A 114,414-nucleotide genomic window follows, 5' to 3' on the forward strand; every position below is an offset into this window, starting at 1 on the left:
GCCTCGACCCGCCCCTTCCACTTCTCGTTGCCGAGCAACCAGTCGAAGGACTCGGTCTGGAGAGCGAGAAGATCAGGAACTTCGAGCGGCTCCTGGACGCGTGAGAAGGACACGCGATGGGGACCAGCGGGTACGGCGGAGGCGTTGCGCGAGGCTGCCACAGATGTCCTTCCGGAGGCACGGATGGAATCGAACTGCGCGCACGCCAAACGCCCCGGGAGAATCCGGGGAGCGTCAACAGACGGCGCGAGGGAGCATCATAACGCAAATGAGAAACAGATTTCCATGCATACTATAAGCGTCAACCTCGCTGCCGCTTTCAGCTTGTCACAGCCCGGGTGGCCTCGTCAACTTCTTACGGTCGAGGTACGCGTCGGCGTCATCCGCCGACCGCCTCGTGGGCGTCTTCCCGCTCGTGGAGCAGGACGGAGCCAGGTGGTCTCACCGGCTCCAGGGGCCGGGCCGGCACATCCGCCGTCGGTGGAAGACGCGACGCGAGCGACTCGGCGGCCGGCGGGAGACGGCCGGTCAGCCGAGGTCCGCCTCGTGCACCAGGATCGCCGCCTGCACCCTGTTGGCCAGGCCCAGCTTGGCGAGCAGCCGGCTGACGTGCGCCTTCACCGTTGCCTCCGTCAGCTTGAGCTCCCGCCCGATCTGCGCGTTCGACAGGCCGCGGGCCAGTGCCCTGACCACGTCCTCCTCCCTGGCGGTCAGTGACGCGAGCCGGTCGCGCGCGGACTCGGCCCGGGAGGGGGCCTTGTCGACGAACGAGCCGATCAGCCGCTTGATCACCGTGGGAGACAGCATGGCCTGGCCCGCCGCGACCGTGCGGACGGCGGCGGCCAGCTCCCGGGGCGGGGTGTCCTTGAGCAGGAACCCGACCGCGCCGAGCCGTAGCGCCTCGTGGACGTATTCGTCCAGGTCGAACGTGGTGAGCATGATCAGCTTGGGCGCGTCGGGCGCGGTCAGGACACGGGCCCCGGCGATCAGGCCGTCGGTGCCGGGCATGCGGACGTCCATCAGCACGACCTGGGGCCTGAGCCTGGCGGCGGCGGCGATCGCCTCGTCGCCGTCGCGGGCCTCGCCGACGACCACCATGTCGCCCGCCGCCTCCAGGATCATCCGCAGCCCGGACCTGACCAGCGCCTCGTCATCGACGATCAGCACGCGGATCATGCGGCCGGGATCCTGGCCAGGACCTGGAAGCCGTCCTCGTCCTCCGGGCCGGCCTCCATCCGGCCGCCGACCAGCTCGACGCGTTCGCGCAGGCCGACCAGCCCCCAGCCGGAGCCGGGCAGCGCGCCGCGCGTCCCGGCGGAAGATCTGTTGCGCACGGTGACCTCCAGCTCGACGGGCCGGTAGCGGACGGACACGTCGGTCTCGGCGTTGCCCGCGTGCTTGTGCACGTTGGTCAGCGCCTCCTGGACCACGCGGTAGGCGGTGCGTTCCACGATGGGACTGAGCGGACGCGCGGCGCCCTCGTCGTGGCGGTTGACCACGATGCCCAGCGCGCGGGACTGGTCGAGCAGCCGGTCGAGGTCGGCCAGCGTGGGCTGCGGGCCGCGCACGGAGCCGGGCGACCGCAGCACGCCGAGCACCTCGCGCAGGTTGCTCAATGCCTCCCTGCCGGCACCGCTGATCAGCGCCGCGGCTTCGGCCGTGCGCTCGTCGGGAGCGCCGACCTCCAGGGCGCCGGCGTGCAGGACCATCAGCGACACCCGGTGCGCGACCACGTCGTGCATCTCCCTCGCGATGCGCGCCCGCTCCTGGCCGCGTGCCTGCTCGGCGCGGAGCACCTGCTCGCGCTGCAGCTGTCGCGCCTGCTCGCGCACCGCGTCGAGCACCTGCCGCCTGGCGCGGACCCACAGCCCGGTGAGCAGGGGCAGGGCGAGCAGCGCGCCGCCCAGGAGGACCGCGTTGGCGAAGGTGCCCACGACCAGCGCCCGATATCCCCCGTCGCGGTAGGAGACGAGACCGCTGAGTGCGAAGATCGCGGTCGCGCCGCCGATGTAGAGCCACAGGTCGCGGCGGCGGCTCAGGTGCGTACCCGCGTAGTAGGAGGCCGCGACGGCGGCGGGCCACATCACCAGCCACGCGTAGGCGATGGCGCCCACCGCGGCCAGCGGCCACAGCGAGCGCCTGGCGCGGGCCGCGGCCACTCCCGACGCGGCGGCGACGGCCGCGAGCACGGGGGTGGGCAGCGCCGATCCCACGCCCATCGAACCGGACGCCGAAGCCATGGACAGGAGGAACACGGCCGCGCCGAGCGCCCACGGCGTGATCCGCTCGACGATCTCGAACCCGCCGTACGTCATGGCCAAGAGGCTATAGGGCGAGCTGGGCGGCGCCCCCCTACGAAAGTCGCGGGTGCCGGGTAACTTTCGCCGAGGACGGTACGGCCGGGCCGCACCGCATGGTGAGGGCATGAGGAAAACAGCCGTCGCGAGCCTGCTCGCGCTCTCCGCACTCACCGGTATCGGTACGGCGGACGCCGCGGCGTCCGCCCCCACGCCCGTCCCCGCGTCCGCCTCCACCCCCACGCCCGCCCTGCCCGCGCCGACGGGCGGCCACGCCGTCGGAAGATCGGTCATGCACCTGATCGACTCCGGCCGCCCCGACCCGTGGGTCGCCGGCCGCAAGGCGCGCGAGCTGATGGTCTCGGTCTGGTATCCGGCGCGGAAGGCCGTGGGCAGGCCCGCGCCGTACGTCACGCCGCGGGAATCGGAACTGATCATCAAAAGCGTGCCGCAGCTGAAGGACGTGCCGCCGGACACGCTCGCCAGGACGGTGACGTACGCCCGCGTCGACGCGCCCGCCCTGAAGCGGACGGGCGGCTGGCCGCTGGTGGTCCTGTCGCCCGGCATGACGTTGCCCCGCGCGACGATGACCTCGCTGGCCGAGGAGTTCGCGAGCCGGGGCTACCTGGTGGCGGGCATCGAGCACACCTACGAGTCGATCGCCACCACCTTCCCCGACGGCAGGACCGTCACGTTCGAGGCGGGCAGGGGCGGTCAGACCCCGGAGCTGGGCGCGAAGGTCGCCCGGGTCAGGGCCGCCGACACGGCGTTCGTGCTGGACCGGCTGGAGGGGAGCAGGCGCTGGGGCCGGCTGATCGACGAGAGCAGGATCGCGATGGTGGGGCATTCGGTCGGCGGCCAGAGCGCCGCGCACCTCCTGCCCGGGAGCCGGCGGATCAAGGCCGCGGTCAACCTGGACGGCTCCTACAATCCGAGGACGCCGGCGGAGCCGGTCGAGAAGCCGTTCATGATGATCGGCAACCCGAGGCAGGCGCCGGGCGCCGGCGGGGGCGACAGCTCCTGGGACCTGTTCTGGCCGCACGTGACGGGTGACTGGAAGCGGTGGCTCACCGTGACGGGCGCCGAGCACATGAGCTTCGTCGACTACGCGGTGCTCCAGCCGCAGCTCGGGCTGCCGGAGCACCCGCTCGACGGGGAGCGCGCCATAAAGATCACCCGCACGTACGTCACCGCCTTCCTCGACCTGCACCTGAAGGGCAGGCGTCAGCCGTTGCTGGACGGGCCGTCGGCTGACCACCCCGAGGTGAGATTCCACTGAACGGCCGTGCGGGTCCGGCCGGGGTGCTCCGTCGCGTCCGGGGGAGCGGGGGACTCCCCACGGGCGGCCGGGCGGGTGTGGCCTGACGTTTGCGGCTGCGGAGCGGGGGCAGCCGAGGCAGTGCCCAAGGCGGTGTTGAAGGAGGGTTTCCATGCTGCGGCAGAAGCAGGCAGTCGGCACGGTCGCGGTGATCGCCCATCAGAAGAAGTCGCTCGGGGGCGGGCTGGACGAGCTGCGCAGGCTCCTGGCCGACGAGGAGCCCGGCAAACTGCTCTGGTACGAGGTGCCCAAGAGCAAGAAGGCTCCCAAGCAGGCGCGCAGGGCGCTCAAGGAGGGCGCCGAGTTGGTCCTGGTCTGGGGCGGGGACGGCATGGTGCAGCGCTGCGTGGACGCGCTGGCCGGCTCCGGGGTGACCGTGGGCATCATCCCGGCCGGGACGGCCAACCTCCTCGCGCAGAACCTCGGCATCCCCGAGGACCTCCCCGAGGCCGTGCGGATCGCCTTCTGGGGCCAGAGCCGGGAGCTCGACCTGGGCAAGGTCAACGGTGAGCACTTCGCCGTCATGGCGGGACTCGGCTTCGACGCCGAGATGATCAAGGACGCCGACCGGGGGCTGAAGGACAAGCTGGGCCGGGCGGCGTATGTGTGGACCGGGCTGCGGCACGTCCGGGGTGAGCTGGTCCGGATGGAGGTCAAGCTCGACGGGGTGAAGTGGTTCGAGGGGGAGGCCAGCTGCCTGCTGCTGGGCAATGTCGGGACCATCACCGGGGGCATCGAGGCCTTCGACGACGCGCGCCCCGACGACGGATGGCTGGAGATCGGCGTGTCCACGGCGAAGGGGCCGATCCAGTGGGCCCGCGTGCTCGGCCGGATGAGCGCCGGGCGGTCGGACGAGTCACCCTTCGTCCGGATGACCCGGGCGCGCAAGATCAGCGTCAAGCTCGGCGCGCCGATGACCTACGAGCTGGACGGCGGGGCCAAGGACTCCGTCACCCGGCTCAAGGCGAAGGTCGTGCCCGGCGGCATCACCGTCCGGGTCCCCGCGCCGGACGGCCCCGACGACCGGGCCTGAGCGTCTCCGGCGGGCCACGGGTCCGTCCCGTGGCCATGCCCGGCGGGATCGGCCTTCCCGGCCTCCGGACTCGGCACCGGGTCCGATGACGCCGGGGGTCCCCTGAGGCGGGGGGCGACGGCGTCAGGGTTCTGCCGACGGCGTCAAAGTTCTGAGGCGGGGCCGGCAGCGGCGGGGCCGCGGGGGCCGGAGAAGAGCGGACGCCGGTCACGCGGGGCCGGCGTCCGCCCGTCCTATGCGGTGGCGACGGTCATCTGCAGTTCGGTGACCCAGCTGTCGCGGTCGTCGTGCGGACATTCGATGCTGACCTCCCGGGCCAGCCCGACGCTGCGGTAGCCGTGCTCCTCGACCCAGTGGGCCAGCGCCTGGAACGCCGGGCCGGCCTCGTCCATCGAGCCCCGATGGATGATCGTGGCGGCCGTCTCGATCGCCGGCAGGTCCACGATCGCGAAGTCGTGCTCCCCGGACGCCTCCGCCGTCACCTCCACCCCGGCGTGCACGACCACCCGGCCGTCCGCCTCCGGCTCGTAGCAGGCGACGCCGTACCCGGACGGCGTCACCCCGGCCCGGTCGAGCCGCCGGAACAGCTCGTCGTACAGGGGCTGGATGACGGGGCCGATGTCCCCGCCGTCGTAGCTCGCCGCGACGGCGGTGAGCTCGGCCAGCCGGACCGGGGCGACCCGCTTGAGGACAACCTCTTCGATGCCCATGTGTCCTTCCCTCTCCATAGACCGGAGCCTCGCCTCGACCCGGAGCAGCCGCGCCGTGTCGGCGGCGATCCGCTCCTCCAGCTCCGCGCGGCGCAGCCGTACCATCCCGTGCAGCTCGGCCGTGCTCACCTTCTCGTCGAGGATCGACCGCACCTGCTGCAGGGTGAATCCGAGATCCTTCAGCGCGATGACGCGGTTGAGCCGCGAGAGCTGGTGGGCCTGGTAGGAGCGGTAGCCGCTGGCCGGATCGACGCGGGCGGGCCGCAGCAGCCCGAGCGCGTCGTAGTGGCGCAGCATGCGCACCGACACGCGGCCGAGCTGGGCGAAGTCTCCGATGCTGAACATGATGCTTCCAGGTGTAGGGGCTCACACGGTGTCAGGGTCAATCCCGTCCTCCGGCGCGGCCCGGGAGGCCCGCCGTACCGCCGTTGACTGCTACTGACGGGTAAGCATAGGTTCCCAGATACCGACTGGTCGGTTTAAGGAGCTTCTATGCGGGTGCGGGACAAGGTCGTCGTGGTGACCGGGGCCGCGAGCGGGATCGGGCGGGCGATGGCCCTGCGCTTCGCCGCCGAAGGGGCGGCCGGGGTGCTGGTGGCCGACCTCGACGGGGCGGGCGCGAGCGAGGTGGCCCACCAGATCGGTGAGCGGGCGGTGGCCGTGCGGGCCGACGTCTCCGTCGAGGACGACGTCCGCGGCCTGGTCACCGCGGCGGAGGGCACCTTCGGACCGGTCGACCTGTTCTGCTCCAACGCCGGGATCATCACCGGCCACGGGCTGGAGGCCACCGACCCGGAGTGGACCCGGACCATCGCGGTCAACGTCCTGGCCCACGTCTACGCGGCGCGGGCGGTCGTGCCCGGCATGGTCGAGCGCGGTGGGGGCTACCTGCTCAACACCTGCTCGGCGGCCGGGCTGGTCAGCTGCCCCGGCGACGCCCCCTACGCGGTGACCAAGTCGGCCGCCATCTCCTTCGCCGAGTGGGTGGCCATCCACTACGCGACCAAGGGCGTCAAGGTCAGCGTGCTCTGCCCGCAGGGCGTGCGCACCGGCATGTTCGAGCAGGGGATCGCCGAAGAGCACCTCACGGCCAGGGCGGTGGGCGCCTCCGGCGCCATCCTCGACCCGGACACCGTGGCCGACGAGGTGATAGAGGGGCTCGGAGCCGAACGCTTCCACATCTTCCCCCACCCCGAGGTCGCCGAGTTCGTCCGGCGCAAGGCCGAGGATCCCGACCGCTGGCTGGCCGGGATGGCCCGTTTCGTCGATTCCCTGGAGGCATGATGACCGACATCCGGCTGGCCCGGCAGTCCTGGCGCCGTCTGGAACCCGTCCACGGGATGATCTATTTCGTGCCCGAGGCCACCGAGCGCTACGCCGCCCTCGGCCTGGAGCCCCACGCTGGTTACTTCGCCTCCCGCGGGGCGGCCTTCGGGGCGGCCTCACCCGAGCTGGTCATCGCGACCTTCTACAACTTCTGCCCTGCCCTGGTACGGCAGGCGCTCCCGGCCGCCTGGGACGTCACGACCCCCGAGAAGGTGATCGAGGCCCGCCTCGACGCCGCGGACGCCGCCCTGCGCCGGGCGGCCATCCACGAGATCCCGGTCCTGGCCGAGACGACGGCGCTGGCCAGGCGGGCGGCGGAGAAGGTCGGCGAGCACGTACAGGGCCGCCCGCTGGCGGCCGCGCACGCCACGCTGCCGTGGCCGGACGACCCGCTGCTGGAGCTCTGGCACGCCCAGACCCTGCTGCGCGAGTTCCGCGGCGACGGTCATGTCGCGGCCCTGCTGACCGAGGGGGTCGGCGGGCTGGAGGCGCTGATCCTGCACGGCGCGACCGGACAGATGCCCACGATCTTCCTGAAGGTCAGCCGGGGCTGGCCGGAGGAGCAGTGGGCGGCGGCCGAGGAGGGGCTGCGCGAGCGCGGCCTGCTGGAGGGTGACGGGCTCACCGAGGAGGGCCGGGCGCTGCGTCAGCGGATCGAGGACCGCACCGACGAGCTGGCCCTGCCCGCCTACGCCGCGCTCTCGGAGGAGGAGCTCGCCCGGCTCGCCGAGCTGGCCCGGATCTTCGGCCGGGCCGTGGTGGACGCGGGCCTGCTCACCTTCTCGGCCTGAGGCCGGCCCGCCTGAGGCCGGACCCGGTCCGGGGCCGGCGCTGGCCTGAGGCCGTCCTCGCCTGGAACCGGCCCCGTCCGAGAGCGGCCCTCGCCTGAGGCCGGCCCGGCCCGCCGGACGGCTCAGGTGAGGGCGGCGGAGACTCCCGCGCCGATCAGGGCGACGGCCCACACGGAGTCGAGGTTGAACCACGCCTTGCGGAGCACCGCGACCCCCAGCCGCTCGTAGACGACCAGAGCCAGCGCGGTGGTCGCCGCGAGCATGGAGAGCGTGTGGATCGCGGTCGTCAGCAGGCTCTGCGAGACCAGCGCGGCGGTGCCGTGCCCGGCGCGCAGGGTGATCGGGAGCACCATCAGGCCGGCGCCGTGGGCGGTGGCCATCAGAAACGACCACCCGGCCAGCTGCAGGCGGGAGACCTTCATCCCGACCCAGCGGGGATGGCGCCGGCGCACCAGCCGCCAGACCCCGAAGCCGCAGACCAGGGCCGCCACGCCGTACGAGACGAGCTTGGGCGGGGCGGCCAGGCGGGCCGCCGACACCAGCGCGAGCGTGATCAGCACCGACCCCGCGTGGCCGAGTACGATCGGCGGCAGCGCGCGCAGCACCGCCGCGCGCGAGCGTTCCTGCAGGCCCAGGGCGACCGCGAAGAGCCAGCCCATGGCCGGGTTCAGGCCGTGGAAGGCGCCGAGCCCGGCCAGGACCAGCACCGACGTCAGGTCCATCGGGTGCGTCCCGACAGGGCCGTGGCCGGAGCGGCGGTCACGGGAAGCAGTAGGAGTCGGATGAGGAGTCGCCTCCCTGCAGGCGGATCTGGTGGGCGCGGCGGCCGTCGGAGGCGAAGTCGACGAAGAAGGCGGGATCGAGGGTGAGCGAGCCGTCCTCGGCGACGTCCACCTTGGCCATCCAGCTGGAGACGCCGTCGGGGTAGAAGACGTCGTCCCAGGAGCGGTAGAGGGAGTTGGTGAAGTAAACCCGCCGCCCGTCCCTGCTGGCCTCGACCATCTGCGGCCCGCCGTTCAGCGCCCGCCCGGGAGCGGCCGGGTGGGGGTCGCGCCGGGCGATGCCGCCGATCCGCACCGAGCCGGTCTCCCGGGGGGCGAACGGGTCGGAGACGTCGTAGGCCTTGAGCTCACCCGTGCCCCAGCAGGAGACCAGCAGGATCCGGTCGTCAAGGGTCAGGGAGATGTCGGTGACCAGCGGCGGCACCGCGCCGAACTGCTTGAGCGGCTCCGGCAGCAGGTCGGCCGGGGCCGGCTCGGCGGGGATGGTGATGATCTTTCGGGCCTTCCAGACCCCGCCGTCCAGATGCCAGGTGAAGATGTTCGCCGACAGGTCCTCGACGCTGATCACGGTGTTGACGAAGCCGTAGGTCTTGGTCGGGTCGTGGGCGGGACGCAGCTCCAGGGCCATCTGGTGCTGGTCGCCCAGGTCGATCTCCTGCAGGTGCCTGCGCCTGGTCAGGTCCCAGACGTGCAGCCGGTGGCCGTACTCCCGGCCGACGAGCAGCTCCAGCGAGGGGCCGGGCTCGATCTGGTTCGGCGTGCCCCACTCGCTGGTGATCATCGTGTCGTGGCCGAGGTGCCACCAGAAGTCGTAGTGCAGCGCCTGCGGCCCCCGGTCCGCCTCCCAGTGGCCCTTGGGCTCGAAGGTGTCGTGGTCGAGCGTGAACACCCCGCCCGGCGCGTCGCCGTCCACGTTGCCGAGTGCGCTGACGTAGATCGCGTCGGTGCCGCAGTGGACGGTGTGCGGACGGCTGTAGCCGGTCTTCTCGAAGATCGTCTCCGGCTCGATCGTCTTGACGAGCTTGGGGTGCCAGGGATCGTCCTTGACGTCGAAGACGTAGATCCGGCTGGAGCGCAGGCCCGGCAGGACCAGATAGCGCCGCTCGACGTGCGGGTGCGGGGCGTACGGGCACAGGGCCGAGCTGCACACGTTCCACCCGAAGTGGTGGAGCTCGTCGCCCGGCACGGACATGTCGTGCACATTGGCGACCGACCCGTCGGACAGGTCGATCGTGGCGAGCCCGTCGGGACGCCCCTCCCCGGTGGCATCGAGCAGGGCGACGTAGGCGAGCTCCTCCCGCGGGGCGGCCATGGCCTCGCGGGCGGACGGGTAGAAGGTGGGATCGGGCTGGATGAGCGCCATGAGGACTCCTCGGCCGAGATCAATATCCCACTAATGTTGTAGGAAAACTCTCCGTTGTCTAGGGGTCATTTTACGTAATCGTCCTGGAGGGCTTGAGTCGCCCCTCCGGTCCGCTCCCGGCGGTCCCGGCCGGCCCGCCGGCCGGTGACGGCGGTGCGGAAGCTCGCGCCGTGCCTGCGCGGGACCTGGCCGACGGGCGGAGATTCGGCCTGAGCTTAATCAGTGGACGGCCGCTTCTCTGCCCAGCAGCATCCTGGGAGCAGGCGCCCGTGATGCTGGTGCCGAGAAGCAGAACGACGCGAAGGCGGTCATGCACATGTCTGTTGACAGCTCCCCCTCCACCGATACCGCGACCGATACCGCAGCCGGGAGGAAGGCCAGGCTGTTCCGCGCCCTGAGCGCCGAGTCCGTGCTGGTGCTGCCCAACGCCTGGGACGCCGCCAGCGCGACTGTGATCGCCGCGGCCGGTGCCACGGCGATCGCCACGACCAGCGGCGGCGTGTCGTGGTCGCTGGGCCACGGGGACGGGCAGCGGCTCAGCCGGGGCGAGATGGTGGAGGCCGCGCGGCGCATCGTGGACTCCGTCGACCTGCCGGTGACGGTCGATGTGGAGGGAGGATACGGACCGGCCCCGGCCGATGTCGCCGCGACGGCGCGGGCGGTGGTCGAGGCCGGGGCGGTGGGCGTCAATCTGGAGGACTCCACGGCCGTCGGCGGCCCGCTGTTCGACGTCGCCGAGCAGGGCGCCAGGCTGCGCGCCGCCAGGGACGCCGCCGCCGCGGCGGGCCTGCCGGAACTGTTCGTCAACGCGCGCACCGACGTCTTCCTGTTCGCGATCGGCGCGTCCGACGGCCGGCTGGGCGAGGTGCTGGCGCGCACGGAGGCGTACGCCAAGGCGGGAGCCGACGGCATCTTCGTTCCCGGCCTGCTCGATCTGGACGTGCTGAGGACTCTCTGTGCCGAGTCGCCGCTGCCGGTCAACGCGATGGCCGTCGGCGGCGGACCGAGTGTCGCCGAGCTCGCGCAGGCCGGGGTGCGCAGGATCAGCGTGGGCACCGGGCTGGCCCAGGCCGCCTACACCGCGGCCCGCAGGGCCGCCGCGGAACTGCTCGGCACGGGAGGTCTCACGGCACTGGACGGCTCACTGGACTTCAGCGAGCTCGACGTCCTGTTCCGTCGTTGATCGGGGCCGGCGGGACGGCCCGCGCGGGTGACCGGGGAGTCGGAACCCCGGCCGGCGGTTCTCCCGCCGCGGTGCGGCCGTGCGCGCCGGCCGGCGGGCGTGATACGACGGTGCGATGAACGACGAACTCCACGCCAGGGCCGTTGACGCCTTCATCGAGGCCGCCAACGCCTCCGATCCCGAGCGGCGTGCCGCCCTGCTGGGCCGTGCCCTCACCGACGACGTCGTCTTCTGGGGGCCTTTGGGGCGCGGCGTGGGGCGCGAGGCCGTCGAGGACTTCATCAGCGAGGTGGTCCAGCGCCATCCGTCCGGGGCCTGCCATATGGTCCGGACCACCCGGGTGGACGCGCCGGACGAGTGGGCCCGCTACGGCTGGCGCTACGAGAGCGCCACCGGCGAGGCTCTGCTCTCCGGCATGGACACCGTCCATGTCACGCCGGAGGGCTGGATCGACGAGATCGTCGTCTTCGCGGGCACGCTCACATGAGGGACGGGGAGAAGCCGGTAAGGGGGTACCGGTAAGGGGGTGAGGGGCCGGGAGAAACCGGCCCTCACGTGAGATCGCCGCCGGGGCGGGCGCGCCGGCCGTGGAGACCGCCCAGAGGTGCGGCGGGCCGGCCGCGGCCGGACGCCGGCGGGCGGGCCCACGTCGTGATCAACGATGTCGTCGGCGGGCGCACCGCCTGAGCGGATGAACGACTTGCTCGACGGTGACCGCCGGCCCAGGGTCCTGATCTTGATCTGGGATGGCCGGCGGAGCTCCGATCCTCGGCTCGGGCGCCCCGGCCCTTCTCGCGACGGCCCACGCCCTCCGGCGCCTGTGGGGGGCGGACCGCTCCGCCGCGACGCGGCGCGCGCTCCCGGACGTCAAGCGGCATCCCAGAAGTGAGTTCCGGCATCGGGTGCGGCCGGTGAGCGCGGGCGCGCAGGGCGCCCTTGCCCGTCCGGGGCGTGACCCTCGCGGAGACCCTTCAGGTTCATCCGGCCTTGCCCATCGGCCACGCTTTGGATAGTGTGACTATCTAACTTCTAGATAGTCACACTATCCAAAGGTGGGATAGCCATGATCATCATCGTTCTCGTTGTCGCCCTGCTGGGCTTCCGCCTGCTGGGGGCGCTCGGTGTCGGCCGGTTCGGCACCTGGCAGGTCGGCGCGGCACACGCGATGGCGGCCATGCTCGTCATCACCGCCAGCGCGCATTTCGTCCCCGCGAGCGTCACGGTCATGCCCAACCACGCCGACCTGGTGGGCATGGTGCCGCCGTTCGTGCCGTATCCCGATGTCATGGTCTACGTGACCGGCGTGCTGGAGCTGCTCGGCGCCGCGGGGCTCGTCCTGACCGCGACCCGGCGGGCTGCCGGGATCTGCCTCGCGCTCCTGTTCGTGCTGCTGCTCCCGGCCAACATCCACGCCGCGGTGTCCGACGTGCCGTTCGGCGGCGACGAGGCGACGCCCCTGTGGGTGCGGATCCCGGAGCAGCTGCTGTACATCGCCGTCGCGCTCTGGGCGGCCAGGCCGGCTCCCGGCGGATCCGCCCGCGTCCTGCGCCACAAGCTCGTCGGCTGAGACAGGAGCGGGGATGGCGCGGCCGGGCCGGCGGGCCCGCTCGCATGAGAGCCCGGCCGGGCACGGCTCTCATGCGAGCGGGGAGGGTCCGGTCACATCTGGCCGGGTCCTCCGGGCCGGCCGTGGAACCCGCCGGCCCCGGCCGGGGCCGCGGCCCGCACCGCCGAGGTGCCCAGCCCCGTGGGCAGGAAGGACAGGACCGCCGGCGCGCCGGAGGCCCGGCTGCGCCGGAGCTCGGCCTCGGTGTAGCGCGCGCACCTGCGGTGCCACTCCAGGATCCCCGACATCCACTCCTTGAGGTCGTCGGCGTGGCGGGTCAGGAGCGCGCGGACCGGCCCGTCGAGGTTGAAATCCTCGAACAGCGCGGGCAGGCCGTTGGCGACGATGTGCTCGAACTGCCGCATCCGCGCCGCCATCAGGTCGGCCACGATGTCGCGGGCCTTCCAGCGGTCCACGTTCAGGAAGTTCTCCACCACCAGGACGAGGTTGTGGGCCTCGCCCTCGAACTCGATCTCCTTCTGGTAGGAGAACAGGTCGTTGGTGAAGGTGGCGTAGTCCTGGGCCGCGGTGTCCAGCTCGCGCATGGTCCGGGTCTCGTAGAGGCCGGCCGGGACCACGTCCGAGTGCGCGAGCCGGGCCAGGCTCATCGTCATGTCCGAGCCGAACGTCCTGCGGCGCATCTCGATGTAGTCGACCGGGTCGGGGACGCGGTTCTGGGCCTGGTTGGCCAGCTCCCACAGCCAGCTGGAGGTCATGGCCTCGACCGCCCCGCGGAACTGCCGCCGGGCGGCCGGCGTCATCGGCCCCGCGGTGCGCCGCCACAGGTCCGCCAGGCCCCGCTCGATCGGGTCGGCCGGCTCCGGGACGGGCTCGCCGTCCAGCGGCATGAACGCCGACAGCCGGTCGTTGCAGAGCTTCGCGGCCACGAGGTCGCGGCGCGTCCCGAACACCGCGGGGAAGTAGTCGTCGCCGTAGGTCCCCCAGGCCAGCCAGTCCGACGACAGGTTGAGCTGTTCGGGGCTCGCGTCGGCGTGGATCATCGCGGCGCAGTGCGCGAAGTCGAAGCCGGCGAAGCGCCGCTCGTCCCACAGCCCGCCGTGCCCGGTCCCCGGGGCCGGGTCGAACATGCCCATCCGTCGCGCCCAGCCGACCGCGTAGCGCCGCGCGGCGTCCAGATGGGGGCTGGTGCGGACCGGGTAGGGCATGTAGAGGTCGGGCAGCGGCAGATGCCCCACCGGCTGGAACGGGACGTAGGAGTGCTGCTGGACCCTCCGCCGCAGGCCCAGCGCCGCGGGGGAGGGCAGCGGCCGGACGGCGGAGGTGCCCAGGCCGGTCGGGCCCCCCAGCACGCCGGGGGAGGCCGAGACGGCGCCGTCGTTCATGTAGCGGCTGGATCGGGCGTGCCACTCGTGCCCGCCGGACTGCCAGTCCTGCAGGCCCTTGACGTAGGCGGCCACCCCGCCCTGCTCGTGCGGGGGCACGGCGTGCTCGGCCAGCAGGGCCGGGACCTCGATCAGCGCCGTGTTCTCGAACTGCTGCAGCCGGGAGGTCAGCAGGTCGTTGACCAGCTCGGCGGCCTCCTGCGTCGAGCAGCCGAAGAACCGCTCGAAGACCAGCACCGCGTTGGAGTTCTCGCCCTCCTCCTGGACCTCGCGCTGGTAGGAGAACAGGTCGTTGCGCAGGTGCACCGCGTCGGAGAAGGCGTCCGACAGGACCCGCATCGGCCTCGTCCCGGCGAGAGCGTCGGGGATCTCCGCGCCGACGGCGTATTCGACGAGGTTCGCCGACCAGGGGGCCCCGCCGACCCTCCGCCGCATCTGCACGTATTCGATCGGGTTGGCGATCCGGCCGCGGTCGATGTTGTCCAGCTCCCACATCGACTCCACCATCAGGTTGTGCGTGCTGGTGATGAAGCGCCGCCGCCACCCGTGTGACATCGCCGGGACCGTGCGCTCCCACAGGTCCCGCAGCCCCGCCTCGGCCGGGTTCTCCGGCTCCGGCGGCGTCTGGCCCTCTGTGGTCATGAACAGCTCGAGGCGGTCGAGATAGGCCTGCGCCCCCGGGAGGTCGCGGGAGTGCTTGAACTCCTCCAGGAAGTGGTCGTCGAAGAAGAACACCCAGACGTACCAGTCGGTGATCAGGTCCAGGGCGGGGCCGTCGCAGTCGGGGTGGGTGTAGGCGCACATGAGCGCGTAGTCCATCCTGGCCAGCGCCTCCTCGTCCCAGACGACGCCGCCGCCGGGTCTGGGGGCGTCGAGCATGCCCATCCGCCGGGCCCAGGCCATGCTGTGCTCGCGGGCGCGCTCCAGGTGGGGGTTGAGCCTGGCCGGGTAAGGCATGTAGAAGTCGGGCAGCGTGAAAGCCTGCATGAACGTGCCTACTCTCTCTCGGGCCGACTGGCGCGCTTCACCAAAGGTGATGGCATCGACACTTAAAGTAGTGTGTCGCGGTGCCCGGCCGGAAGGTGTCTCCCGAACCTCCTCCTCCGCCGCGGGCTCAGCCCGGCGGCCCGGCCGTCCGCCCGGCGGGCGCGGTGCCGTCGGCGGGGCGCGCCGAGGGGCGGGCGGGTACGGCGGAGCGGGCGTAGGCGGTGGGGGACATGCCGACGACCGAGGTGAAGTCACGGGTGAGATGAGCCTGGTCGCTGTAGCCGAGCTCGGCCGCCAGGCGGGACCAGTCGGTGGCGGCGCTCGCGCGCTCGGCGGCCTCATGGATGCGGTAGCGGCGGATCACCCACTTCGGGGAGACGCCGACGTAGTCGTTGAACAATCGCTGCAGGGTCCGCACGGTCAGGCCGTGCCGGGCGGCCAGGTCGTCGACGCGGGTGATCCCGGGGCTGTCCACGATCCCGGCGACCATGGCGCCCACCCGTTCGGCGACGGGATCGCGGGGCGGCAGCCGGGCCAGGAGGAAGGCGTCCAGCAGCGCCACGGCCCCGGCGTCGGAGGCGGCGAGCACGGCCGGCGCGGTCGCCTCCGCCCCGGGGCCGAAGACCTCCGAGACGGGTGGGAAGCGGTCGGTGAGCGTGGAGACCGGGGCGCCGAGGAAGGGGCGGAAGCCGCCGGGGCGGAAGCGGGTGGCGACCACGACGCCGGTCCCGGTCAGGGTCTCCAGATAGTCACCCGTGATCACTCCGGCGACCCGGGAGCCGCGCTCCTGGAAGACGAGGTTGACCGACGGATGCGACACGACCCGCTGCTCGTACGGCTCCGCCAGGTCCCAGCGGATGATCCAGTGGTGCTCGACGAAGGGGGCGAGCGAGGGGTGGCAGGCGTGGCGCCCGTAGCCGAAGCGGGCCGCGCCCGCGTTGAGGATGCCCCGGGTGTCGTCGGCAGGGGTCACGACGGGACCGGGAGAGGTTCGGCGGGGGGCGCGACGGGACCGGGAGGGGCGGTGCCGGCCGCGCCTCTGGCGGCGCGCGGTGCCGTGCCCGGGATCCCGGCTCCCGGGCGTCCGGGAGCCGGTCCACGATGCACGCGCATGCTCAGGGATCATATGTCGTGTTTTTTCAAGACGGCCGGGGGCCGGCGGGAGACCATGGCCGTCATGAACGAACTGCTTTCACGCGCCGTCACCCGCACCGCGGCCGTCGTCGGCGGGATCCGGGAGGACCAGCTGGACCTGCCCACCCCGTGCACCGAATTCGACGTGCGTGCCCTGGTCGGGCACATGTCGTGGGTGGCGGTGATGTTCGAGGCGCTGGCGCGCAAGGAGCAGGCGCCGCCCGAGGACGCCGACCACACCTCCTTCGGCAGCCGCGCCGCGGGGATGGTCGCCGCCTGGTCGCGGCCGGAGTCCTTCGAGGGGACCAGCCCCACGATGGGGATGCCCATGACCACCGTCTACCAGATGGGCCTGGGCGACATGGTGATCCACGGCTGGGACCTGGCCAGGGCCACCGGGCAGGACTACGAGGTGGACGCGGAGACCGCGGAGGCCGTGGCCGCCTTCGTCGAGCGGATGGCCCCGCAGGCCCGGCAGGCGGGGATCTTCCGCGAGCCGCCGGCCGTGCCGCGGGACGCCCCGCCGTTGGAGCGGGCACTGGCGCTCAGCGGCCGCGACCCGCACTGGAAGCCCTGATCACGGGCCGGGCACGGTTTGCGCTCGCTTGGGTGAAGTGCCCGGCTCCCTGGCGGGGCGGGTCGTCGTAGGGGATGACACGCATCCTACGGAGGCGACATGAACCCGCGCACGTTCGCCATTGCCCTCGCCGTGATCGCCCTGCTGCTCGCCGCCGCCTGCGGCGGATCGGAGAGCAGCGGCAAGCCCGCGACCATACCGAACAGCGGCCCCGGACCGGCCGTGCCGTCCCTGGCGCAGGACCGGGACGCCGCATCGGCCGAGGAACGGGACACCACCGCCGACCAGATCTCCACCTTCGCCCTCGACGTGGACACCGCCTCCTACGGCTATGCCAGGCGGATCCTCCAGGAGGGCCGGCTGCCCGAACCGGGCCGGATCCGCCCGGAGGAGTTCGTCAACTCCTTCCGGCAGGACTACCGGGAGCCCGGCGGCGACGGCTTCACCGTGCACATGGACGGCGCCCGGATGCCGGAGAACGGCACCGCGCTGGTCCGGGTCGGCCTGCAGACCCGCGGGGCGGACCCGGAGACGCGGCGCCCGGCCAACCTGACCTTCGTGGTGGACGTGTCCGGCTCGATGGGCGAGCCCGGCCGGCTCGACCTGGTCCGCGAGGCCCTGCACAAGCTCGTCGACCAGCTCGGGCCGGGGGACCAGGTCTCCATCGTGACCTTCAGCGGCCAGGCGCAGCTCGTCGTCCCCATGACGCCCGCGACCGAGACGGGGCAGCTGCACGCGGCGGTGGAGCGCCTCGCCGTACAGGATTCGACGAACCTGGAGGCGGGGCTGACCAGCGGCTACGCCGAAGCCGCCCGCACCTTCCGGCCGGTGGCCACCAACCGGGTCATCCTGCTGTCCGACGGGCTGGCCAACACCGGTGACACGAGCTGGCAGGGCATCCTCGACCGGGTGGAGGAGTCCGCCGGCCGGCAGATCACCCTGCTCTGCGTCGGGGTCGGCCGTGACTACGGCGACCAGCTGATGGAGCAGCTCGCCGACAACGGCGACGGCGCGGCGGTCTACGTCAGCTCGGTCGACGGCGCGCGCAAGGTGTTCGTCGAGCAGCTCGCCACCAACCTCGACCTCCGGGCCCGCGACGCCAAGGCACAGGTCGTGTTCAACCCCTCGACCGTGGAGTCCTACCACCTGATCGGCTACGAGAACCGCCGGATCGCCGCTGAGGACTTCCGCGACGACACCAAGGACGGCGGCGAGATCGGCCCGGGCCATTCGGTGACCGCCCTGTACGAGGTACGGCTGCGCAGCGGCGCCTCCGGCCAGCTGGCCATGGCCACGGTGCGCTGGCAGGACCCCGACACCCGGGGCCCCGGCGAGACCAGCCGCTCCCTGGACTCGGCCGAGCTGTCCCCCTCGGTCTGGCGTGGGACCTCGCCGAGGTTCCAGGTGGACGTGGTGGCGGCGGCCTTCGCCGAATACCTCCGGACCCGCGAGTGGACCGCCGGGGTGGGGGCCGGGGAACTCGCCGAGCACGCCGCGCGGCTGGCCTCCTCCACCGAGGACGCCGCGGTGTCCGAGCTCGCCGGACTGATCGGCCGGGCCACGTCGCTGGGCTGACGCCCGCCGCCCCGGGCGGGCGGGGACCGGGCCGGGCCGCCGCCCGGCGTCCCGGCCCGCTCCCCGGGCCGCCGCCTTCCCGGGGGTCGGTCCCCGGGCCGCCGCCTTCCCCGAAAGACCGGGCGGTTGCGCCGCGTCCGCCGCGCGCGGACGGTTTCTGAGTGGTCCCCGATGTCCTATACACTGGCGTGGTGCCGCTGGGGCGAGAGACCGGCGACACGAAACCTGAGGGGCTATGGCGCAGCTGGTAGCGCGCCTCCATGGCATGGAGGAGGTCTGGGGTTCGAATCCCCATAGCTCCACAACGGGCCGTGCTCGAGATGGCCTGAAGCACGTTGACGAGATCCCGTCTGATCACTCCGATCGGACGGGATTTCGCCATTTCCCCGGATGGCGTAGCCGTCGGTAGGCTCCTCCGAGCGTGTGCGGCGGCCGCTGAGAAGCGGCGCCAGCGGTGTGCGGCCACTGCGAGCGCATCACAAACCGGCCGAGAGGCATGCGTGACCTCGCGGTCGGTGGTCTGCCGCCACGGAGCAAGGATGTGCGGGTTGGCGATGCAGACCATGAGCACGACCAGGATGGTCTGTGCGACGCGGCCGTGGGCGAGCCGGTTTTCAGGGTCGGCCAGGCCGAGGTGAGGTAGTGCGGGTCCTGCCGGAACTCGGCCAGATGTTCCAGGTCGCCGGAGTGGACGGTGATGCTGGCCTGCCGGCGGAGGCGGGGCAGCTGCTCAGACGCCGGCGGACGGCGGGCCTCGTCGGCGAGCAGGAGCACGGTGGGCCGGGCGGCGGGATGCGCGGCGCGCTTGCGGGGATCGGTCAACTCCACTGCGGCTAGGCCGGTGATGGGGGTGGGGTGCAGCCGGTTGAAGCGCGGGCAGGTCACGGCTGCGGACGCGCCGACGGCCAGGCACTGCAGCCGGATCGCCACGCGCTGGTCGGGACCTTGCTTGAGCTTGAGGTAGTAGGGCTCGCGAGCGGCGATCAGCGCGGTCAACTGGTCGGTGGGGGAGCGGATCGCGCGGTCGTCCGGCCCGGTGGTGGCCTGGGCCAGCGGCGCGGGCATCAGCGGGCAGGCCAGATTGCCGTCGATGAGCAGGGCGCCGTGCAGGCTGCCCTGGACGCCGCGCTGGTCGGTTCTGTAGTCCAGCGCGAGCCGGTAGCCCAGCGCGCGGGCGGGGTGGGCGGAGTACTCGGCGGTCTGGTCGGTGTAGGCGCGGTCGACGGAGGCCAGCCCGGCCGGCAGACCCAATGGGCTGATGCCGTGCAAGGCGGTGATGACGTTGGGGCCGAGGCGTTTGCCCGGGGTGTCGATCACTGACACCGAGTGGCCGAAGTAGTTGGCGACATACAGCCGGCTGCCGTCCGCGCTGACGGCCAGATCTGCCACGCGCGGGCGGGGCCATCGACGTTTCAGCCGAATACACAGACCTCAAAGGGATGCCGGGGGCCTCGCAGGCGAGGCGTTCCGGCGCGAGCGCGCCTGGGGTGTCGTGATCTTTGGCGCCGCTTCGTGGCTCGGGCGCTGCCCAGGCATTGGCATCCGGCTGATCGGCCATGGCGCTGGCCGGTGCCCGCTCGCGCCATGCGATATCCGATCTTCCACTGAAATGTAGGACTTGAGTGAAACACGGCGACTGCGGAGCGGGAATCCTCATGTCCGTTTCGGGACACGGGCCCCGGCAGCAATCGCGGAAAACCCAACGGATACACCTCCGACCTGCCCTGATGTAAGGGCGTCGCAGGACTGGTGTACCGGTCAGCGGGTGCGGCGGGCTGGACCGAGGGTGCCGTTGACCTTGCCCGGATGCCTCACGTCAACGCTGGTCGGTGAGATCCGTTGGATTCTCGGCGATTACTACCGGGACCCGAGCACGGGCGGAGGCGGGGGACGAGGCGAGGGGATAGGCCGTGTCGAGGAGGCGGCGCAGGTGCAGGGTGTCCGGGCCGAGGGCGGTGACCAGGATGGCGGGGCCGGCGAGCGGGGTCAGCACGGCGTGCCCATGCGCCGAGTCGTGGCCGAGCAGCCGCACAGGGGGCGGGTCTTCGTCGAAGGCCGGGTCGACGATGAGGAGTTGGCCGATGGCACGGTGGCCGGCCAAGACGGCCGGGCCGTCCCAGCCGGGTGCGCCCGCCCCGTAGACGGTCTCCTGGTCCAGCAGGAGGTGCCCATCGCGGCGGACGGTGAGGCGGGTGACCAGCCGGCCCGGCACTTCGTCTGTGCGGCCGAGGACCTGTTCTTCGCGCAGGACGAGGCGCGCGGTGGGGGCCAACTCGACGGTGCAGGACTGGCGGAGGTTGCTGCCGGCGGCGGAGATCAGCGGCTGGGGCAGCCAGTGCAGGCTCGCCTGGTCCGCCACACTCAGGTGCACGTCGTAGGTGGCGTGTTCGGGGGTGGGGCCGCGCAGGGCGATGGTGGCGGCGGCGGTGGTGATGTGCAGGTGGGCGCCGGGTTCGGCGGTGGCCTCGATGCGCAGCCGGTCGCCGCCGAGGGGGGCGTTCATCGCGCCGATGATGCACACCCGCGCCTGGTTGCCGTGCGGGCGGGTGCGGCGCAGGTCAAAGGGGCCAGATCCGTGCAGGACGGGAAGCGCGGTGGCCTGTCCCGCACAGGTCGCTTTGATGCGGGCGGTGGCGTGCACGCCCGGGGTGGCGAGCTCGGCCGATGTGGCCTGGGGGGCGAGGGTCATGCGGGCGCTGAGGTCCAGGCGGCCAGGCGCTCGCGGAGCCAGTCCGACACGGGCGTGACGCCGCCTTCGGTTTTCAGGGCGGTGAAGGCGACGGGCAGGTCGCCGCGCTGGGCCTTGGCATCGCGGGCCATGGCTTCCAGGTCGGCTCCGACGTGCGGGGCGAGGTCGGTCTTGTTGATGACGAGCAGGTCGGAGGTGGTGACGCCGGGGCCGCCCTTGCGGGGGATATCGTCGCCGCCGGCGACGTCGATGACGAAGATCTGGGCGTCGACCAGGCCTTTGGAGAAGGTCGCCGTGAGGTTGTCGCCGCCTGACTCGATGAGGATCACATCCAGCGGGCCGAGCTGGTCCTCCAGGTCTTCGACGGCTTCGAGGTTGGCGGAGATGTCGTCGCGGATGGCGGTGTGCGGGCAGGCGCCGGTCTCGACCGCCCTGATGCGCTCGGCGGGCAGCACGGCCTGACGGAGCAGGAACTCGGCGTCCTCGCGGGTGTAGATGTCGTTGGTGACCACGGCGATGGACAGCTCATCGCGCAGCGCGCGGCACAGGGCGGCGACGGTGGCGGTCTTGCCGGTGCCGACCGGCCCGCCCAATCCGATGCGTAGGGCGCGGCGGCGGCCGTCAGGGCGCGGGGAGCGGGAAGCACCGGGGCCGTGAGAGTGGCCCTCGGGCACGTCGTGGCTGTGGTGGAGATGCATGGCGCTCCCGTGGATAAAGGACAGATGTTGGGTCAGGAGGCGAACAGGCGCATTGGGCGGGCGGCGTGCTGTTCGGCGGCGATGTCGAGCAGCGGCGCCGAGACGGCGGGCAACGCCGCGACGCCTTCGGTGCGGACGCGTTCCGCGGCGTCGGCGGCCTGCTCGGCGACGTGGTCGAGGTCGGTGGCTAGGCGGGCCAGGATGGCGGTGGCGTCGAAGGGGTCCAGGCTGAGCAGGCGGACGGTGGCGGTGGCCGGGCCGCTGACGCTCTCGTAGGCCGCCGCGTAGGCGGCGTCCAGCGGGGTCAGTCCTGCGGAGCGGGAGGCCAGGCCGAGGACGACGCTCTGGTGCGCGCCGTGAGGCCGGGTCGCGGCCAGGGCGTCGAGTTCGGCTGAGGGCCAGGTGGCGCGGGCGGTCCGCAGCAGCTGCCGACCGAGCCTGCGCGCGGCCTGCCGCAGGGCCGGGGCCGGGGTGCGGGCGTCGGCGGCCTCCTCCAGCAGGAGCGGGTCGTAGCCGGCGGCGGCCGCCGCGGCCAGACCCGCCGCGACCAGGCCGCTGGTGTGCAGTCGGCCACGGCAGAACTCCCGCAGGCTTGCCACGTCATGCACGCGCCCCGCCGTGACGGCCGCCTCGGCGCCGCCGGAGTGGGCGTGCCCGCCGGCGGGGAAACGGCCGTCGGCCAGGACAAGCAGCGCGGCACGGCTCATCGGGCTGGCCTTTCCTGTGGTGGGGTCGTCGGCGGTGTGGCCTTGTCGGTGCAGTGATCAGAACAGGAAGTACCGCTGCGCCATCGGCAGCTCGGTGGCGTGCTGGTGGTCGATGATCTCGTCGTCGACCACCACCTGGTAGGTGTTGGGATCGACCTCGATGCGGGGGGTGGCGTCGTTGTGACGCATGTCCTTCTTGAAGACCTTGCGGGTGTCGCGGATGGGCGTGAACTGCTTGCTCACCTTCACCTGCTCAGGCAGGCCGGCCTCGATCGCCTGCGCGGTGACGAAGTTGACCGAGTTGGCGGCAGGGGCGCGGCCGGTGGCCCCCCACATCGGGCGGGGCAGGATCGGCTGCGGGGTGGTGATGGAGGCGTTGGCGTCGCCGACTTGGGCGTAGGCGATCTGGCCACCCTTGATCACCCGGTGCGGTTTGACGCCGAAGAACTTCGGCTCCCACAGCACCAGGTCGGCCAGCCGGCCCACCTCGACCGAGCCGACCTCGTGGTCGATGCCGTGCGCGATGGCCGGGTTGATGGTGTATTTCGCGACGTAGCGGCGGGCCCGGTGGTTGTCGGCGCCGTCGGCGCCGTCCTGGTCGCCTTCCAGGGGGCCGCGCCGCTGTTTCATCACGTGCGCGGTCTGCCACGTCCGCGTGATCACCTCGCCGATGCGGCCCATCGCCTGGGCGTCGGACGACATGATGGAGATGGCGCCGAGGTCGTGAAGGACGTCCTCGGCGGCCATTGTGGCGGGCCGGACCCGCGAATCGGCGAAGGCCTGGTCCTCCGGCACCAGCGGGTTGAGGTGATGGCAGATCATCACCATGTCGATGTGCTCGGGGACCGTGTTGACGGTGTAGGGCCGGGTGGGGTTGGTGGAGGCGGGTAACACGTTCGGCAGGCCCGCCATTTTGATCATGTCCGGGGCGTGGCCGCCGCCCGCCCCCTCGACGTGGAAGACGTGGATCGGGTGGTCGCCGATGGCCGCGATGGTGTCCTCGACGGTGCCGGCCTCATTCAGGGAGTCGGCGTGCAGGGCGAGCTGGACACCGGTCGCCTGGCACACCTGCAGGCACCGGCGCAGGACGGCGGGGGTGGCGCCCCAGTCCTCGTGAATCTTGAAGCCGACGATGCCTGCCTCCACCTGGTTGAACAGCGACTCGACCGACATCGTGTTGCCCTTGCCGAGCAGCCCGATGTTGACCGGGAAGGCGTCCAGCGCCTCAAACAGCCGGGCGATGTGCCATGAGCCGGGCGTGACGGTGGTGGCGGTACTGCCCTCGGCCGGACCGGTGCCGCCGCCGATGAGCGTGGTGACGCCGGAGGCGAGCGCCTCGTGAATCTGCTCGGGGCAGATGAAGTGCACGTGGGTGTCCACGCCGCCCGCGGTGAGGATCTTGCCGTTGCCCGAAACGACCTCCGTCTCCGGGCCGATCACGAAGTCGGTGGCCGTGGCGTGCCCGTCGTGCAGCCGGTCCATGGTCTCGTCGTTGTAGGCCTTGCCGAGCGCGACGACCCGGCCGTCGCGGATGGCGACGTCGGCCTTGACCACACCCCAGTGGTCCAGGATGACCGCGCCGGTGATGACCGTGTCGGGCGGCTCGGGTGCGCCGAACCTGATGGAGTCGCGCGGTGCGCAGGACTGGCCCATCGACTCCCGGATCACCTTGCCGCCGCCGAAGATGACCTCGTTTCCGCTGCGGCCTGGGCCGCCGCACCAGTCCTCGGTGATCTCGATTCGCAGGTCGGTGTCGGCCAGGCGGATGCGATCCCCGGCCGTCGGGCCGAACCGGTCAGCGTACTGCTCGCGGGTGAGCGGCTGATGCCGTTCATGAGCCGGAGGCTGGGGCGCCGACGGCGCAGGCTCAGGCGCCGGGGACTTAAGCATGCAGTTCGCCTCCGACCTTGCCGTTCAGGCCTTCGACGATGCGCTTGCCCTCGATGGGCACCAGCTCGACCTCCAGCGGGCAGTTGGGTTCGAAACGCACCGAGCTGCCGGCGGGGATGTTCAGCCGTCTGCCGTAGGCGGCGTCGCGGCCGGGCTCGATGCCGAGCAGGGCGTTGGCCTCGTAGAAGTGATAGTGGGAGCCGACCTGGACGGGACGGTCGTCGGTGTTGGTGACCGTCACAGTCGTGACCTCGCGGCCCACGTTGAAGGCCACCGGGTCGGCGTCGCGAGGGTGGTCGATCTTCCCGGGATGGAGCCGCGTGCCCTGCTTGGTCGCCTGCGGGATGGGGTGGCGCAGGGTGACCATCTTGGTGCCATCGGGGAAGGTGGCCTCGATCTGGAGGTCGCTGATCATTTCTGCGACGCCCTCCATCAGATCTTCACGGGTAAGCACGGGCGGGTCCGGCGGCTGCGGCATCGCCATGAGCTTCTCCACCGATGCGCCGTCCCGGGCCCCTTCGAGGACGTAGGCGGTCAGGATCGCGACCGCCTCCGGGTAGTTGAGCGCAACCCCCCGTTCCTTCCGCTTGCGGGCCACGTCCGCGGCCACATGAATCATCAGACGTTCCTGTTCATGCGGGGTCAGATGCACCCGCCACCTCACCTTCGCTCCGCCCCGGCCTTTGCCAGGGCCATCCGCGCGCTTCAGGCGGAAGCCGGTGCCCGCGCCTTTGGATCAATCGTTGCATACTGAAAGTAGTGTGACGGATACTCACTGCAAGGTAGCGTGGTGGTGAGTGACTCGTCACCGACGACAAGGAATTCGCATTGTGTGAGATCGAAGCCGCCGCCCGGACCGCCCCCGGCCGACCCGGGCCGACAACGGCCTGCGGCCGAGAATCGATCGGCCGACGAACCGCAAGGGCGACACTGGGAAGATGCGCCGCCGCACCCCGCGCCGGGTCGAACGCCGGTGCGCCAACTGCCGTTTACCGCTGCCGGAGAGGTCGCGGTCGACGCGGCGGTACTGCTCGGCCGCAGAGTGATCCAGCCGGGCGTGGTGACATGCTGAGGGGATGAGACGCCGCAGCGCCCAATCGCCTGCTCCATCAAGGAACTACGTGGGCGCGATCTACGGCGCGCTCCTCGCCGCCTCAGTCATCGCCACAGCAGGAACGCTGGGCCCATTTCCACGCCTGCAGCTCGTGATCATGTTGCTCGTCACCGGACTGGTTTTCTGGGCCACTCACGTCTACGCCCTCCTCGTCGGCGAACGGCTGGCCCATCATGAGTTGTCCTGGAAGCAGATCCGCCATGCGGCCGGCCACGAGTGGCCGATCGCTGAGGCCGCACTCCCACCGGCCGCTGCCGTGGCAGTGAGTCCTTTCCTGGGGCTCGGATCCGGCGGCACCGCGTGGCTGGGGCTCGCCGTCGCCCTCGTCGAACAGGTCGGCTGGGCCACCGCAGCCATCGTCAGAGCCGGCGCCCCTCGCCGGGTGGTCGCAACCACCGGTGTCGTCAACCTCCTCCTCGGGCTGATCATCGTGGCAGCGAAGGCCGTGATCCAGCACTGAGCCGAGCGATCAACCGCCCCACGACGATGAGGACCTCGACAGCCTCATCTGGGACGTCGCGGCCAGCATCCCCAGGGATCTCAGTAGTAATCGTCGTGGGGCGGCCCACATAAGCCCAAAACCCACATTCGATCTCGCTGAGCTGCTGATGCACCGGATGACGCACCCGGGTCGCGGCGGCCGTTCCGGTGAACCCGCAGGTCGCCGACGCCTGGCGACGGCCATGTACCGGATGACCGTCCCTTGTTCGGTGCATGTGCCCTGGAGCGCTCTCGACATCCCCGACTGCCCCTCGCTGGAGGCAACACCCGTTCATGATCCACTGAATGTGGGTTTCGACCTTATGTGGGCCGGCCCCCTCCATGGTGCTGCCTTCCGGGCTGGTCGCAGCCGGTGGACGACTCACGGTCTGATCCACTCGCTGGAGAGGATGCCGTCCAGGATGGACAGCGGAACGGCGGCGGGGCACAACCGCACTCAGGGTTCCTGGTCAGGGCATCAGGTCCTGGCCGACCTCGGTGTCCCCAGGATCATCATCAAGTTGAAAGGGCTGCATAATGGTGGATTCAAAAATCGGCCATTAGAAAATGCGTGTTAAGTGCATCCCAATAATTTGCCAGCAGTTCAACTCGACCGCGTGGCCCGGACATATGGACACGGCTCCACTGAGGCGACCGCACTGCGTGAGGTGAGCGTGACCTTCCGCCAAGACACCTTCACCGCCGTCATGGGGCCATCGGGTTCAGGAAAGAGCACGCTGCTGCAGTGCGCGGCGGGGCTGGACCGCACGGAGGGGCCTTCGTCGCGCTCACTCTAGGCGTCGCCCTGATCGGCGCCGTCGGGGCGCTCGTGATCAACGTGCCGGTCAACACCGACCCGCAGGGGCCGTCCCTGGCTAAGATTCTGCAGTTCATGGCAGGCGTGGGAGGATTCGTCGCCATTTTTGTGGTGGCCGGAACCTTCGCCTTCGCGCTCGCCCAGCGTCGCCGCGAAATGGCGCTGCTGCGCGCCATCGGAGCCACTCTCCGGCAGGTCCGGTTCCTCATCCTCGCCGAGTCACTGGTCATCGGACTGCTCGCCGCGGTCGCGGGTTGCCTCCTGGGCCTGATCATGGCCTCCGCCATGGCCACGTGGCTGATGGCCCAGGGCCTGGCGCCCGCGGGCTTCGCTCCCTCCACCTCCCCGGCGCCGCTGCTCCTCGCCGCTCTGCTGGGGGTGGCGGTCGCCGTGGTCGGATCCTTCGCCGCCTCTCGCCGTGCGAGCGGGGTACGGCCCGCCGAAGCGCTCGGCGACGCCGTGGTGGACCGCAAGGTCATGACCGGCGGCCGGTGGCTGTGGTTCGTGCTCTTCCTGGTCGTCGCGGTCGGCGCCGTCTTCTTGCGCCTGTCGATGCCCGACTACATGCTGCTCGATCCGGGGATGCGCGGGCCGGAGGCCATGGCGACGCTCTCGCTGGAATTGGACCTGTTGGCCATCGTCGGGATCACCCTGCTCCCCCCCCGCTGCTGATACCCCTGCTGGTGCGGCTGTTCACTTTCCCGCTGCGGGCCGTTCCCGGTGCCGCCATCTTGCTGGCCAGGCAGAACGCGTTGACCGCTGTCCGCCGTACGGTGTCCACCGCCACCCCGGTGTTCTTGGTCATCGGGCTGAGCGGATCCGTTGTGGGCGGCGTACTCGCCCTGGCCGCAGCCAGGGACGCGCAGAGCCGTACGACATCCACCGCCCGGTACGTCGTCGAACCCACCGGCGCCCCTGCCCTTTCCGCCTCGGCCATGCGGGCGCTGCGCGATCTGCCCGATACGCAGACGACGGCAGTCGTGTCCGCGAGCATCGAAGGCCTGGGCTCCGCGTCGACCCCCCTCGCCGCGCTCGCCATCGACGGCGACCCCGAAATGGTCTGGGATCTCGACACCGTGACAGGATCGCTGGCGGATCTGCGCGGCCGTACAGTCGCGGTGTCCAGTGACCTGGCCCGCGCGTTCGGCTGGGAGGTCGGGCAGCAACTGAGCACCCGGCTGCCCGACGGCACCTCGGTCACGCTCCGGCTGTCGGCCACCTTCAAGCCGACGTTCACCGTGCCCGAGGTCCTGTTGTCCTACGCCGCGGTGTCCAGCCACACCCGGCCCGCTCGCGCCTACCTATCGGCCTCTCCCGCGCACGCCCCGGCGGACACCGCCGTCACCCCGATCGAGAACTGGACCGATCCCCGCGCGGCCGCCGGCGACCGCCAGCAGACTCTCATCCTGGTCGCCGTCCTCGGTCCGGCGCTGCTCTACGCACTGATCGCGATCGCGAACACCATGATCATGTCGACGAGAGATCGGTTGCGTGACTTCGCCACCCTGCGGTTGACCGGCGGCACCCGGCGTCAGGTGCTCCGGATGGTGGGCGCGGAGGCGGTCGTGGTGGTGGCAACCGCCACGGCGCTCGGCCTGATCGTCACCGCCGCCACCCAGACGGGAACTCTCTGGTTGATCAATGATCGCATTCTCCATGGGCAGGCGCCGATTCTGTTCTCCTGCCATGGAGCACCGTGAGCGTGGCGGTCTGCCTTTTCCTCGCCCTGATCTCCATCCTGGTCCCTGCTCGCCTCGCCCTTCGCCACCGCGAACGCGAGGGCGGCCTGGACCCTATCCGGGGCGATCCCCTCGGCGAGCGCGTCGCCCTCGGCCTGCAAAACCTGGGCCTCGGACAAGTCGGCGGCGGCGCGCAACCAGCCCTCCTGCGTCACGTCCTCGGCCTCGGCCACACCGCCGAGGATCCGGTGGGCCGCCCGGCTCGGCGGAGACGGCCCCTACCGGACGCGGCTGACCTGCCGGTTCGGCGCTCGGCGCTAATGCCCGCGAGTAGAGTCACGTGCCCCGGAGTCGGCAGGATGGGTCAATGAGGGCCGCGCCGCAGGTGGGTTGCCTTCCGGCTGCTCCCGGCCGCCTCCGGGCGGTACGAAGTCCTTGCTGCGGATGAGCGCGAAAGCCAGGATGCCGCCGACGACGGCCACCATGCCGCCGGCGAGCAGCAGGTCGTTGAGAGACGACGCGAAGCCCGCCCCTGCCGCTTCCCAGAGCCGGCCGCGGTCTTGCGGTGCCGCGGAGCCGATCACCTGGCCGGGATCGCCGCGATGTACAGCGTCCGCGAGCCGGTCGGCGTAGCCGCGCAGCTCCGGAGTGGAGCCGAGCCGCTCCTTCAGGTCGGAATACAGCGACGACGAGAACATCGAGCCGTACAGGGCGATGCCGACGGCGATGCCGACCTGCCGGAAGGTCTGGTTCACACCGGAGGCCATGCCGGAGCGGTGGGCCGGTACGACGCCCACCGCGGTCGAGGCCAGCGGCGGGTTGACCATGCCGCTGCCGATGCCTGCGACGACGAATCCGGGGACGAGGTGCGTCCACTCCGATCCGGCGTCCAGTCCCGTCATCAGCAACAGGCCGGCGCCCACCAGGATGAGGCCCGGACCGATGAGCCACTTGACCGGGACGTGGCTCGACAGCCGGCCCGCCACCGTCGCGGCGACGGTCGAGCAGGCCGAGACGACGAGCAGCCGGGCGCCGGCGCCCAGGGGGCTGTAGCCGAGGGCGTTCTGGAGGTACAGCACGAGGTACAGGAACATCGCGAACAGCGAGGCGTTCATGGCGAACGCGGCGATCGAACCGCCGAGGAACGTCGGGGTCCGCAGCAGCGACAGGTCGAACATCGGCTCGGACGCCTTCGCCTCGACCACGAGGAACGCTGTCAGGAACACCGCCGCCAGGACGGAGCAGATCACGACCCCGCGGTCGCTCCACGCCGTCTCGCCCGCCCTGATCAGCGCGTACACGAGGCTGAAGAGCCCGGCGGTCAGCGTGCTGACCCCCGGCCAGTCGACCCGGGAAACGTACGGCGAGCGCGACTCCTCCACCCGGCGCACGGCGACGGCGATCGCGGCGACGCCTATCGGCAGATTGACCAGGAAGATGCCGCGCCAGCTGATCCAGGTCGTGATCGCGCCCCCGAGGATCGGGCCGAGGGCGGTGGCCACGCCGGCCACGGCGCCCCACACGCCGAAGGCGATGCCGCGTTCGCGGCCCTGGAACGTGGTGGCGATCAGCGCCAGCGACGTGGCGAACATGACCGCGCCGCCGATCCCCTGGACCGCCCGGGAGGCGATCAGTGTCAGCGGGTCCTGCGCGACGCCGCACAGCAGCGAGCCGGCCGTGAAGACCGTCAGGCCGATGAGGAACAGCAGCCGCCTGCCGAACCGGTCGGCGAGGGACCCCGAGGTGAGCAGGAGCGCCGCGAGGGTCAGCGCGTAGGCGTCGGTCACCCACTGCAGGTCGCCGAAGCTCGCGTCCAACGCGTGCTGCATGTCCGGGAGCGCGACGACGACGATCGTGATGTCGAGCAGCAGCATGAACGTCGCGGCGCACGCCACCACCAGCGTCCACCACTTGCGTGCCATGGTCCAGATCCTCCTTGCTGCGCGGCTCGTCGCGCTGGGAACGGAGACGAGGGGCCTCGTCCCTAGGATCCTTTGTTCCTAGGATGCTAGCATTATGGCCATGGCCGCCGAGGAGGTAAAGCAGTTCAACGTCTACCTGCCGCTGACTCTCATCAGGCAGGTGAAGCACCACGCCATCGAGGCCGAGATGTCGCTCTCGGCCCTCGTGGCCGAGGCGTTGCGCACCTATCTGTCGGCCCATGAGGACGGGCCGCCCCCAGGAGAAAAGGAGACATGACATGGCTACCGAGGGCATCGAAGGCGTCTATCTGGAGACCCACAACTGGGGGAAGAGCGCCAAGTTCCTGCAGGCACTGGGCTTCGACGTGGAGTTCGCGACCGACCACGGTTCGGGCCTGTTCCGGCGCGGTGACGGCCCCTACCTGCTCCTCGCCGAAGTCCCCGAGGGACAGCGGCCCGACACCCAGGTCGTGCTGCGGGTCGCGGACGCCGAGGCGTTCCCGGCCGACCCGTCCCTCGACGTGGTCACGCCGTTCGAGGAAACCCACTACGGGACCGAGCGGCTGACGCTGCGCGACCCCGACGGGCGCCTGTGGAGCGTCGAGGCGCCGGCGAAGGAATGATCTCCGGTCGGGCGTGTCCCGTTCTCGCCTGAACAGGGCGGGCCACCCTCGCCTGAGTGTCTCCTCACGCCGGGCGTATGAGCCGGTTCTCGTAGGCGAAGACCACGGCCTGCACCCGGTCGCGCAGCTCCAGCTTCAGCAGGATCCGGCCCAGATGCGTCTTCACCGTGGCCTCCGCGAGGTGCAGTCCGGCGGCGATCTCGGTGTTGGACAGGCCGCGGGCCACCTCGACGAGCACCTCCCGCTCGCGGGGGGTGAGCCGTCGCAGCCGCTCGTCGCTCGCCGGGGCGCCGCCGGTGGGGAGCTGGTGGGCGAAGTTCTCCAGCAGGCGGCGGGTGATCCGCGGGGAGACCACGGCGTCGCCCGCGGCGACGCTCCGGATCGCCGCGAGCAGCTCCTCGGGCAGGGCGTTTTTGAGGAGGAAACCGGACGCGCCGGCCTTGAGCCCGGCGAAGGCGTATTCGTCGAGGTCGAAGGTGGTGAGGATGAGGACCCGGGTCTGCCGGCCGTTCCGGGTGATCCGGCGGGTCGCCTCGATCCCGTCGACACCGGGCATGCGCACGTCCATCAGGACGACATCGGGCCGCAGGCGCTGCGCGAGGCGTACGGCTTCGGCGCCGTCCCCGGCCTCACCGACCGGCTCCATGTCCGGCTGGGCCCGCAGGACCATGGTGAACGCCATGCGGAGCAGCGGCTCGTCGTCGACGAGCAGGACGCGGATCGTCACGCGGCGCCCTCCCCGGCCGTGCCGGCGCCGGGCATGTCGAGGTCGAGGCGTGCCGAGACCCGCCAGCCGCCGCCCGGGAGCGGGCCGGCCTCCAGGGTCCCGCCGTAGGCGGCCGCGCGCTCGCGCATGCCGGGGATGCCCTGCCCGGACGGTGGACCGACGGCTCGCGTAGTGCGGCCGTCGTCGGTGACCTCGACGGTGACGGTCCGGGGCGCGCAGCGCACCCGGACCCCGGCGCGGGTGCCGGACGGCGTGTGCTTGAGGGAGTTGGTCAAGGATTCCTGGACCAGGCGGTAGACGGTGAGCTGGGCGGCGGCGGGGACGGAGGCGGGATCGCCTTCCACGTCGAGGCGGACCGGCAGCCCGGCCGCGCGCGTCTGCTCGGCGAGGGATTCCAGTTGCGCGATGCCGGGCATCGGATGGCGCAGCGCGTCCGGTTCGTCGGCCCGCAGGACGCCCAGGGAGCGCCGCATGTCGGTGAGAGCCTGCCGCCCGGTGCCGGAGATCTGGCGCATGGCGGCGGTCGCCTGGTCGGGTGAACCGTGCTGCGCGAAGACCGCGCCGTCGGCCAGCGCCACCATGACCGACAGGTTGTGGGTGACGACGTCGTGCATCTCACGGGCGATGCGGGCCCGTTCGTCCGCCACCGCGAGCCTGGCCCGCTGGTCGCGTTCGCGCTCCAGGCGGACCGCGCGGTCCTCCAGGGACGCGAGGTAGGCACGCCGGATCCGTGTGTTCACACCCGTGACGGCGGCGGCGACGGCCACGGCGGTCAGGAAGACGGCCGAGTTGAGGAACGCGCCGTCGGGTGCCGCCCAGCGCGCGGAGGCCAGCAGGATGCCGGTTCCGAGGACGGCTCCGGCCATGAGCGTGTGGCGCCAGGCGGAGCGCGCGGCCACCGTGTACAGGGCGACCAGCAGCGCCACGTCGGTCAGCAGCTGGGTGCCGATGAGCCACTGGACAGACGCCACGGCGGCCACCGCGCAGAACACCGTCAGGGGCGCGCGCCGCCGCCACACCAGGGGCAGCGACAGGGCCGCCTGGAGGATCAGGGTCCCCGGGGGCTCCTGGTAGACCTTGCTGTTGAGGCCGGCGGTCACGGAGAAGAGCCCGAGCGCCAGCACCGCGTCGAACGCCACGGGCGGGAGCCGGGCGCCTGCCCGCAGCAGGGACCGTACCGGCCGCGCCGCCTCCGTCACGGCCACCGCCCCACCGGTCATCACACGTCCTGTCGTTTCCGTATCCTCGCGGCCCGGGCCGCCGCCGCGTACGGGCAGGGGACGGCGGGCCTGGTCCATGGCGCCACCATAGTGGGCTCCCGCCGGAGGACGACAAGCGCGCGCCCGGCGTTCCGGGTGGGGTGGAAGGCCCCGGAGCGGCCGGCCCGCACCGCCCGGCGGAGCATGGGTCCCCTCCCGCGCGGGAGGTCCGCGGACCTCGCACCGGAGGTCCCCGGACCGGTCGGATCGGCCGGCCCGCGTCAGCCTGGAGTCGTACACGGATCTCCCGGACGAGGCGCCCGGCGCGGCCCCGCTCCGGAGGAATCGCTGGTCAGAGGCGGGATCGTCGGCAGCCCCACGGGGCGGCGCGGAGGTCGCGCGCAGGCTCGGGAAACCCGACCGGGGGCTGACGCGCCGGGCCGGCCGCGCGGCTTAACTTCGTACCCCGTGATGGCACGACCCGTGATCCCCCCGGGCCGTTCAGGGCGCGGGGAGCCGCCCGCGCGCGCCGTGGCCGGTCGTGCCCGAGACAGTGCGCAGACAGTGTGCAGGAGGAGAATCCGATGCGTGGACGAAGGACGGCCGTGGCCGGGGCCGCGGTGGCGGCGCTGACGGGCACCGTGATCGGTGTGCCGCCGGCCGCCGGAGCGGCCCGGGCAGACGCCGGCGGCCGTGCCCCGGATGCCGGGCTGGCCCGCTTCCAGCAGCAGGAGATCGCCTGGCACCGCTGCCGGAGCGGCCCGGACGACACCGTCGGCAAGGAGCTGGACGACGCGAAGGCGCAGTGCGCCGAGGTCACCGTGCCGCTGGACTACAGCGACCCGGGCGGGCGGACCATCAAGGTCGCGATGTCCCGGCTGAGAGCCACCGACCCCGGGCGCCGGCGGGGATCCCTGTTCTACAACCCCGGCGGCCCCGGCGTCCCCGCGATGTATCTCACCCTCCAGGTCAAGCAGGCCGGGCCCGCGGTCGCGGCCCGCTACGACCTGATCGGGATGGATCCCCGCTTCGTCGGGCGCAGCACCCCCCTGAACTGCGGATGGCCCACCGTCAGCATCGGCTCCGCCGGACCGGACCGGCGCACCTTCGACCGGAGCGCGGCCCTGGCCAAGGACCTGGCGTCCCGCTGCGCCGTTCACCGGGATGTGCTGCCCCACGCCTCCACCCGCAACACCGCCCGGGACATGGACGTGATCCGGGCCGCCCTCGGCGAGTCGAAACTGTCCTATCTCGGCTCGTCGTACGGCACCTACCTGGGCGAGGTCTACCTGCAGCTGTTCCCCCGCCGCGCCGACCGGGTGGTGCTCGACAGCGCCCTGAACCCCGATCTGTTCGGTCCCGACCTGACAAGCACGACGGGGCCGGCCGTGACCGCGGTCCTGGAGAACTGGGCGGCCTGGGCGGCCCGCCACCACGGCCGCTACCGCCTGGGCGCCACCACCGCCCAGGTCCTGGCCACCGTGGACCGGATCGGTCAGGCTGTCACCCGCGGCCCGCTGCGGGTCGGCGACCACCGGGTCGACAGTCGTGTGCTGCCCCAGCTCCTGTGGAACGTCACCGCCGGGGACAGCGACGAGGCGTACGGGAGCTTCGCCGCTGACGTCCGTGTCCTGAGCGAGGCCGCCCGCGGCATCAAGGTCACCCCCACCCCGGTCCTGGAACAGGTCCTGACCGGCCTGTCCTCCCCGGACGCGGACGGTTCCGCCGGCGTCCAGACCGCGATCTCCTGCGCGGACCGGGCGGCGTCCCGCGACCCTGACACCTACTACCGCGACATCCAGGTCCACCGTGCCGACGAGCCGCTGTTCGGCCCGTTGACCCGCAACCTCACCCCTTGCTCGTTCTGGCCGGTCGCCCCCGCCGAACCTCCCACCCGGGTCCGTAACGACGTTCCGGTGCTGATGGTGGGCGCCGACGGCGACCCGGCGGCCACCTACCCCGGCCAGCAGGCCGCGCACCGGGCCCTGACGGGCTCCCGCCTGGTCACCCTGCGCGGCGCCTTCCGCCACACCGTGTACGGGGGACTCTTCGCCCCCCGGAACGCCTGCGTCGACAGCGTCGTCAACCGCTACCTGGTCGACGGCGCCCTGCCCGCCGAGGACACCACCTGCTCCGCCACCCCGGCCGCCGGCCGGCGCTGACACGCCTCGGAGCCCTCGGACGTGGCCGCCCAGGGCTCAGCCGAGCCCGTAGTCGAGGTGGAAGGAGTGGGCGCCGTCGTCGTTGACGATCTGGCCCCCACCGCTGATGCCGAGGAGCTCGCCGGTGCCCGAATCGGGGAGAACCGTCCAGCTCAGGGATGACTCCCCGGCGTGGCTGGTGGCGGTGTGGTGGAGCACGAAGGTGCCCTTGCGGCCGTGCACGGTGCCGGTGAAACGCTCGAAACCGACATAGGCCGCCGAGTCCTCGACCTGGGCCATCGCGGTGATGATGTCGGTGGTGCTGGTGCCCACCAGATCGCCGCCGAAGGTCTTGGTCACGTGGACGTGGGAGAGCGCGGCGCCCTCGGCCTCGTCGTAGGGGCGCGCGTCCCAGCTGTCGATGGTGAAGGTGCCGGTGGCACGGGGCATGGGGGCGCTCCTCGGTGTCGGGGTGATGCTCCCATCGTCGCGCCCGTACCTGTCACCTGGCGTCAGGTACGGGCCGGCAGGTCGAGTACGGGCCGCGGACGCCGCGGGCCGTACGGGAGGGGATCCCGCACGGCCCGCTCCGTCCGGTCAGCGCGCGGTGACCTCGGCGAAGTGGCAGGCCACGGGGTGGCCGTTGCCGCGGTCGACGAGCGGAGGCTCCTCGGTGGCGCAGATGTCCTGGGCCTTCCAGCAGCGGGTGCGGAAGCGGCAGCCGCTCGGCGGGTCCAGGGGGCTCGGCACGTCTCCGGTGAGGATGACGCGCTCCCTGGCGCGCTCCTCCTTCGGGTTGGCCATGGGGGCGGCCGACAGGAGCGCCTGGGTGTAGGGGTGGGCGGGGCGGTCGTAGAGGTCGTCCCGGGGGCCGGTCTCGATGACCTTGCCCAGATACATCACCGCGACCCGGTCGGAGATGTGGCGGACCACCGACAGGTCGTGCGCGATGAAGATGTAGGCCAGTCCCAGTGACTCCTGCAGGTCCTCCAGCAGGTTCACCACGCCCGCCTGGACCGACACGTCCAGCGCGGAGACCGGCTCGTCGAGCACCAGCAGCTTCGGCTCCAGGGCCAGCGCCCTGGCGATGCCGACCCGCTGGCGCTGGCCGCCGGAGAACTCGTGCGGGTAGCGGTTGCCGTGCTCGGGGCTGAGGCCGACCAACTGCAGCAGCTCGGCCACCCGCTCCGGCCCGCCGTCCTTCCAGCGCTCGTGGACCTTCAGAGGCTCGGCGATGATGTCGTTGACCGGCATCTTCGGGTTGAGCGAGGCGTAGGGGTCCTGGAAGACGATCTGCATGTCGCGCCGTACGGGCTGCAGCTGCTTGGACGACAGCGTCGTGAGCTCCTGGCCCTGGAAGCGCACCGAGCCCGAGGTGGGCTTGTGCAGCTGCAGGATCGCCCGGCCGGTCGTCGACTTGCCGCAGCCCGACTCACCCACCACGCCGAGGGTCTCGCCCTCGTCCACGTGCATGGAGACCCCGCTGACGGCCTGGACCTGGGCCACCACCCGGCGCAGGAAACCGCCGCCCCGGACGGGGAAGTTCATCACCAGGTCGTTGACCTCGAGCAGGTGGGCGCCGCCGGCGGGCTCGCGCTCCGGGGCGGGCGTCTCCTCGGTCTTCACACTCATGCCAGAGTCTCGCTCTCGGTGCGGAAGAACACGGTCGGGTCCTCGACCGCGGCCAGCCGGTCCCAGTGGTGGCAGGCCGCGAAGTGCCCGCCGCTGTCGGTCTCGGCCAGCTCCGGCTCGACCGTCCTGCACTTGTCGTCGGCCAGCGGGCAGCGCGGCGAGAAGGGACAGCCGGTCGGCAGGTTGATCAGTGACGGGGGAGTGCCCTTGATCGGGCGGAGCCGGCTGCCGGAGTTCTCCAGGGACGGGATCGAGCCGAGCAGACCGGCCGTGTACGGCATGCGGGGCTCTTCGAACACCGGGTCGGTGTCGCCGACCTCGACCGGGCGCCCGGCGTACATGACCAGCACCCGGTGGGCCATGCCCGCGATGACGCCCAGGTCGTGCGTGATGAGCACGATCGCGGCGTTGACCGCGTCCTTGACCTCCAGGAGCTTCTCCAGGATCTGCGCCTGGACGGTCACGTCGAGGGCCGTGGTCGGCTCGTCGGCGATGATGATGTCGGGATTGTTGATGACTGCCATGGCGATCATCGCGCGCTGGCGCATGCCGCCGGAGAACTCGTGCGGGTAGCTGCGCAGCCGGGCCTCGGCCTGCGGGATGCCGACGAGGTCGAGCATCTCCTTGGCGCGGGCCAGCGCCGTCTTGCGCGGCATCAGCTCATGCGCGAGCACCGCCTCGGCGAGCTGGTCGCCGACCGTGTGCACCGGGTTCAGCGCGGTCATCGGGTCCTGGAAGACCATCGCGATCTTCCGGCCGCGCAGGCTCCGCTGCTTGCGGGCCGACATCTTCAGCATGTCCTCGCCGCGGAAGAGGATCTGCCCCTTGACCCGGGCGCTCTTGGGCAGCAGGCCCATGACCGCCAGCGAGGAGACCGACTTGCCGGAGCCCGACTCGCCGACGATGCCCAGCACCTCGCGCTCGCGCAGGCTGTAGGAGACTCCCCGGACCGCGCGGACGAGGCCGTCCTCGGTGGGGAACTCCACCGTCAGGTCGTCGACCCGGAGGATCTCCTCCTCCGACGGAGGCCGTACGGCGTCGAGGTTGAGACCGACGTGCACCTCGCCGGCGGCGTCGAGCACGTTGGGGGCGATGTCATAGGTGTGCACGTCGCCCTTGCGAGGCTCGATCGGCACGTTAGGAGTCGTCATTAGGCACGCACCCGGGTCTGTCGGGGGTCGAAGGCGTCACGCAGGCCGTCGCCGATGAAGTTGATCGACAGCGCGATCGTGATGATGAACACGCCGGGCCACCAGAACAGCCACGGGCGGACCACCATCGCGCTGCGGTAGCGGCTGATCAGCTGGCCCAGCGAGGTGTCCGGCGCCTGGATGCCGAGGCCCAGGAAGGACAGCGCCGACTCCAGCAGCACCGCGCTGGCGATGCCCAGGGTGGCACTGACGATGATCACACCGATGGTGTTGGGCAGGATGTGGCGGAAGATGATCCGGCTCGGCCGCGTGCCGATCGCGCGGGCGGCCTCCACGAACTCCTTCTCCCGCAGGGAGAGGAACTCGCCGCGGACCAGCCGGCCCAGCGTCGGCCAGGTCACCAGGCCCAGGAAGAGGCCGAGGACGACGGCCCCGCTGTCGCCCATCATCCGGCCGACCACGGCGGCGATGATGAGGACCGGAATGGTGATCATCACGTCGGTGAGGCGCATCAGCACCGCCTCGATCCGGCCCCGGAAGTAGCCGGCCAGCGCGCCGACGATGGTGCCGCTGAGGGTCGCGACGATGCCGACGATGAACGCGATGATGATCGACTGCTGGGCGCCGCGCATGGTGAGCGCGAAGTAGTCGATGCCGATGTCGTCCTGGCCGAACGGGTGCTCGCCGAGGTGGATGCCGGTGCCGCCGAGGAACTCGGGGAGCAGGCTGAGGGTCGGCCTGCCCTGGTTGGTCAGCGCGCCGGTGTCGAGGTAGTTCTTGTCCCACCAGCCGGGGATGCCGGCGAAGCCGATGGAGCTGAACGCCAGGATGATGACGAGACCGAACATGATCATCCCGACCAGCGCGGCGCGGTGCCGGAAGAAGCGGCGGCGGACCATCTGGCCCTGCGTCCGGGCGACGATCGCCATGCCCTGTGAATCGGATGCGGTGTCAGGTCCCGTGGCCTGCGCATTGAGCGTCATGGGTGGTTCTCCGATTTCAGGACAGCCGGATGCGCGGGTCGAGGTACGCGTAGAGGATGTCGGCGATCATGTTGAAGACGACGATCGCGGTCCCGGTGACGATGAAGAACGCCATGACCGGGGCGGGGTCCACCTCCCGCAGGCCGTCGATGAACAGGTTGCCCATGCCCTGCCAGCCGAAGACGTTCTCGGTGACCACCGCGCCGCCGATGACGCCGGCGAAGTCGAAGGCCATCAGGGTGGTGACCGGGATGAGCCCGTTACGGAAGGCGTGCTTGACCACGACGGTCCGCTCCGGCAGGCCCTTGGCGCGGGCCGTGCGGACGTAGTCCTGGTTCATGACCTCCAGCATGCTCGCCCGGCTGTAGCGCGTGTAGGTGGCCAGGGAGATCAGGATGAGCGCCAGGCTCGGCAGCAGCAGGTGGCCGGCCGAGTCCAGGTTCAGCTGCCAGAAGTCGCCCTTGAAGTTGGGGGTCCGTGCGCCGATCGTCGAGATCGGGCGGCCGCGCACCACCTTGGTGTAGGAGTCGAACGCCTGGAGCATGTGGTCCACGAAGATCACGGCGCCGGTGAACAGGCCGGTCAACACGGCGGCGGTGGTCGCCTGCCGGCGCTGGATCCCGCCGAGGCCGTAGCCGAGGCCGACGCAGACCGCGACCGTCAGCAGGGCGAGACCGATGATCTCCAGCCAGGTCGGGTCGACCAGCAGCGGGTCGAGCACCTGTGAGGCCAGCGCGCCGATCAGGGCGGCGGCGAGGGCGGCGTACAACGGTCCGCGCTGGCGCAGCCCGGCGGACAGGACGGTGAAGCCCACCGCGGCGGCGGCCGACATGGCCAGGATGAGCGGGAGGCCGAAGCCGGGGTCGGCGAACCAGCGGGTCACCGAGAGCAGGGTGAACAGCGCGCCGCTGATCACGGCGCCGATGAGGAATGCGAGGAGCCGCCGCTTGCGGTCGCCCACGGTGAGCGCGCCGAATATCAGGCCGCCGACCAGTGCCAGGACGCCGATGACGGTCGGCGGGATGCCGGGGTCCTTCAGCCAGTTGTTGAACTCGATGGCCATGTACTGCTTGAGCATCACCGCGACCCAGAAGAGCGGCAGGGAGAAGCAGACGAAGGCGGCGAAGGTGACGGTGTAGTCGAAGCCGCTGTACTGGCGGAGGGCGGAGACGATGCCGACGACGATGCCGACGACGATCGCCAGCACGGTGGCGGCGAGCACGAGCTGGAGGGTGGCCGACAGGGCGTGGCCGAGAAGGGGGGCGACGTCCTGGCCGTCGCGGTTGACGCCGAGCTCGCCCCGGACGATGCGGCCGAGCCAGCCCAGGTAGCGGAGCGGGATCGGAGTGTTGAGCTCCATCCGCTCGGTGCGGTCGGCGATCTTGTTTGCCTTGTTGGGGCTGTTGTCCTGGCGGAGGTCTTCCAACGGGTCGCCCGAGAGCGCCGTCAGCACGAAGATGATGAAGGTGGCCGCCAGGAGGACGAAGAACGAGATGACCAGTCTCCGCGCGATGAAGACGATCATTACGTCACCTCCTGCTCATTCGAAGGGACTATATGTGCGGGTCAGGGCCGGAACCAGAGGTTTGTGATTCTCTGGTCCCGGCCCTGGGTGGTTGGTGTTCCATCAACCGCACGCGACGGTCAGGGAACGGGCCCTAGAACGAGGGGGTTACGACAGGCTCCACTTGTCCATGTTCCAGGTGATGGTCGACTGCGCGGGGTTCGGGACGACGTTCTGAACCGCCTCGTCCCACGCGCTGAGGCCCGGGTGCTGGAACAGCGGGATCGTGGCCAGGTCGGCCCAGAGGTTCTTCTCGATCTCAGCGATGATCGGGTCCTGCGCGGCCAGGTCGACGGTCGCGTTCAGCTTCGTGATGAGCTCGTCGACCTTCTTGTTGGAGTAGCAGCCGTTGTTGTTGCCCTTGTTCTCGCCGTCGCACTTCTTCGGCGTGGTGAAGGTGGAGGCCCAGCCGCTGACCAGGGAGGAGCCCGCCCAGGCGTACAGTGCCACGTCGTAGCCGTTGGCCGGCATCACGGTGCCGAAGAAGTCCTCGGAGCCCTTGTCGACGACCTTGAAGCCGGCCTTGTTGCAGGAGTCGATGATGAGCTGCACGGCCGCGGTGCGGCGCGGGTTCGGGGTCTGGTAGCCGACCTTGACCTCGAGGCCGGTCTTGCCCGCCTTCTCCAGGAGCGCCTTGGCGCCCTCGATGTCCTGCTGGGCGTAGACGCCGGCGCCGCCGCTGGCCGAGACGACCGCGGCGCTGTTGGCCTGGAACGGGGCCACGTTGCGGACTTCCAGAGGCTTGGCCTCCGGCGCGACGGGCTTGATCAGGTTGTCGACGATGAGCTGCCGGGGCACGCACTTGGCGAAGGCCTCACGCAGCGCCTTGTCCTTGAACGGGCTGGAGTCGAAGTTGAAGTCAAGGTGCTCGTAGGTGTATTCGTCGCTGAGGTTGACCTTGACGCCTTCGATGGCCTTGAGCTGGTTGAGCACGTCGGGGCCGGGCTGCGGCTCGACGATCTGGACCTCACGGTTCTGCAGCGCCTGGGCCTGCTCGTCCAGGGCGATGAAACGCTCCACGACGGTCGGGGTGGCCGCCGGGGTGCCCCACCACTTGTCGTTGGCGACGAAGGTCAGCGACTGGCCGGCGTCCATCTTGGAGAGCTTGTACGGGCCGGAGGAGGGGATCAGGTCGGCCGCGGGCAGCGTGCCCTCGGAGACCCAGCCGTCGTTGAAGAACTTGATGGACTTCTCGAGCTTCTTGGCGTCGGTGTCCTTGACCGCCGCGATGAACTCGTCCTCGGACAGGCCGCCCTGCTTGGCGACCACGTGGGCCGGCAGGATCTCGGTCGCGCCGGGGCCGTTGGCCACCCAGTCGGCGAAGGGCTTGTCGTAGATGAGGGAGAACTTCTTGCCGCCCTTGTCGCACTCGGGCAGCTTGGTGTCCTGGACGCCCTCGTTGCCGGAGGAGGAGAAGCCCTTGATCTTGCCGGACTTGAAGCCCCACCAGAGCATGACGTCGTCACAGTCGATCGGCACGCCGTCCGACCAGACGGCCTTGTCGCTGATGGTGTATTCGACCGTCAGCGGGTCGTCGGAGGTCTTCTCGTAGGTGCCGAAGTCCTTGTCGGGCGTGATGGCGCCCTTGTCACCGTAGATCCAGAAGCCCGTCAGCACGCGCTGGAGGGGGCCCGCGTTGCGGGTGGCGTTCTCCGCGACGGTGTTGTTGTTGTAGGAGTGGAACTCCTGCTCGTAGGCATAGGTGATGGTCTGGGCCGCCGGAGCCGAGGCTGACGCCGAGCCCGGCGAGGTCGGCGCGCTCGTCCCGGCGTCGTTACCCGCGCAGGCGGTCAGCAGGAGCGCACCTCCCGCCACAGCAGCTAGAAACTTGCCAGATGTCCGCGATTGGAACACGCCAGCACTCCTTTAATTGTCCGGTCTGAGGTCAGCCGCCAGCATTGGTCGAACAAAGCTGAGCACCGTGACTCTCTCCTGGACAAGTAGGACGACTTGGGTGTTGCAGACCTGAGACCGGCACCGCCCCAAGCTGTAACAAAGTCGGGCGTGAAGCGCCAAACTTCCCAATTAGGGCGGATAGGGAAAAACGTAACGTTTGACCGAATAGTCCCAGTATGTGAGATAACAGAGAGTAGCCGGGGCGGGTTCCGCGCCAAGGATCTCCGATGTTCGAAAGGCGGGGCAAGCAGTTCGGAAACTTCCGCCCGGATCGCGCCCCCGGTCACTCCGGGTAGTCGGGCGGTGGAGTTTTCGGCGTTCCGGAACCAGTGACTTGACGTGGCCGCGACGATGATGCGGACCGTGTCGCGGGAGCCGCCGGAGGGCGGGCTGCGCGGGAATTCCTTTTCCCCTGCGGGTTTTCGGCCCAGCAATAGGATGAAAAATCATCCTATGTATGGAATTTTTACGCCGTCCGCGGTGTGCGTCTCTTTCCGAAGCCGGCCAGGCCGTACGCCCGCCGCCGGGCTCGGAGGGGAGCGTCCGCCGCGGGGCGGCCGGCTCCGGCCGGGCCTGACGGGACGGCCTGCGTGATGGCCCGATCCTTGCGGACATTGGCACCCGGGCCACTCGTGGGGCCATGTCCGCGACCCCCATGATTGGGCCCATGTCAACGACTCTTCAGACGCGTGAGCGCGGACTGCATCGCGCCTGGATCGTGGCGGGAGTCGCGTTCGTGGCCATTCTCGGCGCGGCCGGATTCCGGGCCACGCCCGGGGTGCTGATCACCCCGCTCCAGCAGGAGTTCGGCTGGTCCCGGGGCACGATCTCGCTGGCCGTCTCGGTCAACCTCATGCTCTACGGCCTGACGGCCCCGTTCGCCGCCGCCCTCATGAACCGCTTCGGCATGCGCCGGGTGGTGGCGTGCGCGCTGCTGCTCGTCGCGGCCGGCAGCGGGTTCACCATCCTGATGAACGCCCCCTGGCAGCTCGTCCTGTGCTGGGGAGTCCTGGTCGGCCTCGGCACCGGGTCGATGGCCCTGGTCTTCGCCGCCACCCTCACCGAGCGCTGGTTCGTCCGCCACCGCGGCCTCGTCACGGGCATCCTCACCGCGGGCGGCGCCACCGGGCAGCTCATCTTCCTGCCGATCCTCGCCCACCTCGCCGCCGCCCAGGGCTGGCGCTCGGCCGCCGTCACGGTCACCGTAGCCGCCCTCGCCGTGGTCCCCCTGGTCTGGTTCCTGCTGCGCGACCGCCCCGAGGAGGTCGGCACCACCGCCCTGGGGGCCGATCCCGGCGCGGCCGCCCCCGCTCCGCCCGCCAGGACCGGCGGGGCCGCCGCGCACGCGCTCACCGTGCTGTGGACGGCCGCGCGGACCCGGCCCTTCTGGCTGCTCGCCGGCGGGTTCGCGATCTGCGGGATGAGCACCAACGGCCTGGTCGGCACCCACTTCATCCCCGCCGCCCACGATCACGGCATGGCCGAGCCGACCGCCGCGGGGCTCCTCGCCCTGGTCGGGATCTTCGACGTCGTCGGGACCGTCGCGTCCGGCTGGCTGAGCGACAAGGTCGACTCGCGGGTCCTGCTCGGGGCCTACTACGGGCTGCGCGGGCTGTCGCTGATGGTCCTCCCCAGCCTGTTCGGGGCCACCGCCGAGCCCAGCATGCTCGTCTTCATCATCTTCTACGGCCTCGACTGGGTGGCCACCGTACCGCCCACCGTGGCCCTGTGCCGGCAGATCTACGGCTCCGAGGGTGCGGTGGTGTTCGGCTGGGTCTTCGCCTCCCACCAGGTCGGCGCGGCCGTCGCCGCGGTGGGCGCGGGACTCGCCCGCGACCACTTCGGCGCCTACGACCTCGCCTGGTACGCCGCCGGATTCCTCTGCCTGATCGCGGCCCTGATGTCGGTCGCCATCGCGAAGAAGGCATCCTTGAGAGCGTGAACGAGCGCAACAGGCCAGTCGGCGGGCAGGACAGCGGATCGGTGGCACGGCGGGCGGGGGCCTCGTGACCGGCCAGAAGGTGCTCCCGCTCGTGGTCAGGATCGAGCGGGCGGCCCCTCCGGAGCGCACCGACGCCCTGGAGGCGGCCGCGCTGGCCGTGCTGACCCTGCTCGACGACCCCCGGGCCCGCGGCGAGGGCGGATGGGCCCAGGCGGTCCGCTCCTGGGAGGAGATCGGGATCAGGAAGGTCGTCCGGCGGGCACGCGGGGCCGAGTGGCGCCGGGTGCTCGACCTGCCCGGCATCACGGTGACCTCCGGCACCGCCGAGGTGCGGGTCCACCCGCCGGTGCCCCTCGACGATTGGCCCAAGGACCTGTCCAGGCTCCAGGTCTCCGGCACCGAACTGACCGACCCGGCCCCGCCGGGACCGGCGGGGCCGGTGACACTCTGGATCAACCCGGAGCTGGAGATGTCGGCGGGCAAGGCCATGGCCCAGGCCGGGCACGCGGCGCAGCTCGCCTGGTGGGGGAGCGACGGGCCGGCCCGGCAGGCGTGGCGGGAGCGGGGACTGGCGGCCTCCGTGCGGACCGCCGGCCCCGCCGGATGGGCCGCGCTGACCGCCTCGGGGCTGCCGGTGGTCCGGGACGCGGGGTTCACCGAGATCGAGCCCGGGTCCTGCACCGTCGTCGCGGACGCCCCGTGGCTGCGCCAGGGCGGCTTCCGGCCCGCGGCCTCAGGCCCGCTCAGGTCATCCTGACGATGTCGGCGAGCACCCCTCCCGCAGGGGTCAGCCGGGCCTCCGACGGGCTGTCGTAGACCACTAGGAGGCGCTCGTCGTCGAGCACGGCCAGCCCCTCCGGGTGGTCGCAGCCGTCTCCGTGGGGCAGGTCCATGACGTGCTCCGGGTCGTGTTCCACGGCCGGTCCGTCCGGCGGCCGCCAGCGCAGCACCCGGACCGGGCCGTCGAGATCCATGGTCGGCCCTGCCAGGATCAGCAGTCCGTCCCGGTGCGGGCACAGGTCGCGGACGCCGAGCCCGCCGAGGTCCAGCAGGTGCGTCCGGTACGGCCCGCCGTCGATCGGGGCGAGCCTGAGGCGGCCGGGGCGGCCGGGGGCGGCCTGGGGCCGGATCTCCAGCAGCATGGCCCAGCCGCGCAGCACCGGACCGCGCAGGCCGACGAACACGCGGCCGTCGAGTATCGCGATGCCCTCGATGTCCAGGCCGTTGTCCTTGCCGGGGATCGCCAGGAAGGGGGTCAGGTGCGGATCGCCCACCATCGCGTCGGCCAGGCTCAGGCCGGGGCCGGACAGGATCGCGGCCGTGCGGTCGCCGTCCCGGCGGACCGGGGTCGCGCCGGCGAGCGGCAGCCGTACGAGGATGTAGCGGTTCTCCTCGCGCACGACGGTGCCGAGCCGGCGGCGGGCCTTCTCGGGTGAGTGGCCCCTTCTGAGCCGCTTGCGCTTGAGACTGTGCGAGCCGATCGCCCACAGCCAGCCGTCGGCCTGGGCCAGGCCCTCGATGTCGGCCTCCTCCGTCGGGCCGGCCGGCAGGTCCACGAAGTCGGCCAGGGCGAAGGTGCGCTGGCCGTCGTAGCGGCCGCCGCGGAACGTCAGATGCTCGACGGTGGCGGTCCCGTCCCCCGCCACCCAGAGCCCGGGGCCGTCGACGCCGACGGCGGACAGGTTGGTGTGGGTCCTCGCCTCACGCGAGGTGGCGTGGAAGCGGAGCTCCACCTGACGTTCTACGGACATCCGCGAATCATCGCAGGTAGGTGTCCCATCGCAGCTGGGAGGTACTCGTTCCCGAAGTGTGATGGGGATCGCGCACGAGAAAACCGGATTTGTCGTACGCTCCCGATCGTGCTCGATGGGTTGGGTGGGACTCCGGGGACCCGGGGGACGGGTTCCGTGCCGACGTATGTGACCGCGGAGGCGGACACGTCGGAGCTGCCGAAGGTCGCCGTCGACGACCGCTCGAGGCCGCCGGCCACCCCGTCGAGGTCGCCGATCAAGAAGTCCCGCATCGGTGACCTGCCGATGCGCGTGATCTACCGGATTCTCGCCGTGGTCACCGCGGTGGTCGTGGCCGCCGTCGCGGCCGTGGTCGGTCTCACCTACTCCGGCTCCCCAGATCAGCCGGGCGAGGGAGCGTCGGGGCAGATCGCCGCGCCATCTGCCGCGACGCCCTCGCCCGGTGTCAGCTCGCCGGCCGCGCCCTCTCCCAGCGCGTCCCCGGCCCAGGCGTCCCTGTCGCCCTCGCCGACCGCGAGCGGGGCCCGCTCGCAGGGGCCGAGCGCGGCGGTGGTGGTGGCTCTGGCCGACCCCCGCGTCCCCGACCTCCCGCGTGACAGGCGCCTGGGCCGGCTGCCCGGCAAGGAGCACAAGACCAAGCGCCGCCTGCAGGACGCCAAGTCGGGAGTCTCGCTGGCCCGGCTCGGCAAGCCGTGGAAGGTCTTCGGCGCCTCGCCGTTCGCCACCCGGCAGGTGCTGCCGAGGGCGAAGGGCGTGCCCACCCGGGCGATGCTCGTGAGCTGCCCCGTGCCGATCAAGGTGCAGGAGAGTCCGAAGGACACCGCCCTGCTGGCCGCCCGCTGGACGCTCAACCACCACCCCAAGGGCTCCAGGATCGGATGGACCGCCTCCCAGCCGATCAAGGGTGGCTGGCTGCTCGGCTACCGGGTGACGTACAAGGTCAAGGGCAAGACCCGGCTGTCCATGGCCGCCGTCGCCGTGACCCAGGTGCCCGGCGCCAAGCCCGCCATGGTCTTCGTGACGATCCCCGACGCCCAGCGGAAGAACTGGCGCGACATCAACACCGCGATCTCCTCGATCAGATTGAAGTAGGCACCGGCTGGGCAGGAATCGCCTTGTTCATCCGGCCTGATGGAAATCGGGGGATTTCATGGCCGATCTCTCCGCCGTCCGGCATGACTCCGCAGCCTGCCGCGACCTCGCCGCAGCCGGACAGGTCACGGGCCGCTCCTCCGGATCCCCGGCCGGGCCGCCGGCCCGCCGCGCGGGCGCCGTGGGCCGGGCCCGCGGCTGAGGACGCCGGGCCCAGGGCGATCTCCGCGGGGGTCGGGCCGGGGCCCTGGAGGGAGGAGTCGTGGAACGACCGGCGTCTCCGGAGCGCAGAGGACCCGACGCCGAAGGGCGCGACAGGGAAGAGCAGCCCAAGCCGTGGCGGTCCGAAGGGCTGCCCGGCGAGCCACCGGCCCCGCAGCGCCCGAAGATCAACTGGAAACGCTTCCTGCTCACGCTCCTGGTGGTCTACGCGGGCTTCTTCCTCATCTCGTCGATCTTCGACAGCGGCGGGGTCGAGACGGTCTCCTACACCCAGTTCCTCCGGCAGGTGCAGGCCGGAAACGTCAAGGACATCTACGCCAAGGGCTTCTCCGTCCAGGGCGATCTGAAGAAGGCCGCCCAGGACCCCGACAGCGACAACCGCGGCTACACCAAGTTCTCCACCGAGATCCCGGTCTTCGCCGACGAGGGCCGGCTCTACCAGCAGCTCGTCGCGGGGGGCGTGGAGATCAAGGCCGAGCCGGTCACCGGTGACCGCGGCTTCGTGGTCAACCTGCTGCTGTCACTGCTGCCCGTGCTGCTGCTGGCCGGCCTGTGGATCTGGTTCATGCGCCGCTCGGCGGCAGGCATGATGGGCGGCGGAGGGCTGGGCGGCATGGGCAGGTCCAAGGCGGCCACGCCGGTGGAGGCGGGCAAGGTCCGGGTCGACTTCGACGACGTCGCGGGCATCGACGAGGTGGAGAACGAGCTCGCCGAGATCGTCGACTATCTCAAGGAGCCCGACAGATACCTCAGGCTGGGCGCCAAGCTCCCCAAGGGCGTGCTGCTCGCCGGCCCGCCCGGCACCGGCAAGACCCTGCTCGCCCGGGCCGTCGCGGGCGAGGCCGACGTGCCCTTCTTCTCGGCGGTCGCCTCGGAGTTCATCGAGATGATCGTGGGCGTCGGCGCGTCACGGGTGCGCGAGCTGTTCGAGGAGGCCCGCAAGGTCGCCCCGTCGATCATCTTCATCGACGAGATCGACGCGATCGGCCGGGTGCGCGGCGGCAGCACGATCGGCGGCCACGACGAACGCGAGCAGACCCTCAACCAGATTCTCACCGAGATGGACGGCTTCACCGGCTCCGAGGGCGTCATCGTGATCGCGGCCACCAACCGGCCGGAGATCCTCGACCCGGCGCTGCTGCGGCCCGGCCGCTTCGACCGGACCGTCACGGTCTCCGCGCCGGACGCCGGTGGGCGGCTGGAGATCCTCAAGGTGCACACCCGCGGCGTGCCGCTCGCCGCCGACGTGGACCTGGAGCGGCTCGCCAGGGCCACCCCCGGCATGACCGGCGCCGATCTGGCCAACCTCGTCAACGAGGCCGCGCTGCTCGCCGCCAAGCGGGACAACGCCGAGGTGCGGGCCCGCGACCTCGCCGACGCCCTGGAGAAGATCCTGCTCGGTACGGCCCGCGCGCTCGTGATCCCGCAGGAGGAGCGCAGGCGCACCGCTTACCACGAGGCGGGCCACGCGCTGCTCGGCATGCTCCAGCCCGGGGCGGACCCGGTCAGGAAGATCTCGATCATCCCGCGCGGCAGGGCGCTCGGCGTCACGCTCTCCACGCCCGACACCGACCGTTACGCCTACGACGAGAAGTATCTGCGCGGCCGGATCATCGGGGCCCTCGGCGGCATGGCCGCCGAGCAGGTCGTCTACAACCTCGTCACCACCGGCGCGGAGAACGACCTGGAGCAGGTCACCATGATCGCCCGGGGCATGGTGGGCCGCTGGGGCATGTCCTCCAGGATCGGCCCGCTGACCATCCTGCCGAGTTCCGCCGACGGCCAGCTCACGGCCGCTCCGGACACCCTGGCCGCCGTGGACGAGGAGACCCGGCGCATCGTGGACGAGTGCTACGGGGTGGCCCTGCGCGTCCTGAGGGAGAACCGCGACCGCCTGGACGCCATCGTCATCGCCCTGCTGGAGCAGGAGACCCTGGGCGAGGCCGAGGCCTACGCCGCCGCGGGACTGCCGCGCGGCGGACAGACGGAGTGAGGTGGGGGAGGGACACGGCGGGAGGGCGAGAAGGAGCGGTGAAGAAGTGAAGAGGAGCGGGGGCTGCGGTGAAGGTGAAGAGGAGCGGAGGCTGCGGGGGAAGCGGCGAGAGGGCGAGACTGTGGTGGGTGAAGGCGGAGAAGCGGTGAGAGGCGAGGGCGGCGGTGGGAAAGCGAGGAGAGGACGAGGGGAGGTGGTCGACCCGCGCTAGGCTCGATTGACGTGACCCAGATCGTTCTCGCCTCCGCTTCGCCCGCCCGCCTCGCCCTGCTCCGCAGCGCCGGACTCGACCCCAAGGTGATCGTCAGTGGGGTCGACGAAGAGGCCGTCACCGCAGACACCCCGAGCGAGCTCTGCCTCACGCTGGCCCGCGCGAAAGCCGCTGTCGTGGCTCGCGACCTGACCGAGGGCCTGGTCATCGGCTGTGACTCGGTGCTGGAGCTCGACGGCCGGGCCTATGGCAAGCCGTCCTCGGCCGAGGAGGCCGTCTCCCGATGGCAGGGCATGCGCGGCCGTGAGGGCCGGCTGCTCACCGGCCACTGCGTGATCGACGCCGCCGACGGGCGGGAGGTGGCCGAGGCGGCCGCCACGGTCGTGCGTTTCGGCACCCCCACCGACGCCGAGATCGCCGCCTACGTCGCCACCGGCGAGCCCCTCGCCGTCGCGGGCGCCTTCACCCTGGACGGCGCCGGCGGCTGGTTCGTCGACGGCATCGACGGCGACCACGGCAACGTCCTGGGCATCTCCCTGCCCCTCCTGCGCCGCCTGCTGACCACCCTCGGCGTCTCCGTGCCCGCCCTCTGGCAGCGCGCCTGACCGCCCCGCCCGTCATCCACCCGTCCCGCGCCGTCGTCTTCTCGGGCAGGGGCCGCCGCGGCGGGGCGGGCCGGGGTGGTGGTCCCCGGTGCCGTCGCGCGGTGATCCACCGATCCCGCTAATCTTCCGGGCATGGGTCCTCTCCGCTCCTTTATGGACGGCATCGGGTTGTTTCTGCAGGGGCTGCGCTGGGTCGCGCGGAATCCCAGGTGGTGGCTGTTCGGGTTGATCCCCGCTCTGATCGTGTCCGTGCTCTACATGGTCGGCCTCTACTTCCTCGGCACCAACGCGGGAGACATCGCGGAGTGGGCGACGCCGTTCGCGAGCGGGTGGGGTGAGGCGGCACGGAACGCCCTCCGGGCCCTGGTCGGGCTGGCGATCTTCGGAGCCGGGCTGGTCCTGTCCGTGGTGACCTTCACCGCGGTGACCCTGATCGTGGGAGACCCCTTCTACGAGAAGCTCTCGGAGAAGGTCGAGGAGACCTACGGCGAGGTGCCGAGCGGCTATGAACTCCCGCTCTGGAAGTCGATCCCCAGGTCCATCAAGGACAGCTTGATCACTCTCGGATACGTCCTGCTGTTCACCATCCCGCTGTTCTTCCTGGGCTTCGTGCCGGTGGTCGGGCAGACGGTGGTGCCGGTGCTGGGCGCCCTGGTCTCGGGCTTCTTCCTCACGGTCGAGCTCACCACGCTGGCCATGGAGCGCCGCGGCATGGCGCGCAAGAGCCGCTTCGCCCTTCTCCGGAGGAACAAGGCCGCGGCTCTCGGCTTCGGCGTGCTCATCTTCCTGCTCTTCCTCATCCCCCTGGGCGCCGTGGTCGCGATGCCCGCCGCCGTCGCGGGCGGCGCGATCATGGTCCGCACACGCCTGGCGCCCGTCGCCTGAGCTCTCCCTCCGTTCACCCCGCCTGGCTGTGGACAGTCCGCGACTCTCCACAGAGCGCGGTTCGGCGTGCAGGCGCGGGGCGCGGTCCGGCGAAGCTCTGGGCCATGACAACCGACATCCCGGCCCCGCCTGCCGACCGGCCCCGCCTGCTCCTGGGCTCCACGGAGGAGGTCCTCGGCGCCGTCCCCTACCTCGTGGGGTTCCACCCCGCAGACAGCCTGATCGTGATCGGACTGAAGGGGCGGCCGTCCCGGAGCCGGCTCCATCTCACCGTCCGGTGGGACCTCCCTCTGGCCGCTCCGGCCCTCGACCGGATCATCCCGCTGCTCCGCGCGGAGAGGGTCGGCCAGGTCATCGTCATCGGCTACGGCCCGGGCCCGCTGGTGACGCCCGCCGTCGACATGGCCGTCACGCTGTTACGCAGGAGCGACGTCACAGTCGTCGACGCCCTCCGGGTGGAGGACGGCCGCTACTGGTCCTACCTCTGCTCCCGGGCGGACTGCTGCCCCGTGGACGGCACGCCGTACGGACAGGGGGCCGGTGTGATCGCGGCCGAGGCCACCGTGCACGGACTGGTCGCCCTGCCCGACCGGGAGACCCTGGAACGCTCGCTCGACCCCGTCGGCGGAGCCGAGAGGCCGGCCATGCGCCGGATCACGGCCCGCGTCACGCGGGAGCTGCGGGACAGGCTCGCCGGATGCGGAGACGTCGAGGGGCTCGCGGCGGAGTTCGTCGCCGACGGGACGGCCCGGGTCCGCGCGGCGATCGGCACCTACGCCTCCGGCGGGCGGCTCGACGACGAGCAGGCGGCCAGGCTCGGACTGGACCTGGCGGTGATCCGGATCCGCGACGAGGCGTGGGCGCTCGTCACCGACGGCACCCACGACGTCCACCGCAGGCTCTGGCATGACCTCACCCGGCGGCTGGAGCCGAGATTCGTGCCCCCGGCGGCATCCCTGCTCGGCGTGGTCGCCTGGCGCGACGGCGACTCCGCGCTGGCCGGCGTCGCGCTCAGCCGGGCCCGGGCCATCGACCCGGGTTACTCGATGGCGGATCTGCTCATGCACGCACTGCACCATCTGCTCCCGCCGCACGCGCTGACCGACAGGATGCCCACCCCCGAGCAGTTGGCGGAGGAGATGGGCACCCCCCGGGCGGCCTGGCTGCTCCCCATGGTCGCCCTGCTGGAGGAGCCGGAGCCCCCATCGGGGTGATCGATCAGCCCTCGGCGCGTCTGCGGCGCTCGTTGTAGGCCCGCATCCGGGGCGGATAACCCGTCAGCTGCACGTCATAGACGGGGAGGGCCAGGTCACGGGCGACCTTGCGGATCACCGCGGGCGAGCCGACCCGGCGCCGGGTCCACTCGCCGTCGTCGGCGATGGCCATCGCGGTGGTGTCCGTCGCGAAGGTCTCCGGCTCGACGTAGAACTCCACGCCACGACGCGACTTGGCGAAGGCGATGAGCGCCTCGACGTCGGCGTCGGTCGCCTCACGGTCGAACTTGGCGATCTTCGGCCCGCGCAAACGCCTCAACCCATAGCGATCCCGCCATCTCATGACTCCTTGTATACCTCTCCCGGACGTTTCATGGTGGGAGGCCAGGGTGGACTCTAAGGGACATCCAAGGGTTCATCCGGATGGACCGGACGGAAATCAGTGACAAATATGAAAGGCAAAGCGGCGACGAAAGGGATGTCGGTTCCATGGCAGGCAGAGCGACACCAGTGGCGAGCCCATGGCACGGAGGCGTGCCGGCATCCGGCGTGAGGCCCGGCCACGCCGACCTCAGGGTGAGCAACCAGGACCGGGAGCAGGTGGTCGAGCACGTCAAGGCCGCCTACGCGGAGGGGCGGTTCGACAAGTTCGAGTTCGACGACCGGCTGGAGCGGGCGATGACGGCCCGCGTCCATGGCGACCTCATGCCGATCATGCACGAGCTGTACGGCTCGCGCCCGGTCGCCCCCATGCCCTACCCGCCCGGCCGGACGGCGCCGGGCCACCATCACAACGTGCGGGCCGAGACGGGGGGAGACCGCCTGGGCGCGGCGGCGGCGCACCTGCTCCCGCTGGCCGGCCTGTTCGCGATCGGCCCGCTGATCATGCTGCTCGCCGCGGGCAAGACCTCGCCCTACATCCGCAAGCACGCGGTGGAGGCGCTCAACTTCCAGCTCACCCTGCTCGGGGCCACCGTCCTGCTGGCGATCACCGTCGTGGGCCTCGTCCTGATGCCCGTGCTCTGGATCGGAGGCGTGGTCCTGTCCGTGGTCGGCGGCATGGCGGCGCTGGGCGAGGGCGACTTCCGCTACCCGCTCACGCTGCGCCTGGTGAAGTAGGACCGCCCGGAGCCGCAGGGCAAGCCGTAGGCGGCTCCCTGATCAGCCGGTAGGCGGTCACCAAGCCGCAGCCGGTGGGCGGTCGCTGGACCAGCCAGTAGGCGGCCATCGGATCAGGGGCGGGGTGCGGTGGATCGTGCGCTGCGGTCAGGGCAATGCGTCAGAGCGCTGCCAGGGCGATGCTTCAGGGCGATGCTTCAGGGCGCTGCCAAGGCGATGCTTCAGGGCGCTGTCAGGGTGCTGCGGGTGACCCCAGCAGCCAGCCGATCACTGCGAGGGTGAGCATCGACAGCGCGGTGCTGGTGATCACCGCCCCGCGCGCCACCGAATCGGCCTGACCGTATTCGCGGGCGAAGATGTAGGCGTTCTGCGCGGTGGGGAGGGCGGCGCAGACCACCAGCGCGAGCAGTTCGGCCGGGCGGAGCTGCGCCAGCAGTCCGAACAGATATGCCAGCAGCGGCTGGACGAGCAGTTTCAGGGCCGACAGCGCCAGCACCTCGGCCCGCTCGCCCGCCAGACCCGGGCCGCGCACGGTCAGGGAGAGACCGAGGGCGACCAGGGCGGCGGGCACGGCGGCGTCGCCGAGCAGGGCGAGTGATCCGGTGATCACCGTGGGCGGCCGCCAGCCGGAGGCCGAGCAGAGCACGCCGGCGGCCAGGCCGAGGATCACCGGGTTGCGCAGCGGCAGCCCTGCCAGCCGGGCCGGCCGGAGCCGCCGGTCGGCGCCCCGGTCCAGGAGCGCGAGCACCAGGGGAGTGATCACCATGACCTGGAACAGCAGCACCCCGGTCAGGAAGGTGGCGTCGCCGAGCACCTGCAGGGTGACAGGGATGCCGAGGTTCGCGGAGTTCACGTAACCGGCGGACATCGCACCGATCGTGGCCTCGCCGGGCTTCCGGCCGAAGACCCGGCGGCTCAGAACGGCGCCCAGGGCCATGGTCACGGCGGTGCCGGCGGCGAAGGCGCCCAGCGCGGACCAGCTGAACGACAGCCGGGTCCGCATGAGAACGGAGAACAGCGCGGCCGGCATCGCGAGGTGGAAGACGAAGGCGCCGAGCACCCGGTCGGCCTCCGCGCCGAGCAGCCGGAAACGTCCGGCCAGGTAGCCGAGTAGCGTCAGCGTCCAGATCGGGGTGAAGGCCGCGATCAACGAGTGATCACCCCAATCTCCTTGCACCAGCAGGCGTCGAGCGTATCCTGCTCGATCTTGACGGCCGGCGGCCGGGCCGTTCCGCATCCGGCCCGGCGGGCCGGGGCCGAGGGAGCCAAGGGGACTGAGGGCTCCGTGCTCGGCCTGGGGCATGCCGGTGTCGATGCCGACGCATCCGGCCCGGCGGGCCGTGGTCAGGTGCCGAGGACCTCATACTTGACCCGCATGACCCCGGCGCCGATGCTGCCGATGGCGGAGAAGGCGGCCTTGGACAGGTCGAGGCAGCGTCCGCCCACGTAGGGGCCGCGGTCGTTGATCCGGACCGTCACCGACTCGCCGTTGGCGGGATTGGTCACCCGGACCCTGCTGCCCATGGGGAGAGTCTTGTGCGCGGCGGTCATCGCGCCGGGGTTGAAGCGCTCGCCGCTGGCCGTCATCTGCCCTTCCGCGTAGTAGGAGGCGCCGCAGGTGCCGGTGGAGACCACGTGGGTCTTCGGCCTGGAGACGGCCTTCTTCGGCGTGCGGGCCCTGTCGGTCTTCGGCGCGCTCTCCTTCCTGGAGGTGACGGCGTCGTCGCGTACGGCCTCCGCCTTGGGAGCGGCCGTGCTCTCCTTCCTGGGGGCGGCCTTGGGGGCGGACGTGCTCTCCGCCTTGGGGGCGGCGGTCCTGGCAGGGGTGGCCGCGGTGCTCGGTCCGGCCGGAGCCCGGAGAGAGGCGGACGGACCCGCGGAAGGACTGGCGGACGGCGAGGTGATCTGGTCGGCGGCGGCCGTCGCGCTCCCGGTCATCGGACTCCGGGAAGGCGCGGAGCCGTCCGGGGCGGTGCCGGGGGAGTGGTCGCCTGGCTGCCGCGCGCTGGTCAGAGCGGCGGAGGCGGTCGTCCGCGAGGCGTCGCCGCCGGAGGAGACGGCCCAGGCGGTGGTCGAGGCCACGGCCACCACGGTGACGCCGGCGGCCAGCGCCACCAGGCGCCGCTTGCTCATCAGCGCTTTCTTGGAGGACGGCGTGTCGGGGGACGGGGTGTAGGAGTGCAGGCCCAAGGAAACCACGGTCCAAAATCGGGGGCAGGGCAGGGGAGGGCCGTACGGGGCAGAGGAGGTGGGGGATACGCGTCGGCCGATCCCAGGGCGGGGCACAGGGGTGTTTCCCGCGTAATGCGGTCGACCATATGCGACAAACAGGTAGTAAAGGCAAGTTAATGTCGCAAGGGTGACTTATGTCACCTGGTCAAGAAAGCGTGACGGATCGGTAGGTGATCCGTCTCCCCGCTGCAATGCCGGTGGGCGTGGCTCAGGATGCGGGGGCTGTCCGCACGCGGCTGCCGGTGGGTGCGGGCAAGGGCATCGGGGGCGCCGGTACGCGTGGAGTGGGTCAGGGGTGTCCACACGTGCGCCGGTGGGCGTGGCTCAGGGCGCGGGGGCTGTCCGCGCGTGGCTGCCGGTGGATGCGGTCGGAGCGGCGGGGGTGTCCGCGCGGCGTCCGGTGGGCGTGGCTCAGGGCGCGGGGCGTCGAGGGCGGCTGCGTCCGCGCGTCTGCGGATGCGGATGCGGTCAGAGCATCAGGGAGCGCACCATGTCGACGGTGTCGGCCTGCTCGGCGGTCTTGTCGGGGCGGTAGCGGATCACCCGGGCGAAGCGGAGCGCCATGCCGCCGGGGTAGCGGCTGGACTGCTGGACTCCGTCGAAGGCGATCTCGACGACGAGAACCGGGGGGAGGGCGACCACCCAGCCGTCGGTGGGGCCCTCGGCGAGCTCGAGGAAGCGCTGGGTCTGCCAGGCGAGCAGCTCGTCGGTCAGGCCCTTGAAGGTCTTGCCGAGCATGACGAACCCGCCGGTCCGCGGGTCGCGGGCGCCCAGGTGCAGGTTGGAGAGCCTGCCCTCGCGGCGGCCGCTACCCCACTCGGCGGCCAGGACGACCAGATCGAGCGTGTGGCGGGGCTTCACCTTGATCCAGCCGGCGCCACGCCGCCCGGCGGCGTAGGGCGTCTGCAGTGACTTGACCACCACGCCCTCATGGCCGGCCCTGATGACGTCTTCGAAGAACGCCTCACCGCTCGCGACGTCATCGGTGACCAGGCGGGGGGTGACCAGCTCCGGCGGCACGGCCGCGGCCAGCGCCGCGTGGCGCGCCTCGCCCGGCAGCTCCAGCAGGTCGGCGCCGTCCACCCGCAGGGCGTCGAAGAAGAACACGCGCAGTGGGGTCTTCGCGCGGACCTGGGCCACGTCGACGCGGCTGGACACGCGGCCGGAGGTGATCTGGAAGGGCTCGGGGCGGCCGTCGGGGCGCAGCGCGATGACCTCGCCGTCCAGGACGAGGTCCTGGGAGGGCAGGGCGCGGACCGCCTCGACCAGCTCGGGCACCTGGGCGGTGATGTCGTCGAGGGTCCGGGTGAAGACGCTCACCGCGTCGCCGGAGCGGTGGGCCTGGACCCGGACGCCGTCGAGCTTCCACTCGATCGCGGCCGGGCCGCCGAGCTTGCCCAGGGCGGCGGCGACGGAGGTGGCGCTCTGCGCGAGCATCGGCGACACCGGGCGGCCGACCTCCAGGTGGAAGGCCCGCAACGCCTCGACCCCGCCGCTGAGCGCGGCCGCTCCCACGGCCGGCAGCCAGCCGCGGAGGGTCAGCGCCCGCCGGACCTCGGCCGTCGGGACGGCGGACGCCTTCGCGATGGCCTCGATCATCACTCCGTCCAGCGCGCCCTGCCTCAGCTCGCTGCGGAGCAGCCGCACCATGAAGGTCTGCTCCTGGCGGGTGAGCGCGCCGAACAGCTCGGTGACCAGGGATCTGCGCGCGGCCTGGGAGCCGGGGCCCGCCTGGGCCTTGATGCGGTCGAGGAGGTCGTCGACCTGGCGCAGGGTGGCGGTCGCGGCCAGGCGCGGATCGGGCGGATCCTGTAGGCCGGCCCAGCCCACGCCGATGTGACGCTGGGGCAGCTCGCCGGAGAGATAGGCGATGGCGATCTCGGCCTCGTCCGGTCCGACCCGGCCGAGCAGCTCCGCGAGATGGCCGATCTTCGCCAGCCTGGCGGAGTCGGCCGCCACGGCCGTGGAGGTGCGCGCAAGGTCGATCAACAACACAAGGCCAGCCTAAAAGCTGGGGGTGACATTCCGGGAGAGCGGAGCTCCGCTTTTCGGAGCGGTCCAGCCACGGGAAACGGGCCACCCCTGGCAGCGGAGTGGCCCGTCACGGGGACGTCAGCTGACGCCGAGCAGGTCCACGACGAAGATGAGCGTCTCACCAGGCTTGATGCGGGCGCCCGCGCCGCGGTTGCCGTAGCCGAGGTGGGGCGGGATGGTGAGGCGGCGGCGGCCGCCGACCTTCATGCCCGCGACACCCTGGTCCCAGCCCGCGATGACCTGGCCGCCGCCCAGCTGGAACTCGAAGGTGTCACCGCGGTTCCACGAAGCGTCGAACTCCTCGCCGGTGGAGAAGGCGACGCCGACGTAGTGCACGCTGACCTGGTGCCCCGGCTTGGCCTCCGGGCCGTCCCCCTCGACGATGTCGACGATCTGCAGCTCGGTGGGCGCGTCGCCCTCCGGGAAGTCGATCTCCGGCTTCTCCAGTGCCACGTGGCTCTCCTTGATCGGATACGTGCCGGCCTGTTTCCGACCGGCCGGACGACTCTACGGGGTCCGGCGGCCGTATGAGAGGCAGAGGGACGCGAGGGCCCCGGCGTCGTACTCTCAAGGGGACCCGTGGAGGTGGGATGCGCAAGCCGTACACCCCGGAGGAGATCCTCCTCGCCGGGAAGGTCGCGGTCGTCACCGGCGCGGCGCGGGGGCTCGGGCGGGCGATCGCGGAGAGCCTGCGGGAGTTCGGCGCGGAGCTGGCGCTGTGCGACCGGGATCCGATCGACGGGTTCGACACGCTCACGATGACCATGGACGTGCGGGATCCGGTCGCGCTGGAGGTGTTCGGCCAGGCGGTGCGGGAGCGGTTCGGGCGGGTGGACGTGCTGGTCAACAATGCCGGCGGGACCTTCCACGCGGCCTTCGCCGAGACCTCCCCGCGGGGCGAGAGCACGCTGATCGCCGAGAACTTCACCCAGGTAACCGCCGTGATCAGGCAGTTTCTGCCGCTGATGGCCCCGGGGGCGTCGATCGTCAACGTCACCTCCAGCGAGGCGCACCAGGCCGCGCCCGGGTTCGCGGTCTACGCCGCGATGAAGGCGGCCGTGGAGAGCCTGACCCGCTCGCTCGCGCTGGAGCTGGCTCCCCGGAGGATCCGGGTCAACGCCGTCGCGCCCGACGCGCTCCCCACCGGCGGCGAGGAGGCCGTGCGGGAGCGCGTGGTGGCGGACCCGCTGCCCTTCGAGCCGGTACGGCTGCCGCCGCTCGGCCATCTGGGCGATCCCGCGGAGGCCGGGGCCGCCGTGGTGTTCCTGGCGAGTGAGATGGCTGGGTTCGTCACCGGGACCACCCTGCACGTGGACGGGGGCATCCACGCCGCGGGTGGCTGGCGGCGCACCGGGCCCTGATCGGAACGCTGGGGAGCGCTCTCTGCAAGAGCAGATTGGCCGGAGCCTCCAGAGCTGTCAAGGCCCGGCCCGGGGCCGTGGAATATGGCCGCAGCGCGACGTCAATATGGCCAGCCTTTAGTGGGAGCGCTCCATTGATCTTGTAATAGCGCTCTTGCACCCCTTTTGAACTGGGGAAACGTCATGATATTTGGGAGAGCGCTCTCCAATTGTGGCCGGACAGGTAACAGTGATCGTTATCCGAGAGGCCGTTGACACGTAACTCCACTGCCATCAATCTGCTCAGGGAGCGCTCTCTTCATGATCACTTATGAGGACCCTGGGAGGGTTCCATGCGCAAGCTACGCCACCGGTTCCTCGCTTCGACGGCCGTCGTCCCCGCGCTGGCCATGGGCCTCGCCGCCTGCGGCGGCGACAGCGGTGGTGCCACCGCAGGCGGCGGGACGGCCTCCGGGGCGCCGGCGGAGAAGATCAAGCTGACCGTCGGGCTGTTCAGCGACTTCCACTACGCGCCGCTGTATGAGGAGTTCAAGAAGTCCCACCCCAACGTGGAGATCGTGGAGCGGCGCGCGCAGTTCAACGACCACCACACCAACCTCATCACGCAGCTGACCACCGGCGCGGGCGCCGCGGACATCGTGGCCGTCGAGGGCGGCTACATCGGCGCCTTCACCCCTGTGCCCGCCAAGTTCCACAACCTCAAGGACTACGGCCTGGACAAGCGCCAGAGCGAATACCTGGACTGGAAGTGGCAGCTGGGCGTCTCCAACGACGGCTCCTCGCTGATGGGGCTGGGTACCGACGTCGGCGGCCTGGCCATGTGCTACCGCCCCGACCTGTTCAAGAAGGCCGGGCTGCCCGCCGACCGTGGCGAGGTGTCGGCGCTCTGGCCGACCTGGGACCAGTACGTCGAGACGGGCAAGAAGTTCGTCGCGGCGAAGGTGGACGGCGCCAAGTTCACCGACGGCCCGGGCGAGCACTTCCGCGCGATGGTCGAGCAGGCCCCGACCGGTTACTACGACGACCAGTACAACATCATCGCCGGGACCAACCCGGAGGTGCGCAAGGCCTACGACATGGCCGTGAAGATCATCGATGGCGGCCTGTCGGCCAAGCTCGCCGCCTTCACCCCGCCGTGGAACACCGGGATCGCCAAGGGCACCTTCGCCACCATGGTCTGCCCGGCCTGGAAGACCGGCACGATCAAGGACCAGAAGCCCGGCGAGGGCGCCTGGGACATCGCGGCGGTCCCCGGCGGCGGCGGCAACCAGGGCGGCACCCACCTGATGCTGCCCAAGCAGGGCAGGCACCCCAAGGAGGCCGCCGCGCTGATCGACCTGCTGACCAGCAAGGAGAGCCAGATCACGCTCTTCAAGGAGGCCAGCGCGCTGCCCTCGCTGCCGGCTCTGTACGACGACCCGGCGGTGGCGGAGTTCGTCAACCCGTACTTCGGCAACGCCCCGATCGGCAAGATCTTCACCGACGCCGCCAAGGCGCTCAAGCCGCAGAAGGTCGGGCCCAAGGCCGGCGACATCCTGAAGGCCTTCGGCGACGGCCTGCAGCGGGTGGAGCAGGGCAAGCAGAACGCGGATGAGGCCTGGGCGCAGGCGCTCAAGGACGTCGGCAGGATCAAGTAACCCTTCCGGCCGGCTGGTCCCGCGCCGGCCGGCCGCCTGCCTCCCGTCCCCTTCCCGTCCCCGGCGGGCCGCCTGCCTCCCGTCCCCTTCCCGTCCCCGGCGGGCCGCCTGCCTCCCGTCTCCGGCGGGCCGCCCCTTCCCGTCCCCTTCCCACCCACGACCCCACGACGGGCCGTCCGCCCCCCGCCCCAACGAATCGCCGAAAGGAGCTGCCATGGCCACCCGCGCGCCGGATCGCCTGGCGGCGGTCCCACCCGACGGGCCGGTGGGCCCTCGCCACCGTCTCCACCGCCACCTGGTCCACCAGCTCGACGTCAAGGGCTCGCCGTACGCCTACGTGGCCCCGTTCTTCCTGCTGTTCTCCGCGTTCGGGCTGTTCCCCCTGGCCTACACCGCCTGGGTGAGCCTGCACGAGTGGACCCTGCTGTCGGACGAGCAGACCTTCGTCGGCCTGGACAACTTCAGGACGCTGCTGGCCGACGACTACTTCTGGAACGCCACCTTCAACACCCTGTCCATCGGGGTGCTGTCCACCGTCCCGCAGCTGCTGCTGGCCATCTGGCTGGCCCACCTGCTCAACCGGCCGCTGCGGGCGCAGACCTTCTTCCGCATCACGCTGCTGCTGCCCAACGTGACCAGTGTGGTCGCGGTGGTCGTCATCTTCAGCCAGCTGTTCGGCCGCGACTTCGGCATGATCAACTGGATGCTGTCCTGGTTCGGCGTCGGGGGCGTCGCCTGGAACGAGGGGGTGCTGACCTCCCACGCGGCCATCTCCGTCATGATCATGTGGCGGTGGACGGGCTACAACGCCCTCATCTTCCTGGCGGCCATGCAGGCCGTACCGCGCGAGCTGTACGAGGCGGCCACCCTCGACGGCGCGAGCGGGTCCGCCCAGCTCCGCAAGATCACCATCCCGATGATCCGGCCCACCATCGTCTTCGTCGTCATCACCTCCACGATCGGTGCCATGCAGATCCTGGCCGAGCCGCTGCTGTTCGGCTCCTACAGCGTCTCCGGCGGGCCGGACCGGCAGTACCAGACGCTCTCGCTGTTCATCTACGAGAACTTCACCAAGCTCGACTTCGGCTACGCCTCGGCCATCTCCTGGATGATGTTCGTCTTCATCGTCCTGGTCGCGGGCGTCAACTATCTGATCACCCGCCGCGCGAAGGGAGGGCTGACGTGAGCGCCCGCGCCGCCGTCTCCACGGCCCGGCGCTCCGGCGCCGCCCGCAGGCTCACCTATCTCACCCTGGCGGCGGTGGCGTTCTTCTCGATGCTGCCGCTCTACTACAGCATCGTGGTGACCTCCCGCGACAACGCGGCCCTGGCGGAGGTCCCGCCGCCGCTGCTGCCCGGCGGCAACTTCTTCGCCAACGTCGCCCGCGTGTTCGACACCGTCCCCTTCGCCCTGGCGATGGTCAACTCCGTCCTGGTCTCCGGCTCCGTCGCGCTCGCGGTGATGTTCTTCTCCACGCTGGCCGGCTTCGCCTTCGCCAAGCTGCGCTTCCGCGGCAGGAACGCCCTGCTCCTGATCACCGTGGCGACCATGATGGTGCCGACCCAGCTCGGCATCATCCCGCTGTACATGCTGATGGTGAAGCTGGAGTGGACCGGCACCATGTACGCGCTGATCGTGCCCGCGCTCGTCAACGCGTTCGGCGTGTTCTTCATGACGCAGTATCTCTCCCGGGCGCTGCCGACCGAGCTGCTGGAGGCCGGCCGGGTCGACGGCTGCACCACCTGGGGCCTGTTCTGGCACGTCGTGCTCCCGGTCGCCCGCCCCGCGGCGGCCGTGCTCGGCATGCTCACCTTCATGTCGGTCTGGAACGACTACTTCTGGCCCCTGGTCGTCCTGACCCCGGAGGATCCGACGGTGCAGGTCGCCCTGTCGACACTGGCCAGCGGATACGTCAACGACTACGTGCTCGGCCTGGCGGGCACCACACTCGGCACCCTGCCGCTGGTCGTGGTGTTCGCCCTGCTCGGTAAACAGATCATCGGAGGAATCATGCAAGGAGCGGTAAAGGGATGACCGTCGTCGGCATTCGGGGGGCGGCCCTCACGGAGGGCCGCGCGGACTTCCCCGGCGGGTTCGTCTGGGGCGCGGCCACCGCGTCCTACCAGATCGAGGGCGCGGTCAAGGAGGACGGCAGGCTGCCGTCGATCTGGGACACCTTCTCCGGCACACCGGGCAAGGTCGCCGGGGGCGACACCGGCGACGTCGCCTGCGAGCACTACTTCCACTACGCCGACGACGTCCGGCTGATGAGCGAGCTGGGCCTGGGCGCCTACCGCTTCTCCGTCGCCTGGCCCCGCGTCCAGCCCGACGGCACCGGCCGGATCAACCCCCGCGGCCTGGACTTCTACAGCCGCCTGGTCGACAGGCTGCTGGAGGCCGGGATAACGCCGTACGCCACCCTCTACCACTGGGACCTGCCCCAGACCCTGGAGGACGCCGGCGGCTGGCCCGAGCGGGACACCGCCCACCGCTTCGCCGACTACGCGCGGGCCGTGCACGAGCGGCTGGGGGACCGGGTCCAGCACTGGACGCCCCTGAACGAGCCGTGGGTGGCCGCCTTCCTCGGCTACGGCAACGGGGTGCACGCGCCGGGCAGGCGGGATCCGGCCGCCGCCCTGCGCGCGGCCCACCACCTGCTGCTCGGCCACGGGCTGGCGACCCAGGCGCTCCGCGCCGGGGGAGCCGAGGAGATCATGCTGGTGCTCAACCTCGCACCGGTGATCACGCCGGCGCAGGTGGACGACCCCGCGGCCGTTCCGTCGCCGGCGGACGCCGAGGCGGTCAGGCGGATCGACGCCCTGCTCACCCGGCAGTTCCTCGACCCCGCGCTGCGCGGGGAGTATCCCGCGGAGCTGCTCGCGATCGCCGAGCGCAACGGCGGCCTCGCGCACCTCCGCGACGGAGACCTCGAGACCGTCAACCAGCCGATCGAGATGATCGGCGTCAACTACTACAACCCGTGCGTGGTGGAGTCGGGGCCCGGTGAGGCGGCCGACGCGGCATGGCCGGGCAGCGAGGACGTCCGGTTCCGCACGGTCGACGTGCCGGTCACCGCGATGGGCTGGCCGATCGTGCCCAACGGGCTGTCCCGGCTGCTCCTGCGGCTGGCCGACGACTACCCCGAGGTCGGCCTGGTCGTCACCGAGAACGGCGCCGCCTTCGACGACGTCGTGGAGGACGGCCGCGTCCACGACGCCGGCCGGACCGGCTACCTGGACGGCCATCTGCGCGCCGTGCACGCCGCGATCGCGGAGGGCGCGGACGTGCGGGGCTATCTGGTCTGGTCGCTGCTGGATAATTTCGAGTGGGCCGAGGGCTACCGGCGTAGGTTCGGCATCGTGCATGTCGACTTCGCCACGCAGCGGCGCCTGCTCAAGGACAGCGCGCTGTGGTACCGCGAGGTCATCAAGCGGAACGGACTGCTGGGAGATTAGATGAGACGACCCACCTTGGAGGCGGTCGCCGCCCGTGCCGGGGTCTCCCGGTCGACCGTTTCCCGGGTGGTGAACGGCCAGACCACGGTCACTCCGGACATCCGTGACGTGGTGCTGCGGGCGGTGAACGAGCTGGGCTACGTCCCCAACGGCGCGGCCCGCAACCTGGTCACCCAGCGGACCAACTCGATCGCGCTGGTCGTCTCGGAGCCCCCGAACCGGGTGTTCTCCGACGACCCGATGTTCTCCACCGTGATCCGCTCGGCCAGCATCGAGCTGGAGGCCGTCCACATGCAGGTCGTCCTGCTGCTGGCCGGGTCGCCGGAGAGTCACGCCCGGGTGGAGCACTACATCGCCGGCGGTCACGTGGACGGCGTCATGCTCGTGTCGAGCCACGGCGCCGACCCGCTGCCCGTGGCGCTCACCCGGCTGCGCGTCCCGGTCGTCTCGTACGGCAGGCCCGCGGTGCCGGTCGCCATCCCGTACGTGGACAGCGACAACGTCAGCGGCGCGGCCACCGCCGTACGTCACCTGCTGGAGCGGGGGAGGCGGCGGATCGCCACGATCGCCGGGCCGCTGGACATGATCGGCGGCCAGGACCGGCTGGCCGGCTACCGGCAGGTGCTCCACGACTCCGACCGCCGCTCCATCATCGCGGTCGGCGACTTCACCCGGGAGTCCGGCGCGGTCGCGATGCGCCAGCTCCTGGCCGACGACCCGGAGCTGGACGCGGTGTTCGCGGCCAACGACCTGATGGCGATCGGCGCCATGCACGCGCTGCGGCAGGCGGGGCGCCGGATCCCCGACGACGTGGCCGTGGTCGGCTTCGACGACATCGAGGCCGCCCGCTACACCGACCCCCCGCTCACCACCATCCGCAACCCGCACGCGGAGCAGGCCGCGGCCATGGTCCGCCTGCTGCTCGGCCTCCTGGAGGACGGCCCCACCGACCCGTTGATCATGCCCACGGAGCTCGTCGTCAGGACTTCCTCGTAGACTCCCGCACCACCAGCTCGGTGGGGAGCACCACCGGGGTCCCCTCCTCCTGCTTCAGCACCATGCGGGCCAGCCGCCGCCCCATCTCCACGGTCGGCTGCCGGACGGTGCTCAGCGGGGGGTCGGCGTAGGCCGCGGCCGGGATGTCGTCGAAGCCGACGACGGCGACGTCGCCGGGGACCTGCCGGCCCGCCCGGCGCAGTGTCCGCAGCGCGCCCAGCGCCATCAGGTCGTTGGCCACGAACACCGCGTCCAGCTCCGGGTCGTCGGCCAGGAGCTGGCGCATCGCGACCGCGCCGGACTCCCGGGTGAAGTCGCCGACCGCGACGATGGAGCGGCGGTCGGAGTCGCGCAGGGCGTTGCGGTAGCCGGTCAGCCGGTCGATCCCGGCGATCATGTCCTGGGGGCCCGCGATGGCGGCGATCCGGCGGCGCCCCTGCTCCACCAGGTGCCGGGCCGCGCGTTCGGCGCCCCCGGTGTTGTCCATGTCCACGTATGGAAGGTCGCCGGGCACGCCGGGCCGTCCGCCGCAGACCACCGGGACGCCCCGCCGGGTCAGGATCCCCGGCAGCGGGTCGGCGCCGTGCATCGACGCGACGATCACGCCGTCGACGTGCCCGTTGGTGGCGTAGCGCTCGACCCGGTGGTAGCTGCCGTCCGGGCCGGTGAGCATCAGCACGAGCTGCTTGTCGGCCTTCTCGATCTCCAGACTGACTCCCCGGATGATCCCGGCGAAGGTCGGGTCGTCGGAGAAGACGCGGGTGGCGGGCTCCGGGAAGACCAGGGCGATCGAGTCGGCCCGCTGGGTGACCAGGCTCCGCGCCGCCTGGTTGGGGACGTAGCCCAGCTCCTCCACGGCGCGGTTGACCGCCTCGCGGATCCGCGGAGCCACCCGGGTGGAGCCGTTGATCACCCGTGAGGCGGTCGCCCGGGACACTCCCGCCCGGGCGGCCACCTTCTCCAGAGTCGGCCGGGCCCTCACAGCCCGTTCCGGTGGACGACGTCGCGATACCACAGCGCGCTGTCCTTGGGGGTGCGCCGCTGCGTGGTGTAGTCGACGTGCACGACGCCGAACCGCTTGGCGTAGCCCTCGGCCCACTCGAAGTTGTCCAGCAGTGACCAGACGAGGTATCCGCGCAGGTCGGCGCCGGCCTCGATGGCGGCGTGGGCGGCGCGCAGATGCCCGTCGAGGTAGGACAGGCGGCCGGTGTCGTGGACGTGGCCGTCCTCCACGACGTCGTCGAAGGCGGCGCCGTTCTCGGTGATGATCAGCGGGGTGCCGGGGTAGTCGTGCGACAGCCGTACCAGGAGGTCGGTCAGCCCGAACGGCTGGACCGGCCAGCCCATCGCGGTCCTGGGCACGTCGGGGCGGGGGAAGTCGATCCCCTCGCTGCCCGGATAGGCCGGGTTGGCGGGCGCGCCGGTGCGGGCGGCCACGGTATGCGGGTGGTAGTAGTTCACGCCGAGCAGGTCGATCGGCTGGCCGATGGTCTCCAGGTCGCCGTCCTGGACGAAGGACCAGTCGGTGTAGCGCTTGGCCCGTTCCACCACGTCGGCGGGGTATTCCCCGCGCAGCACGGGGTCGAGGAAGATCCGGTTCTGCAGGCCGTCGACGATGGAGACCGCCTCGGCGTCGTCGCCGAGCACGGGGGCGAGGTTGAGCGTGATGCCGATCCGGTCCGCGCCCGCCGCGCGCAGTGCCCTGACCGCCAGCCCGTGGCCGAGCAGCAGATGGTGGGTGGCGGCGAAACCCAGCCCCGGCTCGGCGCGGCCCGGCGCGTGGATGCCCGAGGCGTAGCCGAGGAAGGCCGAGCACCAGGGCTCGTTGAGCGTGGTCCACGTTTCGACCCGGTCGCCCAGCCGCGAGTGTACGATCGCGGCGTATTCGGCGAACCGTTCGGCGGTCTCCCGGCTGGTCCAGCCGCCCCGATCCTCCAGGGTCTGCGGCAGGTCCCAGTGGTAGAGCGTCGCGATCGGGGTGATGCCGGTCCCGTGCAGCTCGTCCACCAGGCGGTCGTAGAAGTCCAGGCCGCGCGGGTTGGCCGGGCCGGAGCCGTCGGGCTGGATGCGAGGCCAGGAGACGGAGAAGCGGTAGGCGTGCAGGCCCAGGTCGCCCATGAGGCGGACGTCGTCGGGGTAGCGGTGATAGTGGTCGCAGGCCACGTCGCCGGTGTGCCCGGCGTGCACCTTGCCGGGGGTCCGGGAGAAGGTGTCCCAGATGGAGGGGCCCCTGCCGCCGTCCCGCGCCGCGCCCTCGATCTGGTAGGCAGCGGTGGCGGCGCCCCAGATGAAGCCTTCGGGGAACCTCAGCACGCCGGAGTCCTCAAGAACGTAGGACTTTTCGGCGGACATGGTCATGTCTTCACCGCTCCATTCTGTTCCGGGAAGTGTGAGAGCGCTCTCTTTGGAGCATCATGGTTGTCTGAGTTGCCTGTCAAGAAAATGGGGACTGTAACTGTAATATCACAGTTATTGACAGCGGGAACGCGGGCAGACAATTCTTCCAGAGAGCGCTCTCACACTTTCCCGGCAACCATATGGAGGAAGGTCCATGTCGCTCCTCTCACGGACCAACCGCGTCACCTTGGTGGCGAGCACCATCGGACTGGCGCTGACCGTAGCCGCCTGCGGATCCACGGAGCCCAAGCCGTCGGCCGGCGGAGACGGCGGTGCGTCGGCCGAATGCGCGGCCTTCGGCAAGTACGGCAAGCACGAGGGTAAGACCGTCAGCATCTACTCTCCGATCCGCGACACCGAGGCCGACCTCTTCGAGCAGGCGTGGAAGCCGTTCGCGAAGTGCACCGGGATGAAGATCACCTATGAGGGCACCGGCGAGTTCGAGGCCCAGATCCAGGTGCGCGCCGACGGCGGCAACCCGCCGGACATCGCCTTCTTCCCGCAGCCGGGCCTGCTGGAGCGTTTCGCCAAGGCGGGCAAGCTCAAGCCCGCCTCGGCGGAGGTGAAGCGGCTGACCGACGAGGGCTGGTCGCCCGACTGGGCCAAATACGCGACCGTCGGCGGCACCTTCTACGGCGCGCCGCTGGGCGCCAGCGTGAAGTCCTTCGTCTGGTACTCGCCGAAGATGTTCAAGGAGAAGGGCTGGACCGTCCCCACGACCTGGGACGAGCTGATGACGCTCTCCAACACGATCGCCGGCGCCGGAATCAAGCCGTGGTGCGCGGGCATCGAGTCGGGTGACGCGACCGGCTGGCCGGCCACCGACTGGATCGAGGACGTCCTGCTCCGCGAGATCGGTCCCGAGGGCTACGACGACTGGGTGAGCCACAAGCTCGCCTTCAACGACCCCAAGGTCGTCGCGGCGGTCGACAAGGTCGGCGCGATCCTCAAGAACGACAAGTTCGTCAACGGCGGCTACGGCCCGGTGAAGTCGATCGCCAGCACCGCCTTCCAGGAGGGCGGCGTCCCGATCACGCAGGGCAAGTGCGCGCTGCACCGCCAGGCGTCCTTCTACGCCAACTTCTGGCCCGAGGGCACGAAGGTGGCCGAGGACGGCGACGTGTTCGCCTTCTACCTGCCGGGCAACGACCCGGCCAAGAAGCCGGTCCTCGGCGCGGGCGAGTTCGTGGCGGCCTTCACCGACCGGCCCGAGGTCCAGACCGTGCAGGCATACCTCGCCTCGGCGGAGTTCCCGGCGGCCCGGATGAAGCTGGCCACCTATGTCACCGCGCGCAAGGGCGTCGACCCGGCCCTGGCGCAGAACCCGATCGACAAGCTCTCCATGCAGATGCTCCAGGACCCGGACACGGTCTTCCGGTTCGACGGCTCGGACCTGATGCCGGCCGCGGTCGGCGCCGGCACCTTCTGGAAGGGCATGACCGACTGGATCAACGGCAAGGACACCAAGACGGTCCTCGACTACATCGACGCCTCCTGGCCCAAGTCCTGATATTCACCGATATGTCCGGCTCCGTGTAGCCTGCGGGGCCGGGCACGTCGCCCCTCGGCACGATCCTTCCGGGAGATCCCTCCGATGGACTTCGACTTCGCGGCCGAACAGCCCAAGCTCGTCCAGCTGTTGATCGGCGTCGCCGCGTTCCTCGTGGTGGTCGCGGTGATCCTGCTGCTGGTCGACCGCGTCCCGATACGACGGCGGGCCTGGCCGCACGCGACGATCCTGCTGCTGCCCGCGCTCGTCCTGCTCGGCATCGGCCTGGTGGTGCCCGCCGTACGGACGACGCTGCTGTCGTTCATGAGCGGCGACGGTCGGCAGTGGGTGGGCCTGGACAACTACGCCTGGATGTTCACCCAGCCCGAGGCCCTGACCGTGCTGCGCAACACGCTCATCTGGGTCCTGCTCGTGCCGCTGCTGGTGACCTCGGTCGGCCTGGTCTACGCGGTCCTGGTGGACCGCACCCGCTTCGAGTCGATCGCCAAGTCGCTGGTCTTCCTGCCGATGGCGATCTCCTTCGTCGGCGCGGGCATCATCTGGCGGTTCGTCTACGCCTACCGCGCCGAGGACCAGGACCAGATCGGCCTGCTCAACCAGATCGTGGTGAGCATGGGGGGCGAGCCCCAGCAGTGGCTGCAGGAGCCCCCGCTGAACACGCTGTTCCTGATCGTGGTGATGGTCTGGATCCAGGCGGGCTTCGCGACGGTGGTGCTCTCCGCGGCGATCAAGGGGATCCCGGCGGAGATCATCGAGGCCGCCCGGCTGGACGGGGCGGGCCCGCTGCAGATGTTCTTCCGGGTGACGCTGCCCTCCATCCGCTCGGCCGTGATCGTGGTCATGGTCACCCAGTCGATCGGCACACTGAAGCTGTTCGACATCGTCCGCACGATGACCGGCGGCCAGTTCGACACCAGCGTCATCGCCAACGAGATGTACAACCAGGCGTTCCGCTACGGCGAGACGGGCAAGGGCGCGGCGCTCGCGGTCTTCCTGTTCGCGCTGGTGACGCCCATCGTGATCTACCAGATCCGGCAGCGCCGGGAGGTCCGGTGAGCGGGCGGAGCGAGCGAGCCGACCTGCACGGCGCCACGGGGACGTGGCCGGCGAAGGAGTCCGCGTGACCACACTGACCCAGACCGTGGCACGGGCCGGGGCCGTCACGGCGCCGCAGCGTGTCAGGCGGCGGCTGACGAGCCGGGTCGCCGGCGCCGTCGCGATCGTCATCGCGGTCCTGTGGACCACCCCGACCTTCGGCCTGCTGCTGTCGTCGCTGCGCCCGGAGGACCAGATCAAGTCCACCGGCTGGTGGACCTTCTTCTCCGCCCCGCAGCTCACGCTGGAGAACTACCAGCAGGTGCTGTTCGGCACCTCCTCGTCCTCCGGCCAGATGGCCAGCTTCCTGATCAACTCGGTCGTCATCACGATCCCCTCGGTGCTCCTCCCGCTGGCCCTGGCCACCTTCGCCGCCTACGCGCTGGCCTGGCTGCCCTTCCGGGGACGCGAGTGGATCTACATCGGCGTCTTCGCGCTGCAGATCGTGCCGCTGCAGATGGCGCTGGTACCGCTGCTGTCGTTCTTCTCCCAGGGGGTGGACGTCTTCGGCGTCCAGGTGCTGCCCGCCTGGGACCTGGAGGGGCCTGCCCGCTTCGTCCAGGTCTGGTTTGCGCACACCTGCTTCGCGCTGCCGCTGGGCATCTTCCTGATCCACAACTTCATGGCCGAACTGCCCGGCGAGCTCATGGAGGCCGCCAGGGTGGACGGCGCCACCCACGGCACGATCCTGCGCAAGCTCGTCCTCCCGCTGGTCGGCCCCGCCCTGGCCAGCTTCGGCATCTTCCAGTTCCTCTGGGTCTGGAACGACCTGCTGGTGGCCCTGATCTTCGCGGGCGGCACCGCCGAGAGCGCCCCCATGACGGTACGGCTGGCGCAGATGGCCGGCACCAAGGGCAACGAGTGGCAGCGCCTGACCTCGGGCGCGTTCGTGTCCGTGATCATCCCGCTGGTCGTCTTCCTGTCGATGCAGCGCTATTTCGTCCGGGGGCTGCTGGCGGGCAGCGTCAAGGGCTGATCCGGGGCCGTGGGCCCGGTGACGGCGTCGTGGCCGGAGGTCGCGGGCCCCGGGACGGCGTGGTGGCCGGGTGCGGCGGGCTCGGCCGCGGCCGCGTGCTCCGGAGCCGGGTGCTCCGGGACGGCGTGGTTGGCGGGGGCCGTGGGCTGCGCGGCGGCCGGGTCGTAGAGCCCGGCCGACGGCGGCACCTCGACGACCATGGTGTCGGCGGGACCGGGGGCCCCGTCCATGACGGCCCGGGCGTGGTCGAGGTGCGAGGCCGCGACCAGCACGTCGTAGCGGCCGGCGACGATGGCGCTGCGCGAGGCGAAGTCCCGCTTGCCGTGGGTGAAGAAGTGGTTGATGAACCCGAACGCGGCCCCCATCACGGCGCCCCAGAGCGCCGCCCAGAGCACGAGAACGATGAACGACATCGTGGTCGAGGTGAACAGCCCGAGGAACATCCCCACCACGGCGCCGAAGGCGGCGCCGCTGCCCGCCCCGGCGAGCGCGGCGCGCCCGTTGGTCATCCGGCCGGTGACGGTCTCCTCCAGCTTCAGGTCGCTGCCGACGATCGCCACGTGCTCGACGGGGAAGCCCGCGTCGGAGAGCGAGTCCACGGCTCGCTGCGCGGCCAGGTAGTTGTCGTAGCCGACCAGGACTCTCCGGTCGACGACGACCTCGGTGGCCAGGGGGGTGGAGAGCTCTGCCATGTCCGTCCGCCTTCCCGTGCGTGGGGGTTGAATCCGGTCTGGCGACTACCCGGCGGCCGGGCGACAATGCGCGATTTCCCGGTGGACCTTGTGCTCGGGGAGGACCTGTAATACTTTCAAACGGAAAGTTTTCATATGAAAGTGGGACATAGAGCGACAAAACGCCCTGCCACTGTTAAGGTTCTTTAGGAATAGGCGCCGCCGGTGGGCGGTACGGGTTGTCCGGAGCTAGGTCCGCGAAGGAACCTGGAATGATCGCACTCATCGTGGTTATCGAGGCAGTTCTCGCGCTCATGGGACTGATGGCGATGTGCCGTCTCACCCGCTGCGCGGGCAGGCCGTTGTCCGCCCACGACCGCCGCGGCCGCGCCGTCGGGGTGCGACGGCACCGCTGATCGCCCCGTGACCCGCCGGGGCGGGGGCGGGCCGGAGGCGGCGGCGCCGTGGGCCGCCGCCCGGCCGGGACTACCAGCTCTGGTGGAGGGGCATCCCCTCGGTGTAACCCGACGAGCTCTGGACGCCGACCACCGCGCGCTCGTGGAACTCCTCCAGGGTGGAGGCGCCCGCGTAGGTGCACGAGGAGCGCAGACCGGCCACGATCGCGTCGATCTGGTCCTCGACGCTGGGCCGGTCCGGGTCGAGATACATCCTGGAGGTGGAGATGCCCTCCTCGAACAGCGCCTTGCGGGCCCGCTCGAAGGGGGAGTCCTCGGCGGTGCGCAGCTTCACGGCGCGGGCCGAGGCCATGCCGAAGTTCTCCTTGTACTTGCGGCCGTCGGCGGCGGTGCGGGTGTCCCCGGGAGACTCGTAGGTCCCGGCGAACCAGGAGCCGATCATCACGTTGGCCGCCCCGGCGGCCAGGGCGAGGGCCACGTCGCGAGGGTGCCGGACGCCGCCGTCGGCCCAGACGTGGCGGCCGAGGCGGCGGGCCTCGGCGGAGCACTCCAGCACGGCGGAGAACTGGGGACGGCCGACGCCGGTCATCATCCGGGTGGTGCACATGGCGCCCGGGCCGACGCCGACCTTGAGGATGTCGGCCCCGGCCTCGACCAGGTCGCGCACGCCCTCGGCGGTGACGACGTTGCCCGCGGCGACCGGCACGCCCGGGTCGAGCGCCCGGATGGACCTCAGCGCGCTGATCATCTTCTCCTGGTGACCGTGGGCGGTGTCCACCACCAGACAGTCGACCCCGGCCTCGAGCAGTTCCTTGGCCTTGGCGGCCACGTCGCCGTTGACGCCGACGGCCGCGGCGACGCGCAGCCTGCCGGAGGCGTCGAGCGCCGGCTTGTACAGCGTGGCCCGCAGCGCGCCCGTCCGGGTCAGGATGCCGACCAGGCGGCCCTCGGCGTCGACGACCGGGGCGAGCCGGTGGCGGCCTCCGTGGAGTCGGTCGAACGCCTCGCGCGGGTCGAGTCCGGCGGGCAGGGTGAGCAGGTGGTCGGACATGACCTGGGAGAGCTGCGTGTACATGTCCACGCCGCCGCAGTCGCCCTCGGTGACCACGCCGACCGGGCGGTTCTCCCAGTCGACGACGATGATCGCGCCGTGCGCCCGCTTGGGCAGCAGGTTGAGCGCCTCGCCGACGGTGTCGTGCGGGGTGAGGGTGAGGGGTGTGTCGTGGACCAGGTCGCGTGCCTTGACCCAGCCGACGACGTCGGCGACGACGTCGAGCGGGATGTCCTGGGGGATCACGGCGACGCCGCCGCGCCGGGCGATGGTCTCGGCCATGCGGCGTCCCGCCACCGCCGTCATGTTGGCGACGACGATCGGGACGGTGGTCCCGGTGCCGTCGTTGGTCGACAGGTCGACGGCGAGCCGGGAGCCGACGGAGGATCGCGACGGAACCATGAACACGTCGCTGTAGGTCAGGTCGTAGGCCGGTGCCATCTCGTTGAGAAACTTCACGTTCGTCCACCTTATCCGGTGCATAGTCCAAGGTGAGCGTTCCCTGTTTTGGGGTTTCCCAAGAGGGAGCACTGGTCGGAGAGGGGACTAAGATCCCATTTGCGTGAATTCAACGGGGTGGCCATGAGGAGGCGCTGTGATCGTTGTGGATCGGCCTGAAATGATCGTCGTGGGTCATGCCGTACGGACCTCGAACGCCGAGGAGGCGGAGCCGGGCAGGGGGCGGCTCGGCGCGCTGTGGGCCCGGGCCGGGGCGCCCGGTGCCTTCGCGCACGTCCCCGGCAGGGTGGACGAGAACATCTACGCGGTGCTGACCGACTACGAGAGCGACCATCACGGTTCCTACACGCAGATCGTCGGGGTGGCCGTCCGCACCGCCGCCGCGCTGCCCGAGGGCATGGTCGCGGTCCGGGTGCCCGGGGTCCAGTCGCTGAAGCTGGAGGCCCGCGGGCCGATGCCGGGGGCGCTGCTGGAGGCGTGGCAGCAGCTGTGGAAGCACACCGAGTCCGGTGGCACCCCGCCCCGGGCCTTCACCACCGACCTGGAGGTCCACCACCCGGCGGGCGTGGACGTCTACGTGGCGGTGTTCCCGTCGATGGGGTGACCGGCCCCGGCCCGGGTCCCCGCGGCCCCGGCCGTTCTCGCCGTCCCGCCGGCGACGGCCGCCTCGGCCGTGCCGCCCGTCTCAACCCTCCAGGTCGTCCTCGTCGTCCGGCGGCGGGTCGGGCAGCTGCCAGCCCGCCATCAGCGGCGGCAGGATGAGGTGCGTCGTGATCAGGCCGAACATGATCATGGTGACCGCCGCGGCCGGGATCTGGACGACCATCTCGCCCTCGGGCATGGCGGTCAGGAGCACCGCGGCGAGCGCGACGAGGGTCACCGTGGTCCCCCGATGGGCGTTGGCCTGGATCTTCCGGCGCTCACGGGACTGGCGTTCGTCGAGGTGGTGCTCGGCGAGGCCGACCACTCCGCGGGTGACCCCGACCAGCGCCGAGTAGACCACGATGTAGATCACCAGCGCGGTCCCCGCCAGGGCGAAGGTGGTCCACATGGCGACCGTGCTCGGCGCCAGGTAGCAGCAGACGATCGCGCTGATCCAGATCAGTCCGGCGGACGCGGCGCCCACCCCGACGAGGATCCGGCGGCGCCTGCGGGTGGCGTACCAGGAGCGCGGGGGCCAGTCGCGGTAGCGGACCTCCAACTGCCCGGGGGTCAGCTCGCCCATCATCTCACCTCACTGCCCAGCCGGGGGAACGGTCTCAGGGAGAACACGACCTCCACCGGCACTTCGAAGTATTCGGCGATGCGCAGGGCGAGGAACAGGCTGGGGCTGTATTCGCCGCGCTCCAGATAGCCGATCGTCTGGTAGTGGACGCCCAGCGCGGCCGCCAGATCCTTGCGCGAGACGCCGCGTTCGGCCCTCAGCACGGAGATCCGGTTGTGTACGTCTTCGGCGGACATCGCAGCAGTCTCCCAGCATTCACGCGCCCTGGGCGGCGAGCTGCCGCTCGGTGAGCCGGGACCCGGACTCCCGCCGGGTCACGCGGCGGATCAGCCCCGGCGCCAGCAGCATCCCGGCGACCGCCCACGCCGCGAGCACGGCGGCCACCCAGGGCAGGCGCCAGCTCCCGCCGATCTCGGCGGCCAGCATGGAGTCGGGCATGAAGGCCGCGCGCAGGCCGAGCCCCTGCCAGTAGAGCGGGAAGGCCTGGGAGACCCACTGGACGGGCTCGGGCATGAACGTGGCGGGGATCATGACCCCGGAGGTGACCATCAGGATCATCATCGGCAGCCCCAGGATCCTGGCCGCGGACTTCGGTCCGGGGACCATGCAGCCGATGATCGCCCCCAGCGGCACCACGGCGACCGTGCCCAGCAGCAGCACCCAGGCCAGGGTCGGCCAGTCGTGCGGCGGCGCCACCCCGCCCACGGCGATGCCGGTGGCCACGATCAGCACGCTCTGCACGGCGATCTGGCACAGGAAGGTCACCGCCCGCCCGGCGAGATAGGCCGGGACCCCGCCGGGGACGGTCCGCAGCCGCAGGAGCGTGCCCTCCTCGCGGTCGGCGGCGATCGCCATCGGGAGGGTCATCAGGCCGTTGGAGAAGATGGTGAAGGCCAGGAACCCGACCGTCATGAACGTGCCCTGGGAGACGCCCGTCTCCCCGACCTCGCCGTCGCCGATCCAGAGCACCAGCAGGGCGAAGACCCCCACCGTGCCGACCAGGGTGGTGACCAGCTCCTTGCGGTCCTTGACCAGGTGCAGGTGCTCTCTCCAGCCCCGGCGCAGGCCGATGCGGACTGCCTTGAGGTTCATGCCGCCCTCCCGATGAGGCTCAGGTAGTTCTCCTCCAGCGACGGGCGCCGGATCTCCAGGCCGGGCACCGGGCCGCCGAACCTGCGGTGCAGCTCCCAGGCCACCTGGGACGGGTCCGGGGTGGTCAGGACCCGCTCGCGGCCCTCCTCCAGCCAGCGGACGTGTGACTGCGCCTGTACGGCCTCCGCCAGCTCGGACGGGGTCCCGCACACGGCGATCTCCCCGCCTACCAGGATCGCGGTCCGGTGCGCCAGCTTCTCGGCCTCGGCGAGGTCGTGCGTGGTCAGCAGCACCGTGATGCCCTCGTCGGCCGACAGCTTCTCGATCAATGTGTGGAACTCCCGGCGCGCCTCCGGGTCGAACCCGGTCGTCGGCTCGTCGAGGAACAGCAGCTCGGGGCGGCCCACGATGCCCAGCGCGACGTCCAGCCGGCGGCGCTGGCCGCCCGACAGGCGGCTCGCCCGCTGTCCGGCCTGCGCGGTCAGGCCGAGCGCGGCCAGCAGCTCGTCCGGGTCGCGAGGGTCGTCGTAGAACTCGCCGAGGTGGGCCAGGAGGTCCCTGGCGCTCCACCGCGGATGGTCGCGCCAGCTCTGGAGCACGATCCCGATCCTGGCCCGCCAGGCGTCGGTGCCGCGCGCCGGGTCCACGCCGAGCACGCTCACCTCACCGGCCGATCTGTCCCTGAAGCCCTCCAGGATCTCGATCGTGGTGGTCTTGCCCGCTCCGTTGGGCCCGAGCAGCGTGAAGATCTCGCCGCGCTCGATGTCGAGGTCGACCCCTCGCAACACCTCGGCCGCGCCGTACGTCATCCGCAGGTCGCGGACGGTCACCGCAGTACTCATATGTAGGAATGTAGTACGTCTACTACATTCCTACCAACTTCTACGACGAAGGGCGGTATACCTGCGCCAGGCGTACCGCCCTCGAAACGGGCCGACCGGGTCGGCGGTCAGGTCATGCGAGCACGCCCGCCGCGCGCAGCTCGGCGGCGGTCTCGTCGGACAGCCCCCAGGAGGACAGGTCGGCCAGCCGGGTGGCGGGGGAGAGGTCCTGCTCGGCCACGCCGAGCAGGCGCGGCGCGGGCGCGGGCTGCCGGACGCCGCCGACCTCGACGAAGGCGCCGCGGGCCTTGTTGTGCGGGTGGTCGGCCGCCTCGCCCATCTCCAGCACCGGGGAGACGCACGCGTCCGAGCCGTCGAACACCGCCTCCCACTCGGCACGGGTCCTGGACCTGAACGCCTCGGCCAGCCGCTCGCGCAGCGCGGGCCACTGGGACCTGTCGTCCCGGTCGGGCAGGTCCGCAAGGCCCATCAGCGAGACCATCTCCGCCCAGAACTGCGGCTCCAGCGCGCCGACCGCGAGGAACCCGCCGTCGGCGGTCTCGTAGGTGTCGTACATGGGCGCGCCGGTGTCGAGCAGGTTGGTCCCGCGCGGGCCCCAGAAACCGCTCTGGACGCCGTGGTAGAACATGGCGAACAGCGTCGCCGCCCCGTCGACCATGGCCGCGTCGATCACCCGGCCCTCGTCGGTCCGCTCCCGCTCGATGAGCGCCAGCAGCACACCGTAGGCCAGCATGAGGCCGCCGCCCGCGAAGTCGCCGAGGATGTTGATCGGCGGGGTGGGGCTGCCGCCCGCGCGGCCCAGCATCGACAGCACGCCGGAGACGGCGATGTAGTCGATGTCGTGCCCGGCGGTCGGCGCCAGCGGGCCCTCCTGCCCCCAGCCGGTCATCCGCCCGTAGACCAGGCGTGGGTTGACCGCGTGCAGGTCGGCGGGGCCGATGCCGAGCCGCTCGGCGACCCCGGGCCGGTAGACCTCGATGACCACGTCGGCGTTCTTGGCCAGCTCCTTGAAGGCGGCCACGCCCTCGGGCGACTTCAGGTCCAGGCCGATCGTCCGCTTGCCGCGGTCCATCACGTCGGGGCGCGGCCTGTCCCCGGCCGCGGCGACGGTGGCGGCACGCTCCACCCGTAACACCTCCGCGCCGTGGTCGGCCAGCATCATCCCCGCGAACGGGCCGGGGGCCAGGCCCGCCAGCTCAAGCACGCGGACTCCGGCCAGCGGGCCCTTCCTGGTCACGCGCTCCATCGACATCTCCTCGGGTGCGGTCTCGGCTCGGGCCGGGTGCGGCCCGCGCTCGGTGACGGGCACCCTTCCCTCCCGGCCAAGTAGAACAACATTCGGCTTTCGGTGGCAAGACATACCGCGTCGAGCCGCCTGGCGCCTGGGTGTTATGGGAAACTTGCGCCTTATCTGAATGGGATCTAGGGGTTACGCGATGACATATCCGCACAGTGAACGGGTGGTCGCTGGGCGTTACCGGCTGCTGCGAGAGCTCGGCCGGGGTGGCATGGGCGTGGTGTGGGAGGGATACGACACACTCCTCGACCGGCCGGTCGCGGTCAAGGAAGTGCTGCTCCCGCCGAACCTCGCCCCGGCCGAGCACGAGCGCCAGCTGACCCGCACCTCGCGCGAGGCCCGGACCGCGGCCCGGCTCAACCACCGGGGCATCGTGGCGGTCTACGACGTGGCCGAGCAGGACGGCCGCCCCTGGATCATCATGGAGCTGGTCAGGGCCCGGGGCCTGGACCAGCTCGGCCCGCTGCCCGTCCAGCAGGTCGCCGACATCGGCCGCCAGGTGCTGTCGGCGCTCCAGGCGGCCCACGAGGCGGGGATCCTGCACCGCGACGTCAAGCCCAGCAACATCCTCCTCGCCCCCGACGGCCGGGCCGTGCTGACCGACTTCGGCATCGCGACCGTGGAGGGCGACACCTCGCTCACCCAGACCGGCATGGTGACGGGCTCGCCCAGCTTCCTGCCGCCGGAGCGCGCCACCGGCGACGACGCCGGCCCCTGGTCCGACCTGTGGGCGCTCGGCGCCACCCTCTACGCGGCGCTGCTGGGCCACGGCCCCTTCGAGCGCACCACCGCCATCGCCACGCTCGGCGCCCTCCTCACCGAGGAGCCCGACTTCGGCCGGGTGCCCCCCGCGATGCGGGAGGTGCTCACGGGCATGCTCCAGCGCGACCCCGCCCACCGGCTGACCCCCCAGCAGGCCGACATGCTCCTGGCGGAGGCGGCCGGCGACCCCACGGCGGCGGCCCGCCGTAGCGGCTCCACGGGGACGGCGCCCCGCCGTACCGAACGGCACCGCAAGGCGGAGACGCCCACCTCCGCGATGCCCAGCAGGCGGAGACGGGACCGCGGCCGCGGCCGGATGCCGTTGATCGTGGCCGCGGTGGTCGTCCTGGGTGGCGGGGGAGCGGCGGCGGCCGTGGCGATGACGCGGTCCGACCCGCCAAGCTCCTCGCAGGCCGGCCCGGTCTCCGACACCTCCACCGTCGACGCCGGCGCCACCGCGACCACCGAGACGGAGCCGCCGGCGCAGTCCCCCACCCCCAGACCGTCCAGGACCCGCAGGCCCGTCGAGGCCGGACAGCAGTGGAAGCTGTGGCGGGCCAAGGCGCCCGAGAGCTGGTCCATCCGGTATCCGGCGGGCTGGCAGGGCGACTGGGCCGCCGAGACGGGATACACCCAGTGGTTGCGCCGCGACGGGGGCGCCCACATGTCGGTGGAGGCGCTCCCCGGCCCGCACGACAGCGTGGAGTCACTCCAGGGGACCGTCAGGGACGACGTGGCGCAGTGGAGCGAGATCCTCTCCGAGGACACCGCGAAGGTCCCCGCGGCCTACGGCTCCGCCCTCCAGTGGGAGTTCACCTGGAAGATGAAGGACAGCGGCGGCGTGCCGTGGGCCCGCTCCGGGGTGACCTACCACGAGGTGCGCCGCTTCATCGGGGTCGGTGACACGATCATGGTGCTGAGCTGGACCACCGCCGACGGCGAGTGGAAGGGGCAGATCGGTCAGATGAGCCAGGCGTTCAAGAGTTTCCACCCGCGCGGAGGAGAATGACATGACCTGGAGGGTGCTGGCGCTGCCGCCGCTGCCCGAGGAGGCGCTGCGCCACCTGCTCGGCCCGCTGGGCGGGCGGGTCGCCGTGTCCGTCCCGGCGGCCCGCGACAGGGCGGCCCTGCTCGCCGCCCTGCCGGAGGCGGAGATCGTGGTCGGCGACTGGAGCGGCGCGCTCGTGCTGGACGCCGAGGCCGTCGCCGCCGCCCCGCGCCTGGCGTTCGTCCAGCAGCCCTCGGTGGGCGTGGACGGCCACGACCTCGACGCGCTGGCCGCGGCCGGGGTGCCGCTGGCCAACACCGCGGGGGTGAGCGCGATCGCCGTGGCCGAGTGGTGCTTGGCCGCCGCGCTCGCGCTGTCGCGCCGGCTGCTCGACGCCGACGCCGCGGTCCGCGCCGGCGGCTGGCCACAGCTCGACCTCGGCCCCCGGGAGCTGTCCGGCTCACGTGTGGGCATCGTCGGCTACGGCCCGATCGGCGAGGCGTGCGCCCGGATGTTCGCCGGTCACGGCTGCGAGGTGTCCTACTGGACGCGGCGCCCCCGCGAGGTGCCCTACGCCTACCGGGAGCTGCCGGAGCTGGTCGCCGCCTCCGACGTGCTCGTGGCGGTGGTCGCCCTGTCGGAGGAGACCCGGGGCCTGATCGACCCCTCCCGGATGCCCGCCGGATCGCTGCTGGTCAACGCCGCCCGCGGGGGAGTGGTGGACCAGGCGGCGCTGGTGTCCGCGCTGGAGTCCGGGCACCTGGGCGGCGCGGCGCTGGACGTGTTCGACACCGAGCCGCTGCCGCCGGGCGACCCGCTGCGCGACAGTCCCCGGGTGCTGCTGTCACCGCACGTGGCCGGGGTGACCTCGCAGTCCACCGGCCGGCTGCTCCGGCGCGTGCTGGACAATCTGGAGGCCGCGGTGGAGGGACGCCCGGTGGCCGACGTGCTCAACGGGGTGGAGCCGGTGGTCCGCCGACGCCTCGCGGACGGGCGGCCGTAGAGTTTCCGCGCGTTTAACGTGTCCGGTCTGGCTCCGGGGACACCCGAGATATAACGTGCTAGGGCCGATCTTTACTATGAGGGCTCTGGGGGTGAGGTCCTGTGCAACAGATGACACAGATGTCGGCGCATCGGCGCGCCGTCGAGCAGATCAGGGAATCCTACGCCGCGATCCCCGAGGACGCGGTGCCCCGGCTGGCCAAGGCGACCACGAACCTGTTCCGCTTCCGGGACGGCTCCTCCGGGGCGAAGCTGTCGGCCCGGGACCTGGACCAGGTCATCGAGGTGGACCCGGTCACCATGACCGCAGAGGTCCAGGGCATGACCACCTACGAGCACCTGGTGGACGCCACGCTCGCGCACGGGCTCATGCCGTACGTCGTGCCGCAGCTCAAGACGATCACGCTGGGCGGGGCGGTGACCGGGCTGGGCATCGAGTCGACCAGCTTCCGCGACGGGCTGCCGCACGAGTCGGTGGAGGAGCTGGAGATCCTCACCGGCGACGGCCGGATCGTCGTGGCCCGCGACGACAACGAGCACCGAGACCTGTTCCGTGCCTTCCCCAACTCCTACGGCACGCTCGGTTACGCGCTCCGGATCCGGATCAAGCTCAAGCCCGTCCAGCCGTACGTCCGGCTGACCCACATCCCGTTCAGCGACGCCGACAAATGCATGATCGCCATGAAGGAGATCTGCGAGCGCGGTGAGCACGACGGCGAGCCGGTCGACTTCGTGGACGGCACCTTCTTCGGTCCCGGCGAGCTCTACATCACCGTCGGCCGCTTCGCCGAGCGGGCGCCATACCTGTCCGACTACACCGGCATGCGCATCTACTACCGGTCGATCCAGACCAGGACCCGCGACTGGCTGACCGTCCGCGACTACCTGTGGCGCTGGGACACCGACTGGTTCTGGTGCTCGCGCGCCTTCGGCGTGCAGGGGGCGCTGGTGCGCTCGCTCATGCCGCGCAAGTGGATGCGCTCCGACGTCTACCGCAAGCTCGTCGGCCTGGACCGCAAATACGGTGTGATCGCCCGGGTGGACCGGTGGCGGGGGCAGCCGGTCCAGGAGTCGGTCATCCAGGACATCGAGGTGCCCGTCGAGCGGGGGGCGGAGTTCCTGGAGTTCTTCCACGACAAGGTCGGCATGGAGCCGGTCTGGATGTGTCCGCTGAAGTCCACCGGCGAGTGGCCGCTCTACCCCCTGGAGCCGGGGCGGCTGTATGTGAACTTCGGCTTCTGGGGGACGGTCCCGCTGCCTCGGGGCCAGTTCGACGGTTACTACAACCGGCTCATCGAGAACAAGGTGCACGAACTGGACGGGCACAAGTCGCTGTACTCGACGTCGTTCTACTCCCGGGACGAGTTCTGGCGGTTTTATAACGGAATCGCCTACTGGCCCGTCAAACGGGCATACGACGCGGGTGGCCGGTTGCTCGACCTCTACGACAAGTGTGTACGGGGGCGTTAGGAGGTTGATTCTGTGAAGCTCGCAGAAATCTTCGAAAAGGTCATAGGTACCGAGGCGGACATCCGGTTCGCCGCTTATGACGGCAGCAAGGCCGGCCCGGCCGACGCCGACATCACCGTCGAGGTGAGGTCCCCCATAGCAGTGGCCTACCTGGCGCAGGCCCCCGGCGAGCTCGGTCTCGCCCGGGCCTACGTGTCCGGGCATCTCGACGTCCACGGGGACATGTACTCCCTGCTGTCGCGGATGTGGTCGCTCACCATCAACGACATCCCGACGAGTGAGAAGCTCGCGGCCATCCGGGCCCTCGGCGTCAAGCCCCTGCTGATGCGGGTGCCGCCGCCTCCCCAGGAGATGCGGCGCAGCATGCTGGCCAGGATGGGCAGCAGGCACGCCAAGCAGCGCGACGCCGAGGCGATCCACCATCACTACGACGTCTCCAACAGGTTCTACGAGTGGGTGCTGGGCCCGTCCATGGCCTACACCTGTGCGGTCTTCCCCGGCGAGGAGTCCACGCTGGAGGAGGCGCAGTACGCCAAGTTCGACCTGGTGGCCAAGAAGCTGGGCCTGAAGCCCGGGATGCGGCTGCTGGACGTCGGCTGCGGCTGGGGCGGCATGGTCATGCACGCCGCCCGCGAATACGGCGTGAAGGCGCTGGGCGTCACCCTCTCGCGCCAGCAGGCCGAGTGGGCGCAGAAGGCCATCGCCGACGCCGGACTGGGCGACCTGGCCGAGGTCCGTCACATGGACTACCGGGACGTGAAGGAGAGCGACTTCGACGCCGTCAGCTCGATCGGACTGACCGAGCACATCGGCAAGGAGCAGCTGCCGTTCTACTTCCGTTTCCTGTATGACAAGCTCCTCCCCGGCGGCCGGATCCTCAACCACTGCATCACCCGGCCGACCGGCACCGAGAAGACCATCAACGCCGGCGGCTTCATCAACCGCTACGTCTTCCCCGACGGGGAGCTGGAGTCGGTCGGTTACCTCATCCGCCAGATGGAGGATCTCGGCTTCGAGATCCGCCACGAGGAGAACCTGCGCGAGCACTACGCCCAGACGCTCCGCTACTGGTGCGCCAACCTCGACGAGCACTGGGCCGAGGCGGTCCAGGAGGTCGGCCGGGGCACGGCCAGGGTCTGGCGGCTCTACATGGCCGGTTGCGTGGTCGGCTTCGAACGCAACAAGATCCAGCTCCACCAGGTCCTCGGGGTGAAGCTCGACTCCGAGGGCGCGGCCCACATGCCGCTCCGCCCCTCTCTCGACTGGCCCTGAGCCTCGATCGGCGTACGGCCCGCACCCCGCCCCGGGGTGCGGGCCGTACGCCGTCCGGAGCGGTCGCCCGGCCCGTCCGTCCACCGGCCGGGAGCGGTCGCCCGCCCCGTCCGCCGACGGGTCAGCCGGACGTGCCGGGCCCTCCCGGGACGCCGGACCTGCCGTCCACCTCGGATCTGCCCGGCGGATCCCCGCTCTCCGAGGTCAGCTCGGTGAAGGAGACCTTGCCCTCGGGCAGGAGCCGCAGGATCGGCATGGCCTTGTTGACGGGATTGCCCTGCTTGTCGAAGGAGATCCAGCCGCTGGCGGCGGCCACGGTGAAGGGCGCGCTGGTCAGCAGGTTCGCGACGGCGCTGGCCGAGGGGCGGGTCTTGCCCTGCGCGGCGAAGATGTCCACCACCCCGATGGCGGTCAGCATCGCGTCGTGATGCATGATGGCCTGCCCGTCGTCGAGGGACTCCTCGGGGAACAGGGCGCCGAAGCTGTCGATGCCCCGCCTGAAGCGGTTGGCGATCGCGGGCTGGACGGCGTCGGGGTGGCTGTCCCACGCGGCGGGGTGGGCCAGTCCCGTGTAGTAGACCTCCATGTTGGCCCGGGTGTCGTCCCAGAGCGGCTCCGGCTGGGCCCGGTTGAGGTTGCTGGCGTCGTCGCCGGTGACGACGGTGATCTTCCGGTCGGCGCACGTGCGGCGGGTCAGCGCCCGCAGGAAGGGCGGCAGGTTCCGCCACCGCCCGGCGAAGAAGACCACGTTGGCGCCGCTGTTGCAGATCCGCTCCGGCATCTGCCCGAGCACCGTGTCCGCGCTGTCGAGGGAGGAGTCGTAGGTCAGCGGGACGTCCAGGAGGCGGTTGGCCGCCTTCGCCCGGCCGACGATGTCGGCGAAGGCGGTGGTGAAGGCCCCGGCGAGGGTGCTGGTGTAGGAGTCGCTCCGGTTCTTGTCCTGCACCAGGACCGCGGTGACGGCGCCGCGCTCCTTGAGGAAGTGCGCGATCGCCCGCGTCTCGGCGCTGTTGGAGGGGGCCACCCGGACCATGGTGGCCTTGCCCGCGAGCCTGTCGGAGGTGATGACGGAGCCCACCAGGGCGATCTGGGCCGTCACGAGATCGTTGATCGCGCCCTCCGTCCCGGTGACGCTCGACCCCAGGCCGGTGACCGCCACCAGATGCTCCTGGCCCGCAGCCTTCTCCTTGAGCTCCTCCACCGTGGCCTGCCAGGCGTCGGCGCCACCGGAGGAGTCGGCGAGCAGGAGCTGCACGTTCGGCGCGCTGGCGTCTCCCTCGTTGTGGTTGCTCCAGTATTGGGCCAGATAGGCCCCCTGCAGGGCGTGCCGGACGGAGTCGGTGCTCTGCATGCTCGCCGGACTGGTCGCCGGGTTCATCGGCAGCATCACCGCGATGCTCACGTAGGGCGTCTCCTGCGCGCGCACCCAGTCGTTCTCCCGGCGGATGAGATCGGTGACGGCCGACAGGTCCGCGGTGTAGGGCTCGGAGCCGTCGGTGACCCGGGGGAGCGGGCGCAGGACGACGAACAGCCCGGCGCCCAGGGCGCCGGCGAGCAGCGCGCAGAGCAGCCCGAACCAGAAGGGGTGCACCTTCCGGAACGGCGCGCGCCCGCCGAAACCGCGCTGCTCACTCATCGTCGTCCTCCCGGTCGTAGCGGTGGGCCTCGTTCACCAGGACCGCTCTGCCGCTGGTGGCGTACCGGGCGAGCAGCCGCAGGCCGTCGGCGACGCCCTGGCGCCTGCTGCGCAGGGGGTCCGTCCCGGGATCGGACAGGAACCAACGGTCGACGACCACGCTGCGCACGACGGCCGTCCGGTCCGTGCCGGCCGTCCGGTCCGTGCCGGACCGGTCACCGTCCGCACCGTCCGGCGGCTCCGGTCCGTCCGCCGGCTCCTGGATGAGCCGGCCGTACAGGTCGTCCAGGGTCTCCGTCACCGGCAGCCGGTTCGGCGCCGAGGTGATCCAGTTGTACTGCCTGATCCACTCGGCCATGTCGATCCGGTTGAACCGCCCGTCGAGCAGCGCCACCACCTCCCGCAGGTGGCGGCGGCCGGCGGGCCCCAGGTCCACGCGGGCCAGCCGGTGGTGCATGACCATGGACAGCCGGTCGCGCGGCAGCTCGTCGCGGGAGGCGTAGAGGGCTTCGAGCCGTCCGTGGACGGTGTCCCACAGCGGGCCGTCGCGGCGGTGGCGGCCGGCGAGCTCCCGCAGGAGCAGGTGCCTGAGCCAGGGGTGGATCACCGGTGCCGCGCCCGGCGCCGGATCGGTGACCGACCACATGTGGTCGCCGAGCTCGTCGATCGCCGAGCGCCACCGGCGGGAGGGGAGCCCGGCGTCGTCGGCGTCGGCCAGGTTGGTCGCGGCCGAGCACGCGACCAGGTCCTCCAGGTCGTGCGGGAAGTCCCGGAAGGGGTGCTGGGGGTGCGCCCTGCCGAAGGAGGGGAGCAGACGCAGGTCCTGCTCGCTCCAGCCGGCGGCCGGCTCCCGGGCGGCCTCCTCCCGCTCCCGCGTGGCCATGACCTCCAGCAGGTGCGCGACCGCCAGCGGATGGCCGCCGGTCAGCGCGTGCACGAATCCCGCGTGGGCCCTGCCCGGTCTCCCCCGGGTGGCCGCGCGCATCCGTGCCACCTCGGCGCGGCTGAGCCCCGGCAGCAGCACCGGATACCACCAGCGCTCGCGCCCGCCGCCCGCGCGGACGGTGAGCCAGTCGCCGTGGCCGGCCCGCCGTACCGGGCGCGGCTGCCGGCCGCCGCCGTCGTCCGGCGGGCCGAGGACCCCGGGACGTTCCCAGTGGCGGCCGAGGTCCGGCCAGGCCCTTGAGGCGGCGACCACGAGCAGGGGGTCGCGGCCGGCCGGGCCCAGGGTGTCGGCCCGGTGGCTCTTGGCGGCCACCAGCGCCCGCAGGAACTCCCGGCCGGAGGGGCTATCGGCGTTGTCCAGCAGGACCAGGCAGTTGCGCGGGCGCCACTTCCTGGACCAGCCCTCCCGCAGGTCCTCCAGGAGCGCCTCGCAGATGATCCGCGCCGCGGCCGAGGACCCGTCGCCGGCCTCGCCGGAGCGGCTCAGGTCCGTCAGGCCGCCGGGCCCGAGCCGTCCGCGGTACCAGGCCATGCCCCGGCGTTCCAGGAGGTCGACCAGGCGCCGTCCCCGCGAGACCCGGTCGATCAGCGCGGCGATCAGCGGACCGGCCACCGGCAGCACCGGCAGACCCGTGCCGAGCTGGTTGAACAGCTCCTTGAGGGTCTTGGCGCCGTCGGGGATCCCGCGCTTGCCGCGGATCAGCTCGTAGAGCTGCTGCTCCGCCTCCTCCTGTCCCAGTTCGGGGTCCAGCGTGAGCGCCAGGTTCCCCAGCACCACCCGGGGCAGTTTGACGGGGGCGAACTGGCGCCAGCGGCCGCCCATGACGCGGCCCGCGATCTGCGCGGCGGTTTCCCATGCCTTTATGTCGGGTTGTTCCGCGCAATCGATGTGGACGAATGGCAATGAAAAGGAGGCCGCGGCGTTTTCCGCGACCTCCGTGAGAAGAGTGGTCTTGCCGCTTCCGCGTGGACCGAGGAGCATGATGACGGGCAGTTCGCCGCGTCCGGGCCCGTCCTCACGGTCGAGGCACTCGTTGATCAGCCGCTCGCAGGCGACCGTCAACTCGCTGTCCACCATATTCTGCCCGCCTCTGGCGATTCCCTGCCCGTTGCGCCGGGGGATGGACGAGAGCGCGTCTGCGGCTTTTCTACGCAGGCCCGTATCGTAACCTAGCTTTTCGGGAAATGCTTTCGGATCGGGCGAGTATGGCTATTTTCAATTATCCGCGGAAAGGCCGGCCGTTCACCTGAGCTCGCGCTTGAGGATCTTCCCGGTGGCGGTCATCGGGAGGGCGTCACGGAACTCGATGATCCGCGGATACTTGTAGGCCGCCATGTTCTCCTTGCACCAGGCGATCAGCTCCTCCTCGGTGGCGGACGCCTCGGGGGTGCGGATGACGTAGGCCTTGACCTCCTCGCCGTGCGAGGCGTGGGAGACTCCGACCACCGCGGCGAGCGAGACCGCGGGGTGGGTCATCAGGACCTCCTCCAGCTCGCGCGGGTAGACGTTGAAGCCGCCACGGATGATCAGGTCCTTGGCCCGGTCGATGATCGCGTAGTAGCCGTCCTCGTCACGGGTGGCGATGTCGCCGGTGCGGAACCAGCCGTCGTTCATGACCTCGGCGGTCGCCTCGGGGCGGTTGTAGTAGCCCTTCATCACGTTGTGCCCGCGGATCGCGATCTCGCCGGGGCCCTGGCCCTCGACCGTCTTCCAGTCGTTGTCGATCAGCTTCATCTCCACGCCCCAGATCGGCGTGCCGATCGTGCCGGGCTTGGTGGGCCGGCCGAGCTGGTTGAAGCTGGCCACCGGGGAGGTCTCCGACAGGCCGTAGCCCTCCAGGATGCCGATGCCGAAGGTGGCCTCGAAGTCCTTGAGCACCTCGACGGGCGAGGAGGCGCCGCCCGCGACCGCGACCCTGAGCGAGGTGGGCACCTCGTCGCCGTCGGCGTGGATCTTCGTCAGCATGGCCCAGTACATCGTCGGCACGCCCGCGAACAGCGTGATGTTCTCGGCGCGCATCAGCTCCAGGGCGGGGCCGGGCTCGAAGCGCGGCATGAGCACCACGGTGGCCCGGCGGCGGAAGCCGAGGTTCATGACGGTGGTCTGCCCGAAGGAGTGGAACAGCGGCAGCGCGGCCAGGAAGGCGTCGCCGTCCTCGCCGCGGGGGAACATCTCGTCCGAGACCATGGCGTTGAGCAGCATGTTCTGGTGGCTGAGCTCGGCGCCCTTGGGCTGGCCGGTGGTGCCGCTGGTGTAGAGGATCACCGCGGTGTCGTCCGGCGCGGTCTGCACGGTCGCGAACTCGCCGGACACGCCGTCCAGCGCCGCCCACAGCGTCTCGCCGTACGCGGACTCGGTGGCGAACGCCGCGGCCGGCAGCACGAAGAAGTGCTCCGTCGCCGTCGCCCGGTCGAAGCCCGCCCGCCCGCGCTCGCCGAGCGGCAGCTCCGGGGTGCCCTCGAAGCAGAACAGTGCCTTGGCCTCGCAGTCCTCCAGGTGGTAGGCGATCTCCCGGGGCTGCAGCAGCACGTTGAGCGGCACGACCGTGGCGCCGGTCTTGAGGATCCCGTAGTACACGAACGGGAAGTAGGGGAGGTTGGGGCAGGCCAGCGCCACCTTGTCGCCCTTGCCGACGCCTCTGGAGACCAGCAGGTTGGCGACCTGGTTGGCGATGGTGTTGACCAGGGAGTAGGGCAGCCTCAGGTCCCCGAAGACCAGGGCGGTGCGGTCGGGCTGCTCCCGGGCGCTGTCCTCCAGTGCGACCGACAGGTTGAGCATGGTGCTTCCTCCTCCGAACAAGCGCTGACCCGCTCATACTCGCAGTTCGAGATACCTACCGGTAGGTAACCAAGGTTACAAATTGACGTGTAAAGCAGCGAGGAGTAAGCAGATAAGAGCCCGCTTACCAGGGGCGAGCCGGCCGTCCGTGCGTTCGTGCGACGAAGGGTCAGTGGCCACATGGACTACGACTACGTGATCGTGGGGGCGGGCTCGGCGGGATGCGTGCTGGCCAACAGGCTCTCGGCCGATCCCTCGGCGACGGTGGCGCTGGTGGAGGCGGGAGGCTCCGACGGCGGGCTGGAGGTCCGGATGCCCGCCGGCTTCGCCAAGCTGTTCAAGACCGAGCGCGACTGGAACTTCACCACCGCCAAGCAGTCCGAGCTGTCCGGCCGCGAGCTCTACTGGCCGCGCGGCCGGATGCTGGGCGGCTCCTCCTCGATGAACGCCCAGATGTGGGTGCGCGGCCACCGGGCCGACTACGACGGCTGGGACGTGCCCGGCTGGTCCTACGACGAGGTCCTGCCCTACTTCCACCGGGCCGAGCGCCGCGCCGGCTCCAACCGCGGCGGCGTGTACGGCACGGCGGGCCCGGTCCACATCGCCGAGCTGCGCACCCCCAACCCCCTCACCGCGGCCTTCCTCCGCGCCTGCGAGGAGCTCGGGCTCGCCCGGCTGGAGGAGCTGAACGGCCCCTCCAACGAGGGCTGCTGCCAGACCCCCGTCACCCAGAACCGGGGCCGCCGCTGGAGCTCGGCCGACGCCTACCTCAGGCCCGCGGCCGGGCGGCCCAACCTCACCGTGCTGACCTCCTCGCGCGTGCGCAGGGTGCTGATCGAGGACGGGCGGGCGACCGGCGTGGAGTACGGCGACGGCACGGTGGCGCGGGCTCGCAGGGAGGTCATCCTGTCAGCCGGGGCGATCGGCTCCCCGCACCTGCTGATGCTGTCGGGCGTCGGCGCGGCCGACGAGCTGCGGGCCGAGGGCGTCGAGCCGGTCCACGACCTGCCTCAGGTCGGCAGGAACCTCCAGGACCACCTGGCCTCGGCCGTCATCCTGCACTGCCCCAGACCGGTGACGCTCGCGGGCGCCGAGTCGGTCGCCAACCTGCTCCGCTTCCTGCTCGGCCGGAGCGGCATGCTGACCTCGAACGTCGGCGAGGCCGTGGCCTTCGTCCGCACCTCCCCCGGCGAGCCCGCCCCCGACATCGAGCTGATCTTCGCACCCGGCCCGTTCATCGACCACGGCCTCACCCCGCCGCCCGGCCACGGCCTGACCATCGCCTCGATCCTGCTCCAGCCGGAGAGCCGCGGCCGCGTCTCGCTCGACGGCCGCGAGGTGGTGATCGACCCCGCCTACCTGACGGCGGAGGCCGACGTCCGCCGGCAGGTCGCCGGGCTGCGGAAGGCCAGGGAGCTGTTCGCCACCGCGGCGCTCACGCCGTTCGCCGGACCGCCGATGGCCCCTTACTGGGGCGCGGAGACCGACGAGCAGCTCACCCGCTGGATCCGCGAACGCAGCGAGACCCTCTACCACCCGGTGGGCACCTGCCGGATGGGGGAGGACGCCGAGGCGGTGGTGGATCCGGAGCTGAGGGTCCGCGGGGTCGGCGGGCTCCGGGTCGTCGACGCCTCGATCATGCCGGTCATCAACCGGGGTCACACCCACGCCCCCACTGTGATGATCGCGGAGAAGGCCGCCGACCTGATCGCCCGCACCGGGTGAGGCGGGCGGCTCGTGGAGCCCTCCCTCGAGCCCTCCCGCGGAGGGTGAGGCGGGCCTCGTGTGGGACGCGGGGACCCTCCCGTGCCGGGTGTCGCGGGTTCTCCGCGCCGGCCTGGCGCCCGTCGCGCGCCCGCCTCCGTGTGCCGTGACTCACACTTGACGTAAGTGGGCACTTGCATAAATCTGGGTTGGTGACCATGAACGCGGCACATGTCGACCTGTCGGAGATCCCCTTCTGGGCGCGCCCGCAGGCGGAGCGCATGGCGGCCTTCAAGCGGCTCCGCGAGCTGGACCGGCCCGTGTTCGTGCGGGAGAACAAGATCCCCTTCGTCGGGCACGGGCCCGGCTACTACGCCCTGGTGCGGCACGCGGACGTCTCCGAGGCCAGCCGGAACGCCGGGGTGTTCAGCAGCGAGCCGACCGCCAACAGCGTCGTCGACATGCCCCGGTGGATGGCGGTCTACTTCGGCTCGATGATCAACATGGACGACCCCCGGCACGCCCGGCTCCGCCGCATCGTCTCCCGGGCGTTCACCCCCAGGGTCCTGTCCAAGATGGAGGAGGACCTGCAGCGGGCGGCCACCCGGATCGTGGACGAGGCGGCCGCCGAGGGGCCGGGCGACTTCGTCACCCAGGTCGCGGCCCGGCTGCCCGTCCAGGTCATCTGCGACATGATGGGCATCCCGCCGGAGCTCCATCCCCGGGTGCTGCGGGCCACCAACATCATCCTGGGCAACGCCGACTCCGAATACACCGGGATCGACCCGGAGCTCAGCCGCTGGAACGTCGGCCGCGGCCTGGTCAAGCTGATGGCCGCCGGGCGTGAGCTGAACACACTGGCCGCCAGGCTCGGCCGCCGGCGCCGGGGCGACTCCACCGGCGACCTGACCAGCATGCTGGTCAACGGCGAGGAGTCGCTCACCCCGCAGGAGCTCGGCTCGTTCTTCATCCTGCTCGTGGTCGCCGGCAGCGAGACCACCCGCAACGCCATCTCCCACGGCCTGAAACTGCTCACCGACCACCCGGGCCAGCGCGAGCTGCTCGTGGGCGACTTCGACAAGCACATCCCCGGCGCGGTCGACGAGATCATCCGCTACTCCACCCCGGTGATCCAGTTCCGTCGCACGGTCACCCGCGAGCACGAGATGAACGGGCAGACCTACGACAGGGGCGACAAGGTCCTGCTCTTCTACAACTCCGCCAACCGGGACGAGGCCGTCTTCGCCGACCCCGATGTCTTCGACATCACCCGGCACCCCAACCCGCACGTCGGCTTCGGCGGCCCCGGCCCCCACTACTGCCTGGGCGCCCATCTGGCCCGCCGGGAGGTCACCGTGATGTTCCGCGAGCTGTTCACCCGGCTGCCCGGCATCCGGGCCGCCGGCGAGCCCGCCTACCTGCTGTCCAACTTCATCAACGGCATCAAGCACCTGCCGTACGCGACCTGACTTCCATGCCTTACGGCGGATCCGGCGCTGAGCCGCCCCGGGGGCGGCTACTGTGGCGGCCGGGCGAACGCTCTCGTCCTGGACTGGTTAGGTTCAAGATCGTATGGCAGGATCAAAAAACCGAATGCGGTTCTAATGGGGGCTGGTGTGACGGTTTCACTCGCGGACATCGACCTGTCGGACATCACCTTCTGGGAGCGGCCGATCTCCGAGCGGGAGGCCGCCTTCGCGCTGCTGCGCGCCCAGACGGCCCCCCTCCGGTTCGCCGAGCCGGAGGTGAGCTTCGCCCTGCCGGGGCCGGGCTACTACGCCCTGGTACGGCATGCCGACGTCGTCGAGGCCAGCCGCACCCCCGAGGTCTTCTCCTCCAGCCGGGGGTCGACCTCCATCCACGACCTGACCCCCGAGTTCGGCGAATACTTCGGGTCGATGATCAACATGGACGACCCGCGGCACGCCCGGCTCCGCCGGATCGTCTCCCGGGCCTTCACCCCCAAGATGATCAAGCAGTTCGAGGCCGACGTGCAGGCCGAGGCCACCCGGATCGTCGACGGCCTGATCGCCGTGGGGCCCGGCTGCGACTTCGTCGCCGAGGTGGCCGCCAAGCTCCCCTTGAAGATCATCTGCGACATGATGGGCATCGGCCCCGAGCACCGCCAGACGGTCTTCGAGGCCACCAACGTCATCCTGTCCGGCGGCGACCCCGAGTTCATCCAGGACGTCAGCCGGGCGGCCGAACTGCTCCTGGGCGCCGGGCAGCGCCTGCAGGACCTCGTCGTCTCCCTGGCCGCCGGCGACGGCGACACCCTCATCACCGCCCTGACCAGCGCCAACATCGACGGCGAGAAGCTGACGATGCAGGAGCTCGGCTCGTTCTTCATCCTGCTGGTGGTGGCGGGCAACGAGACCACCCGCAACGCCATCTCGCACGGCCTGCACCTGTTCACCGAGAACCCGGACCAGCGCGCGCTGCTCCTGGCCGACCTCGACAGCCACCTCCCCGGCGCGGTCGAGGAGATCGTCCGTCTTGCCTCCCCGGTCGCCTGGATGCGCCGCAGCGTCACCCGCGACCACGAGATGAACGGTCACCTCTACCGCAAGGGCGACAAGGTCCTGCTCTTCTACTGGGCGGCCAACCGCGACGAGACCGTGTTCACCGATCCCTCCCGCTTCGACATCCGGCGCGGCGAGGGGGCCCACCTCGGCTTCGGCGGCCCGGGGCCGCACTTCTGCCTCGGCGCCCACCTGGCCCGCCGCGAGATCGGCGTGATGTTCCGCGAGCTGTTCACCCGGCTGCCGCAGATCCGCTCGGTCGGTGAGCCGGACCGCCTGCGCTCCAGCTTCATCAACGGCATCAAGCGCCTCGAATGCGACTTCTGAGGCACTCCATTGACGTAAGTGGTTGCTTGCGCAAATGATTGGCGATATGAGCGTGACGCCGTCCGAGCGGAAGCCGATCGTCTCCGCCGCCGACTTCGACCTGTCGGACCACGACTTCTGGGCCAGGCCCATGCGGGAGCGTGAGCACGCCTTCCGGCTCCTGCGCGGCCTGGACGGCCCCGCCTTCTACGAGGAGATGGAGATCCCCTTCGCTCCCAAGGGGCCCGGCTACTACGCGCTGGTCAGGCACGCCGACATCCTGGAGGTCAGCCGCAACCCCGAGGTGTTCTGCTCGGGGGACGGCGGAGCCACCAACATCCCGGACATGCCGCCGGAGTTCACCGAGTACTTCGGGTCGATGATCAACATGGACGACCCGCGGCACGCCCGGCTCCGCCGGATCGTCTCCCGGGCCTTCACCCCCAAGATGATCAAACAGTTCGAGGTCGACGTCGAGGCGGCGGCCGCCCGGATCGTGGACGACCTGATCGCCGCGGGGCCCGGCTGCGACTTCGTGACCGAGGTCGCCGCCAGACTGCCCCTGAAGATCATCTGCGACATGATGGGGATCCCGGAGAAGGACTACGGCACCGTCTTCGACCGGTCCAACGTGATCCTCGGCGGGTTCGACCCCGAATACGGCGGCGACGACATGACCACGATCGCCGAGAAGCTGCTGGCCGCGGGCATGGACCTGCAGCAGCTCGTGCAGGACCTGGCCGCGCACCGGGCCGAGCACCCCACGGGGGACCTCACCTCGTCGCTGGTCAACGCCAACATCGACGGCGAGAAGCTGACGGTGCAGGAGCTCGGCTCGTTCTTCATCCTGCTGGTGGTGGCGGGCAACGAGACCACCCGCAACGCCATCTCCTACGGCCTGCGGCTGCTCACCCGGAACCCCGACCAGCGTGCGCTGCTCCTGGCCGACCTCGACGGCCGCCTCCCCGGCGCGGTCGAGGAGATCGTCCGCCTGGCCTCCCCGGTGAACTTCATGCGCCGCAAGGTCACCCGCGACCACGAGACGGACGGCCGGCTCTACCGCGAGGGCCAGAAGGTCGTCCTGTACTACTGGGCCGCGAACCGGGACGAGAGCGTCTTCCCCGACCCGCTCCGCTTCGACGTCACCCGCGATCCCAACCCGCACGTCGGCTTCGGCGGCCCGGGGCCGCACTTCTGCCTGGGCGCCCACCTGGCCCGCCGTGAGATCACCGTGATGTTCCGCGAGCTACTGCGGCGCGTCCCCCAGATCGAGGGCGGCAGGCCGCAGCGGCTCCACTCCAGCTTCATCAACGGCATCAAGCACATGGACTGCGCGTTCTGAGGTCACCGAGCCGCCGGCCGGATCGACTTGAACACGGTGTTGACGTCGGGCAGCAGTTCCTTCTTGCTGTCCGGCACCGACATGTAGACGATCGCGGGCAGGTCGGCGCCGGTGCTCACGGCCGCCACGACCATCGTCGTCTTGGACGTGCCCGAGGTGATCTCGTACGCGGCGAGCTGCCCCCGCAGACCGTTGACCGACAGGTTCTGCTGGGCGGTCTTGCGGGCGCTGTTGTCCTCGGGGAAGAACTTCTTGCGGCCGGTGTAGGCCACCGCGTTGATCACCGGGGCCAGGTTGTCGGGTGAGGTGTATTTGCTCTTCAGCCGGGGCGAGAGCGGTCCCGACATCACCTGGGCGAACTGGGGCTTGCCCAGGGAGTCCGGCCCGGCCGGGACGTACTGGCGGGTGGTGAAGCCGTAGGCGGTGGACACGCTCTCGCGCTGGTCCTGCCGCCAGGGCGCGCCGAGCTTGGCCAGGCTGATCGCCGAGGCCTGGTCGGGCAGGGTGCCGGCGACCGGCGAGGCCTTGCCGGGGAAGCGCGGCAGGCGGCCCACGGCCTGGGACTTGGCGGGCTTCTTGCCGGTCGCGGAGGGCTTGGCCTCCGGAATGGCCTTCTCCTCCGTCGAGGCCAGGGGGCCCGCCAGGAAGGCCCAGAGCACGGCGCCGATCAGAGCGATCACCACCGAGCCGGCCAGCGCGAACACCCAGATCGGCCGGCCCGTCCCTTCGAGCTCCGGATCCTCTCCCATGGCCTGGTAGTTGTCGCCGAAGACCGTGTCCCACAGCTCCTGCTGACGCTCCGGCGGAGGGGTCTTCGGCCCGCTGATCTGACCCGCGGTGACGAACGGCCTGTTGGGATCGGAGGGATCCCGGCTCAGGTGCCCGCCCGGCTGCCCCTGCGGGGGGACCTGCCCGCGGTGGGGCCCGCCGTCGCCCGGATGGGCGTGCGCGGGCGCGCCCTGCGGGGGAGCGTGGGGCGGCGGAACCTGCGGCGGCGCGCCGGGAGGGGCCTCCGGGGCGGTCGCCCCCGCCAGGGCCCACACGCCGGGGTTCTCCGGAGCGGCGCCGTTGCCCGGGACGTTACGGAGCGTCTCCTGGCCGGCGAAGGGGTTGGGGCCGGTGAGCGGGTCCTGGCCGCCGAACGGGTTGGGACCCCCCACGGGGGCCTGGCCGCCGAACGGGTCCGGGGCGGTGCGCGGATCGCGGCCGCCGAAGGGGTTGGGGTTGGTGAGCGGGTCCTGGTGACCGAACGGATTGGAGCTGGTCAGGGGCTCCTGGTGACCGAAGGCGTTGGGGTTGGTGAGCGGGTCCTGACTGCGGAACGGGTCGGGGCTGGTCAGCGGGTCCTGGTGGCCGAACGGGTTGGAGCCGGCCGGCGGCTCCTGGTGACCGAAGGCGTTGGGGCTGGTCAGCGGGTCCTGACTGCGGAACGGGTCGGGGCCGGTCAGCGGGTCCTGGCCGGCGGAGGGGCCGGGGCCGCCCGTCGGGGCCGGCCAGGAGGGGGAGGAGTGGCCGGGGTCCGGCGACTCGGCCGGCCTGCCCCATCCGCCGTTCTCGGCCGGCGGTGCGGCGTTCCGCCCGCCGCCGTCCGGGGCCGTACCCCAGCCCCCGTTGTCGTTGCTCCGGGCCGCCTCCCAGCCGCCGTTCCCGGTCGCCGGGGCCGTACCCCACCCTCCGTTGTCAGCGGCCTGGGCAGTGCCCCACCCTCCGTTGTCGGCGGTCTGCGGCGTGGGCCACCCGCCGTTCTCGGCGGGCGGCCGGGTGCCGGGCCCGTCCTGTGCGGGCGTGGCGGCCTGCCAGGAGTCGCCGCCCGGCCGCGGGCCGGAGGCAGGCGGGGCCTGGGTCTGGGGGTCGGGGGCCGGTGCCCCGAAGGCCTGCTGCCAGGAGCCGTTGCCGGGGACGGCGGCCTGCCAGGAGGCGCGGTCTCCGGCGGGCTCCTCCTGGGGGAGGGGGAGCCGGGGGCCGGTGCCGGAAGAGCCGTCCGCCCAGGCGGGCGACGGCTCTGCGGCTTCCGGCCATGCCGGAGGCAGGTGGGACTGGCTGGACTGCTCCGAGGCCATGGCTTCCTTACCTCCAGGGCGTTTGCCCGAATTAGGGGTATTGGGCATGGTCTCACGTGAGACGGGGGGGTTGGCAGGGAAACTGGAGAACGCCCCCCTGAACTGGAGTCCGGTGGGGTCGGTTGGCGGATCCTGCATCGGCAGGCCGACCTCCGAGGGATCCGGGCCCTGCCCCGGCTCGACTGAGTGTGCCACGGTGAAAGAGTAAACTGACGGGACATGTGAGGTCACAACGGACGTATCACCATCTAACCTCGGCCTGTCCCAGACGCATGAGCCTCCCATTGTGCTGACCCGCCGGTGCCGCTGTCCCCGGTTCGCCGCGATCGGATGGATTTCCCGGGTCATGAATATGGCTTGCGTACTGCGATACTCTTGGCATATGCGTGCCGCGGCCCTGCTGCTTATCTGGCCGCATCGGCCTTCCCGGCGCTAGACGCCCGCCGATGCGGCTGCCCTTCGCGTGAGCGGAGGGTTTTTCTATTGGGTCGGATGGGTCAGATCATCTGCGCAGACGTATACCGAGGGAAGATTGACGTGAGCGAGCGAGCCGACATGCAGACCGACGAGCAGCACTACGACCCGCAGGCACTGCAGGTCAAGTGGCAGCGGCGATGGGAGGAGCTCGACCCCTTCCGGGCCTCCGACGACCCCGCCGACGCGCGTGAGCGGCGCTACATGCTCGACATGTTCTCCTACCCCTCAGGCGACCTGCACATGGGCCACGCCGAGGCGTTCGGCATCGGCGACGTCTTCTCGCGCTACTGGGTCCAGCGCGGCTACAACGTGCTGCACCCGATCGGCTGGGACTCCTTCGGCCTGCCCGCCGAGAACGCCGCGATCAAGCGCAACGCGCACCCGGCCGAGTGGACCTACGCCAACATCGAGACCCAGGCCCACTCCATCAAGCGCTACGCGATCTCCTTCGACTGGTCCCGCCGCCTGCACACCAGCGACCCCGACTACTACCGGTGGACCCAGTGGCTGTTCATCCGCTTCTTCGAGCGCGGCCTGGCCTACCGCAAGGGCGGCCTGGTCAACTGGTGCCCCAACGACCAGACCGTGCTGGCCAACGAGCAGGTCAAGGACGGCAGGTGCGAGCGCTGCGGCGCCGAGGTCGTCCGCCGCGAGCTGACCCAGTGGTACTTCAAGATCACTGACTACGCCGACCGGCTGCTGGACGACATGGCCCAGCTGGAGGGCGGCTGGCCGGAGCGCGTGCTGACCATGCAGCGCAACTGGATCGGCCGGTCCGAGGGCGCCGACGTCGACTTCGTCATCGAGGGCCGCGACGAGCCGGTCACCGTCTACACCACCCGTCCCGACACCCTGTACGGCGCGACCTTCTTCGTGGTCGCCCCGGACGCGGCGCTGGCCGAGGAGATCGTCGCAGAGGACCGGCGCGAGGCCTTCGAGGCCTACCGGGCCGAGGTGTCCAAGCTGTCCGACATCGACCGGCTCTCCACCGACAAGGAGAAGACCGGCGTCTTCCTGGGCCGTTACGCGATCAACCCGGTCAACGGCGAGCGCATGCCGGTCTGGGCGGCCGACTACGTGCTGTCCGACTACGGCCACGGCGCCATCATGGCGGTCCCCGCGCACGACCAGCGCGACCTGGACTTCGCCCGCGCCTTCGGCCTGCCGGTGCGGGTCGTGGTCCACACCGGTCTGGCCGACCCGGGCGAGACCGGTGTGGCCACCGCCGGTGAGGGATCCCTGGTCAACTCCGGCCCGCTGGACGGTCTGTCCAAGGCCGACGCGATCCGGAAGATCATCGGAGTGCTGGCCGAGCGCGGCACCGGGAAGGCGACGGTCAACTTCCGCCTGCGCGACTGGCTGCTGTCCCGCCAGCGCTTCTGGGGCTGCCCGATCCCGATCATCCACTGTCTCGACTGCGGCGAGGTCCCCGTCCCGGACGACCAGCTGCCGGTCACCCTGCCCGACCTGCGCGGCGAGGCCCTGGCCCCCAAGGGCGTCTCCCCGCTGGCCTCGGCCGAGGACTGGGTCAACGTCGCCTGCCCCAAGTGCGGCGGCCCGGCCCGGCGCGACACCGACACGATGGACACCTTCGTCGACTCCTCCTGGTACTTCCTGCGTTACGTGGACCCGTCCTACGAGGACGGCCCGTTCGACGTGGAGAAGCTGCGCAAGTGGGGCCCCATCGACCAGTACGTCGGCGGCGTCGAGCACGCGGTGCTGCACCTGCTGTACTCGCGGTTCTTCACCAAGGTCCTGCACGACATGGGCATGGTCGACTTCACCGAGCCCTTCACCCGCCTGCTGAACCAGGGGCAGGTGATCAACCAGGGCAAGGCGATGTCCAAGTCACTGGGCAACGGCGTGGACCTGGGCGAGCAGATCGACTCCTACGGCGTGGACGCGGTCCGGCTGACCGTGGTGTTCGCCGGTCCGCCGGAGGACGACATCGACTGGGCCGACGTCTCCCCGGCCGCGTCGCAGAAGTTCCTGGCCCGCGCCTTCCGCGTCATGGCCGAGGCCGGTGCGGCCTCCGCCCCCGGCGCGGACTTCGCGACCGGTGACCTGAACCTGCGCAAGGCCGTCCACCAGACCATCGACGAGGTCACCAAGCTGGTCGATTCCCACCGCTTCAACGTCGCGGTGGCCCGCATGATGGAGCTGACGAGCGCGACCCGCAAGGCGATCGACTCCGGCCCCGGCGCGGCCGACCCGGCCGTCCGGGAGGCCGCCGAGGCGCTGGCGGTCATGCTGTCCCTGGTCGCCCCGTACGCCGCGGAGGAGGGCTGGGAGCGTCTGGGCCACCCCGCCTCGGTCGCCAGGGCCGGCTGGCCGGTGGTCGATCCGGCCCTGCTGGTCCAGGACTCCGTCACCTGCGTCGTCCAGGTCGCCGGCAAGGTCCGTGACCGCCTGGAGGTCTCCCCGGAGATCTCCGAGGCCGAGTTGGAGGCGCTGGCGCTGGCCTCGGCGAAGGTGCAGTCCTTCCTGTCCGGGGCTCCGCGCAAGATCATCGTCCGCGCGCCCAAGCTGGTCAACATCGTCCCGTAGCGGTCGCGCGGGGCGTCCGCGTACGGCGGGCGGGGTGTCCGCGTACGGCGGGCGCCCCGCGGCCGGCCGTTCAGCGGCGCCTGTCGGCCGCGCAGCCCCCGGCCGTGTCGTCGGCGAAGAGGCGGTGGGGCGAAGGGCGGGGGAGAGGCTCGGCCGAGGGACGCGTGCCGTCGAGCAGAAGGGCCAGATAGCGCCGGTGGTCGGCGCCGTCGTCATCGGGCCGGCCGCCGCCGTCGCCCGGGTGGACGGTGCCCAGGGCCATCACCACGATCGCGGCCAGGTCGCGTACCAGCAGGTCGGTGCGGATCAGGCCGCGGCGCTGGGCGGCGGTCAGGACGTCGCCGAGCGGGTCGACGGATCGTTCGGCGAGGCCGACGGTGAAGGCCCCGGCCTCCCGCGCGGCGGCGAGCAGACGGCGGTGGGCGGCCAGGGTGTCGACGGTGGCGGCCAGCGCGGTGGCCAGCCCCTGGCGGGGGTCGGCGGCCGTGCGGGCGGCCCGGGCCAGCGGCTCGACCTCTTCGGCGAAGTAGGTTTCGAAGGCGGCTCGGATCACGCCGTCGCGGTCGCCGAAGCGCCGGTAGACGGTGGCGATGCCGAGGCCGGCCCGGCGGGCGATCTCCTCCAGCGGGACGGCCGGGCCGGTCTCCTGCAGGGCGGTGATCGCCGCGCGGACGATCCGGTCGGAGTTGCGCAGGGCGTCCGCTCGACGTCGCTGCTGTGGCACATGTCGAACGCTAGCAGCATCCGCATTCACCCGACGGAACGTCCACCCCCTGATGAGACGCCTCTGCCCCGGGTCGTCCGGCCACCTCCGGCCCCGTCGTGGCCGCCCGTCTGCTCGCCGGCGAGAACGCCCCGGCCGAGGAGGTCAACGGCGGGAGCCACCAGAGCCTCAGCGGGGCCGTCTGAGGCGCGTGGTCGTCGGGTCGGATTTATTGCGTCGAAAATCGGGCCCGCCGGTGGAAGGATGTCGGCGACCGACCGACCGACCACCGGGAGCACGAGATGCGGCGAGCCTTCGAAACCTCACAGCGCCCTATCCGGACGAGAGTTTTCGAGGACTCCAGCACTCATGCACACCCTCAACATCGGCATTCTCGCCCATGTCGACGCGGGCAAGACCAGTCTCACTGAGCGCCTGCTGTTCGACACCGGCGTCATCGACCGGCTCGGCAGCGTCGACGCCGGCAGCACCCAGACCGACACGGGCGACATCGAACGGCGGCGCGGCATCACGATCCGCTCCGCGGTGGCCTCCTTCACCGTCGGGACCCTGCAGGTCAACCTGATCGACACCCCCGGGCACTCCGACTTCATCTCCGAGGTCGAGCGGGCGCTCGGAGTGCTCGACGGCGCCATCCTGGTCCTGTCGGCGGTGGAGGGCGTCCAGGCGCAGACCCGCGTCCTGATGAAGACCCTGCGGCAGATGCGACTGCCGACCCTGATCTTCGTCAACAAGATCGACCGCGCCGGGGCCCGCCACGAGGAGATCCTGGCCGACGTCCGGCGGAAGCTGACGCCGCGGATCGTCGCGATGAACCGGGTCCGGCAGGCCGGATCGCCGGCCGCGCACACCGTCCCGAACTCCCTGGACGTCCCGGACTCCCCGAACTCCCTGGACGTCCCGGACTCCCCGGGCGGGCAGGGAGCCCCGGACGGCCCGGATTCCCCGGACGTCCCGGACTTCCGCTCCCGGGTGGCGGAGATCCTCGCGGAGAACGACGACGCGCTGCTCGCCGACCTCGTCGCCGGCTCGCTCCCCACGGGTGACCGGCTCCTGGCGGGGATCCGCGGCCAGACCGCCGCCGGCCTGCTCCACCCGCTGTTCTTCGGCTCGGCGCTGACCGGCCAGGGCGTCGAGGCGCTCCTCGACGGGATCTCGCGGCTGCTCCCGCCGGCCTCCGCCGCCGGAGACGACGGCCCTCGCGCCACCGTCTTCGCCGTCGAGCGCGGCGGCGCCGGGGAGAAGATCGCCTACCTGCGCATGCACTCCGGTGAGCTGCGCGCCCGACAGCGGGTCACCTGCTACCGGCGGGGAGCCGACGGCGGCGTCAGCGAGGACACCGAGCAGATCACCGCGCTCCAGGTCATCGGACCGGCCCGGCGGGAGGCCCGCCACCTGACGGCGGGGAACATCGCGAAGATCTGGGGCCTGTCCCGCATCCGGGTCGGGGACCAGGTCGGCTCGGCCCACGGGCTCGGCGGGCGGACGCACTTCGCCCCGCCGAGCGTGGAGACCCTCGCCCGGCCGAAGCGGGCCGAGCACGCCGCACGGCTGCACGCCGCGCTGGTGAGCCTCGCCGACCAGGACCCGTTGATCCACACACGTGCCGTCCCGGGGGAGGGGACCTCGGTCCTGCTCTACGGCGAGGTGCAGAAGGACGTCATCGCCGAGACCATCCTCAACGACTTCGGCGTCGAGGCCGTGTTCGAGCAGAGCCGTACGGTCTACGTCGAGCGCCCGGTGGGCGTCGGGGAGGCATGCGAGGAGATCGACCGGCACGGGCGCAACGAGTTCTTCGCGACCGTCGGGCTGCGGGTCGGACCCGGGAGCGGAGCGGGGATCACCTTCCGGCGGGAGGTCGAGCTCGGCTCGCTGCCGCGCCCCTTCCACCGGGCGATCGAGGACGCCGTACGGCAGACCCTTGAACAGGGGATCTACGGCTGGGCGGTGACCGACTGCGTCGTCACCCTGACCCGGACAGGCTACGCGGCCCCGATCAGTACGGCCGGTGACTTCCGCAACCTCACGCCGCTGGTCCTGATGCGTGCCCTGGACATCGCCGGGACCCGGGTCCACGAGCCGTGCCACGCCTTCGAACTGGAGATCCCGTCGGACACGCTCAGCGCCGTCACCGCCGAGCTCGCCGCCTTCGGCGCGGACATCCGGGAGTCCTCCGGCGACACGGACACCTGGCTGGTCAGGGGCGGCATCCCCGCGCGCCGGGTGCACGAGTTCGGGCGGCGCCTGCCCGGACTGACCCGTGGCGAAGGGGTCTGGTGGTCACGGCCGTCGGGGGACCGGCCGGTCGGCGGACCGGCCCCGGTGCGCGAGCGGTCGGACGGCAACCCGCTCAACCGCGGGGAGTATCTGCGCCACCTCGCACAGCGCGGCACGGCGGGGTGAGGCCACCGGGTTTCTGCCTGTGGTGACCAGATAGTCCCAGAGACCGAAGGTGCCGATCGGGGCGTGGCCGGTGACCAGCGCGCCGATGGCGGATCCCGGCTCGGTCAGAGTGAGCTGCTCCCACAGCGCCAGCGCCGAGGGAGTCGACACCCGGGCCAGGTCGTCGCGCAGGACCTCGGGGCCGAGATCGGGCAGGTGAGCGAACCTGCCCAGGCTCGTCCCGAATGGCGCACCGAGTCGACGAGGAAACGCGCCAGGTGGGCGGAGATCGTGCCTCCGTTCACAGGGGGAGACATAGCCCAGGCGACGCTATCAGGCATACGTGAACCTCTGGCGTGAATGGTCCTGTCGTTGACGTGAGTGGACGTGCCTTCCTCGCCCCTCGGATCTGAGACGAAGGGGTTTCAGGAGTCACTGACGTCGTCGGCCAGGCCCCGGTTGCGGAGGTGGGCCAGGGAGTCGACGTATTTGAGCATCAGACGGGCGAACTCCAGGCGATCGTGGTCGGTCCAGTCGGCGGTGATGTATTCGAACGCCGAGCGTTGGTGGCGGCGGAAGCGGGCCATGAGCTCTTCGCCCTGAGGACTGAGTCGCAGGACGGTGCGGCGGCCGTCCTGCTGGGAGGCGGCGCGGATCAGATAGCCGGCCTTGATGTTGTCGGTGACCATGCGGCTGGCCACCGACGGGTCCACGGCCAGGAGCTCGGCCACCGCCCCGACGGTGACCTCCTTTTCCGAGTCCCGGGTGTGCTCCAGGACGAGGTTGAGCACCAGGGTGCGGCTCAGGTCCTTGGCCGAGATCGGATTCTCGACCTCCAGCAGCGAGGTGCGCCGCAGCTTGGAGAAGGCCGGGCCGACGGCATTCAGCAGCTCATCAGCGGTTCGGGGCTCGTTCGTCGTCATATGCCCATCGTATATCCGTGAGAATCCGAAGGCATGTGTTGACATGAAATTATATGCATGGCAACATGCATATGTAGAAGCTCACAAACGAACAGGAGAAACTCATGACCACCCTCATCACCGGCTCCCGCGGCAAGGTCGGCCAGGCGATCATCAACCGCCTCCACTCCGCCGGTCTGCCCGTCCGCGCCGCCAGTGCCAACCCCGCCGACCTGGCCGTCCCCACCGGCGTCCAGGTCGCCGAGCTCGCCCTTGACGGCCCCGACACCTTCGAGGCCGCGCTCGACGGCATCCGCCAAGTTTTCCTTTACCCCGAGCCCGGCGGCATCGACGCCTTCATCAAGGCCGCTGAGGTCGCGGGCGTCGAACACGTCGTCCTGCTGTCCTCCTCCTCGGTCCTGGGCCCCGACGCCGAGAACGACCCGCTCGCGAGCCACAGCCTCAAGGTCGAGCGCGCCCTCGCCGACTCCGACCTCACCTGCACGTTCCTGCGGGCGGACGCCTTCGCCAGCAACTCCCTCGGCTGGGCCTACTTCATCGGCCAGAACATGCCGATCCAGCTCGCCTATCCGGACGCGCAGATCGCGCCCATCCACCCCGCCGACGTCGCCGACATCGCCGTCGAGGCACTGACCGGCGACTCCCTCACCGGCCGCGCGGTCACCCTCACGGGCGCGCAGGTACTCACTTTCCGCGAGCAGCTGGCCGTCCTCGCCGACGTCCTCGACCGTGACATCCCGGTCGTGAAGATCACCCATGCCGAGGCCGAGCAGCAGATGGGCCAGTACATGCCGGCCCCGATGGTCGGCTCCCTGCTCGCGCTCTGGGCCGCCGCGTCCGCCGAGCCCGCCGTCATCGCCGACACCACCCAGACCCTTCTCGGCAGGCCCGCCCGCACCTTTCAGCAGTGGGCCCGCGAAAACGCCGCCGCCTTCACCCCACGCTGACCCCGGCAGGGCCTTCCGCTCAGGGCAGGCCCTCCCTCCCCCCTTCAAAGGCATCCCCATGAACCCGCCCCTGGCACTCGCGCCACCGCAAACCGCCGAGCGCCGACGCTGGGCCATCCTGGCCGTCGTCCTGTTCGCCGCGATCCTCGACCTCCTCGACGCCACCATCACCAACATCGCTGCCCCGACCATCGCCGCCGACCTGCGCGGCGGAGACGCCCTCGTCCAGTGGCTCGGCGCCAGCTACGCCCTGGCGATGGGCGTCCTGCTCGTGATCGGCGGACGGCTCGGCGACAGGTACGGGCGCCGCCGCCTGTTCCTGGTCGGCATCACCGGCTTCACCCTGGCCTCCGTTGCCTGCGGCCTGGCCTTCGATCCCGCCTCCGTCATCGTCTTCCGGCTGCTCCAGGGAGCCTTCGGCGCCCTGGTGATCCCCCAGGGCTTCGGCATCCTGGGCGCGGTGTTCCCTCGCGAGGAGATCGGCAAGGCGTTCGGCGTCTTCGCCCCCGCCCTGGGCCTGTCCGCCATTGGCGGCCCCATCCTCGCCGGAGTCCTCATCGACGCCGACCTGTTCGGCCTCGGCTGGCGCTCCATGTTCCTGATCAACATCGTGCTCGGCGGCCTGGCGACCGCCCTGGCCGTACGGCTCCTGCCCCGCGACACCGGTGATCGGGCGGTCGCTCTCGACGGCCTCGGCTCCGGCCTGCTCGCCGCCACCATGCTTGGCCTGCTGTACGGCCTGATCGACGGCTCCAGCCACGGCTGGACGCTTACCCCGATCCTCTGCCTGGCCGCGGGTGCCGTCTTCTTCGCCCTGTTCTGCCTGCGTCAGCGTGTCGCGGCCAGTCCGCTGATCGAGCCCTCCCTGTTGACCAACCGCGGCTTCGTCTCCGGCCTGATCCTCGGCCTGGTCTTCTACGCCGCTGTCTCCGGTCTGCTGTTCGTTCTGTCCCTGTTCCTGCAGGACGTCCTGCGCCGCACGCCGACGCAGGCTTCCCTCGGGCTGGCGCCGCTCGCAGCAGGCATCATCGTCGCCTCGATCGCCGCGCACAACCTCCTGGCCCGGTTGGGCCGTACCCTGATCCTCCTCGGCCTGCTCCTCACCCTGACCGGCACTCTGGCCCTGCTCGCCCTGGTGTGCACCCAGGGAGCCGAGCTGGCCACATGGGCGCTCATCGGACCGGTATTCGTCACCGGCCTGGGCCTGGGCGCCTGCTTCGGCACCATCTACCAGGTCACCCTGGGTGACATCGACCGGGTCGAGTCCGGCAGCGCCAGCGGCTCACTGTCGGCCGTCCAGCAACTGGCCAACAGCCTCGGCGCCGCGGCCATCACCACCGTCTACTTCCACACCTCCGGCGGCACCGCCCTCAGCCTGGTCCTCGTCGCCGCCCTCGTCCTGGCCTGCTGTGGCCTGGTCCGGCTCATGCCCCGCAGAGCCCAACCCCACCACTGAGGAACACCCATCATGAAGCCCATCGGCTACTGGCTCAACCGCACCGACCAGGCCATCACCCAGCACATGAACGGCATGCTGCACGAGTTCGGCCTCACTCGGATCGCCTGGCAGGTCCTCAACGTCATCCACGACACCCCTCAGATCCCCGACACCGACGTGCTGGCCGTCCTGGCGGCCAACGCCGACCTCCCCACCCTGACCGCCGCCATCGACACCGTCCTCGCCGATGGCTGGGCGACTCGCCCCGCACCGGACCGGCTCACCCTCACCCCTGACGGCCGTCAGCGACTGGCCACGGTCGCCGACCGTATCGACGCGTTCCGCCAGCTGTCGATGTCCGGCATCTCCATGGAGGAGTACGGCACGGCCGTCAGCGTCCTGGAGCGCATGACGCACAACCTCCAAGCCCTCGGGACAGGACCCGATGTGTCATCCGTCCAAGCTTGAACGCAAAGAACGACACCGCAGGTCAAACGCGGCTCCACGTCGGTGTCCGGCTCGGCCGGCCCCGCACCCGGCCCGGCGCGGTGGCGGCGGACAAGGCATACTCCTCCCTCCTCCCGCGCCAACCGCCTCTACCTGCGACGGCGCGGGATCCGAGACCTAAAGATCCGAACTCAGAACAGGCCCTAGCCCAGGCCGCTCTTCATCGCGCTGATCAGCTCGCCGTTGGAGGTGTCTCCGGTGAGTTCCCAGAAGAAGGCCCCGCCCAGGCCCTGGTTCTTCGAGTAGCTCATCTTGCCCCCGATGGTCGCCGGGGTGTCGTAGCTCCACCACTGGTTGCCGCAGTAGGCGTAGGCCGTTCCCGCGACGGTCCCGGTGGACGGGCAGCGGGTCTTGAGGACCTTGTAGTCCTCGATGCCCTGCTCGTAGGTCCCGGGCGCGGGGCCGGTCGCCGAGCCGCCGGGGGCGGCCTGGCTCACACCGGTCCAGCCCCGGCCGTAGAAGCCGATGCCCAGCAGCAGCTTGCCGGCCGGCACCCCCTTGCTCTTGAGTTTCTGGATGGCGGAGTCGGAGTCGAAGCCGGGGATCGGAATGCCGCCGTAGGTGGTGAGCGGGGAGTGCGGGGCGGTGGGCCCGGTGGTGGCCCAGGCGCCGAAGAAGTCGTAGGTCATGACGTTGTACCAGTCGACGTACTGGGCGGCGCCGCCGTAGTCGGCCGCGTCGATCTTGCCTCCCGAGGTGCCGTCGGCGGTGATGGCGGCGGTCACCAGATAGCTGGGGCCGAACCGTGAGCGCAGCGCCGACATCAGGTTCCTGAAGGAGGCGAAACCGCTGGTGTCACAGGTGAGGCCGCAGGCGTTCGGGTACTCCCAGTCGATGTCGATGCCGTCGAACACATCCGCCCAGCGCGGGTCCTCGACCAGGCGGTAGCAGGACTCGGCGAACGCGGCGGGGTTGGCCGCCGCCTGGCCGAAACCGCCCGACCAGGTCCAGCCGCCGAAGGAGAACAGCACCTTGATGTTGGGGAACTGCTTCTTCAGCTTGCGCAGCTGGTTGAAGTTGCCGCGCAGCGCGCCGGTGTCCCAGGTGTCGGCCACCCCGTCCACGCTCTCGCCCGCCTGGTAGAAGCGGTCGTAGTCGGCGTAGGTGTCGCCCAGGGTGCACTGGCCGTTCTGGACGTTGCCGAAGGCGTAGTTGATGTGGGTGAGCTTGGCGGCCGAGCCGCTGGTGACGATGTTCTTGACGTGGTAGGCCCGCTGGTAGATGCCCCACTGGGTGAAGTAGCCCAGCAGCTTGTTGCCGCCGCCGCCGCCGCCTCCGCCGTTCTGGGTGGTGACGTTGAGTTGGTTGCTGGGGGTGGAGCGGTTTCCGGCGGCGTCGCGGGCGCGGACGGTGTAGCTGTAGGTGGTGGCGGGGGTCAGGCCGGTGTCGGTGTAGGTGGTGGTGTTGACGGTGGTGAGGAGGGTGGCGCCTCGGTAGATCTCGTAGCCGGTGACGGCGACGTTGTCGGTGGAGGCGTTCCAGGCGAGGGAGGCGCTGGTGGAGGTGGTGGCGGTGGAGCGGAGGTTGCCCGGGGTGCTGGGCGGTGTCGTGTCCTCGCCTCCGCCGTTCTGGGTGGTGACGTTGAGTTGGTTGCTGGGGGTGGAGCGGTTTCCGGCGGCGTCGCGGGCGCGGACGGTGTAGCTGTAGGTGGTGGCGGGGGTCAGGCCGGTGTCGGTGTAGGTGGTGGTGTTGACGGTGGTGAGGAGGGTGGCGCCTCGGTAGATCTCGTAGCCGGTGACGGCGACGTTGTCGGTGGAGGCGTTCCAGGCGAGGGAGGCGCTGGTGGAGGTGGTGGCGGTGGAGCGGAGGTTGCCCGGGGTGCTGGGCGGTGTCGTGTCCTCGCCTCCACCGCCCCCGCCGGTCACCGCGATGGCGGAGACCGTCGCGTAGTTGGCTCCGCCGTTCATGTTGAACTGGATGTTGAGCGCGCCGTCGGTGACCGTCGCGGGGAAGGTCCGGTCGCAGGCGGTGAGCGCCCCGCAGGAGGCGAAGATGTCGAAGCCGGTCAGGGCGTTGGCACCCTCGACGCGGACGTCGAACTTGCGCTGGCCGGCCGCGTTGGCCCAGTCCTCGACCATCTTCAGCGTCACCTGGTAGGTGCCGTTCGGGACGTCGAAGCGGTAGCCGCCCCAGCCGTTGAAGGTGTTGTAGTTCTGGTAGAGGGAGTCGTCGGTCGTCCCGGCGATCGCGCCGGTGGTCGAGCCGCCCCCGTAGCTGGTCTGGTAGCCCCAGTCGCCGCTGGAGTAGGCCTTGTCGGCGACCCACTGGTCTCCCGCCGCGTCGGTGAGCGCGGATCCGCCGGCGTTGGCCCGGATCGGCACGGTCACGGCGGCCGACGCGCCGGGCGCCGTCGCGACGGCCCCTCCCAGCGGGAGGAGGACCGCCCCCACCACGCCTAAGAGTTTCAGGACAAGTCGATTTCTCATGGGCGACCGCCTCTACGACCTGGAACTGGGGGGTTAATTAACAGGAAACTTTACTGTCAATTTGAACCGAACGTAATCACGTGCCCCCGCGCCGTCAATGGTGCGAAATTTCGGGGGGCCCAACCGCTCGGGGAGAGGTTTACGGCCAGCGCCAGGCGATGCCCAGCACCCCGGCGGCCACGTCGGCGGCGGCCATGTGGACGGTGTGATGGGCGGTGGGCACCAGGACACCGGTCCGGAAAGGCGTCTGGCCCGGGCCGGATCGGACGTAGGAATGGCATTCGGCCGGCAGGGCCAGGGGATCGAACCGCACCTGGAGCAGGAAATGCGCGACCGGCTGCCGGAAACCGTGGCCGTGGTCGACACACGGCCGCGTCGGCCTGTCGACGCTCTCCCACTCGAAGACCCAGGTGTCACCGGCCCGGAGCACATGGTCGAAGAGCAGCTCGGCGACCATCACCGCCCGACGCTGGTGTCGCAGGACGGTGCCGACCCTGCAGTTCTCCAGAGCGTGGATCTCACACCCTTCGAGGTCGGTGCCGGGGTCGACGAACGACCTGACCACATACCGGTCCATGCCGTCGCGCCGGGCCCGGACCAGGGTGCGGGTCCACACCGACGCGCACCTCCGCGCCGCGTCGATCAGCACCTTCTGCTGCTGGATGATGACGACGGCGTCCTGGTCGCGTGAGCCCGGCAGCGCGTCCAGCAGCTCGCCGAGCGCCCCGGAACGCTCGTCCAGCCCCGGCCCGCGGTCGAGGAGGCGGGTGAGCGAGCCGCCGGGCAGGCGGAGGATCTCCTCCAGGGCCGTGACGACCAGCGTGGACTGCTCGCCACCGGGGCGCCGGTGGCCCCGCTGCCAGTCGCTCAGGGTGGACAGCGCGACCGTCAGCCCGCGCTGGGCCAGGCGGGACCGGATGCGGTCGAGTGGCAGGCCGCTCTCCCGGATGCAGGCGCGCAGGGCCTGGTGGAACGGGCCCGAGTGGAGCAGGGGGCCGCGGTCGGCTGCCGGTTCGGGGAGGCGGCGAGGCATGAGGGCGCTCCTCGGCTGTCGAGGCGGGCGGCTGGGGATCGCCCGCACCCCTCCCCCGCGAGGACGGCACGGACCGGCCGCGCTCTGTGGGGAGTGAGCGTAGAACGTCTCGTGATCCACGGAAAGGTCGCTACAGGTAGCAATTGCCGAAATTTCATCGCCTGTGGCTTATTCCGAGCCGAAAACAGAATCAGCGCATGCCCGGCACCCCCCACAAACGTGCCCGATACCCCCACAAAGGAGAAGTGCGCCTGCCGATCTGTTCAGGGCGCTGACAGTCTGTTCAGGACGCTGACAACGGGCGCCGCACCCGTCGGGTTCGGCCCGGAGAGCCCGTGCCGGTCGGGGAGCCCACACCGGCCCGAGAGCCCGTCCCGCTCGGGGAGCCCGGAACGGCCGGAGAGTCCGGAACGGCTGGGACGGCTGGGACGGAGGTCTCGCCGTACGGCCTCGAGGGCGGCCCCGAGCACACCACGAGGAGCGGGATCCCGGTCCGGGGACCCCGCTCCTCGTGGTGTGCCGTCTCAGAGCTTGCGCAGAACCGCCACGACCTTGCCCAGGACGGTGGCCTCGTCGCCGGGGATCGGGTCGTAGTTGGGGTTGTGCGGGACGAGCCAGACATGGCCGTCCTTGCGCTTGAAGGTCTTGACCGTGGCCTCGCCGTCGATCATCGCGGCGACCACGTCACCGTTGTCGGCGACGGGCTGCTGGCGGACGACCACCCAGTCGCCGTTGGCGATGGCCGCGTCGATCATCGAGTCGCCGGTCACCTGGAGCAGGAAGAGCGTGCCCTCGCCGACAAGCTGCTTGGGGAGGGCGAAGACGTCCTCGATGCTCTCCTCGGCGAGGATGGGGCCACCGGCGGCGATCCGGCCGACGAGCGGCACGTAGGCCGCGGTCGGACGGCTGACCGGGGCCTCGTCGGTGCCGGAGTCGGGGTCCACCCACAGCACCGGCTCGCCGGGCAGGCGCACCTCCAGCGCGCGGGGGCGGTGCGGATCGCGGCGCAGGTAGCCCTTGCGCTGCAACGCCGTCAACTGGTGCGACACGCTGGAGGTGCTCGTGAGCTGCACCGCCTCGCCGATCTCCCGCATGGAGGGCGGGTAACCGCGCTGCTGCACCGAGTCGCGGATCACCTCAAGGATCTTCCGCTGCCTGGGGGTGAGGCCGAGGGAGTCACGCCTGCGCACCGCCAGGTCGCTGACGGCCGAACCGTTCTCGTCGTGCCCGTTCATGCGGTCTCCTCGCCTCCCGATCTGTATCTCTTACGTCGCACACAGCGACCGTACCCCCGTTGAAGATCGTATTCAAACAATTGTTCGAGTCGTTCTCGAAATCAGCGGTGGCGTGGTGTACAACATCGTACGGGAGTTCGATCGACATCGTGTTCGATTCGCCGATCTTTCTTCGACATGTGTTCGGCCAGGTCGAAGGGGTGGGGGGCCATCATGAAGACGACCACGGCGACGAGGGGGCCCGGGCGCGCGTCCGTCCGGCGTCCCGGGCCTGCGGGAAACATCCGATATCCTGATCCGCCCCTCCGGCTCACCCGGCGGGGGAGGATCGTGGTGGTGGCGGCGCTCACGCTGGTCACCTTGGGGGCGCTCTGGGTCGGCGCGCGCATCGACGCCGCCTCGGCCTTCGAGCGGAGAGGTCACGAGGGGCTGCCGTGGGTCGTGGTGCACGGGGGCGACACGCTGTGGGAGATCGCGGACGCGGTGACGCGGGACGGGGATCCCGCCCCGACGGTCCGCCAGATCATGGACCTCAACGGCCTGTCCGACTCGGTGATCCGGCCCGGGGTCCGGCTCTATCTGCCTGACGGCTCCGCTCCCTGAGGGGCGTGGCCGACAGGCCGGCCCGCGTGTGAGATGACGGGCCCGGGGCGGCGCCGCGGACGCGCGTACGGGGAGGGTGTTCCGCGTGCGGGGGCGTTCGACGTCCCGCCGGGTGCCGGGCTCGGCGCGCCGTGGACGTGCGTGCGGGGGGCGGCCGGGGCGGCCGAGGGCCGGCCGGGGCCGGCGTGGAGGCGATCGGGTGCCGGGCGAAGGTGATCAAGGCCGCCGAGGGGGTAGCCGGGGGGTCGCCAGGGGGCGGCGGAGGGGGTGACACGCCCGGCCCGTGCGGATGTGATGCGCTGATCAGCGACTTCGTCCGACAGGGCCGTTTCAACTTGCGTTCATGGTCCGACACTCCTACCGTTGACCACAACATCTAGTGGCTTAATCGGCGTGCTTCACCATAGATTGTGTTTCCATTACCGCACCTCGACTATTCGGGGGGCGTGCGCGAGCGTCTCGACAGGCGCCGGGAAACACGCGAGAAGGTGGGCCACTCGCCGGCTCAAGGAGGCGACACGCGTGCACTGTCCGTTCTGTCGTCATCCTGACACCCGGGTCATCGACAGCCGGTCCACCGAGGACGGCGGGGCCATCCGCCGCAGGCGCACGTGCCCGGAGTGCGGGCGCAGGTTCACCACGCAGGAGACGGTGCTGCTCATGGTCAGCAAGCGCAGCGGGGTGACCGAGCCGTTCTTCAGGGACAAGGTGATCGCCGGTGTCCGGCGGGCGTGTCAGGGACGCCCGGTCAGCGAAGACTCGCTGGCCCAGCTGGGCCAGCGGGTGGAGGAGAGCATCCGGGCGACGGGGGCGGCGGAGATCGCGGCCCACGAGGTGGGGCTGGCGATCCTGGGGCCCCTCCGCGACCTGGACGAGGTGGCCTACCTGCGGTTCGCCTCGGTCTACCGGAGCTTCGAGACCCTGGCCGATTTCGAAACCGAGATCAAGCAGTTACGGGCGGAACGCTCCGCCAAGCAGGACTGATTCACACCCCGGGCGCCGGGGGACAGAGCGGCGCGTTGATTGGTCCGACTCGTGGGCTCCACGGAGCCCCGGAAGGGGGAAGTCATGACGGAGACGGTCGGTGGCGCGGCGGCGCGCGGGGGCAAGCGGTTGCGCAAGGGGCTGAAGATGAAGCGCGTCTTCACCACGCCGGGAGTGCATCCCTATGACGAGGTGCGCTGGGAGCGCCGTGACGTCGTGATGACCAACTGGCGGGACGGCTCGGTCAACTTCGAGCAGCGGGGCGTCGAGTTCCCCGGGTCCTGGTCGGTCAACGCCGCCAACATCGTGACCACCAAATACTTCCGCGGCGCGGTCGGCACCCCGCAGCGCGAGTGGAGCCTGAAGCAGCTCGTCGACCGGGTGGTGGGCGTCTACACCCGGACCGCGGTCGAGGAGGGATACTTCGCCTCCGACGAGGACGCCGAGATCTTCGACCACGAGCTCAAGCACGCCCTGGTCAACCAGGTCTTCAGCTTCAACTCGCCGGTCTGGTTCAACGTGGGCACCGCCTCGCCGCAGCAGGTCAGCGCCTGCTTCATCCTCGCGGTCGATGACCAGATGGAGTCCATCCTCGACTGGTACAAGGAAGAGGGTGTGATCTTCAAGGGCGGCTCCGGCTCCGGGGTCAACCTCTCCCGGATCCGCTCGTCGAAGGAGCTGCTCTCCAGCGGCGGCACCGCCAGCGGCCCGGTCTCCTTCATGCGCGGCGCGGACGCCTCCGCGGGCACCATCAAGTCCGGCGGCGCCACCCGCCGCGCGGCCAAGATGGTCGTCCTGGACGTCGACCACCCCGACATCGAGGAGTTCATCGAGACCAAGGCGCGTGAGGAGGACAAGGTCCGCGCGCTGCGCGACGCCGGGTTCGACATGGACCTGGGCGGCAAGGACATCGTCTCCGTCCAATACCAGAACGCCAACAACTCCGTGCGCGTCTCCGACGAGTTCATGCGCGCGGTGGAGCAGGGCGAGGAGTTCGGCCTGCGCGCCCGCCTCACCGGCGAGATCATCGAGAAGGTCGACGCCCGGCGGCTGTTCCGCAAGATGGCGACGGCCGCGTGGGAGTGCGCCGACCCCGGCGTCCAGTACGACGACACGATCAACGACTGGCACACCAGCCCGGAGACGGGCCGCATCACCGCCAGCAACCCGTGCTCGGAATACCTGCACCTGGACAACTCCTCGTGCAACCTGGCCAGCATCAACCTGATGAAGTTCCTGAAGGACGACAACTCCTTCGACATCGAGAACTTCGTGAAGATCACCGAGCTGATCATCACCGCGATGGACGTCTCCATCACCTTCGCCGACTTCCCGACCGAGAAGATCGACCAGACCACCCGCGCCTACCGCCAGCTCGGCATCGGCTACGCCAACCTCGGCGCGCTGCTCATGGCCACCGGCCACGCCTACGACTCGGCCGGCGGCCGGGCCATCGCCGGTGCCATCACCTCGCTGATGACCGGCGCCTCCTACCGCCGCAGCGCCGAGCTGGCCGCGGTCGTCGGCCCCTATGACGGCTACGCGCGCAACGCCGACGCCCACAAGCGCGTCATGCGCAAGCACGCCGCCGCCAACGACGACCTGCGCACGCTGGAGGCCATGGACAAGGCCATCCACGTCGAGGCCTCCCGCCAGTGGACGGAGTGCCTCAAGCTGGGCGAG

The 114,414-nt window shown here is 71.0% G+C and carries 97 protein-coding genes and 1 tRNA gene (1 of these 98 only partly in view); 52 read left to right on the top strand and 46 right to left on the bottom strand.

The annotated features are described in order from the left end of the window. Positions 1-528: 528 nt before the first annotated feature. Positions 529-1,176 carry a response regulator gene (locus tag ACZ6R6_RS12675; protein ID WP_470092794.1) on the bottom strand — a complete coding sequence of 216 codons (648 nt, stop codon included), beginning with the start codon at positions 1,174-1,176 and terminating at the stop codon, positions 529-531. After that, complete coding sequence (locus tag ACZ6R6_RS12680; RefSeq protein ID WP_470092796.1) at positions 1,173-2,315, bottom strand: sensor histidine kinase; 1,143 nt, start codon at positions 2,313-2,315, stop codon at positions 1,173-1,175. The genes ACZ6R6_RS12675 and ACZ6R6_RS12680 overlap by 4 nt, the downstream gene beginning before the upstream one ends. Positions 2,316-2,424: 109 nt before the next feature. Here ACZ6R6_RS12680 and ACZ6R6_RS12685 point away from each other — a divergent pair, with 109 nt between their 5' ends. Next, the gene (locus ACZ6R6_RS12685; protein ID WP_470092798.1) at positions 2,425-3,576 is read left to right on the top strand and encodes an alpha/beta hydrolase family protein; all 1,152 of its coding nucleotides are present in this window, start codon (positions 2,425-2,427) and stop codon (positions 3,574-3,576) included. Positions 3,577-3,727: 151 nt separating this feature from the next. Then, the gene (locus ACZ6R6_RS12690) at positions 3,728-4,648 is read left to right on the top strand and encodes a diacylglycerol/lipid kinase family protein (protein ID WP_470092800.1); all 921 of its coding nucleotides are present in this window, start codon (positions 3,728-3,730) and stop codon (positions 4,646-4,648) included. Between the two features lie 233 nt (positions 4,649-4,881). Here the strand turns inward: ACZ6R6_RS12690 and ACZ6R6_RS12695 are convergent, their stop codons facing one another. Beyond that, a complete protein-coding gene (locus ACZ6R6_RS12695) occupies positions 4,882-5,703 on the bottom strand; it encodes a MerR family transcriptional regulator (RefSeq protein ID WP_470092802.1) in 822 nt (273 codons plus the stop codon). A 147-nt stretch (positions 5,704-5,850) separates the two neighbouring features. On the opposite strand from ACZ6R6_RS12695, the gene ACZ6R6_RS12700 reads away from it, so the two are divergent. After that, entirely contained in the window at positions 5,851-6,642 is a 792-nt protein-coding gene (locus ACZ6R6_RS12700) for an SDR family oxidoreductase (protein WP_470092804.1), read from the top strand. Beyond that, complete coding sequence (locus ACZ6R6_RS12705) at positions 6,642-7,475, top strand: SCO6745 family protein (RefSeq protein WP_470093207.1); 834 nt, start codon at positions 6,642-6,644, stop codon at positions 7,473-7,475. Before ACZ6R6_RS12700 ends, ACZ6R6_RS12705 begins: the two co-directional genes overlap by 1 nt. A 122-nt stretch (positions 7,476-7,597) precedes the next feature. On the opposite strand, the gene ACZ6R6_RS12710 is transcribed toward ACZ6R6_RS12705, so the two are convergent. Both ACZ6R6_RS12710 and ACZ6R6_RS12715 read right to left on the bottom strand, forming a co-directional pair. Beyond that, positions 7,598-8,197 carry a hypothetical protein gene (locus ACZ6R6_RS12710; RefSeq protein ID WP_451933604.1) on the bottom strand — a complete coding sequence of 200 codons (600 nt, stop codon included), beginning with the start codon at positions 8,195-8,197 and terminating at the stop codon, positions 7,598-7,600. A gap of 37 nt (positions 8,198-8,234) precedes the next feature. Next, positions 8,235-9,620: a selenium-binding protein SBP56-related protein gene (locus ACZ6R6_RS12715; protein WP_470092806.1), complete on the bottom strand. Its 1,386-nt coding sequence runs from the start codon at positions 9,618-9,620 to the stop codon at positions 8,235-8,237. 316 nt (positions 9,621-9,936) lie between these two features. Between ACZ6R6_RS12715 and ACZ6R6_RS12720 the strand changes: the two genes are divergently transcribed. The 3 genes from ACZ6R6_RS12720 to ACZ6R6_RS12730 all read left to right on the top strand — a co-directional run bounded on the left by ACZ6R6_RS12720 (position 9,937) and on the right by ACZ6R6_RS12730 (position 12,370). Then, positions 9,937-10,803 (top strand): isocitrate lyase/PEP mutase family protein, encoded by an 867-nt coding sequence (locus tag ACZ6R6_RS12720; protein WP_470092808.1) that lies wholly within the window; start codon positions 9,937-9,939, stop codon positions 10,801-10,803. Between the two features lie 115 nt (positions 10,804-10,918). Continuing rightward, positions 10,919-11,290 carry a nuclear transport factor 2 family protein gene (locus tag ACZ6R6_RS12725; RefSeq protein WP_470092810.1) on the top strand — a complete coding sequence of 124 codons (372 nt, stop codon included), beginning with the start codon at positions 10,919-10,921 and terminating at the stop codon, positions 11,288-11,290. Positions 11,291-11,866: 576 nt separating this feature from the next. Then, complete coding sequence (locus tag ACZ6R6_RS12730) at positions 11,867-12,370, top strand: DoxX family protein (protein WP_470092812.1); 504 nt, start codon at positions 11,867-11,869, stop codon at positions 12,368-12,370. 92 nt (positions 12,371-12,462) lie between these two features. Here the strand turns inward: ACZ6R6_RS12730 and ACZ6R6_RS12735 are convergent, their stop codons facing one another. Together ACZ6R6_RS12735 and ACZ6R6_RS12740 are read right to left on the bottom strand one after the other, a co-directional pair. Further along, positions 12,463-14,739 carry a family 2 encapsulin nanocompartment cargo protein terpene cyclase gene (locus ACZ6R6_RS12735; RefSeq protein WP_470092814.1) on the bottom strand — a complete coding sequence of 759 codons (2,277 nt, stop codon included), beginning with the start codon at positions 14,737-14,739 and terminating at the stop codon, positions 12,463-12,465. A 127-nt stretch (positions 14,740-14,866) separates the two neighbouring features. Then, positions 14,867-15,712: a DUF6597 domain-containing transcriptional factor gene (locus tag ACZ6R6_RS12740; RefSeq protein ID WP_470092815.1), complete on the bottom strand. Its 846-nt coding sequence runs from the start codon at positions 15,710-15,712 to the stop codon at positions 14,867-14,869. Between the two features lie 204 nt (positions 15,713-15,916). Here ACZ6R6_RS12740 and ACZ6R6_RS12745 point away from each other — a divergent pair, with 204 nt between their 5' ends. From ACZ6R6_RS12745 to ACZ6R6_RS12755, 3 genes are all read left to right on the top strand, one after another. Beyond that, on the top strand, positions 15,917-16,450 hold the full coding sequence (locus tag ACZ6R6_RS12745; protein WP_470092816.1) for a TIGR03086 family metal-binding protein: 534 nt from the start codon (positions 15,917-15,919) through the stop codon (positions 16,448-16,450). A 99-nt stretch (positions 16,451-16,549) separates the two neighbouring features. Then, positions 16,550-18,025 (top strand): vWA domain-containing protein, encoded by a 1,476-nt coding sequence (locus tag ACZ6R6_RS12750; protein ID WP_470092817.1) that lies wholly within the window; start codon positions 16,550-16,552, stop codon positions 18,023-18,025. 229 nt (positions 18,026-18,254) lie between these two features. Beyond that, positions 18,255-18,327: transfer RNA gene (locus ACZ6R6_RS12755), tRNA-Ala, on the top strand. A 52-nt stretch (positions 18,328-18,379) separates the two neighbouring features. Here the strand turns inward: ACZ6R6_RS12755 and ACZ6R6_RS12760 are convergent. The 6 genes from ACZ6R6_RS12760 to ACZ6R6_RS12785 form a co-directional block, all read right to left on the bottom strand. Then, positions 18,380-19,414, bottom strand: coding sequence for a YncE family protein (locus ACZ6R6_RS12760; protein ID WP_470092819.1), 1,035 nt, complete (start codon positions 19,412-19,414; stop codon positions 18,380-18,382). A gap of 427 nt (positions 19,415-19,841) precedes the next feature. Continuing rightward, complete coding sequence (locus tag ACZ6R6_RS12765; RefSeq protein WP_470092821.1) at positions 19,842-20,714, bottom strand: urease accessory protein UreD; 873 nt, start codon at positions 20,712-20,714, stop codon at positions 19,842-19,844. After that, on the bottom strand, positions 20,711-21,412 hold the full coding sequence (gene ureG, locus ACZ6R6_RS12770; RefSeq protein ID WP_470092823.1) for an urease accessory protein UreG: 702 nt from the start codon (positions 21,410-21,412) through the stop codon (positions 20,711-20,713). Before ureG ends, ACZ6R6_RS12765 begins: the two co-directional genes overlap by 4 nt. A 32-nt stretch (positions 21,413-21,444) precedes the next feature. Further along, on the bottom strand, positions 21,445-22,119 hold the full coding sequence (locus tag ACZ6R6_RS12775) for an urease accessory protein UreF (protein WP_470092825.1): 675 nt from the start codon (positions 22,117-22,119) through the stop codon (positions 21,445-21,447). 57 nt (positions 22,120-22,176) lie between these two features. Then, positions 22,177-24,009: an urease subunit alpha gene (locus ACZ6R6_RS12780; protein WP_470092827.1), complete on the bottom strand. Its 1,833-nt coding sequence runs from the start codon at positions 24,007-24,009 to the stop codon at positions 22,177-22,179. Continuing rightward, the gene (locus ACZ6R6_RS12785) at positions 24,002-24,673 is read right to left on the bottom strand and encodes an urease subunit gamma (RefSeq protein WP_470092829.1); all 672 of its coding nucleotides are present in this window, start codon (positions 24,671-24,673) and stop codon (positions 24,002-24,004) included. The genes ACZ6R6_RS12780 and ACZ6R6_RS12785 overlap by 8 nt, the downstream gene beginning before the upstream one ends. A gap of 457 nt (positions 24,674-25,130) precedes the next feature. Between ACZ6R6_RS12785 and ACZ6R6_RS12790 the strand changes: the two genes are divergently transcribed. The 3 genes from ACZ6R6_RS12790 to ACZ6R6_RS12800 all read left to right on the top strand — a co-directional run bounded on the left by ACZ6R6_RS12790 (position 25,131) and on the right by ACZ6R6_RS12800 (position 28,120). Beyond that, positions 25,131-25,583: a hypothetical protein gene (locus ACZ6R6_RS12790; protein ID WP_470092831.1), complete on the top strand. Its 453-nt coding sequence runs from the start codon at positions 25,131-25,133 to the stop codon at positions 25,581-25,583. A gap of 765 nt (positions 25,584-26,348) precedes the next feature. Next, the gene (locus ACZ6R6_RS12795; protein ID WP_470092833.1) at positions 26,349-27,092 is read left to right on the top strand and encodes an ABC transporter permease; all 744 of its coding nucleotides are present in this window, start codon (positions 26,349-26,351) and stop codon (positions 27,090-27,092) included. 11 nt (positions 27,093-27,103) lie between these two features. Continuing rightward, complete coding sequence (locus tag ACZ6R6_RS12800) at positions 27,104-28,120, top strand: FtsX-like permease family protein (RefSeq protein ID WP_470092835.1); 1,017 nt, start codon at positions 27,104-27,106, stop codon at positions 28,118-28,120. 296 nt (positions 28,121-28,416) lie between these two features. On the opposite strand, the gene ACZ6R6_RS12805 is transcribed toward ACZ6R6_RS12800, so the two are convergent. Beyond that, complete coding sequence (locus tag ACZ6R6_RS12805) at positions 28,417-30,021, bottom strand: MFS transporter (RefSeq protein WP_470092837.1); 1,605 nt, start codon at positions 30,019-30,021, stop codon at positions 28,417-28,419. Between the two features lie 100 nt (positions 30,022-30,121). On the opposite strand from ACZ6R6_RS12805, the gene ACZ6R6_RS12810 reads away from it, so the two are divergent. Together ACZ6R6_RS12810 and ACZ6R6_RS12815 are read left to right on the top strand one after the other, a co-directional pair. After that, on the top strand, positions 30,122-30,298 hold the full coding sequence (locus tag ACZ6R6_RS12810) for a hypothetical protein (protein WP_470092839.1): 177 nt from the start codon (positions 30,122-30,124) through the stop codon (positions 30,296-30,298). A 1-nt stretch (position 30,299) separates the two neighbouring features. Continuing rightward, positions 30,300-30,644 carry a hypothetical protein gene (locus ACZ6R6_RS12815; RefSeq protein WP_470092841.1) on the top strand — a complete coding sequence of 115 codons (345 nt, stop codon included), beginning with the start codon at positions 30,300-30,302 and terminating at the stop codon, positions 30,642-30,644. A gap of 64 nt (positions 30,645-30,708) precedes the next feature. On the opposite strand, the gene ACZ6R6_RS12820 is transcribed toward ACZ6R6_RS12815, so the two are convergent. Further along, on the bottom strand, positions 30,709-31,371 hold the full coding sequence (locus ACZ6R6_RS12820) for a response regulator (RefSeq protein ID WP_306866581.1): 663 nt from the start codon (positions 31,369-31,371) through the stop codon (positions 30,709-30,711). Beyond that, positions 31,368-32,591: a sensor histidine kinase gene (locus tag ACZ6R6_RS12825; RefSeq protein WP_470092843.1), complete on the bottom strand. Its 1,224-nt coding sequence runs from the start codon at positions 32,589-32,591 to the stop codon at positions 31,368-31,370. The genes ACZ6R6_RS12820 and ACZ6R6_RS12825 overlap by 4 nt, the downstream gene beginning before the upstream one ends. Before the next feature lie 563 nt (positions 32,592-33,154). Between ACZ6R6_RS12825 and ACZ6R6_RS12830 the strand changes: the two genes are divergently transcribed. Continuing rightward, positions 33,155-34,732 (top strand): alpha/beta hydrolase, encoded by a 1,578-nt coding sequence (locus tag ACZ6R6_RS12830; protein WP_470092845.1) that lies wholly within the window; start codon positions 33,155-33,157, stop codon positions 34,730-34,732. A gap of 36 nt (positions 34,733-34,768) precedes the next feature. Here the strand turns inward: ACZ6R6_RS12830 and ACZ6R6_RS12835 are convergent, their stop codons facing one another. From ACZ6R6_RS12835 to ACZ6R6_RS12860, 6 genes are all read right to left on the bottom strand, one after another. Continuing rightward, positions 34,769-35,161 carry a DUF3224 domain-containing protein gene (locus ACZ6R6_RS12835; RefSeq protein ID WP_470092847.1) on the bottom strand — a complete coding sequence of 131 codons (393 nt, stop codon included), beginning with the start codon at positions 35,159-35,161 and terminating at the stop codon, positions 34,769-34,771. A 147-nt stretch (positions 35,162-35,308) separates the two neighbouring features. Next, positions 35,309-36,343 carry an ABC transporter ATP-binding protein gene (locus ACZ6R6_RS12840; protein ID WP_470092849.1) on the bottom strand — a complete coding sequence of 345 codons (1,035 nt, stop codon included), beginning with the start codon at positions 36,341-36,343 and terminating at the stop codon, positions 35,309-35,311. Further along, positions 36,340-37,479 (bottom strand): ABC transporter ATP-binding protein, encoded by a 1,140-nt coding sequence (locus ACZ6R6_RS12845; RefSeq protein ID WP_470092851.1) that lies wholly within the window; start codon positions 37,477-37,479, stop codon positions 36,340-36,342. Before ACZ6R6_RS12845 ends, ACZ6R6_RS12840 begins: the two co-directional genes overlap by 4 nt. Positions 37,480-37,493: 14 nt before the next feature. Then, positions 37,494-38,423, bottom strand: coding sequence for an ABC transporter permease (locus ACZ6R6_RS12850; protein WP_470092853.1), 930 nt, complete (start codon positions 38,421-38,423; stop codon positions 37,494-37,496). Between the two features lie 70 nt (positions 38,424-38,493). Then, positions 38,494-40,002 (bottom strand): ABC transporter permease, encoded by a 1,509-nt coding sequence (locus ACZ6R6_RS12855; RefSeq protein ID WP_470092855.1) that lies wholly within the window; start codon positions 40,000-40,002, stop codon positions 38,494-38,496. 147 nt (positions 40,003-40,149) lie between these two features. Then, positions 40,150-41,895: an ABC transporter family substrate-binding protein gene (locus tag ACZ6R6_RS12860; protein ID WP_470092857.1), complete on the bottom strand. Its 1,746-nt coding sequence runs from the start codon at positions 41,893-41,895 to the stop codon at positions 40,150-40,152. 709 nt (positions 41,896-42,604) lie between these two features. On the opposite strand from ACZ6R6_RS12860, the gene ACZ6R6_RS12865 reads away from it, so the two are divergent. Continuing rightward, on the top strand, positions 42,605-43,879 hold the full coding sequence (locus tag ACZ6R6_RS12865) for an MFS transporter (protein ID WP_470092859.1): 1,275 nt from the start codon (positions 42,605-42,607) through the stop codon (positions 43,877-43,879). A 64-nt stretch (positions 43,880-43,943) separates the two neighbouring features. After that, positions 43,944-44,636 (top strand): peptidyl-tRNA hydrolase, encoded by a 693-nt coding sequence (locus ACZ6R6_RS12870; RefSeq protein WP_470092861.1) that lies wholly within the window; start codon positions 43,944-43,946, stop codon positions 44,634-44,636. On the opposite strand, the gene ACZ6R6_RS12875 is transcribed toward ACZ6R6_RS12870, so the two are convergent. After that, on the bottom strand, positions 44,623-45,630 hold the full coding sequence (locus ACZ6R6_RS12875; protein WP_470092863.1) for a DUF3616 domain-containing protein: 1,008 nt from the start codon (positions 45,628-45,630) through the stop codon (positions 44,623-44,625). The genes ACZ6R6_RS12870 and ACZ6R6_RS12875 overlap by 14 nt on opposite strands. A gap of 156 nt (positions 45,631-45,786) precedes the next feature. On the opposite strand from ACZ6R6_RS12875, the gene ACZ6R6_RS12880 reads away from it, so the two are divergent. The 5 genes from ACZ6R6_RS12880 (at position 45,787) to ACZ6R6_RS12900 (ending at position 51,852) form a co-directional block, all read left to right on the top strand. After that, positions 45,787-46,722 (top strand): hypothetical protein, encoded by a 936-nt coding sequence (locus tag ACZ6R6_RS12880; protein WP_470092865.1) that lies wholly within the window; start codon positions 45,787-45,789, stop codon positions 46,720-46,722. Positions 46,723-46,984: 262 nt separating this feature from the next. Beyond that, entirely contained in the window at positions 46,985-48,937 is a 1,953-nt protein-coding gene (gene ftsH / locus ACZ6R6_RS12885) for an ATP-dependent zinc metalloprotease FtsH (protein WP_470092867.1), read from the top strand. 222 nt (positions 48,938-49,159) lie between these two features. Further along, positions 49,160-49,753 (top strand): Maf family protein, encoded by a 594-nt coding sequence (locus tag ACZ6R6_RS12890; protein ID WP_470092869.1) that lies wholly within the window; start codon positions 49,160-49,162, stop codon positions 49,751-49,753. A gap of 132 nt (positions 49,754-49,885) precedes the next feature. Continuing rightward, entirely contained in the window at positions 49,886-50,638 is a 753-nt protein-coding gene (locus ACZ6R6_RS12895; RefSeq protein WP_470092871.1) for an EI24 domain-containing protein, read from the top strand. A 104-nt stretch (positions 50,639-50,742) separates the two neighbouring features. Then, complete coding sequence (locus ACZ6R6_RS12900; protein WP_470092873.1) at positions 50,743-51,852, top strand: DUF4192 domain-containing protein; 1,110 nt, start codon at positions 50,743-50,745, stop codon at positions 51,850-51,852. Between the two features lie 4 nt (positions 51,853-51,856). Here ACZ6R6_RS12900 and ACZ6R6_RS12905 read toward each other — a convergent pair whose 3' ends face one another. Further along, positions 51,857-52,195, bottom strand: coding sequence for a hypothetical protein (locus tag ACZ6R6_RS12905; RefSeq protein WP_012893614.1), 339 nt, complete (start codon positions 52,193-52,195; stop codon positions 51,857-51,859). Positions 52,196-52,386: 191 nt separating this feature from the next. Between ACZ6R6_RS12905 and ACZ6R6_RS12910 the strand changes: the two genes are divergently transcribed. Continuing rightward, positions 52,387-52,971 carry a magnetosome magnetite crystal formation protein family gene (locus ACZ6R6_RS12910; protein WP_470092875.1) on the top strand — a complete coding sequence of 195 codons (585 nt, stop codon included), beginning with the start codon at positions 52,387-52,389 and terminating at the stop codon, positions 52,969-52,971. A gap of 232 nt (positions 52,972-53,203) precedes the next feature. Here ACZ6R6_RS12910 and ACZ6R6_RS12915 read toward each other — a convergent pair whose 3' ends face one another. The 4 genes from ACZ6R6_RS12915 to ACZ6R6_RS12930 all read right to left on the bottom strand — a co-directional run bounded on the left by ACZ6R6_RS12915 (position 53,204) and on the right by ACZ6R6_RS12930 (position 57,690). After that, positions 53,204-54,121: an AEC family transporter gene (locus ACZ6R6_RS12915; protein WP_470092877.1), complete on the bottom strand. Its 918-nt coding sequence runs from the start codon at positions 54,119-54,121 to the stop codon at positions 53,204-53,206. 194 nt (positions 54,122-54,315) lie between these two features. Continuing rightward, positions 54,316-55,170: a septal ring lytic transglycosylase RlpA family protein gene (locus ACZ6R6_RS12920; protein ID WP_470092879.1), complete on the bottom strand. Its 855-nt coding sequence runs from the start codon at positions 55,168-55,170 to the stop codon at positions 54,316-54,318. Between the two features lie 501 nt (positions 55,171-55,671). Then, on the bottom strand, positions 55,672-57,198 hold the full coding sequence (locus ACZ6R6_RS12925; RefSeq protein ID WP_470092881.1) for an ATP-dependent DNA ligase: 1,527 nt from the start codon (positions 57,196-57,198) through the stop codon (positions 55,672-55,674). Positions 57,199-57,315: 117 nt separating this feature from the next. After that, positions 57,316-57,690, bottom strand: a complete 375-nt coding sequence (locus tag ACZ6R6_RS12930) for an FKBP-type peptidyl-prolyl cis-trans isomerase (protein WP_306866640.1) — start codon at positions 57,688-57,690, stop codon at positions 57,316-57,318. Positions 57,691-57,827: 137 nt separating this feature from the next. Between ACZ6R6_RS12930 and ACZ6R6_RS12935 the strand changes: the two genes are divergently transcribed. The 6 genes from ACZ6R6_RS12935 (at position 57,828) to ACZ6R6_RS12960 (ending at position 64,686) form a co-directional block, all read left to right on the top strand. After that, the gene (locus ACZ6R6_RS12935; protein WP_470092883.1) at positions 57,828-58,598 is read left to right on the top strand and encodes an SDR family NAD(P)-dependent oxidoreductase; all 771 of its coding nucleotides are present in this window, start codon (positions 57,828-57,830) and stop codon (positions 58,596-58,598) included. A gap of 332 nt (positions 58,599-58,930) precedes the next feature. Further along, positions 58,931-60,235: an ABC transporter substrate-binding protein gene (locus tag ACZ6R6_RS12940; protein ID WP_470092885.1), complete on the top strand. Its 1,305-nt coding sequence runs from the start codon at positions 58,931-58,933 to the stop codon at positions 60,233-60,235. Positions 60,236-60,449: 214 nt separating this feature from the next. Continuing rightward, positions 60,450-61,421, top strand: coding sequence for a carbohydrate ABC transporter permease (locus ACZ6R6_RS12945; protein ID WP_470092887.1), 972 nt, complete (start codon positions 60,450-60,452; stop codon positions 61,419-61,421). Further along, on the top strand, positions 61,418-62,269 hold the full coding sequence (locus ACZ6R6_RS12950; RefSeq protein ID WP_470092889.1) for a carbohydrate ABC transporter permease: 852 nt from the start codon (positions 61,418-61,420) through the stop codon (positions 62,267-62,269). The genes ACZ6R6_RS12945 and ACZ6R6_RS12950 overlap by 4 nt, the downstream gene beginning before the upstream one ends. Then, positions 62,266-63,690 carry a GH1 family beta-glucosidase gene (locus tag ACZ6R6_RS12955; RefSeq protein ID WP_470092891.1) on the top strand — a complete coding sequence of 475 codons (1,425 nt, stop codon included), beginning with the start codon at positions 62,266-62,268 and terminating at the stop codon, positions 63,688-63,690. Before ACZ6R6_RS12950 ends, ACZ6R6_RS12955 begins: the two co-directional genes overlap by 4 nt. After that, on the top strand, positions 63,691-64,686 hold the full coding sequence (locus tag ACZ6R6_RS12960; RefSeq protein WP_470092893.1) for a LacI family DNA-binding transcriptional regulator: 996 nt from the start codon (positions 63,691-63,693) through the stop codon (positions 64,684-64,686). Here ACZ6R6_RS12960 and ACZ6R6_RS12965 read toward each other — a convergent pair. Beyond that, complete coding sequence (locus tag ACZ6R6_RS12965) at positions 64,670-65,668, bottom strand: LacI family DNA-binding transcriptional regulator (protein ID WP_470092895.1); 999 nt, start codon at positions 65,666-65,668, stop codon at positions 64,670-64,672. The two genes, ACZ6R6_RS12960 and ACZ6R6_RS12965, sit on opposite strands and share 17 nt — an antisense overlap. Beyond that, on the bottom strand, positions 65,665-67,044 hold the full coding sequence (locus ACZ6R6_RS12970) for a GH1 family beta-glucosidase (protein WP_470092897.1): 1,380 nt from the start codon (positions 67,042-67,044) through the stop codon (positions 65,665-65,667). The genes ACZ6R6_RS12965 and ACZ6R6_RS12970 overlap by 4 nt, the downstream gene beginning before the upstream one ends. A 193-nt stretch (positions 67,045-67,237) precedes the next feature. Between ACZ6R6_RS12970 and ACZ6R6_RS12975 the strand changes: the two genes are divergently transcribed. The 3 genes from ACZ6R6_RS12975 to ACZ6R6_RS12985 all read left to right on the top strand — a co-directional run bounded on the left by ACZ6R6_RS12975 (position 67,238) and on the right by ACZ6R6_RS12985 (position 70,664). After that, on the top strand, positions 67,238-68,593 hold the full coding sequence (locus ACZ6R6_RS12975; RefSeq protein WP_470092899.1) for an ABC transporter substrate-binding protein: 1,356 nt from the start codon (positions 67,238-67,240) through the stop codon (positions 68,591-68,593). Between the two features lie 84 nt (positions 68,594-68,677). Next, positions 68,678-69,649, top strand: a complete 972-nt coding sequence (locus tag ACZ6R6_RS12980; protein WP_470092901.1) for a carbohydrate ABC transporter permease — start codon at positions 68,678-68,680, stop codon at positions 69,647-69,649. Between the two features lie 64 nt (positions 69,650-69,713). After that, positions 69,714-70,664, top strand: a complete 951-nt coding sequence (locus ACZ6R6_RS12985) for a carbohydrate ABC transporter permease (protein ID WP_470092903.1) — start codon at positions 69,714-69,716, stop codon at positions 70,662-70,664. Here the strand turns inward: ACZ6R6_RS12985 and ACZ6R6_RS12990 are convergent. Next, positions 70,622-71,356 (bottom strand): YflT domain-containing protein, encoded by a 735-nt coding sequence (locus tag ACZ6R6_RS12990; protein ID WP_470092905.1) that lies wholly within the window; start codon positions 71,354-71,356, stop codon positions 70,622-70,624. The genes ACZ6R6_RS12985 and ACZ6R6_RS12990 overlap by 43 nt on opposite strands. Positions 71,357-71,607: 251 nt before the next feature. Here ACZ6R6_RS12990 and ACZ6R6_RS12995 point away from each other — a divergent pair, with 251 nt between their 5' ends. After that, positions 71,608-71,751 carry a hypothetical protein gene (locus tag ACZ6R6_RS12995; protein WP_470092907.1) on the top strand — a complete coding sequence of 48 codons (144 nt, stop codon included), beginning with the start codon at positions 71,608-71,610 and terminating at the stop codon, positions 71,749-71,751. Between the two features lie 70 nt (positions 71,752-71,821). Here the strand turns inward: ACZ6R6_RS12995 and ACZ6R6_RS13000 are convergent, their stop codons facing one another. Continuing rightward, on the bottom strand, positions 71,822-73,261 hold the full coding sequence (locus tag ACZ6R6_RS13000; protein ID WP_470092909.1) for a GuaB1 family IMP dehydrogenase-related protein: 1,440 nt from the start codon (positions 73,259-73,261) through the stop codon (positions 71,822-71,824). A gap of 136 nt (positions 73,262-73,397) precedes the next feature. Between ACZ6R6_RS13000 and ACZ6R6_RS13005 the strand changes: the two genes are divergently transcribed. Beyond that, positions 73,398-73,865 carry a GyrI-like domain-containing protein gene (locus ACZ6R6_RS13005; RefSeq protein WP_470092911.1) on the top strand — a complete coding sequence of 156 codons (468 nt, stop codon included), beginning with the start codon at positions 73,398-73,400 and terminating at the stop codon, positions 73,863-73,865. An 81-nt stretch (positions 73,866-73,946) separates the two neighbouring features. On the opposite strand, the gene ACZ6R6_RS13010 is transcribed toward ACZ6R6_RS13005, so the two are convergent. The 5 genes from ACZ6R6_RS13010 to ACZ6R6_RS13030 all read right to left on the bottom strand — a co-directional run bounded on the left by ACZ6R6_RS13010 (position 73,947) and on the right by ACZ6R6_RS13030 (position 77,666). Further along, positions 73,947-74,489, bottom strand: coding sequence for a hypothetical protein (locus ACZ6R6_RS13010; protein WP_470092913.1), 543 nt, complete (start codon positions 74,487-74,489; stop codon positions 73,947-73,949). Continuing rightward, a complete protein-coding gene (locus ACZ6R6_RS13015) occupies positions 74,486-74,722 on the bottom strand; it encodes a helix-turn-helix transcriptional regulator (RefSeq protein ID WP_470092915.1) in 237 nt (78 codons plus the stop codon). Before ACZ6R6_RS13015 ends, ACZ6R6_RS13010 begins: the two co-directional genes overlap by 4 nt. 19 nt (positions 74,723-74,741) lie before the next feature. Further along, positions 74,742-75,578, bottom strand: coding sequence for an ABC transporter permease (locus tag ACZ6R6_RS13020; RefSeq protein WP_470092917.1), 837 nt, complete (start codon positions 75,576-75,578; stop codon positions 74,742-74,744). Continuing rightward, positions 75,575-76,420 (bottom strand): ABC transporter ATP-binding protein, encoded by an 846-nt coding sequence (locus tag ACZ6R6_RS13025; RefSeq protein WP_470092919.1) that lies wholly within the window; start codon positions 76,418-76,420, stop codon positions 75,575-75,577. Before ACZ6R6_RS13025 ends, ACZ6R6_RS13020 begins: the two co-directional genes overlap by 4 nt. A 112-nt stretch (positions 76,421-76,532) precedes the next feature. Next, the gene (locus ACZ6R6_RS13030) at positions 76,533-77,666 is read right to left on the bottom strand and encodes a CaiB/BaiF CoA transferase family protein (RefSeq protein ID WP_470093209.1); all 1,134 of its coding nucleotides are present in this window, start codon (positions 77,664-77,666) and stop codon (positions 76,533-76,535) included. Positions 77,667-77,880: 214 nt separating this feature from the next. On the opposite strand from ACZ6R6_RS13030, the gene ACZ6R6_RS13035 reads away from it, so the two are divergent. The 4 genes from ACZ6R6_RS13035 (at position 77,881) to ACZ6R6_RS13050 (ending at position 83,211) form a co-directional block, all read left to right on the top strand. Continuing rightward, positions 77,881-79,488, top strand: a complete 1,608-nt coding sequence (locus ACZ6R6_RS13035; RefSeq protein ID WP_470092921.1) for a serine/threonine-protein kinase — start codon at positions 77,881-77,883, stop codon at positions 79,486-79,488. Position 79,489: 1 nt separating this feature from the next. After that, positions 79,490-80,470, top strand: a complete 981-nt coding sequence (locus ACZ6R6_RS13040) for an NAD(P)-dependent oxidoreductase (protein ID WP_470092923.1) — start codon at positions 79,490-79,492, stop codon at positions 80,468-80,470. A 119-nt stretch (positions 80,471-80,589) separates the two neighbouring features. Further along, entirely contained in the window at positions 80,590-81,939 is a 1,350-nt protein-coding gene (locus ACZ6R6_RS13045) for an FAD-binding oxidoreductase (protein ID WP_370879799.1), read from the top strand. A 12-nt stretch (positions 81,940-81,951) separates the two neighbouring features. Continuing rightward, on the top strand, positions 81,952-83,211 hold the full coding sequence (locus ACZ6R6_RS13050) for a class I SAM-dependent methyltransferase (RefSeq protein ID WP_470092925.1): 1,260 nt from the start codon (positions 81,952-81,954) through the stop codon (positions 83,209-83,211). A 121-nt stretch (positions 83,212-83,332) separates the two neighbouring features. Here ACZ6R6_RS13050 and ACZ6R6_RS13055 read toward each other — a convergent pair whose 3' ends face one another. The 3 genes from ACZ6R6_RS13055 to ACZ6R6_RS13065 form a co-directional block, all read right to left on the bottom strand. Continuing rightward, a complete protein-coding gene (locus ACZ6R6_RS13055) occupies positions 83,333-84,847 on the bottom strand; it encodes a type 1 periplasmic-binding domain-containing protein (RefSeq protein WP_470092927.1) in 1,515 nt (504 codons plus the stop codon). Next, positions 84,840-86,870: a serine/threonine-protein kinase gene (locus tag ACZ6R6_RS13060; RefSeq protein ID WP_470092928.1), complete on the bottom strand. Its 2,031-nt coding sequence runs from the start codon at positions 86,868-86,870 to the stop codon at positions 84,840-84,842. Before ACZ6R6_RS13060 ends, ACZ6R6_RS13055 begins: the two co-directional genes overlap by 8 nt. Positions 86,871-87,035: 165 nt before the next feature. Then, a complete protein-coding gene (locus ACZ6R6_RS13065) occupies positions 87,036-88,571 on the bottom strand; it encodes a long-chain-fatty-acid--CoA ligase (RefSeq protein ID WP_470092930.1) in 1,536 nt (511 codons plus the stop codon). Positions 88,572-88,751: 180 nt separating this feature from the next. Between ACZ6R6_RS13065 and ACZ6R6_RS13070 the strand changes: the two genes are divergently transcribed. From ACZ6R6_RS13070 to ACZ6R6_RS13085, 4 genes are all read left to right on the top strand, one after another. After that, positions 88,752-90,296 carry a GMC family oxidoreductase gene (locus ACZ6R6_RS13070; protein ID WP_470092932.1) on the top strand — a complete coding sequence of 515 codons (1,545 nt, stop codon included), beginning with the start codon at positions 88,752-88,754 and terminating at the stop codon, positions 90,294-90,296. Between the two features lie 197 nt (positions 90,297-90,493). Continuing rightward, positions 90,494-91,744, top strand: coding sequence for a cytochrome P450 (locus tag ACZ6R6_RS13075; RefSeq protein WP_470092934.1), 1,251 nt, complete (start codon positions 90,494-90,496; stop codon positions 91,742-91,744). Between the two features lie 135 nt (positions 91,745-91,879). Beyond that, positions 91,880-93,124 (top strand): cytochrome P450, encoded by a 1,245-nt coding sequence (locus ACZ6R6_RS13080; protein ID WP_470092936.1) that lies wholly within the window; start codon positions 91,880-91,882, stop codon positions 93,122-93,124. A gap of 46 nt (positions 93,125-93,170) precedes the next feature. Further along, positions 93,171-94,445, top strand: a complete 1,275-nt coding sequence (locus ACZ6R6_RS13085; RefSeq protein WP_470092938.1) for a cytochrome P450 — start codon at positions 93,171-93,173, stop codon at positions 94,443-94,445. Positions 94,446-94,447: 2 nt separating this feature from the next. Here the strand turns inward: ACZ6R6_RS13085 and ACZ6R6_RS13090 are convergent, their stop codons facing one another. Beyond that, a complete protein-coding gene (locus ACZ6R6_RS13090) occupies positions 94,448-96,505 on the bottom strand; it encodes a hypothetical protein (RefSeq protein ID WP_470092940.1) in 2,058 nt (685 codons plus the stop codon). Positions 96,506-97,060: 555 nt separating this feature from the next. Between ACZ6R6_RS13090 and leuS the strand changes: the two genes are divergently transcribed. Continuing rightward, positions 97,061-99,529: a leucine--tRNA ligase gene (gene leuS, locus ACZ6R6_RS13095; RefSeq protein WP_470093211.1), complete on the top strand. Its 2,469-nt coding sequence runs from the start codon at positions 97,061-97,063 to the stop codon at positions 99,527-99,529. Between the two features lie 70 nt (positions 99,530-99,599). Here leuS and ACZ6R6_RS13100 read toward each other — a convergent pair whose 3' ends face one another. Continuing rightward, positions 99,600-100,253: a TetR/AcrR family transcriptional regulator gene (locus ACZ6R6_RS13100; protein ID WP_470092942.1), complete on the bottom strand. Its 654-nt coding sequence runs from the start codon at positions 100,251-100,253 to the stop codon at positions 99,600-99,602. Between the two features lie 348 nt (positions 100,254-100,601). Between ACZ6R6_RS13100 and ACZ6R6_RS13105 the strand changes: the two genes are divergently transcribed. Beyond that, positions 100,602-102,656, top strand: a complete 2,055-nt coding sequence (locus tag ACZ6R6_RS13105) for a GTP-binding protein (protein WP_470092944.1) — start codon at positions 100,602-100,604, stop codon at positions 102,654-102,656. A 404-nt stretch (positions 102,657-103,060) separates the two neighbouring features. Here the strand turns inward: ACZ6R6_RS13105 and ACZ6R6_RS13110 are convergent, their stop codons facing one another. Further along, positions 103,061-103,558 (bottom strand): MarR family winged helix-turn-helix transcriptional regulator, encoded by a 498-nt coding sequence (locus ACZ6R6_RS13110; RefSeq protein ID WP_470092946.1) that lies wholly within the window; start codon positions 103,556-103,558, stop codon positions 103,061-103,063. A 104-nt stretch (positions 103,559-103,662) separates the two neighbouring features. Between ACZ6R6_RS13110 and ACZ6R6_RS13115 the strand changes: the two genes are divergently transcribed. From ACZ6R6_RS13115 to ACZ6R6_RS13125, 3 genes are read left to right on the top strand one after another with little or no spacing between them, the layout of a single operon-like run. Beyond that, positions 103,663-104,505: an NAD(P)H-binding protein gene (locus ACZ6R6_RS13115; protein WP_470092948.1), complete on the top strand. Its 843-nt coding sequence runs from the start codon at positions 103,663-103,665 to the stop codon at positions 104,503-104,505. Between the two features lie 58 nt (positions 104,506-104,563). Continuing rightward, positions 104,564-105,961: an MFS transporter gene (locus ACZ6R6_RS13120; RefSeq protein ID WP_470092950.1), complete on the top strand. Its 1,398-nt coding sequence runs from the start codon at positions 104,564-104,566 to the stop codon at positions 105,959-105,961. Between the two features lie 12 nt (positions 105,962-105,973). Then, positions 105,974-106,411, top strand: coding sequence for a MarR family winged helix-turn-helix transcriptional regulator (locus ACZ6R6_RS13125; protein ID WP_470092952.1), 438 nt, complete (start codon positions 105,974-105,976; stop codon positions 106,409-106,411). A 182-nt stretch (positions 106,412-106,593) separates the two neighbouring features. Here the strand turns inward: ACZ6R6_RS13125 and ACZ6R6_RS13130 are convergent, their stop codons facing one another. The 3 genes from ACZ6R6_RS13130 to lexA form a co-directional block, all read right to left on the bottom strand. Next, complete coding sequence (locus ACZ6R6_RS13130; RefSeq protein WP_470092954.1) at positions 106,594-108,876, bottom strand: glycosyl hydrolase family 18 protein; 2,283 nt, start codon at positions 108,874-108,876, stop codon at positions 106,594-106,596. Between the two features lie 139 nt (positions 108,877-109,015). Then, on the bottom strand, positions 109,016-109,909 hold the full coding sequence (locus ACZ6R6_RS13135; RefSeq protein ID WP_470092956.1) for a hypothetical protein: 894 nt from the start codon (positions 109,907-109,909) through the stop codon (positions 109,016-109,018). Between the two features lie 524 nt (positions 109,910-110,433). Continuing rightward, positions 110,434-111,144, bottom strand: coding sequence for a transcriptional repressor LexA (lexA, locus tag ACZ6R6_RS13140; protein WP_470092958.1), 711 nt, complete (start codon positions 111,142-111,144; stop codon positions 110,434-110,436). 59 nt (positions 111,145-111,203) lie between these two features. On the opposite strand from lexA, the gene ACZ6R6_RS13145 reads away from it, so the two are divergent. From ACZ6R6_RS13145 to ACZ6R6_RS13160, 4 genes are all read left to right on the top strand, one after another. Further along, the gene (locus tag ACZ6R6_RS13145) at positions 111,204-111,440 is read left to right on the top strand and encodes a hypothetical protein (protein WP_470092960.1); all 237 of its coding nucleotides are present in this window, start codon (positions 111,204-111,206) and stop codon (positions 111,438-111,440) included. A gap of 40 nt (positions 111,441-111,480) precedes the next feature. Next, positions 111,481-111,747 (top strand): LysM peptidoglycan-binding domain-containing protein, encoded by a 267-nt coding sequence (locus ACZ6R6_RS13150; protein WP_470092962.1) that lies wholly within the window; start codon positions 111,481-111,483, stop codon positions 111,745-111,747. A gap of 522 nt (positions 111,748-112,269) precedes the next feature. Then, positions 112,270-112,731 (top strand): transcriptional regulator NrdR, encoded by a 462-nt coding sequence (gene nrdR, locus ACZ6R6_RS13155; protein WP_306866752.1) that lies wholly within the window; start codon positions 112,270-112,272, stop codon positions 112,729-112,731. Positions 112,732-112,815: 84 nt separating this feature from the next. Then, a protein-coding gene (locus tag ACZ6R6_RS13160) for a vitamin B12-dependent ribonucleotide reductase (protein ID WP_470092965.1) crosses the window boundary here: on the top strand, positions 112,816-114,414 show its 5' portion. Its footprint extends 1,230 nt past the window's final position; 1,599 of the gene's 2,829 nt are visible here — the first part of the coding sequence; the start codon lies at positions 112,816-112,818; its stop codon lies off the right edge, out of view.

The organism is Streptosporangium sp. NPDC048886, assembly GCF_055586905.1.

Bases quoted from the DNA above. Each gene is read 5' to 3' on its own strand.
- ACZ6R6_RS12895 (WP_470092871.1), top strand. From the start codon at position 49,886: ATGGGTCCTCTCCGCTCCTTTATGGACGGCATCGGGTTGTTTCTGCAG.
- ACZ6R6_RS12940 (WP_470092885.1), top strand. From the start codon at position 58,931: ATGCGCAAGCTACGCCACCGGTTCCTCGCTTCGACGGCCGTCGTCCCC.
- ACZ6R6_RS13040 (WP_470092923.1), top strand. From the start codon at position 79,490: ATGACCTGGAGGGTGCTGGCGCTGCCGCCGCTGCCCGAGGAGGCGCTG.
- ACZ6R6_RS12850 (WP_470092853.1), bottom strand. From the start codon at position 38,423: ATGGCGATCGTCGCCCGGACGCAGGGCCAGATGGTCCGCCGCCGCTTC.
- ACZ6R6_RS13130 (WP_470092954.1), bottom strand. From the start codon at position 108,876: ATGAGAAATCGACTTGTCCTGAAACTCTTAGGCGTGGTGGGGGCGGTC.
- ACZ6R6_RS12810 (WP_470092839.1), top strand. From the start codon at position 30,122: ATGGCCGCCGAGGAGGTAAAGCAGTTCAACGTCTACCTGCCGCTGACT.
- ACZ6R6_RS12830 (WP_470092845.1), top strand. From the start codon at position 33,155: ATGCGTGGACGAAGGACGGCCGTGGCCGGGGCCGCGGTGGCGGCGCTG.
- ACZ6R6_RS13070 (WP_470092932.1), top strand. From the start codon at position 88,752: ATGGACTACGACTACGTGATCGTGGGGGCGGGCTCGGCGGGATGCGTG.
- ACZ6R6_RS12815 (WP_470092841.1), top strand. From the start codon at position 30,300: ATGGCTACCGAGGGCATCGAAGGCGTCTATCTGGAGACCCACAACTGG.
- lexA (WP_470092958.1), bottom strand. From the start codon at position 111,144: ATGAACGGGCACGACGAGAACGGTTCGGCCGTCAGCGACCTGGCGGTG.
- ACZ6R6_RS12675 (WP_470092794.1), bottom strand. From the start codon at position 1,176: ATGATCCGCGTGCTGATCGTCGATGACGAGGCGCTGGTCAGGTCCGGG.
- ACZ6R6_RS13010 (WP_470092913.1), bottom strand. From the start codon at position 74,489: ATGATGGGCGAGCTGACCCCCGGGCAGTTGGAGGTCCGCTACCGCGAC.
- ACZ6R6_RS13020 (WP_470092917.1), bottom strand. From the start codon at position 75,578: ATGAACCTCAAGGCAGTCCGCATCGGCCTGCGCCGGGGCTGGAGAGAG.
- ACZ6R6_RS13065 (WP_470092930.1), bottom strand. From the start codon at position 88,571: ATGCTCAACCTGTCGGTCGCACTGGAGGACAGCGCCCGGGAGCAGCCC.
- ACZ6R6_RS12990 (WP_470092905.1), bottom strand. From the start codon at position 71,356: ATGGCAGAGCTCTCCACCCCCCTGGCCACCGAGGTCGTCGTCGACCGG.
- ACZ6R6_RS13080 (WP_470092936.1), top strand. From the start codon at position 91,880: ATGGGGGCTGGTGTGACGGTTTCACTCGCGGACATCGACCTGTCGGAC.
- ACZ6R6_RS12765 (WP_470092821.1), bottom strand. From the start codon at position 20,714: ATGACCCTCGCCCCCCAGGCCACATCGGCCGAGCTCGCCACCCCGGGC.
- ACZ6R6_RS13110 (WP_470092946.1), bottom strand. From the start codon at position 103,558: ATGACGACGAACGAGCCCCGAACCGCTGATGAGCTGCTGAATGCCGTC.
- ACZ6R6_RS12960 (WP_470092893.1), top strand. From the start codon at position 63,691: ATGAGACGACCCACCTTGGAGGCGGTCGCCGCCCGTGCCGGGGTCTCC.
- ACZ6R6_RS13125 (WP_470092952.1), top strand. From the start codon at position 105,974: ATGAAGCCCATCGGCTACTGGCTCAACCGCACCGACCAGGCCATCACC.
- ureG (WP_470092823.1), bottom strand. From the start codon at position 21,412: ATGCATCTCCACCACAGCCACGACGTGCCCGAGGGCCACTCTCACGGC.
- ACZ6R6_RS13115 (WP_470092948.1), top strand. From the start codon at position 103,663: ATGACCACCCTCATCACCGGCTCCCGCGGCAAGGTCGGCCAGGCGATC.
- ACZ6R6_RS13120 (WP_470092950.1), top strand. From the start codon at position 104,564: ATGAACCCGCCCCTGGCACTCGCGCCACCGCAAACCGCCGAGCGCCGA.
- ACZ6R6_RS12725 (WP_470092810.1), top strand. From the start codon at position 10,919: ATGAACGACGAACTCCACGCCAGGGCCGTTGACGCCTTCATCGAGGCC.
- ACZ6R6_RS12690 (WP_470092800.1), top strand. From the start codon at position 3,728: ATGCTGCGGCAGAAGCAGGCAGTCGGCACGGTCGCGGTGATCGCCCAT.
- ACZ6R6_RS12995 (WP_470092907.1), top strand. From the start codon at position 71,608: ATGATCGCACTCATCGTGGTTATCGAGGCAGTTCTCGCGCTCATGGGA.
- ACZ6R6_RS12780 (WP_470092827.1), bottom strand. From the start codon at position 24,009: ATGCTTAAGTCCCCGGCGCCTGAGCCTGCGCCGTCGGCGCCCCAGCCT.
- ACZ6R6_RS12735 (WP_470092814.1), bottom strand. From the start codon at position 14,739: ATGCAGGCTTTCACGCTGCCCGACTTCTACATGCCTTACCCGGCCAGG.
- ACZ6R6_RS12905 (WP_012893614.1), bottom strand. From the start codon at position 52,195: ATGAGATGGCGGGATCGCTATGGGTTGAGGCGTTTGCGCGGGCCGAAG.
- ACZ6R6_RS13075 (WP_470092934.1), top strand. From the start codon at position 90,494: ATGAACGCGGCACATGTCGACCTGTCGGAGATCCCCTTCTGGGCGCGC.
- ACZ6R6_RS13105 (WP_470092944.1), top strand. From the start codon at position 100,602: ATGCACACCCTCAACATCGGCATTCTCGCCCATGTCGACGCGGGCAAG.
- ACZ6R6_RS12805 (WP_470092837.1), bottom strand. From the start codon at position 30,021: ATGGCACGCAAGTGGTGGACGCTGGTGGTGGCGTGCGCCGCGACGTTC.
- ACZ6R6_RS12730 (WP_470092812.1), top strand. From the start codon at position 11,867: ATGATCATCATCGTTCTCGTTGTCGCCCTGCTGGGCTTCCGCCTGCTG.
- ACZ6R6_RS12710 (WP_451933604.1), bottom strand. From the start codon at position 8,197: ATGGACCTGACGTCGGTGCTGGTCCTGGCCGGGCTCGGCGCCTTCCAC.
- ACZ6R6_RS13030 (WP_470093209.1), bottom strand. From the start codon at position 77,666: ATGGAGCGCGTGACCAGGAAGGGCCCGCTGGCCGGAGTCCGCGTGCTT.
- ACZ6R6_RS13090 (WP_470092940.1), bottom strand. From the start codon at position 96,505: ATGGCCTCGGAGCAGTCCAGCCAGTCCCACCTGCCTCCGGCATGGCCG.
- ACZ6R6_RS12945 (WP_470092887.1), top strand. From the start codon at position 60,450: ATGGCCACCCGCGCGCCGGATCGCCTGGCGGCGGTCCCACCCGACGGG.
- ACZ6R6_RS12970 (WP_470092897.1), bottom strand. From the start codon at position 67,044: ATGACCATGTCCGCCGAAAAGTCCTACGTTCTTGAGGACTCCGGCGTG.
- leuS (WP_470093211.1), top strand. From the start codon at position 97,061: ATGCAGACCGACGAGCAGCACTACGACCCGCAGGCACTGCAGGTCAAG.
- ACZ6R6_RS12875 (WP_470092863.1), bottom strand. From the start codon at position 45,630: ATGTCCGTAGAACGTCAGGTGGAGCTCCGCTTCCACGCCACCTCGCGT.
- ACZ6R6_RS12975 (WP_470092899.1), top strand. From the start codon at position 67,238: ATGTCGCTCCTCTCACGGACCAACCGCGTCACCTTGGTGGCGAGCACC.
- ACZ6R6_RS12980 (WP_470092901.1), top strand. From the start codon at position 68,678: ATGGACTTCGACTTCGCGGCCGAACAGCCCAAGCTCGTCCAGCTGTTG.
- ACZ6R6_RS12720 (WP_470092808.1), top strand. From the start codon at position 9,937: ATGTCTGTTGACAGCTCCCCCTCCACCGATACCGCGACCGATACCGCA.
- ACZ6R6_RS13045 (WP_370879799.1), top strand. From the start codon at position 80,590: ATGTCGGCGCATCGGCGCGCCGTCGAGCAGATCAGGGAATCCTACGCC.
- ACZ6R6_RS12835 (WP_470092847.1), bottom strand. From the start codon at position 35,161: ATGCCCCGTGCCACCGGCACCTTCACCATCGACAGCTGGGACGCGCGC.
- ACZ6R6_RS12685 (WP_470092798.1), top strand. From the start codon at position 2,425: ATGAGGAAAACAGCCGTCGCGAGCCTGCTCGCGCTCTCCGCACTCACC.
- ACZ6R6_RS12955 (WP_470092891.1), top strand. From the start codon at position 62,266: ATGACCGTCGTCGGCATTCGGGGGGCGGCCCTCACGGAGGGCCGCGCG.
- ACZ6R6_RS12865 (WP_470092859.1), top strand. From the start codon at position 42,605: ATGTCAACGACTCTTCAGACGCGTGAGCGCGGACTGCATCGCGCCTGG.
- ACZ6R6_RS13060 (WP_470092928.1), bottom strand. From the start codon at position 86,870: ATGGTGGACAGCGAGTTGACGGTCGCCTGCGAGCGGCTGATCAACGAG.
- ACZ6R6_RS12750 (WP_470092817.1), top strand. From the start codon at position 16,550: ATGAACCCGCGCACGTTCGCCATTGCCCTCGCCGTGATCGCCCTGCTG.
- ACZ6R6_RS13085 (WP_470092938.1), top strand. From the start codon at position 93,171: ATGAGCGTGACGCCGTCCGAGCGGAAGCCGATCGTCTCCGCCGCCGAC.
- ACZ6R6_RS12715 (WP_470092806.1), bottom strand. From the start codon at position 9,620: ATGGCGCTCATCCAGCCCGATCCCACCTTCTACCCGTCCGCCCGCGAG.
- ACZ6R6_RS12745 (WP_470092816.1), top strand. From the start codon at position 15,917: ATGAACGAACTGCTTTCACGCGCCGTCACCCGCACCGCGGCCGTCGTC.
- ACZ6R6_RS12855 (WP_470092855.1), bottom strand. From the start codon at position 40,002: ATGATCGTCTTCATCGCGCGGAGACTGGTCATCTCGTTCTTCGTCCTC.
- ACZ6R6_RS12695 (WP_470092802.1), bottom strand. From the start codon at position 5,703: ATGTTCAGCATCGGAGACTTCGCCCAGCTCGGCCGCGTGTCGGTGCGC.
- ACZ6R6_RS12775 (WP_470092825.1), bottom strand. From the start codon at position 22,119: ATGAGCCGTGCCGCGCTGCTTGTCCTGGCCGACGGCCGTTTCCCCGCC.
- ACZ6R6_RS12705 (WP_470093207.1), top strand. From the start codon at position 6,642: ATGACCGACATCCGGCTGGCCCGGCAGTCCTGGCGCCGTCTGGAACCC.
- ACZ6R6_RS12700 (WP_470092804.1), top strand. From the start codon at position 5,851: ATGCGGGTGCGGGACAAGGTCGTCGTGGTGACCGGGGCCGCGAGCGGG.
- ACZ6R6_RS12935 (WP_470092883.1), top strand. From the start codon at position 57,828: ATGCGCAAGCCGTACACCCCGGAGGAGATCCTCCTCGCCGGGAAGGTC.
- ACZ6R6_RS13025 (WP_470092919.1), bottom strand. From the start codon at position 76,420: ATGAGTACTGCGGTGACCGTCCGCGACCTGCGGATGACGTACGGCGCG.
- ACZ6R6_RS12900 (WP_470092873.1), top strand. From the start codon at position 50,743: ATGACAACCGACATCCCGGCCCCGCCTGCCGACCGGCCCCGCCTGCTC.
- ACZ6R6_RS12680 (WP_470092796.1), bottom strand. From the start codon at position 2,315: ATGACGTACGGCGGGTTCGAGATCGTCGAGCGGATCACGCCGTGGGCG.
- ACZ6R6_RS13015 (WP_470092915.1), bottom strand. From the start codon at position 74,722: ATGTCCGCCGAAGACGTACACAACCGGATCTCCGTGCTGAGGGCCGAA.
- ACZ6R6_RS12840 (WP_470092849.1), bottom strand. From the start codon at position 36,343: ATGAGTGTGAAGACCGAGGAGACGCCCGCCCCGGAGCGCGAGCCCGCC.
- ACZ6R6_RS12825 (WP_470092843.1), bottom strand. From the start codon at position 32,591: ATGACCGGTGGGGCGGTGGCCGTGACGGAGGCGGCGCGGCCGGTACGG.
- ACZ6R6_RS13135 (WP_470092956.1), bottom strand. From the start codon at position 109,909: ATGCCTCGCCGCCTCCCCGAACCGGCAGCCGACCGCGGCCCCCTGCTC.
- ACZ6R6_RS13055 (WP_470092927.1), bottom strand. From the start codon at position 84,847: ATGAGTGAGCAGCGCGGTTTCGGCGGGCGCGCGCCGTTCCGGAAGGTG.